Below are 111,537 nucleotides of genomic sequence, written 5' to 3'. Positions count from 1 at the left end.
TTCGATAATGGCGCGGGTTTCTTCCAGGCTTTGCAGGCGATTGACCGCGCGCTGGACTGTCGGGTCGAGATCCTGAACGCCGAGGCTGATCCGATTGAAACCCAGTTCGCGCAACAGCCCCATGGTCGACCAGTCGGCTTCGCGCGGGTCGATCTCGATTCCGTAGTCACCGGAGTCATCGTCCAGCAGATTGAAACTGGCGCGCAGCCGCGCCATCAACTGGCGCAGCTCATCATGACTGAGAAAGGTCGGCGTCCCGCCACCGAAATGCAGCTGCTCGACCACCTGTGCCGGGTCCAGATGACAGGCCAGCATCTGGATTTCGTGCTCCAGCCGTTGCAGATAACCCTGCGCCCGGCCGCGGTCCTTGGTGATGACCTTGTTGCAGGCGCAGTAGTAGCAAATGTTGGCACAGAAGGGGATGTGCACGTAGAGCGACAGCGGACGGAGCGCCCTGCGGCTTTCACGCAAGGCATGGAGCAGGTCGAATGCGCCTACCTGAGTATGAAACTGAACCGCCGTGGGGTAGGACGTATAACGCGGCCCTGCCAAATCATAGCGACGAATCAGGTCGGAATCCCAATGAATGGCGTCGAGCATGCGGGCGTTCCCCGAAAAGGCTGGCAATGCTCGAAGTCTATGTGGCTCGCGGCGCCCGCATGTTGATGCGTGTCAAATGAGCGCACCGGAATCTCTGTCTGCTCGACGGGCGCCCGCCCGGCGTCCCGCGGAAAACCTCAGTGCCCCATCAACCCGTGCTGATGCGGACCGGGCAAGGTCCAGATGCCGAACAGGATCACCAGGATGCCGCCCGCCGTCCTGAGCCCGCGCCGACGCAGCAGCGCAATGGTGCGCTCGGCTGCGAGGCCGGTTGCCAGCAGCACCGGCCAGGTGCCCAGCCCGAAACCGAGCATCAGCAACGCGCTGTGCCACGCATTGCCCTGGCTGGCTGCCCAGAGCAGGGTGCTGTAGACCAGTCCGCAGGGCAGCCACCCCCAGAGACCACCCAGCAGCAGGGCGCGCGGCAGGGTCGAGACGGGCAGCAAGCGACCGGCCAGTGGCTGGATATGGCGCCACACGCCGCGACCCAGGCGTTCGATGCGGGTCAGGCCGCTCCACCAGCCGGCCAGGTACAAACCCATGACGATCAGCAACAGCGCGGCGGCGATGCGCATTCCCGTCGCGCCGGGGCTGCTGGCGACCGCCCAGCCCAGCAGCCCGACCAGCAAGCCGATGGTGGCATAGCCAAGCACGCGCCCCAGGTTGTAGGCCAGTAGCAGACGCAGACGGTGACCGCGCCGGTGTTCGGGGATCGCCAAGGTCAGCGCGCCCATCAGGCCGCCACACATGCCCAGGCAATGACCCCCGCCCAGCAGGCCGAGGACGAAAGCCGACAGCAGTTGCGGCGCCAGTTCAAGCATCGGGCTTCGTCCCGTCCTGCCCGGATGCCGCGGCCGATTTATCCGCCGCTTCATCGACCGCGGCCCGGTGGCCGGGGTCCTGATCGTCGTACAGAATGCTGTGCGCCGGGCCTTCCAAATCGTCGTACTGGCCGCTGTCCACGGCCCAGAAAAACACGTAGATCGCGACGGCGACCAGCAGCAGCGCAGCCGGGATCATGATGTAGAGCGCGGGCATGAGACCTCCCCGGACAAGGGCGTTTCGACGATCGGGCCCGGGGCCCGGGTCAGGCGCAGGGCATTGAGGATCACGACCAGCGAGCTGACCGACATGCCAATGGCGGCCCAGACCGGCGTGATCCAGCCCACGGCCGCGAGCGGTAGCATCAGGCCGTTGTAGAGCCCGGCCCAACCCAGGTTTTCGAGGATGATCCGGCGCGTGCGACGCGCCAGATCGAAGCTTCGCACCAGGGCGTCAAGGCGATTGCCGAGCAGTACGGCATCGGCGCTGGTCTTGGCCAGGTCGGTGGCCGAGCCCATCGCCACGCTGATGTCCGCCGCCGCCAGCACCGGCACATCGTTGACGCCGTCGCCGAGCATCAAGACTTTGCGGCCCTGTTGGCGAAGCTGGTGCAGAACGGCCAGCTTGTCGTCCGGGCGCAGGCCGCCGCGCGCCTCGTTGATACCCAGTTGCGTCGCGACGCGGCTGACCATCGGTGAGCTGTCGCCGGACAGCAGCAGGGTACGCCAGCCGCGCGCCTGACAGGCCTGCACCAGTGCCAGGGCGTCAGCGCGCAGACGATCGTCGAGCACCAGCCATGCCAGCGGCCCCTGCCGGTCCCCGAGCAACAGCCATTGGCCGGAAGGTTCTGGGGGCAGCGCGGGGCGGACGCTGCCGCTCAAGGCGCATACGAAGTCGGGCTCGCCGATGCGCAGCAGACGCCCGTCGACGTCACCCTCCAGCCCGGCGCCCGGTGTGCTGTGCACGTTTTGCGCGGCGACCGGCGCGCGGCCGAACGCCCGCGCGATCGGGTGTTCGGAACGGTCCTCCAGCGCCGCCGCCATTGCCAGGCACTGATCGGCATCCAGAGCGGCGAGCGGCAGCACGCTCCGCAAAGTCAGACGGCCCTCAGTGAGAGTGCCGGTCTTGTCGAAAATCACCGTATCGATCTGGTTCAGGCCTTCGAGCACATGGCCGCGAGTCAGCAGCAGGCCCAGGCGGTGCAGGGTGCCGGTGGCCACAGTCAGGGCCGTGGGCGTCGCCAGCGACAAGGCGCAGGGGCAGGTGGCGACCAGCATGGCCAGGACGATCCAGAATGCACGGTCGGCGTCAAGGCTCCACCACACGCAGCCGATCACCGCAGCAGCCAGCAGGGACAGCGCCAGAAACCATTGCGCGGCCCGATCCGCGATTTCCGCCATCCGTGGTTTCTCGGTCTGTGCCCGCTCCAGCAAACGAACGATGGCCGACAGGCGGGTGTCATGCTCCAGCGCCAGAACCTCGATGCTCAGCGCGCTTTCCACATTCAGCGTTCCGGCGGTGACCGGGTCGCCTACGGCGCGCGCGTGTGGCAGATATTCCCCGGTAAGCAGGGATTCATCGACGCTGGACTGACCTTTCACGATACGGCCATCGGCCGGAATGACCGCGCCGGGCGGGACCAGGATCCGATCGCCCAATCGCAGCTCGCGCAGCAGAATGCGTTCACTGTGACCCTGTTCATCCAGGCGCAGGCATGAGGGCGGCAGCAGACTGACCAGATGCGCAGTGGCGGCAGCCGTGCGGGCGCGGGCGCGGCGCTCCAGGTAGCGTCCGGCGAGTAGGAACAGCGCGAACATGCCCACGGCATCGAAATACAGCTCACCGTGACCGGTGATCGCAGTCCAGATCCCGGCCAGGTAGGCCAGGCCTATCGCCAGCGAAACCGAGACATCCATGGTCAGGTGGCGGCTGCGCAGGTCACGCAGCGCGCCGCGAAAGAAAGGCGCGCAGCTGTAGAACACGATGGGAGTGGTCAGAAACAGCGCAACCCAGCGCAGGATGGTGTGCATCTGCGGACTGAGGTCGATGTTGAATTCCGGCCAGGTTGCCATGGTCGCCATCATGGCCTGAAACCACAGCAACCCGGCCACGCCCAGGCGGCGCAAGGCCAGTCGGTTTTCCTTCGCCATCTGCTCGGCGGCACGGTCCGCCTGCCAGGGGTGCGCTGCATAGCCGATGTTGCGCAGCTCCGTGAGCAGGTGGCTCAGCGGCAAACGGTCTGGGTCCCAGGACACCCGCAGGCGATGATTTGACAGGTTCAGCTGCGCGTCGCGCACCGCCGGCAAACCACGCAGATGGCGTTCGATCAGCCAGCCGCACGCGGCGCAGCTGATGCCTTCGATCAGCAACGTGGTTTCGCAGTGGTCTTGCTGGCGATGCACGAAGCCGGCCTGTACGTCCGGGCGATCGTACAGCGCCTGTTCGTCGAACAGTTGCGCCGGCAGTTGCCGGGGGTTGGTCGAGTGCTCGCTGCGATGCTGGTAGTAACTCTCCAGCCCGCCGGCAACGATGGCTTCGGCCACCGCCTGGCAACCGGGGCAGCACAGGTCGCGCGTCTCCCCAAGCACGGCGGCTTGAAAACGGCTGCCGGGCGGCACGGGCAGCGCACAGTGATAACAAAGGACGGGGGCGGTCATGGGCTGGTGCTTTGTTGCGCACCTTGCAGCGGTTCATCGCCCAGGCGCAGGTCGCGGTCGGGGCCGACCAGCTCTTCTTCGAACAGCCGCCAGGTCCGGCCGCCTTCGGTTCCCAGCAGCTCCACGAAGCGCCGTCCCCGAACCTCGTCCTGCAGCTGGCCGATATACCGCTCGCCATCACTGGTGCTGCGAATCAGAAACACGCGGCGGTCCTTGCCCGGTTGGGTAGGGGAGATGAGGTTCAACTCCAGCCTCTCAGGCCGGCTATGGCCGCTCAGGCGCAACTCGGCTTCACCGGTCAGTTCGTCCAGGCGAAGCGTGGCCCGCAGTTGCAGCGTCTGGGCGAACTGTTCCCGGTCCAGCGAACGGTTGATCCCCTTTCCCGCCTCGTAGTAGTTATCGGTGACCAGGTTGTCCGGGTTGTTCACCGCGATACTCACCATGGTCAGGCTCAGGGTGACCGAGCAGGTCAGGATGGCAATGATGATCCAGGGCCAGAGGTGCCTGTACCAGGGAGTCGAAGCGGTCGCGGCGTTCATGATCATTCTCTCAGCGCACTTGCGGGCCGATGAACCGGCTGTGCGCTTCTACCTGCGAATCAGGGTCGTCCGCATCCCTGAGGATGAACGTGACTTCGTTGGTGGACGATGGCAGCTTCTCGGGTGCGCTGGACAGCTCCACCGGCAGGCTGACGATGTCGCCGGCGGCGACGCGGATTTCCCGGCGGCCTTGCAGCCTGAGATCGGGCAGCCCTCCGGCTTCCAGGATATAGGTGTGATCGACCTGGTCCTTGTTCATGACCTTGAGGCTGTAGACGTTTTCGATTCGCCCTGCGGCATTTTCCCGGTACAGCACCCGGTCCTTGGTCACATCGAACCCCACCAGCGACCGGGTCATGAATGCGCTTGCCAGCAATCCGATCATGAGCAGCAGCACCACGGCATAGCCGATCAGGCGAGGTCTGAGTGTGCGGGTCACCTGGCCGGAGAGATTGTGTTCGGTGGTGTAGCTGATCAGGCCGCGCGGGTAGTTCATCTTGTCCATGATGCTGTCGCAGGCGTCGACACAGGCTGCACAGCCGATGCACTCCACTTGCAGACCGTCGCGGATATCGATGCCGGTCGGGCAGACCTGCACGCACATCGTGCAATCGATGCAGTCGCCCAGACCCTGGGCCTTATAGTCGGCTTCCTTCTTGCGCGGGCCGCGGCGTTCCCCGCGGCGTGGGTCGTAGGAAACGATCATGGTGTCCTTGTCGAACATGACGCTCTGGAACCGCGCGTACGGGCACATGTAGACGCAGACCTGTTCTCTCAGCCAGCCCGCATTGCCGTAGGTGGCAAGGGTGAAAAAGCCGACCCAGAAGTAGGCCCAGCCGTCGGCCTGCCCGGTGAACAGGTCGATGCACAACTGACGGATCGGCGAAAAGTAGCCGACGAAGGTCAATCCGGTCACGAAACCGATTAACAGCCACAAGCTGTGCTTGCAGGTCTTGCGCGCGATCTTCTCCGCGCCGAGCGGAGCCTTGTCGAGCTTGATGCGCTGGTTGCGATCGCCTTCGGTGATTTTTTCGCACCACATGAAGATCCACGTCCAGACGCTTTGCGGACAGGTATAGCCGCACCAGACGCGTCCGGCATAGACCGTGATGAAGAACAGACCGAAGGCCGCGACGATCAGAATGCCTGACAGCAGAATGAAGTCCTGCGGCCAGAAGGTGGCACCGAATATGTAGAACTTGCGCTCCGGCAGATTCCACCATACCGCCTGATGACCGCCCCAATTGAGCCACACGGTGCCGAAATAGATCAAAAACAACAGGGCGCCGCCGACCCTGCGCAGATTGCGGAAACGGCCTGTGAATGCGCGGGTGTAGATCTTCTCCCGCGAGGCGTAGAGATCGACGATCTGGCCGTCCTTCCGGGTGGGCGGGGTAACGTCGTTGACCGGAATGTGATTGCTCATCGGTGCGTCCCACGGCAGTGGAAATATGCCCCGACCAGTACCTGCCAACCGGGGTCAGAGTATGTTTCTTATGGCTTGCATCATACGCCTGGCGTCACCTCTCGAAGGTGCGACCTTTGGTCGCGTTGGGTCGTGATCGCTGATCGTGTATGTGATCTGGATCAATTGACACGCTAATTATGGTCCTTTTCAGGATGCGGGGCTGGCTGAATAGCGACCGGATTCCTCATTCAGCTGACTGACCCAGGGGTTGAGCAGCGGCACACCGCAGTGCCTGAAGTCCTCGACATTACGGGTCACCACAGTCATGCGGTGTACCAGAGCGGTCGCCGCTATCAGCGCGTCGGATTCGCTGCGTGGGTCGGGCACATGCAACTGGGCGTAGCGCCTGGCGACCACCGCATCGACCGCCAGTATTCGCCCGGCAAACGCAGGCAGGACATGGTGCTCAAGCCAGCGCCTGAGCCGCGCGCCCTGGGCCGGATCACGACGCTCCAGGCGCAGTACGCCGGTTTCCAGCTCCAGGACCGTGATGGCTGAAATGTACTGCCGCGAGGAGGCGTGGGATCTGGCCCATCTGACGACATTGGGGTCGGCGGCGGGCTTTCTCAGTTCGGAAACGACGTTGGTGTCCAGCAGAAACATCAGCTCAGATCTACGGGACGCGGGGTGATGTCGGCGCGCTGCGGCTCGAAGTTGATGTCGGCGGTATCGTTCATTACCAGCGTATCCACCAGGCTGACAGCGCTCCCGGTCAGTTGCAGATACTCCTCGATATTGAGCAGCACGTACGCCGGGCGCCCTCGATCGGTAATGAATACGGGGCCGTGATCGGCGGCCTTCTTGGCGCCGCTGGTGTCCTGATTGAACTCGCGGCTGGATAAGGTCAATGGCATGGGCGACTCCTGCATTTGTTCGGCAGACACGCATCGGAAATCGTCGCCGTCAGCACCCATACAGTAGTCGTGTAGAAACGTTGCTACAAGGCGGAAAGTGTAACATCGAGCATCGCAGCAGGATATCGTGCGAGGCAGCGTTACTGTTCGACCGCAGGCTCCTCCTTGCGAGAAAGGCTATAAACGTAGGCCGCCAGCAGATGCACCTTGTCATTGCCCTGCATCGCTTCCTGCGCGGGCATCTGGCCCTGGCGCCCATAACGTATGGTCTGCTGCAGCTGTGCGAAACCCGATCCATAGATGTAAGCGGCAGGCAGGGTAAGATCAGGCGCGCCCATGGCAACCGTGCCCTTGGCGTCGACGCCATGGCAGGCGACACAATTGGCGGCGAAGATCTTCTGGCCGGCCACCGGATCGGCCTTGGCATCCTGCGGCAGCTCGCGACCGGCGATGCGGCTGAGCACGAACGCCGACACATCGCGCACGCTTTGCTCCCCCAGTACCTGACCCCAGGCCGGCATGACGGCATGGCGACCGCCCATGATGGTGGTCTTGATGGCTTGCGCCTCGCCGCCCCAGCGCCAGTAATCGTCGGTCAGGTTCGGGAAACCGTAGGCGCCTTTGGCATCGGAGCCGTGGCACACCGAGCAGTTGGAAGCGAACAACCGGCCACCCATTTTCAAGGCCTGTGGGTCTTGCGCCACCTCTTCGATGGGCATGGCGGCGTATTTCGCGAAGATCGGCCCGAAGCGTGCTTCGGCCCGGGCCATTTCCTTTTCCCACTCGTGCACGCCGGTCCAGCCGGCCTGGCCGTCGGCAAAGGATATCTGCTTGTCTTTATCAAGCCAGCCATAGCCAGGCAGCAGCCCGCGCCAGTCGCCTAGCCCCGGATACAGCGCCAGATAACCCAGGGAAAACACGATGGTGCCGACGAACAGCATGAACCACCAGCGGGGCAACGGGTTGTCGTATTCCTCGATGCCGTCGAATGAATGGCCGACGGTTTCCTCGGTCGACTCAGGACGCTGACCTTTGCGGGTCGCCAGCAGCAACCAGGTGAGGGCGATGAGCGTTCCCAGGGTCAAAGCCGTGACGTACAGGCTCCAGAAAGTGCTCATGGCCGGTCGCTCCGGGAAACCTGCGTTTCTGGGTCGGGCTCGGCACCGGGCCGCGGTTCATCCGCGAATGGCAGCATGGTCGCGTCGTCGAACTCGGCTTTGCGCCGGGGGCTGAACACCCAGAGGATCAGGCCGATGAAGGCGATCATCACCACCAGGGTGCCGAGCCCGCGAATCGTTCCAATGTCCATTGCGCTCACCGTTTGCTCTTGATCAGGGTGCCCAGACCTTGCAGATACGCGACCAGCGCATCCATTTCGGTCTTGCCCGCGACTGCCGCCGCCGCGCCTGCGATGTCTTCGTCTGTATAAGGCGTGCCGAGCGAGCGCAATACTTCGAGCTTGCGGGCAGTCCGGGTCTCGTCGATGCGTTTCTCGACCAGGAACGGGTAGGCCGGCATCTTGGATTCCGGCACCACATTGCGCGGGTTGTAGAGGTGCGCCCGATGCCAGTCATCCGAGTAGCGACCGCCGACCCGCGCCAGATCCGGTCCGGTGCGTTTCGAGCCCCAGAGGAACGGGTGGTCCCAGACACTTTCGCCGGCCACTGAATAGTGACCATAGCGCTCGGTTTCCGCGCGGAACGGGCGAATCATCTGTGAATGGCAGCTCACGCAACCGTTGGCGATGTAGACGTCCCGGCCCTCCACTTCAAGCGCGGTTCGCGGCTTCATGCCTTCCACGGGGCGGGTGGTCACGTCCTGAAAGAACAAGGGGACGATCTGCGTGAGGCCGCCGACGCTTACCGCGATGACCATGAAGAACGCCAACAGGCCGATGTTGCGTTCGAGGGCTTCGTGTTTCATCAATGCGCCCCTACGCTGGCGATCCGGGCGGCATCTTCGGCCTGCTCAGGATCGGCGGCCCGGACGGTCCGCATGACGTTGTAAGCCATCAGCAGCATGCCGCTGGTGAAAAAGGCGCCGCCGATGGCGCGTACGATGAAGCCCGGATGGCTGGCCTGCAGGGCTTCGACGAACGAGTAGGTCAGCGTGCCGTCGTCGTTGATCGCCCGCCACATCAGGCCCTGGGTGATGCCGTTGACCCACATCGAGGCGATGTACAGCACCGTGCCGATGGTCGCGAGCCAGAAATGCGCGTTAATCAGCCCGATGCTGTGCATCTGCGCACGGCCGAAGACTTTCGGGATCATGTGATACACCGCGCCGATGGAGATCATCGCCACCCAGCCCAGCGCACCGGCGTGCACATGGCCGATGGTCCAGTCGGTGTAGTGGGACAGCGAGTTGACGGTCTTGATCGCCATCATCGGACCTTCGAAGGTCGACATGCCATAGAACGCCAGCGAGACCACCAGAAAGCGCAGGATCGGGTCGGTGCGCAATTTATGCCAGGCACCGGAAAGCGTCATCATGCCGTTGATCATCCCACCCCAGCTGGGCGCCAGCAGAATGATCGACATCACCATGCCCAGCGACTGCGCCCAATCCGGCAAGGCGGTGTAGTGCAGATGGTGTGGACCGGCCCAGATGTATAGCGTGATCAGCGCCCAGAAATGCACGATGGACAGCCGATAGGAATAGATCGGCCGCTCGGCCTGCTTGGGCACGAAGTAATACATCATGCCGAGAAAACCCGTGGTCAGGAAAAAGCCCACGGCGTTGTGCCCGTACCACCACTGGATCATGGCGTCGGTGGCTCCGGCGTACGCCGAATAGGATTTGAACAGGCTGACCGGGAGCGAAATGTGATTGACGATGTGCAGCATGGCCGTGACCACGATGAACGCGCCATAGAACCAGTTGCCCACGTAGATGTGTTTCGTGCGGCGCTTGACGATGGTGCCGAAGAACACCGCGCCGTAGGTGATCCAGACGATGGCCAGCAGGATCGCGATCGGCCATTCGAGTTCGGCATATTCCTTGGTGGTGGTGTAGCCCATTGGCAGGGTGATGATGGCGCTGAGAATCACAGCCTGCCAGCCCCAGAACGTGAACGCTGCCATACCATCGGAAATCAGCCGGGCCTGGCAGGTTCGCTGCACGACGTAATAGGACGTGCCAAACAGCGCGCAGCCGCCGAAGGCAAAGATCACCAGACTGGTGTGCAGCGGCCGCAGCCGGCCGAAGGTGGTCCATTCGAGGTCGAAGTTCAGCTCGGGCCGTACCAGCTGGCAGGCGATGAACACGCCCATCGCCATGCCGACGATTCCCCAGACGACAGTCATGATGGCGAACTGGCGAACGACCTTGTAGTTGTAGGCGGTGGGACTGGATGCGGTACTCATTTCAGGTCTCACGGGTCACGTCATTGTTATAGTCAACCCGGACGCAGACAGATGAGACGGCAGCACCATTGCGCCGCCAGGCGACGCATAGACGGTGCCGCGCTGAAGGCTGCGGCCTGCCGGACACGATCGATGCCGGCATCTTCGCCGGGCCGTGTCGAAGCGGACCGAAGGAGCGGGGGCAGGTCGATGCAGACGAAGCACCGGGTGTCGGCTTGCAGTCGGCCTGTGACCAGCGAGAGCCAGTCCACTGACGGCAAGCTTAGTCCCGAAAGAATAGGGAGGGAAGACCAGGGTAGCCGGGGTGCGACACTTGGTCGCAACTTGCCGCTCACAGAAAGGATGTCGCGCCCCGTTGCAGGACGCGGCATCCCGGATACCACTCGATGACGGCGTTACTGTGACGGCTTTTCTGTTTCGGGGAGTTGATCAGGACTCCTGGAAAGACTGTACACATAGGCGGCCAGCACTTGCACCTTGTCATTGCCCAGCAGATTGGCCTGAGCAGGCATATGACCCTGGCGACCCAGACGGATGGTCTGTTGCAGTTGTGCGAGGCTGGTGCCGTAGAGGTAACCACCGGGTTGTGTGAGGTCTGGAGCACCCATCGCCTCGACACCGGTACCCTTGGAGCCATGACAGGCTACGCAAGTGGAACTGAACACTTGCTGTCCGGCGTCGACGTCTGCCGTATTGCCGTCGGGCAGCGGCAGACCGGCCAGACCGTGCCGAACGTAGGCCGCGACGTTTTTCACCCCTTGCTCGCCGATGACAGGACCCCAGGCCGGCATGGCCGCCATGCGACCCTTCATGATCGTGGTTTTGATAGCATCGGCATTGCCACCCCAGCGCCAATTGGCGTCCGTCAGATTGGGGAAGCCGTAACCGCCCTTTGCGTCGGAGCCGTGGCACACGGAGCAGTTGGAGGCGAACAGACGTGCTCCCATCTTCAACGCCTGCGGATCCTGCGCGACCTGTTCCACCGGCATTGCGGCGAATCTGGCGAAGATCGGCCCGAACCGGGCATCGGCCCTGGCCATTTCCTTCTCCCACTCATGGGCGCCGGTCCAGCCGTCTTCATAGCCGGGTAGCAGACCTTTCCAGTTGCCAAGACCGGGGTAGAGCGCCAGGTAGCCCACCGCGAACAGCAGCGTGCCGACGAACAGCAGAAACCACCAGCGTGGCAACGGGTTGTCGTACTCTTCGATGCCGTCGAAGCTGTGGCCCATGGTCTGATCGGTGCTGCCGCGGCTCTCGCCCTTGCGTGTGCCGATCAACAGCCAGGCCAGACCGATCAGGCTGCCCAAGGTCAGGGCGCTGATATAGAGGCTCCAGAAGGTGGTCATGACTGAATGCTCCGCCTGTCGCTGGGTTGGGCTTGAGTGAGGGGTTCGCTCACAGCCTCGCAAGACTCGTCGGCGAACGGCGCCAGGCGGGCTTCGGCGAAATCCCGGTTGCGTTTGCTGCTTGATACCCATAGCGACAACCCGATAAAGGCTATGGCTATGATCAGGGTGCCCAGGCCGCGCAGATCTCCAGTGTCCATGGCGTTACCTCTTGTTCTTGATGGCAGTGCCGAGCACTTGCAGGTAGGCGACCAGCGCGTCCATTTCGGTCTTGCCCTTGAGGCTGGCGATCGCGCCCTGGATATCGGCATCGGTGTAGGGCACGCCGAGCGTGCGCATGGCGCGCAGCTTGGCCTCGGTGTGCGTGCTGTCCACCTGTGCGGTCACTAGCCAGGGATAAGCGGGCATTTTCGATTCCGGCACCACGTTGCGCGGGTTATAGAGGTGAGCCCGGTGCCAGTCGTCCGAGTAGCGGGCGCCGACCCGGGCCAGATCCGGCCCTGTGCGCTTGGAGCCCCAGAGGAACGGGTGATCCCAGACGCTTTCGCCGGCCACCGAGTAATGCCCGTAGCGCTCGGTTTCCGCGCGGAACGGCCGCACCATCTGCGAGTGACAGCCGACGCAGCCTTCGCGGATATAGATGTCGCGCCCTTCGAGCTGTAGTGCGGTGTAGGGTTTCATGCCCTCGACCGGCGTGTTGGTGACGTCCTGAAAGAACAGCGGCACGATCTGGGTCAGGCCGCCGACACTGACGGCCAGGACCATCAGGATCATCAGCAGGGTGACGTTTTTCTCGATGACTTCATGGTTCATGATCGATTCCTCAGGCCGGTTGCGCGGCAGCGGCGGTATCGACCGGGCGCGTGACCCGCACGGTGCGCCAGGTATTCCAGGCCATCAGCAGCATGCCCAGCAGAAACACCGCGCCGCCGGCCAGGCGCACGATGAAACCGGGATGGCTGGCCTGCAGCGCTTCGACGAAGGAGTAGGTGAGGGTGCCGTCGTCGTTGATCGCCCGCCACATCAGGCCTTGGGTAATGCCGTTGACCCACATCGAGGCGATGTAGAGCACCGTGCCGATGGTCGCCAGCCAGAAGTGCGCGTTGATCAGGCCGATGCTGTGCATTTGCGCGCGGCCGAAAACCTTCGGAATCATGTGGTAGAGCGCGCCGATGGAGATCATCGCCACCCAGCCCAGCGCACCGGCGTGCACGTGACCGATGGTCCAGTCGGTGTAATGGGAAAGTGCGTTCACGGTCTTGATCGCCATCATCGGACCTTCGAACGTGGACATGCCGTAGAACGCCAGTGACACCACCAGAAACCGCAGGATCGGATCGCTGCGCAACTTATGCCAGGCACCGGAGAGGGTCATCATGCCGTTGATCATGCCGCCCCAGCTCGGTGCCAGCAGCACCAGCGACATGACCATTCCCAGCGACTGCGCCCAGTCGGGCAGCGCGGTATAGTGCAGGTGGTGCGGACCCGCCCAGATGTACAGGGTGATCAAGGCCCAGAAGTGCACGATAGACAGGCGATAGGAGTACACCGGACGCTCGGCCTGTTTCGGCACGAAGTAATACATCATCCCCAGAAATCCCGCCGTGAGGAAAAATCCCACCGCGTTGTGTCCGTACCACCACTGCACCATCGCGTCGGTGGCGCCCGAGTACAACGAGTAGGACTTGGTCAGGCTGACCGGCAGTTCGAGGTTGTTGACGATGTGCAGCAGCGCCACGGTCAGGATGAAGGCGCCGAAGAACCAGTTGCCGACATAGATATGCCGGGTCGTACGTCGCGCCATGGTGCCGAAGAACACCACGGCGTAGGCGACCCAGACCACCGCGAGCAGGATGTCTATCGGCCATTCCAGTTCGGCGTATTCCTTGGACGAGGTGTAGCCCAGCGGCAGGGTGATGGCTGCGAGCACGATCACCAGTTGCCAGCCCCAGAACGTGAAGGCCGCCAGCCGGGGCAAGAACAGCCGGGTCTGGCAGGTGCGCTGGACCGAGTAGTAGGAGCTGGCGAACAGAGCGCAGCCGCCGAACGCGAAGATCACCGCATTGGTATGCAAGGGGCGCAGACGGCCGAAGCTCGTCCAGGGCAAGTCGAAGTTGAGTTCTGGCCAGACCAGCTGCGCGGCCAGAAAAACGCCCAGTCCCATCCCGACAATCCCCCAGACCACCGTCATAATGACGAACTGGCGGACCACCTGATAGTTATAGGCGGGGCTATGAGTTGTGTTCATTGAAGTGTGTTCCCATCCAGCTTGGTCGGGGAGCCACTGCACGGTTATAGCTCCGGGTTGGTGGCAGATTCATCAGAGGGTGTTTACAAAATGGCTGCACTCGGCAATACAGCGTTGAAATCGGTCTCAGAATGCTCATTTACTCCATGTAAACTCCGCTTTTTCGACCGATTTCGCCTTGTCTTGCCTTCGCTCGCCTATTTTGTAAACACCCTCTCAAGGTGAGGCATCAAAGCGAGGCAAGCATGAGCAATGGTCTGAAGACCGGTATTGACGAGGGTCAATGCGTCCGGCTGGCCCGGGACAGCGGCTGGTTGTGGACGCAGGCGCGGGAAATCGAAGGGCGCGCGGCGGCGACGTTGCTGCTGGCCCACGGTGCGGGTGCGCCGATGGACAGCGATTTCATGAACGAGATGGCCCAATGCCTTGCGGCGGAAGGGGTCAGCGTGATGCGTTTCGAATTTCCGTACATGGCGCAACGCCGCGACGGAGGCAGCAAACGGCCGCCCAATGTGCAGGCGCAACTGCTCGACTGCTGGCGTGAGGTCTACACGCGCCTGCGACCCTGTGTCGCCGGGCGTCTTGTCATCGGCGGCAAGTCGATGGGGGGAAGAATGGCGAGTCTGCTCGCCGACGAGCTGGAGGCTGACGCGCTGGTGTGCCTGGGCTACCCGTTTCACCCTGCGGGCAAACCGGAGAAAACGCGCACCGAGCATCTGGCGCAGCTGCGGACCCCCACGCTGATCGTGCAGGGTGAACGTGATCCGCTTGGCACACGGGAGGACGTCGCTGGCTATTCACTGTCGAGCATGATCGATATCCAGTGGGTGCCGACCGCCAATCACGACCTCAAGCCCTTGAAAGCGGCAGGCGTCAGCCATGCCGAATGTCTGCGAACCGCGGCGCGCGGCATCGCGCAGCTGCTGGCTCGCGCTCACTGACACTGCACGTCGAACGACCCGTCGGTGACAGCGAAGTCCATGGCCGAGATGCTGAAACTGAACTGACCTCGAATGCGCCGCGTCTCGCGATTGGCCTCGACAAGCGTGAACACGCCGCTCTGAAAATGCGCCGAGTGATAAATCACGCTCTGCCAGTGCGGCGTTTCGTTGTAGACGATCTTGATGCGATCCTGGCCGACCAGCTCGTAGCTGCCGGGTTTGAGGTCGCGGTCCAGGAACAGCCCGATGCTGGTGCGTTTTTGACCCACCTTGCCTTCGGCAATCACCTTCCATATCCAGTGGTCGGCGGCGCCCGCCAGTTCCGGACGCAGTGTCAGGCGGCCCAGCAGCGACGAGACGACCAGGGGACGGTGGTTGACCATGGCCGCGAACGTGCCTTGGCACGGCGCGGGGCGGACGAAGCGTCGGGTGGGAATGACAGGATGGCGCATGGTCTGGCTCTGATCGCGTCCGGCCTGACGCCTTGCGGTCAGCGCGGGGCATTGGGCGGCGTCGTTGCATGGAGAAACCGGGAGCGCCCTCGTTGGGAAGCGCTCCCGGTCGGTCGTCAGTTCGCTGTCACGTCAGCGAAGCGCGACGCAGAGACTCGCACTGTGTTCCATCAGTTTGAAGTCCAGGCCTGTCACCAGGTTTTTCACGTAGTACCACTTCATGCCGACCAGATTCTGCGCGGCAACCGTCGACGACCAGTAATTGCCGTTGCCCATGGGCCAGCGGCTGCCATAGGCCGCGTACAGCGCCTTGAGTTCGTTGATGTCAGGAAGGCGTCCGCCGATGCCCGCTGCGGCTGCGGACATGGCCGAATACTTGCCTTGGCCGACCCCGATGCAGTGAACGACGCCGGTCACCGTCACCTCGAAACTCAGGGCAGCTCCCGACGCATCGGTAGCGGTAATCAGCGCTTTGCCATTACCGCGTACAGTGGTCAGGCCGTCACTGTCCACATTTGCCACCCGTTGATCGCTCGACGTGTAGGAGTAAGGCGCCTGGCCGCCGGTTGCCGTGCGCCGGACACTGGTGCCAGGGGGAAGCTGCGGCAGCAGGTCCGGGGTGGCCGGCAGCAGATAGACCTTGCCAGCGAGGGTAACGGGTGAAGTGTCGAATCTGAAGCTGTCGACGATTCTGATTCTGATCTCTTCAGAACGCTGCATAGGACCGTTGAGCCGGTATACGGCGTACACCACCTTCACGACCTGACCAACGTTGTTGCTGACCAGCGAAGGGGCAAAAACAACTTCCAGAGCCTTGCCGGCCTGGGGCTCGGTCACGATCTGATCCTTATAGCCATTTTCCTTGGGACCGTTCCAGATCGTATAGACCCGGTCGCCGGCGCGTAGATTGGCGTTGGCTTCAATGATGACGGTGGCGCCGCTGGGGGTGTTGATCGGGTCGAGGGTATCACCGTTGGCTTCTTTGATGCGGGGGCGGGGTAGGGGAGACAAATTGTCCGGACCCACTCGCAACCTGAGTACCGGGGATTTGAAGAACGCTTTAGTCGAGGTTAGCACGGTGTAATAAACCTCGACGCTACCTCCCGCCAACACCCTGAGTTTTTCGTCGGGAATCACATAGTCGACGACCTTGCCGATATCCGCACTGGACAGGCGTTTAGTTTCCTCGTGCATGACCGTCGAACCCATCGAGGTGCGCCCCATCCATACCAGAGTGACGTCGTCGCCCGCCATCATGAAGTGGTAAGGCGGCACCTGTGTCACCACGGCATGCAAGGTTGGATCGAGCACACCATCCACCGCTGCCGGGATCACGGGCGGCGCGAGCCGTTGCGGTTGTCCGAGGATGCTCAACGGCAAGCTCTTGGAGCGCAATCTCTGGCCGGATGCCTTGGTCACGCTGTACTTGAAGCGCGCGCGGCCTTGTGTGATCGGGACAAACTGCGCATTGGGAATCACGAACTCGACAAAGCTGCCGGGCCTTTCGACGATCTTCGATGCGCTGTACGGCGGTAGTTCGATGCCTTCTGCGGTGCTGCGTTCGCTGACGAAAGTGAGAGTATCGCCGATGGCAATGTCAGGATGCGTCAATACCAGTGCTTGGATATCGGCACCCGCCAGCTTGTCGAGGTCCAGCACCATCTCCGGCGCCTGGGGCGCGACGGGCGCTGGCAGAGTGGACGCCCCAGCCTCGACCTCTACGTAGGTAGGGAGCGAAAACTTTGACCAGTTATTAACAACGTCGCGAATCTCATACCGCACTACGATGTTTTCCGAGTCACCCGCTTCGATGATGACCTCCTTGTCGATCGGTACAACCAGAGGCCGGCCGATCTGGGGCAAGGTCAACGGAGGCAGTTGGATCCTGATGCCGTGCCAGAAGACGGACGGCACGTCGCCTTCAACCATGTTTTCCCATGGCTTCAAGGTGACCGACACACCTTCTGGAGAAGTAATGACGCCTGGCGGACTGACCACAGGCAGATCCAGCTTCTCGTTCTCGTAAGGCGTCGCGGGATCGGGATCCCTGCCCCCGGGAATTTCGAGTTTGACGATGACTTGCTTGACCGGCGAGGGCTCGGGGTTGCCGGCCGGAAAGCGAGTATAGATATAGCGCACGTCTGTCAGCCCGGATTCGATCCAGCGCGTATTCACGTACAGCGAAACGATGCCGTTGGTGTCCGGGGCGTCGGGGGAATGGACATAGGTATCGATCACCGCATCGTTGGCGCCCCAATACAGATCGATTCTGTCTCGTTGACTGAGATCGACGGGGCCTACCAGCACCTCGAGAGGTTTGCTCGGATCCGCGACGTCAACATCGCCGACGCCTTCCTGGTTGTAGCTGTGGATGACCGGTTCAGGAAGCAGTCTTGATTGTTTTTGTAATTGCATGTCATGTCCTTTCGGAGGAAAGGGCAGGCGAGCCTGCCCTTGTATTTGAAGGGGTTATCGTTTGCCGCCGCGCATATCGATCCAGACGCTGGCACGTTTGGAGTTGCCCTGGCCTGTATCGCTGCGAACCTGGAAGGTGGCCTCGACATGGCCGTAGAAGTGTCTGTCGAGAATGCTGCGAGGTACGAGGAAGTTGTAGCCGTTGGTAACTTCTTCCTCGGTAAGATCCGCAGAGGTATGGGTCCACTCAAACAGTTTGGTGCCGCCCACCAGTTGGTCGAAAGCCTCGTAAGTAAATACGATGACCTGACCTGCGGCGATATTGATATACGGCTTGATATAGACGGGAGCGCCTGCTGCGCCATTGATCGGGTTGATCGCGCCGTACTCGTTCAGATCCGTGAACTCTGGAGCATCAGGCCCATCCGGGCCGCCAGGAAGTTCATCTTTGGAGCGGACGATGATGCCCTGTTCCAGAGAAGTCGAGGTATTGGGGTTGCCCGGTGTATTGACCGTGTAATACACGCGGATATCGCTGCCGGTACCCACCGGTTTGAACTTGCTGTTCAAGGCGGTGAGCAAAAGCGGCCGGCCGGCCACTACATCGGAATTGGTAATGATGTACGGCTGATCCAGAACTTCCTGTCCGCCCCAGAAGATTCTCAGTACTTGCGAGGCCTTGAAGCCGGAGTTCCAGTTGATGATCACGGTCGCATTCAGCTCGAAGTCGTTCTCATCGATAAAGTTGTCTTCATTGCTGGGTGTACCGCTGCCGCCCCTGACCGTGGGCTTTTCAGGTGTCCCGGGCACCGGCAGCTCAATATTGACCTCGAGCTCCAGATCGTTGGAAACACCGACCACCTGCCCGCCCCGGATCACCTCGTATTTCAACTGGCGCAGGCCGTTGCCCGCCGCCTCGATGGTGTCGAACATCACCGTAAAGAACAGCACGAAGGGTTCGCTGAGATCATCCGGGTCCACAGGAACCGGGCCCATTTTCTCGGTGGCCCAGTACAGCGTGATCTGATCGCCTGCTTCCAGAAAACTGGAGCTTGGAATCTTGACTTCGACCCCGACACGCGCCTCCTGATAGTTGATCAGGCCGTCGCTGTCGTCGACCACTGGCTTGGGCAAACCCGGTGTCACCTCGGTCAGAAACAGGGGAATGGTCACTTTCCTTGAATCCTCCGAGACGTTGCCTGCCCGGTCCGTGACCTTGTACCAGGTTGCACCCGCTGGGCTTGGAAGGCTGGTCAGGAAGGCTTTCGAGAACCGCACTTCGATCGGCGCGGTGCCGTCTTCCATGCCGTCAAGAGTCACGCTCGGGCCTGTCACGCTTCCCCAGTAAGTCTGGATAACGTCACCACGTTTCAGGTCCGAATAGCCGAAAATGCTGCCGACCAGCACGTCACCCATGTCGCTCAGTTCGTCCAGCGTGAGCCCGTCTTTTGCGACGTCGGGGAAGTCCATGTAGCCGAGCTGGTGGGCGCCGGGCGGGGTTCGGTCGATCAGAATGGTTTTTGGATAGGAACGCGAATCCGCGCCGCTTGGGAACGGCTTGACGCCATATTCGACTACATAGGGGCCATCCTGATCCAGCAGGGTGAGCGGCAATTTCAGCGTCAAATTCGTGCCAACAGGAGGGAACTCAATCAGTGAATTTTCAGGCCCTTCCTCTCCGTTGAGGATAAAGAAATAATGATCGTTCAACTGGGCTCTCGGCCAGAGAGGGAACTCCAGAAGCACGTCTTCATTAAGGTCCTCAGTCCTGATCAGCCCATCTTCCGGATCTGCTACGGGAATGGTGGGAGCCGGCAGCGAAGGGTCTGCTTGTTCTTTGGCGCCGCGTACTTGGTAGCTGGTGTTGAGATTTGTCATGTTATTACTCATATTAGGTTTTCTTCAGGCAGCAGTTCGCTGCTGACACGCGTATGGTTTCAGGTAGTTAAATGTGTGTGGCAACAGTGTTACTCTCGACGCTGGGGACGTAATAGAATTTTTCCACTGGTGTCAATAGGAAGGGCGGTGAGAAAATTGATAGGAGCCAATTTTCAGGAGGATTGGAAGAGTTTGTAGGAAGATTCTTTGTTTGATTAAGAAATGTATTACAAGGCCGCTCACGGATCGAGCATGAGCTTTGTTTTAATGCCTTCAAGATGTGGTCTCATATTTCTTGGAGGAACAATTATTGTGCTAAGTGCTGAATTGGGAAATGGAAAGTTGTATGCGGGTGTCTTAGTGGCTTTTATAGGTATGGCATCAAGAGCTGAAGCCGCAGAGCCGGTCTCGAGGCCTCCCCAGATAGTAATCAGGGACGGTGAAGTACTCCGGTTGGATGAGTCGTCAGCTTTCGCAGATTACAGTATTTACAGCGGTTCGGTCGTGTATGGAAATCGTGCTCGGGTAGGGCGGATGTCAGTGCATGATTCTCGGATAGTTTTAAATCACTCGACGTCTAGTGGCGCTATTGGACTCGAAGGTAATAGTCGTGCGGAAATCAATAATTCAATCCTACAGGGACGCGCTGGGTCGACCGGTGGAATAGCCCTGGTGGTGGGAATAAACTCCAGAGCCGTTGTCAACAACAGCGAAATAATCGGAACTGCTGGTGCAAACGTCACTGCTGGGTCGCTTGACCTTGTCAACGTGCAGATTGACGGAGGGATACAAACGCCTCAACCGAAATATGGGTGGGGGCTTGGAGTTTTTGGCGGTGAGGCAAATGTAATGTCGGGAAGCCGGATTCGCGCTCAGCGTATAGGGGTCTGGATAAGCCCTGCCGCTCCAGCTCTAGATGTTTCAAAGTCTCAGTTGAATGTAAGTGCCTCCGGGATCGAGTCACTGGATGGGCCTGCCATCAAGGTAGAGTCGGCTGGCATTGACGGTGATCGCACTGCCGATATCAACATAGCCAACCGCTCGGTGCTGCTGGCGGGCAACGGCAATCTTCTGGAGACTTCAGGCACCTACACCACGAGTTTCACCGTCGACGACAGCGACCTCACCGGCAATCTCGTCGCCGACGACATCAGTGTCCTGAACGTGAAGCTGCAAAACGGCGCCCGACTGACCGGCGATATCATCAACAGCACGACGCTGGCGGTGGACTCTGGCGCCCGTTGGCAGATGACTGGCGACGGCACCCTGAAATCACTGTCCATGAATGGCGGCTCGATAGGCTTTGCCGAGGAGGGTTTTCACAAGCTGTCGCTGGACCAGCTTTCTGGCACTGGCACCTTCGGCATGCGCGTCGATCTGGACACCGGCGTGGGTGACTTCCTGAACGTCAACGGGCAGGCCGATGGCAACTTCGGGCTTCGGGTTCGCAACACCGGAGTCGAACCGGTGTCTCCAGACATGCAGCCGCTCCAGATCGTGCACACCGAAGGCGGCGATGCGCAGTTCAACCTGATTGGCGGACGGGTGGATCTGGGCGCCTATTCGTACCTGCTGGAGCAGCAGGGCAATGACTGGTTCATCGTCGGCGAGGGCAAGGAAACCAGTCCCTCGACCAACACCGCCCTGGCGTTGTTTCATGCCACTCCGTCGATCTGGAACAGCGAACTGTCTACCTTGCGAACCAGGATGGGCGAACTGCGCCATGGCGGTGCGAGCGGAGGCTGGATACGTGCCTACGGTAACCGCCTGGACGCCTCGACAAGGGACGGCGTCGACTATCGCCAGCAGCAAAGCGGCCTGTCATTGGGAGCCGATGCCCCCGTGGACATCTATAACGGCCGTGTGCTGTTCGGTGTCATGGGCGGCTACAGCAAAGCCGATCTGGACCTGAGTCACGGCACCAAGGGCAAGGTCGATAGCTACTATGTCGGCGCCTATGGCACCTGGTTGTCGGACGATGGCTATTACCTGGACGGCGTGCTGAAACTCAACCGCTTCCGCAACAAGGCAGACGTGGCCATGAGCGACGCCAGCAAAGCCAAGGGTGACTACGCCAATATGGCCTTGGGCGGATCGGTGGAGTTCGGTCGGCATATCAAGTTGACCGAAGACTACTTTCTCGAACCTTTCGCGCAACTGTCCACCGTCGTCATCGAGGGCAGCGACTACAAGCTCGACAACGGCCTGGAAGCGAAGCATGAGCGCAGCCAGTCGGTGCTGGGCAAGGTGGGAACGTCCGTGGGCCGCAGTATCGCGCTCAAGGACGGCGGGATCTTTCAGCCCTATGTCAAAGTGGCCTTTGCTCAGGAGTTTTCCCGTAGCAACGATGTGAAGGTCAACGACAAGCGGTTCGACAATAGTCTGTTCGGTTCCCGGGCCGAGTTCGGTGCCGGTGCCGCGGTGTCCCTGTCTGAACGCGTGCAGGTCCATGCCGATTTCGATTACATGAAAGGCAAGCGCATCGAACAGCCTTGGGGTGCGAACGTGGGAGTGCGTTTCGCCTTCTGATTCGGTAGAGAAACCTTCACGGTGAATAAAAAGCCCCCGGTGAGCGATCACCGGGGGCTTTCCTTGTCAGCTGTCTGGATAACGACGGCTTACCGAACGTTTGCGTTGCCGCTGTCTGGGTGTAACCGGCGCTGCATAGTTGACCGTGACGGGCAGGGTCGGAGACCGGCCAATGATCACCCCGCAGCGTTGCACTTCGTAACGCAAGTCCACAAGACCGTATTGAACATGCGGCAGGAAGTTATAGGTTATACACAAGACGCGAACTATGCTGTTTGCAGTGGCGTCCTGATAGAGTGCTGACTCCGACTTGTGCATCCCCCAATAGAATAGAATGACGTCTTCGTTACGCATTTGCGGTGCGCCGGGTATATGTACGGTGACTCCTGCATGGGCTTCGTCGTAGCTGATGGCGTCCGGATTGGTGTTCGGCAAGATGGGTGGTTTCAAATGCTCCGATATATCCAGCGGTAAACCGCCAGGGGCAACTGTTTTTCCGGCTTCGTTGCCGCGTCGCCGGTTCAGGGGCGGCGGTGCGGTTACGGGTTTTTCCAGAAGGTCCTCTAGGTTGAAGCTGCGAGCGGATTTTGTTTTTGGAGGTTGTTGTTCCATTGTTGGCTCTTGCGTTATTAGTAGGTTGCGACCGCAAGCGGGTGAGTTACCGGCGACGCCCGTGAATTAAAAATAATAAAGGACAGTGGGTCAAGTTGACGATTTGTAGTCCGTCTTTGGATGTGAGTGAGGTCGTAGGGATCTGGTCTGTAGTCCGTAAATGATCTCATTCAGCGACGAATTGCCCGTAAATAGGGTGCGGCGTCGTGCTGGTTAAAATTTGCGCTATTAGGATGTTTCCGGTCCTGATGTAAGAATAAAACTACAAGTGCTGAATATTTGTAGGGCTTTTCCTATTTTTTGACTCTGTATCTGCTTGTTGTAAGAAACTTCACTCAAAAAACCACAAAACCTCCTGCACTCAAAATGAGTACAGGAGGTTCATGGTTGAATTCAAATGAATGTTACAGGCCTGAAGGCGACCCCTCGGCATCAGGCAGATGGATGCCCGAAGGTGTCCATTCAACGCTTCAGGTCTCAGACCGCTCACCTCGGCAGGCTCGGAATCGATCGAACGATTGCCCGCGCGATCCCTCACGCAGTAGGTCAGCCGCACTGACCCGGAACCCAAACCCATTAGAAATGGTTTGCTGAAAACGATCTCGATGATGCGTGTGGTGAGATCCGCGCGGGTTACCTGGTAGACAGGCCGGGCATTCCATTGAGAAAAGTCTTGATGACGTCTCCTTCTGCCATATGCGCGTAGCCGGGAACCAGCGCACGGACCACATTACATGGGGGACTATCTCGAAACATCACCGGCGCCAGCAAGGCTGCACCGGGGGCGGTACGATCGACCCTGATCGTGGCTGCATCCGATAGCTCCACCACGCCGTTCTCAACGTTTTTGGCAGCGTATCTGATGTGGTAAATACCTTCGTCTTCAAAGAGAGTGCCAGCGATGTGCATCGTCAGATCACCCACAGGCAAAGGATCAGGCAGGGCGGGTGAAGGAAGAACATGCATATCGTTGATTTGCAGACCGTAGTAGTCCCCAGGCCGTGCGTGTTCCCACAGGGGGATAATGATTTCGATATCGCCGGTCAGGTATTCGATGTTTAGCAGGCCGTCATGCTGAGCGGCTGGCACGATTGGCGCGGGCAGGCGCTCAAACTTATTTAAGGCTATTTGGTTCATTGGTTTTCTCACTGTAATTATTGGTATCAGTGGTGTGTGGTCCGAGCCTGGCCGAGAACCTACGGTGTTCCGTCTCTGGTTCTCGGTCAGGGCAGTCGGGTAAACCGGCATCGCTGTCAGCGAGAACCCGGAAGTTCGCTGCTTTGAGATTCGATTGAACGGTTACCCGCGCGATCGGTAACGTAGTAAGTTACCCGGACCGAAGCCGTGCCCGGTTCTTCCGGCTTGTATTTGTCGAAGATGATCTTGACGGGATCTCCGTTGAAGTTCGCCTCTGAAATCTTGTAGGCAGGACCTGGCGCGCCGTTACAGAGTGTCTGGATCGAGTCGCCCGTTTCCATACCCGCATAGGGGTAAATGAAACCCTCACACTTGTCGTCTGGGCTGTGGGCGGAGAAAACGATTGGGCCCAGCGAGGTTCCACCAGGTGGAGTTCGGTCCAGCCTGATTGAGATGGGGTGAGATTGAACAGGTACACCGGATGGTTAATAAGTGAGTTGATAAGAGATGCTGAAGGTTCCATCCTCTGGAAAGAGAGAAGCCGGCATCGATAACGTTAAGTGCTCGGTCGGAAGCGGGTTCGTAATTACTTGATGAATCGACGCTTGTATGTGGCCAATAAACAAAGAGTAGACATTGTGGAGTGCGGTATGCCCCCACGATGGGGATGCGGACTTCAATCGGATTGACGAGATCTTTAATATTGATAAGGCCATCATGCTCGGCGACCGGAATGGTTAGAGCGGGTAAATCGTAGTAGTTATAATCGTTCATCATATTTTCCATCTTCATTAACGGCGTTGCAGCGGGTTGTTGTGTTGGTCAACGTCCGCTCTTTTAGCGACCACATCTGGCAATAGTTGCTCAGAAGTTGCTCGAGACTTCAAGCAATAGAAATCAGCGCGTCACGTCAACAGCATTGAATGCTTCACGAAACGTTCAGGAATATTTCCTCAACCGCTTGGGACGATCTTGTAGGAACCGACACAAAGTCGACCAAATCAACTAGGCAATAAAAAACCCCGACAAACCAAAGCTCGCCGGGGTTCTTTCGAAACCAGTCAACCCTTACCGATTAAACCGCTCCACTAACGAATACTGCGAATTCGCCGTACCCGTCAGTTCCGCACTCAATACTGCCGAGCGACTGGCCTGTTCCGAGGTGTTGTCCGCCAGTTGAGCGATGTTTGCAATGTTGCGGTTGATTTCTTCGGCCACTGCGCTCTGTTCTTCGGTAGCAGTGGCGATCTGGGTAGTCATGTCGGTGATGTTGGACACCGCTTCGCTGATGCCGACCAGCGCCTGATCGGCCTCCAGTACGCGGGCGACGCCTTCTTCAGCCTGACGATGGCCGTTGTTCATGGTCTGCACGGCGTCGTTGGCGGTCTGTTGCAGCTTGGCGATCAGGCCGTGGATCTGGCCGGTGGATTCGGTGGTGCGTTGCGCCAGCTGGCGCACTTCGTCGGCGACGACGGCGAAGCCACGGCCCATTTCGCCGGCGCGGGCGGCTTCGATGGCGGCGTTGAGGGCCAGCAGGTTGGTCTGGTCGGCGATGCCCTTGATCACATCCACCACGCCGCCGATCTCGTCACTGTCCTTCGCCAGGCGGATGACGGTCACACCGGTTTCGCCGACTGCCCTGGACAGCAGCTCGATGGCCGCGCGGGTTTCGCCGGCGATATCGCGGCCGCGACGGGTCAGTTCGTTGGCCTGTTGCGTGGCGTCGGCGGCGCGTTGCACATGGCTGGCGACTTCCTGGGTGGTGGCGGCCATTTCATTGATCGCGGCGGCAACCTGTTCGGTTTCGACGCGCTGGCGCTCCAGGCCGCTGGAACTGGCGACAGCCAGAGCGTTGGACTGCCGCGCCTGATCGCTCAGGTGTTCAGCGGTGTCCTGCAAACGAGTCAGGCAGGTTTTCAGCCGCGCTTCCTGGCTCAGGATGGACAGCTCCAGACGAGCCTGGGGCCCGCGACTGTCGGTGTACATCTGCGCGATCAGCGGGTCGGAAGTGGTCTGTTCGGCCAGACGCAGCAGGCGTTTGGTCCCGCGCTGCTGCCAGCTCAAGCCGAGCAGGCCCAGCGGAACCGACAGTGCCGCCGCCAGCGCAAAGCCCCATTCGGTGTTCAGCCACACCCCGATCATGAAGCTCAGCTGGCTGATCAGAATGAACGGCAGCCAGTCCTGCAGCACCGGCAGCCACTTGTCGCGACCGGGAACGGCCGCCTTGCCACTGTTCAGGCGGCCATAGAGCGCTTCGGCGCGGCGCACCTGCTCGGCGGTGGGTTTGACCCGCACGGACTCGAACCCCACGACCTTGCCGTTTTCCCGCATGGGCGTGACATACGCGTTGACCCAGTAATGGTCGCCGTTCTTGCAACGGTTCTTGACGATGCCCATCCACGGCTCGCCGCCTTTGAGCGTCGTCCACATGTGTTCGAACACAGCCGACGGCACATCCGGGTGGCGAACCAGATTGTGCGCCGCGCCGGTCAGCTCCTCATGGCTATAACCACTGATTTCCTGAAAAGCGTCGTTGCAATAACTGATCACCCCGCGCGTGTCGGTGGTGGAAATCAGGCGTTGTTCGGCGGGAAACGTCCGTTCACGTTGAGTGACGGGCTGGTTATTGCGCATGGGTGTTCAGTCCTTCGAGGCAGGAGGCTTTGGTCGTTTATCGGCCATGAAATCCATTTGTTAAACCCTGCAAGGCAAAATGGCCGGATTTCGATTGACGAGCAGCAATGCCGTTTATTCGAGCATGGGGTAGGTGAAGAGCCCGAAGTGCAGCAGATTCAAGCCGAAGTGACAGAGCACCGATGCACCCAGGCCGCCGAGTCGGAAGGCGATGCCGTAGCCGATGCCCGCGATACCTGCCAACAGCACCATATGCCAGCCGCCGCCGACATGGGCCAGGCCGAACAGAGACGCGCTGGCAGCCACTGCCAGCACCGGCCCCCAGGCGAGGGGTTTGCACCAGCGTTCGAAGAGACCTTGCAGATAGGCACGAAACAACAACTCTTCGGTCAGGCTGACCAGCAGCAGGTTATTGGCGGCCCAGAGGAGCCCCTGTTCCGGCCATTTCGGCGCCCAGCGAACGATGTCCAAGAGAACCGCCAGGCCCATGCACAGGGTCGCCGTAGCCACCAGCGCAACAGCCGTGACCGCGAGGCAACGTTGCCAGGAAACGCCTGGCAATAGCCATGGGCACGCGAGCAGAATCCACAACCCCAGCAAAGGCTTGTCCAGATTCAATCTCATGGAGAAAGGCGCGGCGTCGGCAGTAAACCGTGCGCCGTCGATCACTTTTGCGTTGTGGAACCCGGGCAGTAGATGGGCTGCCAAGCCCAGTCCGGTGATCAGGAACAGGCAGTGCCCGGCTATGCGCAGCCATGCATGATCGGCTCTGACGCATAGTCCGGCCAGGACCAGCGTCAGTATGGCTACCCCTGCGGCGGCGTCCAGCGCGCTGGCGGTCAGCGCCATACCGTAGCCCAGTATCAGGAGTCCAAGATAAAATTTCTGCTGTGCTTCCATTCGAATTTCCCTGCGCGTTCATCAGCGCAGGCATTCTAGCGGAGCCTGTCCGGATTCTTTACGCACGCCACAGGATGCAACACAAAGCCCGGTCATGTGACCGGGCTTTGTCGGATCGGGGTTCAGCAATCAGGCCGCAATCAACTGACGCAGCACATAGTGCAGGATGCCCCCTGATTTGAAGTACTCGACCTCATTGAGGGTGTCGATCCGGCACAAAAGGGCGGCGCTTTCCTGAGTGCCGTCCTCTCGGGTGATGACCAGACTGAGAGGCATGCCCGGACGCACGTCATGGCCGCTCAGACCGGTGATCGCCAGGGTTTCCTTGCCGGTCAGTCCGAGAGTCTTGCGGGTCTGTCCGCCGGTGAACTGCAAGGGCAGCACACCCATGCCCACCAGGTTGGAACGGTGAATCCGTTCGAAGCTCTCCGCGATCACAGCCTTGACGCCAAGCAGGTTGGTGCCCTTGGCCGCCCAGTCACGGCTCGACCCCGTGCCGTACTCCTGGCCTGCGATGATGACCAGCGGCGTTCCTTCATCCTGATAACGCATGGCCGCGTCATAGATCGAGAGCTTTTCACCGCTGGGCACATGCAGGGTATTGCCGCCTTCCTCGCCGCCCAGCATTTCATTGCGGATCCGGATATTGGCGAAAGTGCCGCGCATCATCACTTCGTGGTTGCCGCGTCGGGATCCGTACGAGTTGAAATTCCTGGGTTCCACGCCCTTGGCGCGCAGGTAACGACCGGCGGGGCTGTCGGCCTTGATATTGCCGGCAGGGGAGATGTGGTCAGTGGTCACCGAGTCGCCCAGCAGGGCGAGCACGCGGGCTCCTCGAATGTCTTCGACCACCGGCAGGGGACCGCCGATACCCTCGAAAAAGGGCGGATGCTGGATGTAGGTCGAGTCCGTCTGCCAGACATAGGTCGCGGCCTGAGGGACTGCGATGGACTGCCACTTTTCATCACCGGCGAACACTTCGGCATATTCCTTGTGGAACATGCTGGTGTTCACCTGCTCGACCGCCTCGGCGATTTCCCGCTGACTCGGCCAGATGTCGCGCAGGTAAACCGGCTGACCGTCGGCGCCCTCACCGAGAGGGTCGCGACTGATGTCGATGCGGACCGTGCCTGCCAGCGCGTAGGCCACCACCAGTGGCGGCGATGCCAGCCAATTGGTTTTCACCAGCGGGTGCACGCGACCCTCGAAATTGCGGTTGCCGGACAGCACCGACGCGACGGTCAGATCCGATTGCTGAATGGCTTTTTCGATGGGCTCCAGCAAAGGGCCGGAGTTGCCGATGCAGGTCGTGCAGCCATAACCCACCAGATCGAAACCCAGCGCATTGAGGTACTGAGTCAGACCGGCGGCATGGTAATAATCGGTGACGACCTTGGAGCCGGGAGCGAGGGAACTCTTGACCCAGGGTTTGCGGGTCAGGCCTTTTTCCACGGCTTTCTTCGCCACCAGCCCGGCCGCCATCATCACACTCGGGTTGGAGGTGTTGGTGCAGGACGTGATGGCGGCGATGACCACCGCGCCGTCGCGCAAGCGATAGGTCTGGCCCTGGTATTCATAACTGGCTTCGCCTGCAACCTGCGCATCGTTGCCTACCGCGACGCCGCCGCCACCTTCGCTTTCCAGGCGGCCTTCCTCGACCTTGGCGGGCTTGACCTGCAAACCCAGGAAATCTTCGAAAGCGCTGGCAACGGCGGGCAAGGGCACCCGGTCCTGCGGACGTTTCGGACCGGCCAGACTGGACTCCACCGCACCCATGTCCAGTTCCAGGCTGTCGGTGAAAGAAGGTTCCAGACCGGGCAGACGCCACAACCCTTGCGCCTTGCAATAGGCTTCCACCAGCTCGACCGTCTGCGCGGGCCGGCCGGACAGGCGCAGGTAGTCCAGTGTCACGTTATCGACCGGGAAGAACCCGCAGGTCGCGCCGTACTCAGGGGCCATGTTCGCAATGGTGGCGCGGTCGGCCAGCGGCAGGTCTGCGAGCCCGTCGCCGTAGAATTCGACGAATTTGCCCACTACGCCTTTCTTGCGCAGCATTTGCGTCACGGTCAGCACCAGATCGGTAGCGGTGATGCCTTCCCGCAGCTTGCCGGTGAGCTTGAAACCTATCACTTCGGGGACCAGCATCGAGACCGGCTGACCGAGCATGGCGGCTTCCGCTTCGATTCCGCCCACGCCCCAGCCCAATACGCCAAGACCGTTGATCATCGTCGTGTGGGAATCGGTGCCTACCAAGGTGTCGGGAAAGGCATAGACGCGGCCGTCTTCCTCCCTGGTCCAGACCGTGCGCCCGAGGTACTCGAGGTTCACCTGATGGCAGATGCCGGTGCCCGGCGGCACCACGCTGAAATTGTCGAAGGCGCTTTGGCCCCATCGCAGGAATGCGTACCGCTCGCCGTTGCGCTGCATCTCGATATCGACGTTTTCTTCGAAAGCGTCCTGATCGCCGTACCGGTCGACCATCACCGAGTGGTCGATCACCAGGTCGACCGGTGAGAGCGGGTTGATGCGCTGTGGATCGGCACCTGCCTTCGCGACCGCCGCGCGCATCGCAGCCAGGTCCACGACCGCGGGCACCCCGGTGAAATCCTGCATCAGGACCCGCGCCGGACGGTACTGGATTTCGCGATCAGACCGGCGCTCGGCCAGCCAGCCGGCCAGCGCTGTAAGGTCGTCTTTGGCGACGGTCTTGCCATCTTCCCAGCGCAGCAGGTTTTCCAGCAGCACTTTGAGCGACATCGGCAGGCGGCCCAGATCACCCAGGCTTTTGGCGGCGTCGGGCAGGCTGAAGTAATGGTAGGTGGTGTTCTCGACCTGCAGCGTTCGCAGGCAGTTCAGGCTATCGAGGGAGGACATGAACGGCTCCTTATGGAATGTGTGCATGGCTTCATGCAGCCGGCGCCGTGTGCATCAGGTCGGGGGCGCCGCTTGACGTCTCAATGCTTGTGGACTGCCCCGCCGCGCCAGTGGTTCCTGATTTCGGTATGATGCGCGGCTTTCGAGTTCGCGGGTCGTAGACCGCTCACCCAGGCCGGGGTCCGCGTCGTTCAGGAGTCACCCATGAATACCCTCTTTATGCACTGTCGGCCCGGTTTCGAAAGCGAGGTCTGCTCGGAGATCTCCGAGGTCGCCGCGCGTCTCGATGTGGCCGGCTATGCCAAGGCCCGCCCGGATACCGCGTGCGCGGAATTCGTGTGCAGTGACGCGCAAGCCGCTGAGCGCCTGATGAGCGGCCAGCCGTTCTCCGGCCTGATCTTCCCTCGGCAGTGGGCCCGCGGGGCTTTCGTGGACCTGCCGGAAAGCGACCGGATCAGCGTGATCCTCGAACGCCTGGCGGGCTTTCCCGTCTGCGGCAGCCTGTGGCTGGAGGTCGTCGATACCAACGAAGGCAAGGAGCTTTCCACCTTCTGCAAGAAATTCGAAGCGCCGCTGCGCAAGGCGCTGACCAAGGCCGGGCTGCTCGTCGAGGACCCGCGCAAGCCGCGGCTGCTGCTGACCTTCAAGAGCGGGCGCGAGGTGTTTCTCGGTCTGGCCGAACCGGATAACAGCGCCATGTGGCCGATGGGCATTCCGCGTCTGAAGTTCCCTCGCGAGGCGCCCAGCCGATCGACCCTCAAGCTCGAAGAAGCCTGGCACCATTTCATTCCACGACACGAATGGGACTCGCGTCTTTCGGGCGACATGACTGGCGTGGACCTTGGCGCAGCGCCGGGCGGCTGGACCTATCAGCTGGTGCGCCGCGGGATGCTGGTCACGGCCATCGACAACGGTCCTATGGCCGAGAGCCTGCTGGACACCGGTCTGGTCCAGCATCTGATGGCGGACGGCTTTACCTACAAACCGCGTCAGACGGTGGACTGGATGGTCTGCGACATCGTCGAGAAGCCCGCGCGCAGCGCCGCCTTGCTGGAAACCTGGCTGGGGGAGGGGTTGTGCCGAGAAGCCGTGGTCAATCTCAAACTGCCGATGAAGCAGCGTTACGCCGAAGTCCGTCGTCTGCTCGACCGTATCGAAGCCGGTTTCAAGACCCGGGGCGTGCGGGTTTCGATTGGCTGCAAACAGCTGTATCACGATCGTGAGGAAGTGACTTGCCACCTGCGAAGGCTGGGGTGAAGTGCTGGCGATACGCTGCCGCTTTGCGGCAGATCGCGGCTGAAGCCGCTCCTACAGCATGCGTTAGCTTGCGACGGTGCAAATAGGGATTGTCCCCGCCCCGTAGGAGCGGATTTATCCGCGAAGCTTTAGGTCAGGCGACATATTTTTGCAAAGGCAGCCGGCCTCTCGCGGCTGAAGCCGCTCCTACGGGGGGTGTGAGCCGCAGTGGCGATGAACGATGACGCGGTGCTTCTGTCTGTTTGGCCTGACGCAGCGATATGGGTGACAATGCCCATCTGCTTTCCGGAGTGTCACATGTCTGAATCCATCGAAAACCTGTCCGTCGATGCCGTGCTGGATGCCAGCGGGCTCAATTGTCCCGAGCCTGTGATGATGCTGCATCAGAAGGTCCGTGATCTGCACGGCGGCGGCCTGCTCAAAGTCATTGCCACCGACCCGTCGACCCAGCGCGATATCCCCAAATTCTGCGTGTTCCTGGGGCATGAACTGGTCGAACAGCAGGCACAGGGCGAGACGTTCCTGTACTGGATCCGCAAGAAAGCCGACTGATCCGGTCTCGCGATCGCGGGACTGACCCTACCTCCATGCAGCACTGCCGAGTACCTGCCATGCGAATCGTCGCCGACGAAAATATCCCGCTGCTCGATGCCTTTTTCTCGGGTTTCAGTGAAATCCGCCGTCTGCCGGGCCGCGCCATCGACCGCGTTGCCGTGGCGGATGCCGATATCCTGCTGGTGCGTTCGGTGACGCCGGTGACCGCACAGATGCTTGAAGGCAGCCCGGTGCGGTTCATCGGCACCTGCACCATCGGTACCGACCATCTGGATCTGGACTACATCCAGCGCAATGACATTCGCTGGTCCAGCGCGCCGGGTTGCAATGCCCGCGGGGTGGTGGATTACGTGTTGGGCAGCTTGCTCACGCTTGCCGAAATCGAAGGCGCGAACCTGCGTGACCGGACTTATGGTATCGTCGGCGCCGGCCAGGTCGGCGGCCGGCTGGTCACTGTGCTCAAGGCGCTGGGCTGGAATGTGCTGGTTTGCGATCCCCCAAGACAGGCGGCCGAAGGCGGTGATTTCGTCGATCTGGAAGAGATCGTTCGTCGCTGCGATGTGATCAGTCTGCACACGCCGCTTACCCGCTCGGGAGAGCATCGCACCCATCATCTGCTGGACGCGGCGCGCCTGGGGCAGCTCAAGCAGGGCGCCTGGCTCATCAATGCCAGTCGTGGCCCGGTGGTGGACAACACCGCGCTGCGTGACGTATTGCGGCAGCGGGACGACCTCCAGGCGGTACTGGACGTCTGGGAAAACGAGCCGCAAGTCGACCTCGATCTGGCCGATCTGTGCGTGATCGCCACGCCGCACATCGCCGGTTATAGCCTGGATGGGCGCCAGCGCGGCACCGAGCAGATCTATCAGGCGCTGTGCCGGTTCCTCGGCCAGCCGGCCGCCATTCGTCTTGAGGACCTGTTGCCCGCACCTTGGCTCTCTCAGGTCCGGCTCGATGCAGGTACCGATCCTGACTGGGCGCTTAGCATGTTGTGTCGGGGCGTCTATGATCCACGACGCGACGACGCCGACTTTCGCCGCAGCCTGGTTGAAGACACCGACAGGCAGCGCGCGGCGTTCGATGCGCTGCGCAAGCATTACCCACCGCGCCGCGAAATCGATGGCCTGAAAGTCAGTATCGAGGGTGAAGCGTCGCAGTTGCGTCAATTGGTGCAGGCACTCGGTGCTCAAGTGGCCTGAGGCCAAACTGCGGACAGAAAAAACCCGACGCGAGGGTCGGGTTTCAAGAATGGGTGCCGCTCAGTTTTGTTTTGCAGGGGTGACCCATTGCTTGTCGCATTCCTGGCAAGCGGCCTGGACCATTTCCTCAGTGATCAGAATTTCACGTCCATCCTGATCCAGCACCGCACCGCCAACCGGCAGGTTAGGGGTAGCCCGAACGATTTCGACGGCATTGCTATGCTCTTGCAGACTCATGGTCTATCTCCTTTCATCAGGTGCACTTTGAAATTACCCGCGCTCGATGAATGTGCCGTGACATCTTTCAACCGTTCGTACGCAAGTCGGCCAGACGGACTCAGGTCATTCACGGGCGGCTGTCGCCGGTCCGCGCCTGCTGTCATACGGCCATAGCTCATGACCCGACTGCGCTTTGAAAAGTTCACGACTGAGTTGAACATCCGCGCAGATTCTCTATGACTACAGGTGTAGGCTCTGCGATTCAAGCACTTCCAGACAAGCAGGTACCTTTTGACCATTTCGCTGTTTTCCCGACGCCAGCGGCAAGCTGTTCGCCTGGCTTGGAGCTTCATTTCTCCGTATCGCTGGCAGGCTGCGGGCGCACTGCTGGCGCTGGTTCTCACTGCCGGCATTACCTTGTCCATCGGGCAGGGCATCAGGATGATGGTGGACCAGGGCTTCATGACTCAGTCCGCAGTGCTGCTCGAACGCTCCATCGGACTCTTCATGCTGCTGGTGATGGGCCTGGCGGTCGGCACCTTCACCCGGTTCTATCTGGTGTCGTGGATCGGCGAGCGGGTGGTCGCCGACCTGCGCAAAAAAGTGTTCGATCACCTGGTGGATCTGCACCCCGGTTTCTATGAAAGCAATCGCAGCTCCGAGATTCAGTCCAGACTGACCGCCGATACCACACTGCTGCAATCGGTGGTCGGGTCTTCGCTGTCGATGTTCTTGCGCAATGCCCTCATGGTGCTGGGCGGCATCGTGCTGCTGTTCATTACCAATCCCAAGCTCACCAGCATCGTGGTGATCGCGCTGCCGCTGATCATCGCGCCGATCCTGCTGTTCGGTCGCCGGGTACGCGCGCTTTCCCGACAGAGCCAGGACCGCGTCGCCGACGTGGGCAGCTACGTGGCGCAGACGCTGGGCCAGATCAAGACGGTTCAGGCTTATAACCACCAGCAGCGCGACAAGGCGCACTTCGCCCAGACCGCCGAGCAGGCGTTCGAAACCGCGCGCAAGCGTATTCTGCAGCGCTCGTGGCTGATCACGCTGGTCATCGTGCTGGTGCTTGGCGCAGTGGCGGTCATGCTCTGGGTTGGCGGCATGGACGTGATCGAAGGTTCGATCAGCAGCGGCGAGCTGGCCGCTTTCGTGTTCTATGCGTTGATCGTCGGCATGGCCTTCGGCACCTTGAGCGAAGTGATCGGCGAGCTGCAACGCGCGGCCGGCGCGGCCGAACGGATCAGTGAGCTGCTCGCGGCGCGCAGTGAAATCACCGCGCCGGAGCAGGGCCTGGTCAGCCTGCCGTCGAAGGTGGCCGGCCACCTGACGCTCGAAGGCGTGAGTTTCGCTTACCCATCACGGCCCCAGCGCAATGCGCTGGATGATTTCACCCTGAGCATCAGGGCGGGGGAAACCCTGGCGCTGGTGGGGCCTTCGGGTGCTGGAAAATCGACTCTGTTCGACCTGCTGCTGCGCTTCTACGACCCTCAGCAGGGACGCATCCTGGTGGACGGCACCCCGATCGGCCGGCTCGATCCGCGCGACCTGCGCCGCTGTTTCGCCCAGGTTGCGCAGAATCCGGCGCTGTTCGTCGGCAGCGTCGAAGACAACATTCGCTACGGCAACCCGCACGCCTCGTTCGAGCAGGTCCAGGCCGCGGCGCGTGTCGCCCATGCTCACGAATTCATCCTCGACATGGCCGACGGTTACCAGACCCGGCTGGGTGAGGGTGGCGCGGGATTGTCGGGGGGGCAGCGCCAACGGCTGGCAATCGCCCGAGCGTTGCTGGTAGACGCGCCGATTCTGCTGCTCGACGAAGCGACCAGCGCCCTCGATGCCCACAGCGAACATTTGATCCAGCAGGCACTGCCTGCGCTGATGAAGGGGCGCACCACACTGGTCATCGCGCACCGGCTGGCGACGGTGCAGAACGCCGATCGCATTGCCGTGATCGATCAGGGGCGCCTGGTCGCGGTCGGTACTCACGCGCAGCTGATCGACAGCAACCCGCTGTATGCGCGGCTGGCGGCGCTGCAGTTCAATACCGGGAGTGAAGGCGAAGGTTAAACATTGACGACCCGCGTCCGGCAGGCGGGAGCGGGTCGCAAGCAAATGCCTGCTTAGCGGTATTCGCACAGATAGGCGGTGTCGACGCTGACCTTGAGCTGGAACTTGCTGTTGGCCGGCACGTGGAACTGGCTGCCGGTGCTGTAGGTTTCCCAGTTTTCGCTGCCCGGCAGGCGCACGACCAGCTCTCCGGAAATCACGTGCATGATTTCGCGCTGGGCGGTGCCGAACTCATATTCGCCGGCGGCCATCACGCCGATGGTGGCTTGGCCTTCAGCCTGGCTGAACGCGATGGATTTGACGGTACCGTCGAAATACTCGTTGACCTTGAACATGGGCGATTCCTTGTAAGGGGCTGAAAAAAGGCTGCTCAGTATGCCCAAGGCGCCCGGCCTCGTCACCCGCCGCGCGGATCAGTTAGGGAGAATCAGCGGCAGCAGACGCGCGGTGTTGCGGGCGTCGACCAGCGCCCGGTGCTGCTGACCGCTGAACTGCATGCCAGCCAGCTGCAATGCGCTGTTCAGGCCCATTGGCCGCTGCAGCTGACGGGCCTGGGCAAAACGCTGTTTGAGGTTGACGTAGGGCAGGCTGGTCAGCGCGCTTTCCAGCCGGTGCTGGCGCCATTCCTCCTCGAGCTGGCGGCGGTCGTAATCGCCCCAGCTCGCCCAGCCGACGACCCGCGCCCGGTGATGGCTCAGCCAGCGTTCGAACTGGGGCCAGACCGTGGTCATGGGCGCCGCGGCGTCGATACTGCTCTGGCTGATGTGGGTCAGCTCGCGGCAGAACTGAGTCAACAAGGGCCGGCGCACGGGCCGTACGAAGCGCTCGAAATGATCGATTTCCCGTCCGTCCTGGTTGACCAGGGTGACGCCGATTTCAATGACTTCCATTTCCGCGACCGGCCACCCGCCTTCTTCGGTGGTGGCTTCCAGGTCAATCACCAGCCAGTGCGGCATTCTCAGGCATCCTTTGAGCGTCGATGGGACCAGCGTAGCCAGTTTCGGTCGGGTATGCGCGGCCGTCTCGTCCGTCTGGCCCCAGCTATCGACCCCCGATTCGGATTTTGGTGCCGCAGCCAGTATCACGACTGTCTTTATGAGAGATGGCGATTTAATGGCATTTGGCGGTATCGCCGTTTGTCTATCCCATGTAAATTGCATAGCGTGTAGCTTTCTGATCGATGCCGGTGTTATGAAGAAGTCCCGACTGACAATCTTTGGCTCGCTGCGTATCGTCGTTTTCGGGGTCGTGATGGCCCTTGTGAGCGGTGAGGTGATCGCGGCGCGCGTCGTGAAAATCGCGGCAGTCCATTTTCCTCCTTACGTCGTACGCCCCGAGCAGGGTGTCGACAGCGGGCTGCTGATCAAGCTGGTCGCGGCGCTCAACGCTCTGCAGCAGGATTATCAGTTCGTTACGGTCCCCGCTTCGGTGCCACGTCGTTATCGGGACCTGATCCAGGGTCGAATCGACATGGCCATCTTCGAGAACCCCGATTGGGGATGGGCAGGCATCGCTTACGACAAGGTGGACATGGGGCTCGAAGATGCCGAGGTGTTCGTAGCCCGGCGGGCCGAGGGGCGGGGGCAGGAGTATTTCGATGATCTGTCGGACAAGCGTCTGGCGCTATTCAGCGGATACCACTACGGATTCGCCGACTTCAACGCCGATCCGCATTATCTCAATGACAAGTTCAAGGTCACGCTTACCTACTCGCACGACAGCAACGTCCTGATGGTCGCGCGAGGGCGTGCTGATGTTGCTCCGGTCACACGCTCATACCTCACGGATTTCATGGCGCGTTATCGTGGCGACGCCCGGCAGTTGATGGTCTCGGAACGGGTCGATCAGGTCTACCGGCAGTACGCCCTGCTCAGACCGGGTGCGAATATCGACGCGGCGCATTTCAGCCGGCTGCTCGAAAGGCTGCGTGAGAACGGAGTGCTGGCAAGCATTTTCGAGCCATGGCACATCAAGGTGCTGTACGGCCCGAACGCGCCCGGCGGTTGAGAGCGACACCGGACGGTGTCGCTCGTCGGATCAGCGATCCTTGGCTTCCTTGGCATCCATTTCCGCATTTCGTTCATGGACGCGCTTGAGCTGTTCCTCGGTCAGGGGAAGTTTTTTGGCCGTATCGCGCAGCATCAGCAAACCGCCGACGATCGAGCCGATCGCTACCAGCAGAATCAACCAGGCATACCAGGGCATAAGGCTCTCCTCGCTATCGTAACGATTTGAGCAACGGCGCTGCTCATTGGTTCAAGCGGCAAGTTACAAGCTGCAAGCTGCAAGCTACAAGCTACAAGCTTGAAGCTTGAGGCTTGCCGCTTGCCGCTTGCCGCTCAAACCTGCGACCCGCTCAGCATTGCGTCAGCGGGGGCTTCGGCCCGGGACCGGGCGGTCAGCAGGAAGTACACGAAACCGACCACCATGAACACCAGGAAGATCAGTGCGATCAGCGGGTTGAACCAGACCATCGCCACCAGGCAGACCACCGCCAGCGCCAGCGCGATGCCGGGCACCACCGGGTAACCTGGCGCGCGGAAGCTGCGCTCAAGACCCGGCTCGACCCGGCGCAGCCTGAACAGGCTGAGCATGCTCATGATGTACATGACGATGGCGCCGAATACCGCCATGGTGATCATCGCCGCGGTCAGGCTCATGCCGCCCAGATTGACCAGTCCGTCGCTGTAGATCGCGGCGACACCGACCACGCCGCCGGCCAGCACCGCGCGATGCGGCGTCTGGAAACGCGACAGCCGGGCGAGGGAAGCGGGCAGGTAACCGGCTCGCGCCAGCGCAAAGAACTGCCGCGAGTAGCCCAGGATGATGCCGTGGAAACTGGCGATCAGGCCGAACAATCCGATCCACACCAGCATGTGCAGCCAGCCGGAGCTTTCGCCGACCACGGCCTTCATGGCCTGGGGCAAAGGGTCGTTGATGTTGGAAAGGGTGCGCCAGTCCCCGACTCCGCCGGCGAACAGCATGACTCCGAGCGCCAGCACCACCAGGGTCAGAATGCCGCTGATATAAGCCTTGGGAATGGTCCGCTTGGGGTCGCGGGCTTCTTCGGCCGCCATCGCCGCGCCTTCGATGGCCAAGAAGAACCAGATGGCGAAGGGGATGGCGGCGAACATGCCGGCAACTGCCTCCGGCCCGAAGGTCTGCGAGCCGGCCCAGCCGTTGAGCGCAAAGTTGCTGAAGCTGAACGCAGGCGCCACCACGCCCATGAACACCAACAGTTCGGCCACCGCGAGCACGCAGACGATCAGTTCGAAGGTCGCCGCCAGCTTCACGCCGAGAATGTTCAGCGTCATGAACACCAGATAAGCACCGACCGCCGCGTGCTTGGGATCAAGACCCGGAAACTGCACATTGAGATAAGCGCCGATCGCCAGGGCGATGGCCGGCGGGGCGAAGACGAATTCGATGAGCGTCGCCAGCCCCGCGACCAGTCCGCCTTTTTCCCCGAAAGCGCGTCGGCTGTAGGCAAACGGACCGCCGGCGTGGGGGATGGCAGTGGTCAATTCGGTGAAGCTGAAGATGAAGCAGGTGTACATGGTGGCGACCAGCAGCGCGGTTACCAGAAATCCGAGGGTCCCGGCCACGCCCCAACCGTAGCTCCAGCCGAAATACTCGCCGGAAATGACTAGCCCGACCGCGATTCCCCACAAATGAAAGGTGCCCAATGTCGGCTTGAGTTGCGTGCTCATGGTGTTCTCCTGGAGTCCGTGCATCGAAGAAACAATTGATGGTGGCGGCTTGCAGGCTGCATGCCAGCGCGGTCGCCGGGGTCGTATTGGCCGCGTTGGCGTCGCGGACGGAACATTTGGCTAGTCAGGGCACGCTGTCATCCGCCCTGTACGCATCAGGCTGGTGCGCCGCCCGGCGGTCCGCGAGAAAGCGGCCGGTTAATGACGGCTGACGGGTCCCGCGGCAGGCAAGGTTCGGCTACAATGCGCGCCGATTTCGACTTACCTGAGAACACGCTCATGTCCGCCTGCCAGACTCCTGTCATTGTCGCCCTGGATTTCCCGACCCGTGACGCCGCCCTGAGGCTGGCCGACCAGCTTGACCCGAAACTGTGCCGGGTCAAGGTGGGCAAGGAGCTGTTCACCAGTTGCGCCTCGGACATCGTCGAAACCCTGCGCGACAAGGGCTTCGAAGTCTTCCTGGATCTCAAATTCCACGACATCCCCAACACCACGGCCATGGCCGTCAAGGCTGCCGCCGAGATGGGCGTGTGGATGGTCAACGTACATTGCTCCGGTGGCTTGCGCATGATGGCGGCCTGTCGTGAGGTGCTCGATAAGCGTAGCGGACCTCAGCCGCTGCTGATCGGCGTCACGGTGCTGACCAGCATGGAGCGCGAAGATCTGGCCGGCATCGGACTGGACGTCGATCCGCAGGAGCAGGTGCTGCGTCTGGCGGCGCTGGCGCAGAAGGCCGGCATGGACGGGCTGGTCTGCTCGGCACTGGAAGCGCCTGCGCTGAAGGCCGCTCATCCGGCCCTGCAACTGGTCACTCCAGGCATCCGTCCGGCGGGTAGCGCCCAGGATGACCAGCGCCGGATTCTGACGCCGCGCCAGGCGCTGGACGCCGGTTCCGACTATCTGGTCATCGGCCGCCCGATCAGCCAGGCCGCCGACCCGGCTCAAGCGCTGGCGTCGGTCGTCGCACAGCTGGGATAAGCCGCACCCCGCCGGCGGTCAGCCCGGAATGTCTTCGACCTTGAGGATCAACTTGCCGAAGTTCTCTCCGCTGAACAGCCGGTTCAAGGTTTCGGGGAAGGTTTCCAGACCTTCCACGATGTCTTCCTGGCTCTTGAGCCTGCCTTCGGCGATCCAGCCGGCCAGCTCCTGACCCGCCGCCGCGAAACGCGCGGCGTGGTCAAGCACCACGAAGCCTTCCATGCGCGCGCGGTTGACCAGCAACGACAGGTAATTGGCCGGGCCCTTGACGGGCGTGGTGTTGTTGTACTGACTGATCGCGCCGCAGATCACGACCCGCGCGTGCAGCGCCAGACGACTGAGCACGGCGTCCAGAATCTCGCCGCCGACGTTGTCGAAATAAACGTTCACGCCATTCGGGCAGGTGCGCTTCAGTCCCTCGAGCACGTCTTCGCTCTTGTAGTCGATAACCGCATCGAAACCCAGCTCTTCGGTGAGCAGGCGGCATTTACGCTCGCCGCCGGCGATACCGACCACTCTGCAGCCCTTGATTTTGGCGATCTGCCCGGCAACGCTGCCGACCGCGCCCGCCGCGCCGGAGATCACTACGGTATCGCCACTCTTCGGCGCGCCCACATCCAGCAGCGCGAAGTAGGCGGTCATGCCGGTCATGCCGAGCGCCGACAGGTACAGCGGCAGCGGGGCGAGGCGCGTGTCTATCTTGTAGAAACCCTTGGGCTCACCGAGGAAATAGTCCTGAACGCCTGACGCGCCCTGCACGAAGTCCCCGACGGCAAAGCCCGGATGGCTGGACTCGATCACTTCGCCGACGGCAAGCGCGCGCATCACCTCGCCGATCCCGACCGGGGCGATATAGGATTTGCCTTCGTTCATCCAGCCGCGCATGGCCGGGTCCAGTGACAGAAAGCGGTTCCTGATCAGAATCTGACCTTCGGCGAGGTCGGCTACCGGCACCTGCTCGAAGGTGAAGTCCTCTCGGGTCACATGGCCGACAGGGCGCTTGGCGAGCAGGAAACGACGGTTCGATGGGCGAGTCATGGCGGCTCCTAGGGTCAATGAAAGGATTGATTGAAGACGCCGGGCGCTGCCTCGGCAAGTCGCAAGCGTGCGCGGAATGCCCGCTCATAGCGCTGGATGATCGGGCCGAGCGGGTCGCAACAGTTCCGATACGGTCATCGTGCGAAGGATTGCGGCTTGAGTCACCTGCGTACGTGCACTACATTGGCCCATCGCCGAAGACCGGGTTTCGCAATGTCCAGCATCCATCTCCCCACGCTCTATCCCAAGGTTCTGCGCGCCGGTGACCCGGTGGCGCTGGTTTCACCGGCCGGGCCGGTCGACGCCGGCAAAGTGGAGGCCGCCGTAAGGATTCTGCAAAGCTGGGGACTAGAGCCCAGGGTCTATCCACATGCCCTGGGAAGACATTCGTTTTATGCCGCCAGTGACGAAGATCGTCTCGCGGACCTCAACGATGCGCTGGCCGATCCGCAGATTCGCGCCGTGCTCTGCAACCGTGGCGGCTATGGTTTGCAGCGCATTGTTCAGGGAGTGGATATTGATGCGGTACGACGCGACCCCAAACTGATCACCGGCTTCTCGGATGTCACCGCGCTACATGGTGCGCTCTGGCGGCACGCTGGACTGGCGACGGTGCATGGTCCGGTCGCTACCCAGCTGGGGCAGGGCACCTTGTTTGCCGAGGGTATGCGGCAGGCGCTGATGACCACTGAACCTTCGGTTCTGACAGCGAACGCGGATGTCGCGACGGTGGAAGTCAGGACCCGCGGTCGCGTTGAGGGCGTACTGTTAGGCGGCAATCTGAGTATTTTGAGCAGCAGCGTGGGCACACCTTTCATGCCGGATCTGGACGGCGCGATCCTGTTGCTGGAAGAGGTCGGGGAAGCGGCTTATCGCGTCGATCGCATGATCACGCACTTGCTCAATTGCGGAATCTTGCAGAGGGTAGCGGGGATCGCGGTGGGCGATTTCAGCGTGCCGGCCGGTTCGGCAGGCGCGATCACACCGGCTCATGTACTCGATGAACGTCTGGCAGGGCTCGGCATTCCGGTGCTGGGCGGGTTGCCGGTCGGCCACGGGACGCTCAATCAGGCCGTCGCCTTCGGGACCCGTGCCACGCTGGATGCCGATGAGGGCGTTCTGCGGGTAGCCGCCGCCGGGCAAGATTGAGCCTGGTTACGCAAGACGCTCGGGCATCGAACCGCCCATCCGTTCGCTGATCAGTCTGGCGGTCTCCTTCAGCCGGCGGGCCGCTGCTGTCAGGGTCTGACCGGTCAGCACCGATCCGGAACCCACTACGGTCACCACGCCTGCCAGCCGGTCGCCCGTCGCGAACAGCGGCGCCGAGGCCGCGTTGATGCCGGGCATGAGCATGCCCTGTATTTCGTGTATTCCGTGCTCGCGGATCTGCCGGACATGCCGTACCGCGCTTTCCGATTGCTCCCGATTCAGCAGCGGCAGTTCAACCTCGCGCAGCAGGGCGGTCTGCGCCTGACCGAGGAAACTGTCGAAGACCAGCCCCGTGGACGAGCTGAGCAGCGGCAATACCGATCCGACCTGGGTCACCAGCGTCACTGCGCCCAGTGACGGTTCGACATGAACCACGGTAGGACCCCGGTTGCCCCATACCGCGAGGAAACAGGTCTGATCGAGCTCATCGCGCAACGTGGCGAGTCGAGGCGCGGCAATCTTGTGAACGTCCAGCGTGCCGAGCGCTGCCAGGCCGGTCTCAAGCGCGGCTCGACCCAGGCCGTAGTGGTTGGTCGCCGGATCCTGCTCGGCAAAGCCGCTGGCAATCAGGGCCTGCAGGTAACGGTGGACCTTGCTGGCCGGCATGCCCAGGCGCTCGGCAAGCAGCGTCAAGGATGTGCTGGGCGCCAGTTCGGCCAGCGCCTTGAGCACGCCAAAGCCGACCTCGGCCGCTTGCACCTTCTGCTGCCGAGCGCCGGCAGGGCTGTGAATGTCTTCGCTCATCGACCCGTACGCCGTTACTGAAAAGGCCAGCTTTATAGCTTGACCAGACCTTGAACTCAAATTACGTTTTACGTAACCCGTTTACGATATGAATAATAACAAGAGGTCAAGATGTCAGCGCCTATCGCGGCCGACCCCCTGAACTACCTTTCGGGGTTCGGCAATCAGTTCAGTACTCAAGCCTTGCCGGATGCATTGCCTCAAGGCAGAAACTCTCCACAGCGCCATCCCTTGGGGCTGTATGCCGAGCAGCTCTCGGGTACGGCCTTCACGGTGCCTCGCAGTGAAGCGAGACGCACCTGGCTGTACCGTATCCAGCCGTCGGCGGCTCACCCGCGCTACGAGAAAGCCCCCCGGCAGATCCTTGGGCGCGAGCAGGGTCCCGTCACGCCCAACCGCTTGCGCTGGAACGCCTTTGCGATTCCGGACCAGCCCACGGATTTCCTCGACGGCCTGATCTCGCTCGCCAGCACCTCACCGGCCGATCAGGCGGAGGGCATCAGCGTGTACGTCTATGCCGCCAACGCTTCCATGCAGCGCGCATTTTTCAACGCCGACGGCGAATGGCTGGTGGTGCCTCAGCAGGGACGCCTGCGGATTGTCACCGAACTGGGGTTGCTGGAAGTGGCGCCGCAGGAGATCGTGGTTGTGCCGCGCGGCTTGAAGTTTCGCGTCGATCTCCTGGACGACAGCGCTCGCGGATATGTCTGCGAGAACCATGGCGCATCGCTGCGCCTGCCGGATCTGGGACCTATCGGCAGCAACGGCCTGGCCAATCCGCGGGATTTCCTGACGCCGGTGGCCTGGTTCGAGGACAGTACCCGGCCGGTAGAACTGGTCCAGAAGTTCCTCGGCGAGCTGTGGGTGACCCGGCTCGGCCATTCGCCGTTTGACGTGGTCGCCTGGCATGGCAACAACGTACCGTATAAGTACGACCTGCGCCGGTTCAATACCCTGGGCACCGTCAGTTTCGATCATCCGGACCCGTCCATTTTCACTGTCCTGACCTCACCGAGCGCAGTGCACGGGCAGGCCAACGTCGATTTTGTGATTTTCCCGCCGCGCTGGATGGTCGCCGAGAATACCTTCCGGCCTCCATGGTTCCATCGCAATGTGATGAACGAATTCATGGGACTGATTGAAGGCGAATACGATGCCAAGGCTGAAGGTTTCGTGCCCGGTGGAGCCTCGCTGCACAGCTGCATGAGCGCTCACGGCCCGGACAACGCCAGCGCGGTCAAGGCAATGGCTGCCGAACTCAAGCCGCAGAAGATCGAAAACACCCTGGCTTTCATGTTCGAGACCGGCAAGGTACTGCGCCCCGGCCGCTACGCGCTGGAGTGCGCCGAACTGCAGGCCGATTACGATGCCTGCTGGGCGAACATGGGCCGGACCTTTACCAGGAAAACGCAATGACACTACCGATTTCAGACCGCCGCAGCTGGGTGCCGGGCGCGGATGAGCACACCGACTTTCCGTTGCAGAATCTGCCGTTCGGAGTCTTCGCCTGGAAGGACAACGGACCGCGGGGCGGCGTCGCGATAGGTGATTTCATTCTCGATCTGCAGGCGCTGGTCGACGCCGGATGGATCGACGAACAAGCCAGGGAAATCGCGAGTATCGCGAGCCGGGACCAGCTCAATGATTTTTTCGCGCTGGGGGCCGAGTCGCGGCGCCTGCTGCGCACCGCTCTGCTCGACCTGCTTGATGCCGCCGCGCCGGAACGGGGGCGGCTGGAGGCCGCTGCCCCGACCATTCTGCGTCCGGTCAGCGAGTGCGTCATGCACATGCCGGCCCGTGTTGGCGACTACACCGACTTCTACGTCGGCATTCACCACGCGACCAATGTCGGCAAGCTGTTTCGTCCGGAAAATCCGCTGCTGCCCAATTACAAATACGTGCCCATCGGTTACCACGGTCGGGCCTCGACGCTTTGCGTGTCCGGCGCCCCGGTGTGTCGTCCCGCCGGGCAAACCTTGCCCCCGGGCCGGCAGGAGCCGGTTTTCGGTCCATGCAGGCGGCTGGATTACGAACTGGAGCTGGGGGTGTGGATAGGTCCGGAAAACCGGCAGGGCGAAGCGATTGCCATCGATCAGGCGCCGCGCCATATCGCAGGTTACTGCCTGCTCAACGACTGGTCCGCGCGCGACGTCCAGGCCTGGGAGTACCAGCCCCTGGGCCCGTTCCTGTCCAAGAGCTTTGCCACCACAATCTCCCCCTGGGTGGTGACGCCCGAAGCCCTGGAGCCGTTTCGCCGCGCCCAGCCCCGGCGACCCGAGGGCGATCCGCAGCCCTTGGCCTATCTTTTCGACGAAGCGGATCAACGCAACGGGGCGCTGGATATCGAGCTTGAAGTGCTGATACTTACCGAACGGATGCGCCGTGACCATCTGGCGCCGCACCGTCTGGCGCTCAGCAGTACGCTGAACATGTACTGGACCGCGGCCCAGCTCGTCGCGCATCACAGCGTCAACGGCTGCGCCCTGCGACCGGGCGATCTGTTCGGTACCGGGACCCTGTCAGGCCCGCAGGCTGGGCAGCATGGCAGCCTGCTGGAGATGAGCGAAGGTGGCAGGCAGCCGGTCGTTCTGCCCAATGGCGAAGAGCGTTTCTTTCTCGAAGATGGGGACGAAATCCTCCTGCGCGCCCGTTGCCGGAGGGAAGGGCAGGCGAGTATCGGTTTCGGCGAATGTCGAGGGCGTGTGCTGCCCGCTCCGTCAGGGGCCTGAATCCTCAGGTTTGCCGCGCGTCGTCGGCAATTTCATACCAGCCGAGGAACATGTCGAGCGTTGATTCGATGACCCGCTCCTGCTCCTCGGTGTTCAGCAGCCCGGCGTTGAACGTGACCTGCGGCCAGAATGCGAAGGCCTTGAGCAACGCATGCATCTGGGTCGCGGCAAAGCCGGGTTCGACCGCTTTGAGCCTGCCGTCCTTCTGGGCGGCGCGAACCCAGATCGAGAAGGTTTCCTCGCGCTCGTTCAACCGAGCCACCCAGGCCTGTGCGCGCTCGGGAGAATGGACCGTCGCGCCGAACACCACTTTTGCCAGGTCCAGAAAACTGCTGTCGTTCAGGGTATCCATCTTTTGCCGAAGCAGCTTGCGAAGCTGTTCGCGAAGCGTGCAATCGGCCCGATAGGGCGCGTCTGCCAGTGGCGGCGCGCAGCTCCACAGCCGCTGGAGAATCTCGGCGAACAACTCTTCCTTGCTGGGAAAATGATTGTAGACGGTGCGCTTGGAAACCTCGGCACGTGCCGCGATGCGGTCCATGCTGGTGACCTCGAATCCACGATCACGAAACTCCGCGATAGCGGCCATCACGATGGCTTCACGTTTCTGATCGGTAAGGCGAATGGCAGAGGTCATGGCAGGCTTCAAACACACGTTTAGAGAAAATTACACTCGGTAGTTTACTTATCACCAAGGATCATGCAAGCTTAAAACTACACCGTGTAGTGTAATAGCGAAGCGTCCCCACCTTTGCATGAAGGCCGGCTTCGCTTTTCCACGGTGTACCACGGCTCTGCGAGCCTGACCGTCATTCTTTACCCGCTACCGGGAGGCAGCGCCTCATGGCCACGACAAAAAATCAATCGGACCTGTCCTCATTGCCCACCTTGTCCCGCCACGAGGGTCGTTATCGCAATCGTGCACCCATGACACCATCGAGCACACTGCGTACCCTCGCCATCTTCTGGGATCAGCTGTTCAACAAACCCAGGCACACGCGGCCGGCGGGAGAAATCCCGGTGCAGCCGCTGTCTCGCCAGCAGTTGCTGGCAGCGCCGGACAACACCGTTTACCGGCTGGGCCATTCCACCGTGCTGCTCAAACTGCACAATCGTTTCTGGCTGACCGACCCGGTGTTCGCCGAGCGCGCGTCGCCGGTGCAGTGGGCCGGCCCGCAGCGCTTCCATCAGCCGCCGATCAGCCTTGACGAGCTGCCGCCGCTAAGCGCCGTCATCCTGTCCCATAATCACTACGATCATCTGGACCGCGCCGCCATTGGCCGTCTGGTGCACAAGACCGGCTGTTTCCTGACGCCGCTTGGTGTAGGCGATACCCTGATCCAGTGGGGCGTGCCGGCCGAAAAAGTTCGGCAACTGGACTGGTGGCAGTTGACGGAAGTGGAAGGGCTGGAATTCGTCGCCACTCCCTCGCAGCATTTTTCTGGGCGTACCTTGCGCGACAGCAATCTCACGCAATGGGCGTCCTGGGTCATGATCGCCGGCCAGCGGCGGATTTTCTTCAGCGGTGACAGTGGATACTTCGACGGCTTCAAGGCCATCGGCGATCAATACGGCCCATTCGACCTGACGCTGATGGAAACCGGCGCCTATAACGTGCAGTGGCCCATGGTCCATATGCAGCCGGAGCAGACTCTGCAAGCTCACCTTGACGTGCGCGGACGCTGGTTGCTGCCGATCCACAACGGGACCTTCGATCTGGCGATGCACGCCTGGCATGAGCCGTTCGACCGGATTCTCGCGCTGGCGTGGGAACGCAGCGTCAATATCACCACGCCGATGATGGGGCAGCCGTTCTATCTGGATTATCCGAGTCGTGGGCTCACCTGGTGGCTCGACGTTGAGGAAGCCGCTCAACCCGCGAAAGAGCGGGTCGGGCGCTCATTGGGGTGCGCTGAAAAAGGGCAGAACGCCTGAGTCCGCGCCGATCAGGTCGGCTGATCGGACTCCGGCGCGGTGCGAGGGCGTGGTTGCTCGCCTTTCTCGTTGAGCTCCTTCTGCTTCTCGCCCACCTTGCCGGCGTTTTCCGGTTTGTGATCGAGGTCTTCGCGTTTGGATTCATCGGCCATGGCCCATCTCCCTTATCCGGCGTTCGTAGTATTGGTCAACGCGGCGCGGACAAGATTCGATAATTCGCGTCCGCAAGACGCCATTTGCGCTGTCTAGACTCAAGACATCTTGGTCGAGTTCAGGCTGTCGTCATGCATCACCTGCGCGCCCAGGCGCTGAATAATCTGTGGGCCAACCATCGGCTACTTGCAAGCTGTGCTGCGCTGACCGACGAGGAGTATCGGGCGGCGCGCACGGGATTCTTTCCGTCGATCCAGGCGACCCTCTGCCACATTCTGGAAGTGGACGTCTATTACTTCGCCGCGCTCAACGAAGATTTGCTGGGCCAGGATGTGCCGCCGCCAGTCAGGCTGGAGTTTGCGGAACTGAACGCCAGACAGCGGTTACAGGATCGTGATCTGGTGGAGTTCTGTACACGGCTTGCGGATTCCGACGCCCAGCGCGAAGTGCGGTTGATCCGTGCCGAAGGCGAAGTGCGGGAACGGATCGACCGGATTCTGCTGCATCTGTTCGAGCACCAGATCCATCATCGCGGGCAGGTGCACTGCATGCTGTCGGGAACCTCCGTCGCGCCGCCGCAGCTCGATGAGTTCTTTCTGGTCGCCGACGAGCCTTTCAGACGCAAGGACATGCAGGCGCTTGGCCTGGCGGAAGAGGACATCTGGCCCAGATGATGGCAAGGTCCTATCGCCAGCAAGCTGGCTCCCACGCGCGATGGTCCTATCGCCAGCAAGCTGGCTCCTACGCGCGATGATGTAGGAGCCAGCTTGCTGGCGATCTCGCACGGGTACCCGACATCCAAATGAATACCATCTGTGCAATCAGTGTGAACCCATTGCTTGAATCGATAGTCACCATCAAGGAATGCGAGTTCTGTTTTTCTCGCGAAAGAGGAGGATAGCGACATGCCTCCGATGCAGCTGATGAAGGACACACCATCATGAAACTCTCGAACCTGTTGGCCCTGGCCGCCGTCCTAATCGGTGGCATCATGATCTCCGCTCCCGGTTATGCGGCGCAGGGCGGCGATTGCCGGCTCCTGCCGGTCGCCGACAGTGGTGCGCAGTTGCGCTCATCCCAGAAGGTCGCTGTGCTGTACAGCGAAAACACGGTCAACACGCTTCAGTACCTGGAGCAGTATCAGGCCGTTGCGTCTCGCGGCGCCGCCGATAGCCGGCTCGACAGTCGGATTCGCCAGGCATTCATCGGCAGTGCCGACCCGAAGCTGGCGATCGATCGTCTTCAAGGCGCACTGAAAGAGCGCTTCGCTCAGGTGACCGTCTACGACGACCTCGACAGCGCGCTGAATGCCCAGCCTGATGTGGTGGTGATGCTGGATGTCTACAACCGCCTGCTGACCCAGAGCAATTCCAGAGTAGAGGCGCAATTTGCCGCGACTTTCTACGACTCGCAGTTGCAATTCATCGGCAAGGCCGAAGGTGCTCGCGTCGAGGATATGACCGCTGCATGGCTCAAAGGCAAGGCCGCCGAGCAGATCGCCGCGCAGATCGACAGCCAGCGTTCGCTGCAACTGGACGCGCTGAACCGCTTCGATACCTCCCTCGACAGCCTGTTCAACGCGCGTCAGGCCGGGCGGATCGCTGCCAACTGATAGCCGGTCGGGGTATCATCCGGCGCCCGATCTCATGGACGTAGTCGCATGCAACTGCCGGATCTCAATCTTCTGATCGCCCTCGACGCGCTGCTCGACGAGGGCAGCGTTGTCGGCGCCGCCCGGCGCATGCACCTGAGCCCGGCAGCGATGAGCCGCACCCTGACCCGGATTCGTGAAGCCATGGACGACCCGATCCTGGTGCGCGCCGGTAGAGGGCTGGTACCGACCCCTCGCGCGCTGGCGATGCAGGCTCAGGTCCGGGAACTCCTGGAACAGGCCGCGCAGGTATTCCAGGCGCGGGACGAAGTCGACATGAGCACGCTGGAGCGCTGTTTCAACGTGCGCTCCAATGACGTGTTCTTCGGCTCGTTCGGCGCTCGCTTGCTGGAGGCCATGCGCACCAGCGCGCCCGGTTGTACGTTGCGCTTCGTGCCGGAAGGGCCGGGCGACGATGATGCGCTGCATGAAGGGAACATCGACCTGTACGTGGCCTCGCGGCGCAATTTCGGGCCTGAGATCAAGGTCCAGACGCTGTTCACCACGCGCTTCTGCGGGCTGGCGCGAGAGGATCACCCGATCTTCGACGCACCCATCACGGCGCAGCGATTCGCGGCTTACGATCAGGTCAGCGTTTCGCGGCGCGGGCTTGCCCGTGGTCCCATCGATCCAGCCTTGGCGGAACTCGGTCTGGAGCGGCGCATCGCGCTCATCACGCCACATTTCCACTCGGCGATTTTCGGCGTGGCAGGGTCGGATTTGATCTTGACGCTGCCTGAACCTGTACTGTGGAACATGAAGGGTCTGGGTCTGCGCATGCGTGCGTTCGAGATTCCCCTGACTCTTGAAGAGGTGTCGGTAAGTCAGGCCTGGCACCCGCGCTTCGACAAGGACCCGGCGCATCGCTGGTTACGCCAGACCCTCAAGGAAATCTGTTCGGTGCAAGGCAAGCTGACGTTCTAGCAATCCGCGTCGACGGCTGCTCGCCAGGGTTTGAGCCAGATGGCCAGACCGATCAGCAGAAGCCCGCCGCCGAAGGTAGCAAGACCCAATTGCAGCCAGGTGTTCTGAACCGGATGCAGCCACAAGGCTGCCGAGATCATGGTCAGGCAGGCCAGCATCCAGTGGCTGCGCCAGGCCACCACAGCTGTCAGACCCTGGCGGCGCATGAGCAGCAAGCCTGTGAGCAGGGCGCCGGCCAGGGCCGCGACCGCGATACCCTCCAGCCCCAGCCAGAACGGCAGTACGCCCAGCAGCAGCGCGTTGCACAGGCTGCCCAGCAGCTCGCAGTTGAGCGGCAAGCGGGTGTCCGCGGCTGCATAGGCGTAGCGAGCCAGCAAGGCATTCCAGGCGCTGAACATCAGCGGTGCGGCGAACCAGGCGAGCAGTTCTGGCAAGGGGCCGTTCTGGCTTTGTCCGGGAAGCAGCAGGGTCACCAGCGCACCGGCCGCGCCGATCAGGCCGACGACAGCAGGCAAAGTGAGCAAGGTGGTACTGGCCAGACCGCGGCGCAGCAGCGACAGGCGCTGGTCACCTGCCGCGCTGCCGCTCATCAGTCCCAAGAGCACCTGATTGAGGCTCATCAAAGCGATCAACGGCAGATTAATCAGTTTGCGGGCCAGGTTGACCCAGGTGACCGCGCCGTCTCCCAGCAGCGACGCGACCATGCGCTCCAGCAGGGCCAGTCCCTGGCTTGCGAGATTGCTGGTCAACAAGGGTCCAAGACGTGCAAGCAGTTCGCGCAGCGCGCCGGGCTCGGCATGCCGCCGCCACGGCCGCCAGCCTTGCCGACAAAGGGCGGGCAGCAGCACCGCGGGCATCAGCAGGCTGCCCAGCAGGCAGGCACCGGCGACGCCGGTGAGAGTGGCGGACTGGCTGAAGACTGCCAGATACAGCACCGGCGGTGCGTTGAACACCAGTGAACCCAGGCCTGCCAGCAAGAAACGTGATTGCGCCTGCAACGGCACGCAGAGCAGGCCATGCAGTACAAAACCCGGCGCACACCACGCCAGCCATTGCAGACCGCCGGCGGCTTGCCGAAGGCCCTCGTCGTCCAGGCCCGGTCCGACCACTTGCGTCCAGAGGCCTGAGCCTAGACTGAGCACCGCGCTCAGCACTATCGCGAAAGCCAGCAGGGCAGGTGTCATCGCGCCGAGCCAGCGCTGGCGCGCGTCCTCGCTGCGCTGTTGATAGAGCGGCAGCGCCGCGGCGCTCAGCAGACCGGCAGCCAGCGACATGCGCAGCGCCTCGGGCAGAAACATCGCCACCAGGAAGGCATCGCTGCGCTCGCCCGCGCCCCAGGCCGCGACCAGCAGCCACTCTCGGGCAAAGCCCGCCGCCAGTCCGGTCAGGGTCGCCAGTGTCAGCCAGAGGGTGGAGCCCAGCATGATCGTCGCGCCTGCTTAGTGAAACAGCGTGAACAGGCCTTTGCCGCCCACTTTGTAGTTGAGATTGCGTGTCCGCTCGCCCTTGATCTCGGCATTGGGACCGCCGACGATGGCGTAGGGCGGGACCGGCTTGGAGACCACGGCGGCACCGCCGACCACCGCGCCCTCGCCAATCTCGGCGCCGAACGAGATCAAGGCCCGGCTGCAGATCCAGGCATAGTCGCCGATTGACACTGGGCCGCCCACAGCCCAGAACTCCGGCGCCTGCAAGTCGTGGCCGCCGGCGATGATCAGCACATGCGATGCAATGGTCACGTGATCGCCAATCACCAGACCGCCGCGTGCGTCGAGCTGGCAGTGCCAGCCGACCGTGCTGTCATTGCCGATACGCAGGCTGTCGACGCCCAGGACTTCGGTGTTGCGCCAGACGGTCGAGCCTTTGCCGATCTTTGCTCCGCCCATCCGCAGCCACAGCAGGCGCAGCGTGTGGCTGGGGATTTTGCAGATCAGCATGTTGTACAGCTGCTCCCAGACGCGCAGCATGCGATCGCGCAGCGTCGGCCAGTTGATGCCGTACAGCGGAATCAGCGCGCCCAGGGTTTCCTGGGACAGCAGGCGATAAAAGCGTCGCGCCAAGGGGTGTTCGATGCGCGGCTCGATGTTCAGGTACGAGATGAATGACAGCGTCCGGCCCTTGATGCGCGTCTCGAAGCACACGTCGTTGGCGAGCATCCACTCGTACGCGGCCTGCAGCTCTTCCAGAGGTACCCCCATCTTGAGGGCATAATCGGGCAGCGCTTCGCGCAGATCATGCGAATGCATCATGCGATGTTTCATGAAGAGGTTCCTGGAACAGAAAGAGATTTTGAGGAGGGCACAGCGGCGGCCCGTACCCTGCGGGTTTCGTGCAGGCTGATGCCGACGAACAGCCAGAACAGCGCGACCAGCACATTGGTGAAGCTGAAGTAATGGTCGAACAGGCCGCTGAACAGCGCCGCCATGACACCGATCATGCAGCCCAGGCCAATGGCGTTGTCCTGGGTCAGAACGATCGATTGCCCTGTGGGCCGTACATGTTTCCACCAGCTCCAGGTCGCAGCGATGAACAGTACCATGCCGGGCAGCCCCATCTTGTAGATGAAGTTGAGCCACAGATTCGAGATCCCGTAGTCGGTGTAGCCCTGAACCGGCGGGTCGACCTTGAAACCGATGCCGAACGGGAAGGTGGCGACCGCATCGGGGAAGTGACTGTATTCGAGAAAGCGGACCGCGGTGCTGGTGTCATCGTTGGAGAACAGGCCCAACAGGCGTTCCTGCAAGGGTGGATAGAACATCAGCAGCGCCACGCCAGCCATCGCGCCGCCTACCAATAGCCGGCCCAGATGCGGAATGCGATGACGCGCCATCCACAGCATCACCGCCACCAGGCTCACCAGAGCGCCTCGCGAACCGGTCAACAGCAGGCCGACCGCGCCGATGGCAGCGACGCTCAGTCCCAGCGCGCGGCCCAGGCCTTTACAGGTCATGCCGTAACAGAAGGCCAACGGCAGAATCATGGCAAACGCGCCCCCGGCCACGTTGGGGTGCATCCAGGGTGTGCCCATCCGGTTGACAAACGACAGCAGACTGTCGCTGAGCACGTCGATACTCGCGTAACCCATGGTCGCCAGAATCGGGGTAATGGCGGTCGCCGAACGGTTGATCACGTACACCGGGATCGAGAGCAACAGCATCAGCAGCGTTCCGCCCAGGATCGCGACCACTACCCGGTCCAGATCCCTGCGGTCGGTCAGTAATCGGGGTACCAGAAACAGCACGGAGAGGTTGAACAGCCAGCGTACCCAGTTGATCGGCCCGTTGCCCTCCAGGGGTATCGACACTTGCCCGACCAGAAACGGGAAGGCGCTGAACAGCATCAACGCCACCAGCCAGCGTTCCGGGCGCAGCATCTTCGGGACCCGCGTCTGGTCCTGGAATATCGACTGCAACAACCAGGCACCCCAGGTCAGCATGATCAGTGCTTCGGAGACCGTGGTGCGGATGCCGATCTGGACCGTCGAGTAGGGCACGAACGCGCCGATGAAGCAGAACAGCAGCAGTCCCCGCACCGGATGGTGTAGCACGCTGACGACGGCCGCTACCCCCGCCAGCGCCACAAGGACCTTGGCGACCGGCAGCACCCAGATCAGTACCCCGAACATCAGGCTCAGCAGCAACCCGACGGGCAACGCAATCGGCATCAGCGCAACTCCTCCAGCGCGGCATACACACCCTGGCGATAAGTCTGGGTGTCGTAACGCGCGACCCAGACGCGGGCAGCCTCCGCGTCTTCGTGCGGGGCGTGCGCAAGGCTTTCCATCAGGCTGATCAGGGCTCCGCTGTCGACCGGCGAAAAGCGCGGGCTGTCAGGCGGAGCAATTTCGTCCAGCGACGAGCCGGTCGCGACCGCCACCGGGGTGCCGACACTCAGCGCCTCGATCACCGGCAGGCCGAAACCCTCGTTGCGCGAAGGTTGCCACAGGCGGCCGGCATTGCGGTACACGGCGTGAAGCTGCGCATCGCTCAGGCCACTGACCGCATGCAGACCCGGCAACTGCCGCTGGGCCGGCGCCAGGCAATCGTCGCCGCCGACCAATACCAGCTCGGGAATGGCTGCGGATCTTTGGCGAGCGGCATGCCAGGCGTCGACGAACCAGGGAATGTTCTTGCGTGGCTCGCGGGTGCCCACGCACAGCCAGTAACCGGTCGGCAGCCGCAGGTCAGTGATGTCCGCCGCTTCGCCCTTGAACCCTTCGACCAGCGGCGGCACCACCCGTAGCTTGTCCCGGACCCAGGGAAACAGCCGCTGGGCTTCGTTGGCGGTGAACTGCGAGACCGTCCAGATCCGGTCGGCGACCCGCAGCGAATGCAGGATCGATAGCCGGTCGGTGACGCGATAGACCCGCGCCTTGAGTCGCGAGCCGTGGTGGTTGTCCTGGGTCAGCTGGAACAGGTCATGCAGTTGCAGCACATAGCGCAGGCCCGCCGGTTTGCGACCCAATGGCAGCCCCATGTTGATATTGGCCATGTAGATGTCGACTTCAGCGTCGCGCAACGCGCGCGGCAGGAACAGTCCCTCGAAGCGCAGCCGCTCCGGCAGCCGGTGCACCGCGTCGATGGGTGCTGCCCAGCGCGGCACGTGCACGTGGCGCCGGATCGGATGGTCGTGGGGCGCGACGCCGAACAGTTGCAGTTGCACGTCGGGATGCGAGCGGAACGCCTGTTCCAGCGCGATGTTCTGGCGGCCGATGCCGCTGAAGGGATAACCGGCGGCCGCGCGGTAGTCGAGTCCTATACGCATGTGCGCGATCCTTCCTGTGCCTTGCCCTGGGCGGACAACAGCCGGTGATAGATATGTTCCAGCTGGGTGGCCGTTACCGACCAGTCATGGGTGTCGCGCACATAAGCGCGACCCGCCTCGCCGATCTTCGCCAGGATCACCGGACACTGGATGTTGTTGGCGATCAGACGCGCCAGTTCATCGGCATCCTCGCTGCCCAGGTAATGCTCGCCGTTGCTGACCGCCAGACCCGAGACGCCCTGCGCGGTGGTCACGATCGGCAGGCCGGCGGCCAGCGCTTCGAGGATCTTGAGCTTGGAGCCGCCGCCCTGGCGCAGCGGCGCGAAGAACATCGACGCACTGGCTTGCAAGGCACGCAGGTCCGGCACGAAGCCGACCCATTCGATCCGTGGGTCAGGCCAGCGCTCCCGCCAGGATTCAGGCAGGCCGAAGCCGCCGACCGCGAAACGCACAGTGGGCGAGAGTGCCCAGACCTTGGGCATGATCTCGTCCAGCGCCCATTCGACGGCATCCACGTTCGGGCCGTACTCATAGTTGCCGATGAACAACAGACGATGGTTATAGCGATCCGGCAGCACGCTGGCGTAGTAATGGGTATCCACACTGTTGACGGCGACCGAGGTCGGCTTGCCGCTCAGGCGCGACAAGACCTTGGCGTCATCCTCGGTCACCGAGACCAGCTCACCGACCTGGCGGAACACCCGCAGCTCCCAGCGCCGATAGCGCCAGCGATCGTACGCCGCAAAGGCGCCTGCCCAGCGAGGCAGCAGGTTATAGCTGGCCGCGCCCAGGGCTGACTCGACATTGTGTTCGGTCAGGACGAAAGGCTTGCCCGAGCGTTGCAGTGCCCGTTCAAACGGCTGGAAGGCGTAGCTGTGCTGCAACTGGATGATGTCCCAGTCTTCCTTGAGCAGCTCTTTGAACACCCGCTCCAGCTCCGGCGCGTAACCGTTGATGCTCGCCAGCATCGGCACGGGCGCGAAGGTCACGGCGAGCAAGGTCTTCAGGCTGTGACGCGGGCGCCGGGGCACGACAATCAGCCGGTCCAGCCAGGGCTCCAGCGCCGAGCGGGTGCTGTCATCCAGCTCGGTCTTGGATTGCACCAGCAGCGTGATGCGGTGCCCGCGCGCGGCGAGATTGCGCAACAAGTGATATTCCCGCGTCTTGCCGCCGCTAGTGGTCGGCCACGGCAAGTAGGGAAGCGTCCAGAGAATGCGCATGGCTCAGGGTTTCCATTCCAGAATTTGCAAAGTCGGCTTCAGGCCCAGGGTGATGCCCTTGTCGGCGCTCAGGGGCAGACGGCTGCCGGTCAGCGGGTCGTGCAGAACCGCGTCGGTGATCGTCGGGAAGTTCAAGGTGCTGCCGGTCGCGCTCCAGAACATCAGCAGGCGCTTGCCGTCATCTCGATCCCAGGTGATGGCATACAGATCGGCGGGTACGCTGCTGACGCCGGGCGGGTCGGCGGGAGTCAGGCGCGGGCCGGTGATTTGCAGGAAGCGTTGCAGCGCGTTATAGACCGGCTTGGGATTGGCTTGCAGATCCAGCAGGCCGTATCCCTGATCGCGAGCGCTGGCGCGTTCGTCCAGATCGCTGAGGTTGAACAGGAAAATGCGCTGGAAATCCAGAGCGCTCATCAGCGCCAGCCGCCGCAGCGTGTAGTCGGCCTGGCCATCGACGCCGATCAGCGCCTGCAATTCCACCGGTCCGTCGTAACTGGACCAGCCCCATTCGGTGGCCCAGACATCTTTCACGCCGCTGCCGTGCAGCATCTGGTTCACGGCATTGGCCCGCACCAGAAAGTCCCGGTCGCGCACCGAATCGCCCTCGGGGTATTCGGAGTAGGGGTGATAGGCCGCGACGATGTTACGCGCGCCCAGTCCGTCATTGACCAGGGTCTGCAACATATAGCCCGGCGTGCTGTGCATCTGGCTGTAATACGCCATGCCGGCGGTGACGATAGTCTTGTCCGGCAGGACGCTGCGAATGGCGTCGGCCGTGGTGGTCAGCAGACGGCTGTAGGCGACAGGGTCCTCTTTGGGCTGCCAGATGATGTTCGGCTCGTTCCACACCTGCCAGGCCCCGACCTGCGGGTAACGCTGGGCGAGGGCGGTCATTCGCGAGGCGAACAGCTTGAAATCGCTGGGTGGATACTGGTCCCGGCTCTGAGCGGAGGCAGGCGCGGTGCTGGCAAAGGGGGCCGAACCGACCATGTAGGCCAGCGTGTTGTAGCCGTGTGCCTTGATCTGATCCATGGCGCCGTCCAGTTCGGCCAGGCGGTACTGATCCCTGACAGGTTCGATGATCGGCCAGTGAATGGTCAGGCGCACCCACTTCAGACCCAGCGCGTCGAGCCGATCCATCTGCTGGCGGTAAATGTCCGGCGTAAAGTACTGGAACTGGACGTTGACCCCCAGAAAGTCCTGCCACACCACGCTCTGACGACCCTTGAGCACGGTCTCGGCCCAGGCATCCGACGCCAGCAGTGCGCTTGCCAGCGCGGCTGCGCAACCCATTCGTTTCGCCATTCGATTCAGCATCGCTTCACCTCGCAGGCTTGCTGGAACACGTCGAGAAAACGCCTTGCGGTCTCGCTCCAGACCCGTGCGCGGCCCATCTCACCGGCCTTTTCGGCCCAGTCTTCGGTCTGCCCGGGATGTGTGCAGATATGCGCGAGTGCGTCGGTCAAGGCCTGCACATCGCCCTGTGGGAAGATCATGCCGTTGCCGTGTGAAACCTCTTCGGCGAATGACCGGGCATCGGAGGTGATCACGCCCCGCCCGCAGGCCACTGCCCAGGAGAGCGCGCCGCTGGTGCCGCGCAATTGGCCCAGCAGTTTGAGCTTGCTGGACTCGCGGTAAGGCAACACCATCACGTGGTGCGCCTGGATGACCTCGGGAATGCGCTGCGCGGGCAAGTCCAGCTGCCAGTCGATCAGGTCCACCAGCCCCAGTTCGCGGATTCGCCGGCGCAACTGCTCCAGATAGCTGCCGGACGGACCGAACGCCATTTCCGGTTCGCTGCCGCCCGCCAGGGTCAGGCGGAGGCGGGAGCGCAGGTTGGGGCGCATGATGAACAGCGCGGCCAGGGCTTCGAGCAAATCCTCGATACCTTTGCCGCGATAGATGAACCCGAAGTACAGCAGGCGTAGTGGCCGCAAGGGCGGGAGCGGCGCCGGTTCGATGGGCAGGTTGCCGTGACTGATTACCGCCATCCGCGACTGTTCCACGCCCATGCGCCTGCGCAACGCCTGACCCCCGGCCTGAGTCAGGGTGATCAGGCGAGTCATGTGGCGCGCCAGTTGACGTTCTTCGCGCAGGCACAGCGGGTCGGCCAGCACCGTGGCGATTTCCGGCGCCGGGGAGCGCATGCCGGTCGCGAGCGACAGTGGCCATGGCAGGCGCTCCCGGCGCCAGACCAGGCGTTCAGGATCGTGCACCGTGGCGGTCAGCGGCAGCGCGGGCAACTGCCGGCGCAGGGTGCGCAGCGCCTGAAATTCGGCCAGTCGCCCGCCGCCCAGCTCGGCGTGCGCCATGTCCACGCCCGTCCAGTCCCAGCTCGCGACCCGTTCGACCGCCTTGCGAGGGTCGTTGCCGATCCCCTGCAGCGGCGTGACGATTTCCACGCCCAGCGCCTGCAGCGCGTTTCGCAGGTGGCCGGCATAGTCGGCGATGCCGTTCTGTTCTGGCGGCAGCGGGGCGAGCAGGGCAATGCGCATCAGCCACGACTCCCGATACGCTTCATGAAGGTCAGCACCTTCTCCGGGACCGCGAAGCGGCGCCGATTGAGAATGATGCCGTCGACCCGCTTGAACGCGGTATTGAGGTTGGTCAGTGCATCTTCCAGCATGGGTACGGTGGTCTGTTCGGCCTGGATCACCAGCACGATCAGATCAGCATCACGCAGCAGCACGAACGCGCCCTGGTTGTCCGCCAGGCTCGACGCGTTGAGCAACAGGATTTCACCGGGCTGCGCGGGGCCACGTCCTTCGGTGCGGACGCGGTGCCCTTGCTCGATCAGCAGTTCGCTCAGATGGGCGATCACGAATTTCACACCCGCCCCCGGGTGTCCGGCGGTAAAGCCTACGACCAGACCCTTCTCGGCCACCTGGCCCAGCGGCAGGATTCCGTAGATCCGATGCAGGTTGGCGGTAAAGGCGCCGCGACGTTCCTGAGCGCGCTCCAGGTCCGGGAGGCTGGTCCACACAGGCACGCCGAAACGCCCTTCGATCTTGTCACCGTCGTGGATGCGCTGGTCCAGCAGGTAGAAGAAGTACAGCGCCAGCAGTCCCACCAGAACGCTTACCGGCAAGGCCAGCAGGAGCATGGCCAGGCTTTTCGGGAAGACCCGGCTGGGGTTGAAGGTCGCTTCTTCGACGGTCGCGATGTTGCTGATCTGACTGTTGTCCAGCTCGCGGTCGATCCGCGCTTTTTCCAGGCTGTCGGTGTACAGCGCGTAGCTTTTCTCGGCGGCGTCCAGTTCGTTCTGCAGACGCGACAGCTCGGGCTCCAGGTTCAGCGCCAGCTGGCGGTCACGTTCCAGCTGGGCCAGTTGCGCATCCTGCTGGGCCAGCTGGGTTTGCAGGCGAGCGTAGCTGGTCTGCTGGTCGGCATACACGTTCTGCATGCGGTTGTAGATGGGATTGGGGGTGATGCTCTCGGAGCGCTGGACCGTGGCGTCCTGTTCCTGGAGCAGCTTCTTGAGATTGTTGATCTCTTCATTGACGGCACGTACCGGAGGCGCCTGCTCCTTGAACGAGCGCAGGAGTTCCTGGCGCTCGACTTCCTTGCCGTTGATACGGTTCTGCAAATCCTGGCGATTGGGGTTGAGCGCCAGCTCGCGACCCGCGGAAACAGTCTTGGGCTGAGCCGCCAGCTGCTTCTTCAGCAGATCCAGGCCCGCCTTGGTGGAGGCGATCGCGCGGATGGTGTTGTTGCGCTCGGTGCGCAGATCGTTCAGGCCTTGGGACGTGTCCGCCAAACGCTGGGCAATGCTCACGGCACCCAGCTGGTTCAGGTAGGTCTGGATCTGTTTCTTGAAGGAAATGATATTGGCGGCGGTGGATTTCACTTCCGATTCGTAGAACCCGTAGAGGCTCACGCGTCCCAGAGTGCGGGTACGCTGCAACTGGTACTCCTCGATCCAGGTTTTGAGCACGCTCTGGGCAGTGGCCGGATCGTTCCAGGTGAAGGTCAACTCCATGACCGACGAGCCCTGTTCATGGCGCACCTTGAAGTTGCGCTGCAGATTCTCGGCGAGCGTCTCTGCCTGAGTGCGTTTTTCCACCAGCCCGACGAACTGCAGCGCACCCCGCAGGATGTCCACCAGGGCGCTGACCGCGCTCTTGAGGGCAGTCTTGACCGAGGCGATCACGCCGGTCGGCTGTGGCGCGCGCGACAGCTCGGCGAGGTATTTTTCCGCGACGGTACGCATGATCGGCCGGCCGGTGAGCATGCGCTCCTCGTCGAGCAGCGGGTCGCGCAAGCCACCGGGGACGACGATCGCCTGGCGGTCGGAAAGCTCGATGGGCACGGTGCTGCTGTCGCGGCCGGGCTTGACCAGCAGCAGGGCAGTGGACTCGTAGCGGTTGGGCAGCAGGAAGGCGCCCAGCAGAATGATGACGAAGGTCACCAGCACGGTGGTCTGGACTTCGCGCCGGAAGATGAAGAACAGGCGCAGCAGGTCGCGAAAAGAACGGATGTTGATCATGTGGATTCCCTGGCAATCAGTTGCTACGCAGCTCGTAGTTCACGCCCAGCCCGATCGACTTGGCGAAGGGCAGCAGCTGGTTGAAGTACAGGTTGACGCCGTCCACCTTGTTGCCGACGGTGGACTTGGGAACGAACACGACATCGCCGCGCTTGAGCAGCACCGGCGCGGCAGGGCCGCCGGCGCCGGCCCAGAGCAGCTTGCTGTAATCGAAGAAGTAGGTCTTGTAGAGACCGTCCTCTTCCTCACGCAGCAGGGCGACCCGAGTGGCGTCGGCATCCAGGGCGACGCCGCCGGCGCCAACCAGCGCCTGGGCCAGGCTGGTCGCCACGGTCACCGGCAGGGTGGCCGGATTGCGCACCGCGCCGCCGACGAACACGGTGTTGCCGGGGGACTGGGAAATGTTGATGGTCAAGGCCGTTTCGCGATACACGTCCTTGAGCTTGTCTTCGAGCACGTCGTTGAGTTGCTGCACCGTCAGGCCCGCAGCCTTGACCGTGCCGATGTACGGGTAGGAGAAAGTCCCGTCGCTCAAGACCTGGAACAGGGTCAGCTCGTAGATGGAGTTGGCGGTGAACGCCGAGATCGAAGGCGCCTCGCCCGTGTTGCGCACGATGCGCAGGGTGTCGCCCGGGCGAATCCGCTCCGCGGGCAGCGGTTTGCCGGCCAGCGCGCGCCCCGCGGCCTGACCCGCCTCGATCTGTGCCCGGTCGTCGGGCAAGCCGACCCGCGAGGGCGTATTGCAAGCGCTCAGCAGCATAACGCTGGCGATGAGCATCAAGCTCCAGCTTTTCATTGGTCCAAAACTCCTGTCATGCACGAATACGGCGCCCTTGCGGGTAAATCAATCATGTTGGCGGGTACTGCCTGGTCCAATGTGCTCGGTTCAGCGTCTGCCATCGGTGGTCGCAGGGTCGCGCGGGCGGCCCTGCACCGGTGTTGCTGTCAGCTCTTGACCGCTTGTGCGGGCACTCTTCCGTAGATGTCGGTGAAACGGACGATGTCGTCTTCGCCCAGATACTCGCCGCTCTGGACTTCGATCATCACCAGGTCGATGACGCCGGGGTTGACCAGTCGGTGAGTATGGCCGGGCTTGATGAAGGTGGACTCGTTGGTGTCGAGCTTGAACTCGCGTTCGCCGTTGGTGACTTCGGCCATGCCGCTGACCACGATCCAGTGTTCGCTGCGATGATGATGCATCTGCAGCGACAGCGAAGCCTTGGGGCGCACCACGATGCGCTTGATCTTGAAGCGCTTGCCTTCCTCCAGAACGGTATAAGTGCCCCACGGCCGGGTGACCGTGCGATGCAGACGATAGGCGTCGTGGCCCTGGCGCTTGAGTTCCTGCGCGATCAGCTTGACGTCCTGGCTGCGGTTGCTGTCGGCGATCAGCAATGCATCGGGGGTGTCGATGATGATCAGATTGTCCAGCCCCACACCGCCCACCAGACGCTTGGGCGAGTCGATGTAGCAGTTGGTGACATCATGCAGTACGGTCTCGCCATTGCACTGGTTGCCATTGACGTCGGCGTTGGCCAGCTCGCGCAGCGCCTGCCACGAGCCGATATCGCTCCAGCCCAGTTCACAGGGCACCACGGCCACCTTGTCCGAACGCTCCATGATCGCGTAATCGATGGAGATGTCCGGCACCGTTTCGAAGACTTCAGCGTTCAGTTCGACTTGCAGCTCATGGCTGCCGTGTTTGCTTTCACTGGCTAGCAGGCAGGCCTTGACCGCCTCCAGCACTTGCGGCGCATGGGTCTCGAACTCGCGCAGCACCACATCGGCGCGCAGGCAGAACATGCCGGCGTTCCATAGGTGTGCGCCGCCATTCACGTAGGCCTGGGCAGTCGGTGCATCGGGTTTTTCCACGAAGCGTGCCACTTGATAGCCGTAGTCGTTGAGCGCCTTGCCTTTTTCGATATAGCCGAAGCCGGTTTCCGCCTTGGTCGGCAGGATGCCGAAGGTCACCAGCCAGCCCTCGGCGGCCAGCTCGCGTGCCTGGGACACGGCGCCCGAGAAAGCCTGCACGTCTTCGATCAGGTGGTCGGCCGGCAGGATCAGCAACTGGGTCTCTTCGCCATACAGGCGGGTCACGTGCAGGGCAGCGGCGGCCACGGCAGCCGAAGTGTTGCGACCGAAGGGTTCGAGCAGGAAGTCCAGATTGACGCGCGCCTTGTTGAGCTGGCGATAGTCGTCCACGGTCCGGAAGTAGACTTCCCGGTTGGTAACGGTCAGGACCCGGTCCACCGCAGGCAGGCCGGCGGCACGTTTGAAGGTCTTTTGCAGCAGGCTTTCGCCATCGGGAAGGCGCATGAAAGGCTTGGGCATGGCTTCACGAGATACCGGCCAGAGTCGAGTGCCGGAACCGCCGGCGATGATGCAGGGGATGAGATTGCTCATCAATAAGCCTCACGAGTGAAGAGCACTGCCGGAACAGTGCGCATAAGGATGTAGAGGTCGAACCAGACGGACCAGTTTTCTATGTACTCAAGATCGAATTCGACGCGCTTTTCGATTTTTTCCACGGTGTCTGTCTCACCACGGTAGCCATTGATCTGCGCCAGCCCGGTGATGCCGGGTTTGACGCGATGGCGTGACGTGTACTCCTTCACCGCCTGCTCGAAGAGAATGCCGGCTGCTTTGGTAGCCGTCGCATGGGGGCGCGGGCCCACCATGGACATCGTTCCCGCCGCCACATTGAACAACTGTGGCAGTTCATCCAGGCTGGTCTTGCGGATGAAGCGCCCGACCCGGGTAACCCTGGCGTCGCCCCGGGTGGTCTGTTTTTCCGCCGTGGCATCAGCCTGATGCTGATGCATGGAGCGAAACTTGAAGACTTCGATGAGCCGGTTGTTGTAGCCATAGCGTTTCTGGCGAAACAGCACCGGACCCGGCGAATCGAGTTTGATGGCCAGTGCGATCAGCAGCATCAACGGTGACAGCGCGACAATGGCCAGAGCCGACAGTGCAATGTCCTCGGCGCGCTTGAAAAACGGCGACCAGCCGCGCAAGGGCACGTCCGACGCGTTGAACATCGGCAGGCTGGCGACTTCGGTAATGCGGTTGTGCGCATGACGGAAGGCGATCATGTCCGGCACCAGCAGCACGTTCACCGGCAGGCGGCGCAGCTCGCGAATGATGTAATCCATGCGGTTCTCGGCGGTCCAGGGCAGGGCGACCATCACCTGAGTCACCTTGCCGTCGCGGATGAGCCGTTCCAGATCCTGAGTGTTGCCCAACAGCGGCAGATTCCCTACTGATTTGGGCATGCGACCGATGCGGTCATCGATGAAACCGAGCACGCCGGAGCGAATGTCCTGGTTTTCCAGCAGGTACTCGGCCAGCCGCAGACCGTTCTCGGTCGCGCCCAGGATCACGGAGTTCTGCAGGTACGTGCCTTTGCGCATCTGGCGCCGAAACACCATGAGTATGGTCAGACGGACCATACAGAACAGCGTCAGACTGGCGCAGTACCAGATCACCAGCTGTTCATTGGTGATGTAGTCGAACAGGCCCAGCGTCTGGTGCATGAACAGCAGCAGTCCGAAGGCGGTCGACCAGGCCACGAGGATCAGGCGCAGCCGCAGCGCATTGCTGAACAGCGCTTCGGAATAAACGCCTAGCGCCTGGAAGATCAGCACGCAGACCACGCCGAAGAACACCTGCACGGCGAGGTAGCTCCTGGAGCCGCCGAGCGCCGAGTCTTGCATGAAAGCCAGGATCAGAATGCCCGGCAGCACGCCGGCGATGCCATGAGCGATGCGAATGCCGAACAGAAAATACTCAATGAGACTGGTGCGCGTCAGCGAAAGACTGTCCACCGGATGCAACCGCATAAAGCTCCCTCACTGCTCGCCGGTGGCGCTTGGCACCGACGCAAACACATTCATGACCGGCGCTGTCAAAAAATCAGCTTTGCGCCGGTTTTGTCCAAGCGTAGTCAGGAACTTGGCGTTCCGGAATTTATCCGTAGGACGTCTCTTCCCATTTATGTCGTCCTGGTCGCAATTTTATTGAAGACATTTCATCGCTTTAGCGCGAAATCCACTCGTATGGATATACGACTGACAGTAAAGCTCATGAAACGAGGCTTGCATGAGAAAGAACGTAATATTTTCAGGCCGACGGACGGTCGGTGTAACGATTTGAGGCTATCGCCCAGCAGCCGCAGGGGGCCGGCCTTGAGCGGCCGTTCAGAAAATATTTATGGAAGCGAAGGTCTTTTGCATTCGTCAGAGGTCAGATTCATGCGCTGTACGAAAAGTGTCCGTGATTGGTAGGGATTCACTGATCGGCGCGGGCGGCGACGGGCGGAGGCCTGTCGGGCTTTTCTTGCAGATATCGATGGGAGGGGGTCATGACACAACGCAGGGCAATGCTGATATTGCACGGCAAACAATCGCTGAACGAAGACGTGCGGGCGGCCGTTACCGAAAAGCGCAAGCAGGGCTGGGACCTGGACGTGCGTCTCACCTGGGAAGGCGGAGACGCGCAGCGTCTTGTGAAAGAGGCGCTGGCGGCCGGTCATCGGCAGATCGTGGCCGGCGGCGGCGACGGAACCTTGCGCGATATCGCCGAGGCCATCGCCCTTGCCGATGAACAGGCCAGCCTGACCATTCTGCCGCTGGGCACCGCCAATGATTTCGCCCGGGCCGCGGGGATCCCGCTTGAAGTGGCCGCGGCGCTGGAGCTGCTGGAGCAGCCGCCTGTTGCGGTCGATCTGGGCGAAGTGGACGGCAAGCTGTTCCTGAACATGGCGACCGGTGGCTTCGGCAGCCAGGTCACCGCCAACACGTCCGAAGAACTCAAGAAAGTGCTGGGCGGCGCCGCCTACCTGTTCACCGGCCTGACCCGTTTCAGCGAGTTGCATGCCGCCCATGGCGAACTGACCGGACCCGATTTTCACTGGCGGGGTGACTTGCTGGCCCTGGGTATCGGCAACGGGCGACAAGCCGGGGGCGGTCACGTTCTGTGTCCCGGAGCGGTCGCCGACGACGGGTTGCTGGATGTCAGTATCCTGCCGGCACCTCAAGAGGTGGTAGGGACCTTACGCAGCCTGCTGGAAGGCGGGCTGGGTATCGACAATATGTTCATCCGCGCACGTTTGCCTTGGGTGGAGCTCAAGTCGGCCCAGGGCCTGGACATCAATCTCGACGGCGAGCCGCTGTCGGGCGAGGATCTGCGCTTCGTCGCCCGTCCGGCGGCGATCCACTTGCATCTGCCGTCAAATTCACCGGTTCTGGGGGCGCCCGCGCGGCTCAGTCGTCCAGACTGATGATGCGCTCGCGCACGCAGAACAGCACCAGGCCCGCCACGTCGAAGATCTGCAACCGCTTCATGATCTGCGCGCGGTGGGTCTCCACGGTCTTGATGCTCAGGTTCAGGCCGCTGGCGATCTCCCGCGTGGACTTTCCGCGCACGATCAGGCGCAGGATTTCCAGCTGGCGCGCGGTAAGGTTGTAATGTTCGACCGGGCGCGGCGTGGCAGGCTGATTGCCGCGCAGCGCCCGATTGATGACCGTGTGCGCGATCGCCGGACTCAGGTAGCGCTCATGATTGCGCAGGGCATCGAGCGCTTGTTGCAGCTCGGTGGTGGTCGCGTCCTTAAGCAGATAGCCATGAGCGCCCATCTCCAGCGCGCGCATGATGATTTCAGGGTCAGTGTGCATCGACAGGATCAGCACCTTGCTCGACGGGCGGGTATTGAGCAGGCCCTGCAGAGCATCCAGCCCGTTGGTTTCCCTCATGCTGACGTCCAGCAGAATGATGTCCGGGTCGAGTGTGCTGGCGAGCTCCGGCAGATCCTTCGCATCGGCGGCTTCGCCGACCACCGTGTAACCGGGAATATCGGCGACCATGGCGCGCACGCCCGCCCTGATCAGCGAGTGATCGTCGATCAGCAGTAACGTACAGTTCATGGGTGCTTCTTGGAAGAGTCGGCCCGCTCGTGAGCTCGGGCAGGCCATGGAAACAGGACCTCGATGCGGGTGCCCTGGCCGGGGCTGCTGTGCAGTGTCCAGCAGCCGCCCAGCAGCGCCACGCGCTCGGACATGCCAGCGATGCCGCGCTGGCCTTCACGGGCCGGATCGCGAGCCGGCTCGAAGCCGACGCCGTCGTCGCTGATCGCCAGGGACAGACCGGCGGGCAGCCGTTGCACGCGCACCAGCAGGTTACGCGCATGAGCATGACGCAGCATGTTGGTGACCGCTTCCTGAGTGATGCGGAAGGCGGCCATGCTCATGTCGTCCGGAACGCCGGTCAGCCGCTGCTGACACTCGAAGCTCCAGCGTACCGGGCTGTCGGCCAGGGTGGTGAGCAGATGACTGCGCAGGCTGGCTTCCAGTCCCAGGCTGGACAGTTGGCGCGGATTGAGGATCGCCGAAAGATCACGAACCTTGTTGAGGGTGTCCTCGAGAATGGTCCCGAGCTGCTCGCCATGACCGCGCAGCTCTTCGGGCAGGCGGCGCTGTAACCAGTCGCTCTGCATGCGGGCGGCGGTCAGCATTTGCCCGATGTCGTCATGCAGCTCGCGGCTCAGCCGCTGACGTTCTGTTTCCTGAACTTCCAGCAAGCGCTCGGCCAGCTCCCGGGGTTGCAACTGGATCATCCGGCGCGAATGCAGCTGCATGGCGAAGACGACGGCGAAGGCGACCATGTTCAACGACAGCAGGGGAATGGATACCGCAGCTCCGACCAGCAGGAGCGCAAGATTGCCCGCGAATGCTACGACACACAGCGCAGCCGTGAGCCACTGGGCGCACCGGCTGTCGAAGCGCGCTGGCCGTGTAGAGGGTGGGCTGGCGTACATAATGGATGAAGTCACCGAAAGTCTTTGTCAACGACCGGACGATATGGACGTCGGCCCTGTAACGGACATCTAGTTAGATACCCGCCTTGTTGCACCAAAACAGCAGACAATTAAGGACTGCATCTAAGGAAGTCAAGCAAAACCCGGACTACGCGGGTGAGAATTGCAATTCTACCTTATTGAAGTCGGTTGACCGCGCAGAACTTTCGATATTATTGAACGGCAGTTTGAATGTGTTGCCGTGAAGCGGCCGGAGTGGCCGCCGCAGACAGGTCGCCGGCAGCAATGCGTGACTATGCCGGTCGAGGTGCGTCTGTCTGGTCGTGGGTAAGGTCGGCGGGCTCGGGCAACCCGCAGGCATGGGCGAGTCTGTCGAGCAGGTCCTGTTGCTCGTCGCTGTCCAGCGGGAGTTCGCCGGTTCTGGGGTCGATGAGTTCGAGCTGCCAGGCAATGAGCGTCAGGCAGTTCTTGAGCACGCTGCGCGCTTCATCCTGCAGCGGGCGGTCGCTGCCGTGGGCCGACAGCACGGCGCTCAGCCGGCCGGAGAAGGTTTCGAGAGAGGCGACGCCGGCTTGCCTGGCCTGGCAGCCCAGGCTGTCGAGTGTTGCGATCAGGCAGGAGACGGCATCTTCGTCATCCCCGATCAGTTCCAGGTGCGAGATGCATTCTTCGAGCTTGTACAGCAGTGCCTGGGAGTCCACGAGAAACTGGCCGGAAGTGCCCTGCCAATCATTACTGTTCAGCATCCTGTCTCTCCACACATCAAGGGCAGCGAGTTAGTTTCGCGCGCGGCGAACGGCTGACAGTTAACGTTGATTTCAATCGAAAGTCTGTAGGCACTTTCTGAAACTGGAAAAGTGATGGCACATTGATACTTAGTTGCAATATTTCGATGTGCTGAGGCCATCGCAACCGGCCAGGCGAGAAATATTCCGCGAGTTCTGTCAGGTCGCCCGTCGCCCGATCCAGACCTGGACCGACATGCTGGCGAAGTGGATGAAAAAGCGGACACAAGCCTGACTCCCTTCTTGCAAATGAGAAAGGCGTCACAATAGTGGCAAATAGCTGGGGAGAATATCAGGTCTGCCCTGATGGGTGCTCAGGGTCACCCTTAGGGGTGACAAGGTCTCGATGCGTCGAGTGTGTCGCTGGCGAAGGAGCCCGGCCGCGACAGCAGTAGAGCATGATGTTAATGTGACATCAATTACCGCGTGGCGCTTTTTTCGTCTTTTCGATGTCCGCCGCGCCTTTTGCAAACACTCTCTAAGGTCCGGTCCTTTTCAGCCGATACAGCGAAGGTCTGGACTCATCGAATTACGTACCTGGAGCTAAAATGGCTGGCATTCTCGACACCGTGGACCAACGCACGCAGCTGGTGGGCGAGAACCGCCTGGAAATCCTCATGTTTCGCCTGGCGGGTCGTCAGCTGTTCGCGATCAACGTCTTCAAGGTCCAGGAAGTGCTCCAGCTTCCCAAACTCACGCTGATGCCGCAGCGCCACTCCTTCGTCTGTGGCGTGGTCAACCTGCGCGGCCAGACGCTGCCGGTCATTGACCTCTCCCAGGCCATCGGCATGCGTCCGCTGGTACCGGGCCCTGGCAGCACCATCATCGTGACCGAATACAACCGCTCGGTGCAGGCATTCCTGGTCGGTGGCGTGGACCGCATCGTCAACATGAACTGGGATGCGATCATGCCTCCGCCGACCAGCGCCGGTCGCCAGCATTACCTGACGGCGATCAGCAAGGTGGACGATCAGCTGGTGGAAATCATCGACGTGGAGAAAGTCCTGGCCGAGATCGTGCCCTACAACGCCCGGGTGTCGCGCGAGAAGCTCGAAGACCCGGTGCTCGAAGGCGCGCGAGGTCGCGAAATCCTGCTGGTGGACGACTCCAAGGTAGCGCTCGCACAGCTGCGCGATACCTTGTCTCAGCTGGGTCTCAAACTGCACGTCGCCAGCGACGGCCTCAAGGCGCTGAACATGCTCAAGGCCTGGGCGGATGCCGGCGAGGATGTTCACCAGAAGCTGCTGATGGTGTTTACCGACGCCGAAATGCCGGAGATGGACGGCTATCGCCTGACCACCGAGATTCGCAACGATCCCCGCTTGCGCGCCCTTTACATTGTTCTGCACACCTCGCTGTCGGGCAGCTTCAACGAATCGATGGTCAAGAAAGTCGGCTGCGACAACTTCCTGTCCAAATTCCAGCCCGACAAGCTGGTCGAAGTGGTGCGCGAGCGTCTGCTCATGATCGCCGGCTAAGCCTGATGACATTTCCCATCGGCAGGTGAACCCCGAGAGCGGCTCGTATAAGCTTTGACCCTCATGTCACAGCTCCCGCGCCGCTCAAGGAATAGCCATGCTGCATCTCAGCGCCCTGTATCGTTTCCCTCTCAAATCCTGCAAGCCCGAAATTCTGCAACGCGCGACCATTGATGAGCTGGGGCTGGCCGGCGATCGCCGCTGGATGCTGGTGGACGCCGACACTGGCCGCTTTCTGACCCAGCGCACCGTGCCGCATATGGCGCAGTTGTCAGTGCTGTGGAACCAGGCGGGCGGCGTAACTTTCAGCGCGCCGGACGTGACCCCGCTGGACGTGGCGTTGCCTGCGGACAGCGACGCCAATCTGCGTGGCGTGACCTTGTGGCGCGATACCTTCCAGGTGCCCGATGCTGGCGAAGCCGCGGCGCAATGGGCCTCCGCTTTCGTCGGCAAGCCCGTGCGGGTCGTTCATGCGCCCCTTGGGCGGGCTCGAATGCTGGATGAGGAATACCGCGCCGTTCACGACAAGGTGGCGTTTCCCGACGGCTTTCCTTTATTGCTGATCGGCCAGGGTTCGCTCGACGAACTCTCGGCGCGGGTGGGCAGGCCCATGGAAATGCTGCGCTTCCGGCCGAACCTGGTGGTCTCCGGCGCCGAAGCCTTCGCCGAAGACGGCTGGAAACGCATCCGCATCGGCGGCATCCAGTTCCGCCTGGTCCAGCCTTGCGCGCGTTGCATCGTGACCACCATTGATCCGGCCACCGGAGTGCGCAGCGAAGATCGCGAGCCGTTCACCACGCTCAAGACCTTCCGGGCAATCGAGGGCAAGGTGATGTTCGGGCAGAACGTGGTCAGTGATGGCGTGGGAGAGCTGGAAGTCGGGATGCCAGTCGAGGTGCTGGAGTAAGCGCCCGCCGGGTCTGCTGCCGCTGCGCGGCAGATCGCCAGCAAGCTGGCTCCTACGGCACCATCGAGCTTCGTAGGAGCCACCGGGGCGGCGTTCCGCCTTGCTGGCGATAGGTCAGAGATCGTCGAAATACCGCTCGTGCCAGTCCACCAGCGGTTGCGGTGAATTGAGCTTCTGGCCGTAGATAACCGAATACGACAACACGTTCTGCACGTACTGACGTGTTTCGTCGAACGGGATGCTCTCCACCCACACGTCGAACGCCAGATGGTTTGCGCCCTTGAGCCACTGCCGCACGCGGCCGGGGCCTGCGTTGTAAGCCGCCGACGCCAGCACCCGGTTGCCGTTGAACTGTCCGTGCACCGTACTCAGGTACGCGGCACCCAGCTGGATGTTGGTGTCCGGATTCAGAACCTGCTGCGGCGACGCCAGAGGGATACTGAACTTGCGCGCGGTTTCCTTGGCCGTCGCTGGCATCAATTGCATCAGGCCGCTGGCACCGACCCCGGAGCGCGCGTCATCCATGAAGGCGCTTTCCTGGCGGGTGATTGCGAATACCCAACTCGAATGCAGACCGCGTACCTTGGCTTCGCGCACCAGCGTGTCGCGGTGGGCCATCGGGAAGCGGATATCCAGGTCGTCCCAGTACTGCGCCTGACTGATGGTGCGGATCGCCGGGAAGTACCACTTCAGATCGTAGGCAAGCTTTGCCTGCGCGACCATTTCCTCGCGGCTGAACTGCCGGCTGACGTAGTACCACTCCCGACGCCCATCGACGATGTCGCCGCGGGCATGGAATTCCAGGGCACGACGAACGCCTGGCGTATTGCGTACCTTGTTCATCACCGCGTTGCTGATGGGCAATGGCTTATTGTTGAGCTGATAAGCGTTCTGCGTCCTGTCCGCCGCGAGAAAGCCATAGAAGTCCCGCTCCCGTGCAACATCTTTATAAAGCGCGGGGATCAGCGGATTCCCCGGCTGGGCCAGCTCCAGCGCCCGCGCTTCCCAATAGCGCCAGCGGTTGGTGGAAGCCAGGTCCTTGGGCAGGCGGCGCGCCAGTTCGTAAGCGTCCTGCCAGCGGCCAAGGCGCAACAGCAGGCGCAGGCGCCATTCGGTCACGGTGTTGTCGCGCAGCTCGGGGTCGTATTTGGTCATGACTTCCAGGGCGCGACCGTCGTAGCGGCGTGCCAGGGTCAGGCCGATTTCCTTGGCGATCTCCACCTGTTCCTCGCGGGAGAAACGCATGGTCGCGGCGTAGCCGTCGAGCATGGACAGCGCTTTTTGCGGGTCCTGGCGTGCCAGACGGCGCAATCCCAGGCCGACCACGTCCGACATGGCCTCATCGACCGGCGTGAAGAGGGCCGGGTTGTTCACCATCTCCGGCTTCTGCGCAACGGCCAGCAACAATTTGCCTTGGGGTGCGAGAGAGTTGAGGCTGTTGACGAGCGTGTTGGCCAGGCCAAAGTTGCGCGCCTGGGCGGCAAGCTTGGCACGCTGCCAGCGCTTTTCTTCGGTCAACTGGCCCGCCGCGGCCCACTGGGCGAAGAAGGTGTCGCACGATCCGGGTAGCGTCTTGCCGGTCATCCAGAGCTTCTCGGCGCTGGCGTAGCCCTCGGCGCGCTTGCCCGTGCTCAGCAGATACTGACCGTTCAGGCAGTCCAGCTCGACGAAGTTCATCTTCACGTCGTAATAGCGGGCGAAGGTGGACCAGTCGCCGCGCTCGGCCAGCCAGCGCAGCCAGCGCAATTTCATCCAGTTGGCCTGGGGCAGATCGCCATGAGCGGCGAGGAATCTTTCGATTTCGGCATTGCTGGCGGATTTCAGACGCGCGGTCAGCTCGTCATATTGCAGATAGGGCTCCAGCGGGTAATCGGCGAGCGCCGCGCTGTACATCCGATACGGGCCAGTATCGCCCTTGGCGAGCGCGCGCTTGGCTTCGTCGTAGTACTTGCGCTGTTGGCTGATGTCGACCGCGTGGGCGTACTGGACAGCGGCAGCGGAAAGGAGCAGGCAGGACACGATACTGAACAAACGACTGCGCATGAGACTTCCGGGCGGATGGGTCGTGAAATGTGCCCTAGCTTAGCCTTTTGCCAGCGTGGGGTGAAAGCACTGGCGACACTCGGAGCGCTGCTGCCAATGACTGACGGTTATAAAGGTAACGGCATGTGTGGCAAGTGCCATCGAAGGCCGACACGCCAGGCCTATCTCAGGTAGAATGCGCGCCCGGTTTTTGGAGAAGCTCATGACCCTGCTCAAATTCAGCGATGTGTCCCTTGCGTTCGGCGCCATGCCGTTGCTGGACAAGGTGTCCTGGCAGATCGCCCGTGGTGAGCGGGTGTGCATCATCGGTCGCAACGGGACCGGCAAATCCAGCATGTTGAAGCTGGTCAAGGGCGTGCAACTGCCCGACGAAGGTGCCGTATGGCGCGCGCCGGGCCTCAAGATCGGCGAGTTGCCGCAGGAACTGCCGGTAGCCGACGGACGGAGCGTCTTCGATGTGGTCGCCGAGGGTCTGGACGGTGTAGGCGCCTTGCTGGCCGAGTATCACCATCTGGCACAGAACTGCGTGACCGAGGAAGACCTCAACAAGCTGATGCACGTACAGCAGGAGCTGGAAGCGCGCGACGGCTGGCGGTTGCAGCAACTGGTCGACAGCACCCTGAGCCGCCTGCAGTTGCCGGCCGACAAGACCCTGGCCGAGCTCTCCGGTGGCTGGCGCCGCCGCGTGCTGCTGGCTCAGGCGCTGGTGTCCGAGCCTGATCTGCTGCTGCTCGACGAGCCGACGAACCACCTGGATATCGGTGCGATTGCCTGGCTCGAAGAAGCGCTGAAGGATTTCCAGGGCGCGGTACTGTTCATCACCCACGACCGGGCTTTCCTGCAGAACCTGGCAACCCGGATCCTGGAGTTGGATCGCGGCGGTCTGATCGACTGGAACGGCGACTACGCCAGCTTCCTGGTTCACAAGGAGGCGATGCTCGCCGCCGAAGAAACCGCCAATGCCCTGTTCGACAAGCGTCTGGCCCAGGAAGAAGTCTGGATTCGGCAGGGCATCAAGGCCCGCCGTACCCGTAACGAAGGGCGGGTACGCGCGCTCAAGGCGCTGCGTGTCGAGCGCAGCGAGCGTCGCGAGCGCACCGGCAAGGCCAACATTCAGCTCGATACCGCCGAGAAGTCCGGCAAGCAGGTCATGGCGCTGGAAAACGTCAGTTTCGCCCATCCCGGCGGGCCGACGCTGATCAAGAATTTCTCGATGGTGCTGCAACGCGAGGACCGTATCGGCCTGCTCGGCGCCAACGGTACCGGCAAGACCACGTTGCTCAAGCTGATGCTCGACAATCTGCAGCCTACCGAAGGCAAGGTGGAAGTCGGTACGCGCCTGGAAGTGGCCTATTTCGACCAGCTGCGGCATCAGCTGGACCTGGAAAAGACCGTTATCGACAACGTCGCCGAAGGCCGTGATTTCATCGAGATCGACGGGCAGAACCGCCATGTCCTGAGCTATCTGGGCGATTTCCTGTTCAGTCCGCAACGCGCGCGTACGCCGGTCAAGGCGCTGTCGGGCGGGGAGCGGGCGCGCCTGCTGCTCGCCAAACTGTTCAGCAAGCCGGCCAACCTGCTGGTCCTCGACGAGCCGACCAACGACCTCGACGTCGAAACGCTGGAGTTGCTGGAAGAAGTCTTGCTGACCTTCAAAGGCACGGTCCTGATGGTCAGCCACGACCGGGCATTCCTCGACAACGTGGTGACCAGCACCCTGGTGTTCGAAGGTGAGGGCAGGGTCCGCGAATATGTAGGCGGATACCAGGACTGGCTGCGCCAGGGCGGCTCGCCGCGTCTGCTTGGTGTCGCCGACAGCAAGTCAGGCAAGGCGGAGCTGAACAGCGCGGTGGTCAAGCCCGCGGCGGTCGTGGTCGAGGATATCCCGGTCGCGAAAAAGAAGCTCAGCTACAAGCAGCAACGTGAACTGGAGGCCCTTCCGGCGCAGATCGATGAAGTTGAGCAGCGGATGGCGGAACTGACTGCCGAAATGGCGGAACCTTCGTTCTACCAGCGTCCCGCGGCTGAAACCACAGCGGTACTGGCCCAGGTCGAAAGCCTGCAGGCCGAACTCGATGGCTTGCTCGAGCGCTGGGCAGAGCTGGAAGAGTAAGGAGGCGACAGGCGCTCCCCAGGGCGCCTGTTTTTTAACGGGCTGCAACGCAGCCCTGCCTGCAATTATTCCGGCTTTTTCAGGCGCACTGCCAGAACGTCGCAGGGCGCGCCATGCAGCACGTCGTTGGCGGTCGAGCCAAGCAGCAGCGCCAGGCCATGACGGCCGTGGCTGCCCACCACGATCAGGTCGCACTGCTGGTTCTTGGCCAGTTGGTGGATTTCCTGGCGGGGCTGGCCGTATACCAAATGAGCTTCGCCGGCTTTCATATCCGGATACTTGATTTTGAGTCGCTCCAGTTTTTCCTTGGCCTGATCGAACTGCTGTTGCTGCAGTTGCGACAGATCCATCGGAACGTCGCCGCCGAACGCCATGGCCATGGGCTCAACGATATGCACCATCGACAAGGTCGCGTCGCTGGCTTGCGCCAACTCACGGGCGCGACGGATGACCGGATCGCACTCGTCGGTGAGGTCAATGGCTACCAGTATGTGTTGATACGACATGATGATGTCCTCCGGGAGGATTGCGATGGTATTGAGTATGGCCCTTTCGCGTGCATCTGGGCAGCACCCTATGCAAGCCTTTGTTTTTTGTGTCGTTGTGGTTCGAAAGAGCGAGCGGGGGCAAGAAATATGACGGTCTGGATAGTTCTGTCAATCATTTGTGTGATGCTGAGCCCGCTGGTCTGGCTCAAACCCTCCCGTGGTTCGAGTGGCAAAATGGCCCTGCGCATGCAGGCCAGGCGCATGGGGCTGGCGATGCAGCTCGCTCCGCAGGAATGGCCGCACTGGCTGGACCGGCAGCCGCCTGACCTCTGCGCGCAGTACTGCAGGCCGCGCCGTGCGCGGGAAGCGGCGTGCTGGGCGTACTGGCAAAGCGCGCCGGGGGTATGGGTCAACCGTTGGCGCGAGCCCTGTGCGGACGAAGTAGTGACGGGGCATCTGGCTACGCTGCCGGCGGACGTCTACAAGGTTGAGGCGGACTCGCGGATGGTCGCGCTGTACTGGGCGGAGAAGGGTGAGCCGGAAGTGTTGCAGCGTATTGACGCGGCATTGAAGGCGCTGGCCTGAATATTCCGTAAATGACAGGCATTAAAAAGCCCGATAACAACATCGGGCCGGGGGTTGGCCAGGCAGGCCGATAACAGGTGGCGCTGTCGAAATGCCGCCAAAGACAGGGGCGTCGTTACGACGGGTCGCGCGCAATGCGCTGACTCTAGCCGCTCTGCTCCGTTTTGTCGCGTTTTCCTTCACATATTTTCATGCGTGACCCCCGACGGTGCATGCAGACTTTGTCGCAGGCTTTGCACCATCACTGCGCTGAATGCGAATGAATCATCCTGTAACCCATTAAGTCGAATTAACTGGTCGGCGCACCGATGGGCCGTGTTTATTGCCATTTAGCCGAATTGACAATCATCGGGTTTTGCCGGATGGTGTGCGTACCAAATCAAACGGCCGTATGAATCAAGTGTTTGGGTGTCAGACGGCTCTGACAGAATCCTGGCTACCACGTCGGCGGGTGTGTTGGTGATTTAGCGTGCGTCGTAGTCTTACCCGACGTCAGGCCGGGTGAGTATTGTTCAGCTTCCATACTGTGGAGATCAGTTGATGATTTACGAAGGTAAAGCCATCACGGTTAAGACTCTTGAAAGTGGCATCGTCGAAATTCTTTTCGACCTCAAGGGTGAGTCCGTCAACAAGTTCAACCGCCTCACCCTCAATGAACTGCGCCAGGTCGTGGACACCCTCAAGGCCGATGCCTCGATCAAGGGTGTGATCGTCTCCAGCGGCAAGGAGGCGTTCATCGTCGGGGCCGACATCACCGAATTCGTCGACAATTTCAAGCTGCCCGAAGCCGAAATCATGGCCGGTGGCCTGGAAGCGAACCGGATCTTCAGCGATTTCGAAGACCTTGGCGTGCCGACAGTGGTTGCGATCAACGGCATCGCCTTGGGTGGGGGGCTGGAAATGTGCCTGGCCGCCGACTATCGGGTCATGTCCGCCGCCGCGAAGATCGGACTGCCGGAAGTCAAGCTGGGCCTGTTCCCGGGCTTTGGCGGCACCGTGCGCCTGCCGCGGCTGATCGGCGCGGACAACGCCATCGAGTGGATCGCCGCCGGTAAGGAAAACAGCGCCGAGGACGCCCTCAAGGTAGGCGCCGTGGATGCCGTGGTCGCGCCTGAAAAACTGGCCGCCGCCGCGCTCGACCTGCTGAAGCGCGCGATTGCCGGCGAGTTCGACTTCAAGGCCAAGCGCCAGCCCAAGCTGGACAAGCTCAAGCTCAACCCTATCGAGCAGATGATGGCGTTCGAAACCGCCAAGGGCTTCGTGGCAGGTCAGGCCGGTCCGAACTATCCGGCGCCGGTCGAAGCCATCAAAGCCATTCAGAAGGCTGCCAACTTCGGGCGCGACAAGGCGCTGGAGATCGAGGCAGCCGGTTTCGTGAAAATGGCCAAGACTTCTGCCGCAGAAAGCTTGATCGGTCTGTTCCTCAATGATCAGGAGCTCAAGCGCAAGGCAAAGATCTACGACGAAATCGCTACCGATGTGAAGCAGGCGGCCGTGCTGGGCGCCGGCATCATGGGCGGCGGCATCGCCTACCAGTCGGCGGTCAAGGGCACCCCGATCCTGATGAAGGACATCCGTGAGGAAGCCATCCAGCTGGGTTTGAACGAAGCCTCCAAACTGCTGGGTAATCGCGTCGAAAAAGGCCGCCTGACGCCCGCCAAGATGGCTGAAGCGCTCAATGCCATTCGTCCGACCCTGTCCTACGGCGATTTCGGCCACGTGGACCTGGTTGTCGAAGCTGTCGTCGAGAACCCCAAGGTCAAGCAGGCCGTTCTGGCCGAAGTCGAGGACCAGGTCGCCGAAGGCACCATCCTGGCGTCCAACACATCGACCATCTCCATCAGTCTGCTGGCTCAAGCGCTCAAGCGTCCGGAAAACTTCGTCGGCATGCACTTCTTCAATCCGGTGCACATGATGCCGCTGGTGGAAGTGATTCGCGGCGAGAAGTCCAGCGAAGAGGCGGTTGCCACTACCGTGGCGTACGCCAAGAAAATGGGCAAGAACCCGATCGTGGTCAACGACTGCCCGGGCTTTCTGGTCAACCGTGTCCTGTTCCCGTACTTCGGCGGGTTCGCCCGGCTGGTCAGCGCGGGCGTGGATTTCGTGCGCATCGACAAGGTCATGGAAAAATTCGGCTGGCCGATGGGCCCCGCGTACCTGATGGACGTGGTGGGCATCGACACCGGTCATCACGGTCGCGACGTCATGGCCGAGGGCTTCCCGGATCGCATGAAGGACGACCGTCGCTCGGCCATCGACGTGCTGTACGAAGCCAAGCGTCTGGGCCAGAAGAACGGCAAGGGTTTCTATGCCTATGAAACCGACAAGAAGGGCAAGCCGAAGAAGGTCAACGACCCGGCGGTTCTCGATGTGCTCAAGCCTGTGGTGTACGAGCAGCGCGAGCTGACCGACGAGGACATCATCAACTGGATGATGGTCCCGCTGTGCCTGGAAACCGTGCGCTGCCTGGAAGACGGTATCGTCGAAACCGCCGCCGAAGCCGACATGGGCCTGATCTACGGCATCGGTTTCCCTCCGTTCCGTGGCGGCGCGCTGCGCTACATCGACTCCATCGGCGTCGCCGAATTCGTTGCCCTTGCCGATCGCTATGCCGAGCTGGGTGCCTTGTATCAACCGACCGCGAAGCTGCGTGAAATGGCCCGCACCGGCCAGCGCTTCTTCGGTTAAGCGCCTTCTGAGGAATGAACCTATGAGCCTGAATCCAAGAGACGTCGTGATCGTCGACTTCGGTCGGACCCCGATGGGCCGCTCCAAGGGCGGCATGCACCGCAACACCCGCGCCGAGGACATGTCGGCGCATCTGATCAGCAAGCTGCTGGAACGCAATGCGGCCATTAACCCGGCCGAAGTCGAAGACGTGATCTGGGGCTGCGTCAACCAGACCCTTGAACAGGGCTGGAACATCGCCCGCATGGCGTCGTTGCTGACCCAGATCCCGCACACCGCCGCAGCGCAGACGGTCAGCCGTCTGTGCGGCTCGTCCATGAGCGCACTGCACACCGCGGCGCAGGCGATCATGACCGGCAACGGCGACGTTTTCGTGGTCGGCGGCGTCGAGCACATGGGCCATGTCGGCATGATGCATGGCGTGGATCCCAACCCGCACCTGTCGCTGCACGCCGCCAAGGCGTCGGGCATGATGGGCCTGACGGCGGAAATGCTGGGCAAGATGCATGGCATCACCCGCGAGCAGCAGGACGCATTCGGCGTACGCTCCCACCAGTTGGCCCACAAAGCCACCCTGGAGGGCAAGTTCAAGAATGAGATCATCCCGATGCAGGGCTTCGACGAAGACGGTTTCTTGAAAGTCTTCGACTACGACGAAACCATTCGTCCGGACACCACGCTGGAAAGCCTGGCGGCGCTCAAGCCTGCGTTCAATCCCAAGGGCGGAACCGTGACCGCCGGCACTTCATCGCAAATCACCGACGGCGCGTCGTGCATGATCGTGATGTCGGCCCAGCGCGCGCGGGACCTGGGCATCCAGCCGATGGCCGTCATCCGTTCGATGGCAGTTGCCGGCGTGGACCCGGCGATCATGGGCTACGGACCGGTTCCGGCGACCCAGAAAGCGCTCAAGCGCGCAGGTCTCGGCATTGGCGACATCGACTGCTTCGAGCTCAACGAAGCCTTCGCGGCGCAGGCGCTTCCGGTGCTCAAGGATCTGAAAGTGCTCGACAAGATGGATGAGAAGGTTAACCTGCATGGCGGCGCGATCGCCCTGGGTCACCCGTTCGGGTGTTCCGGCGCGCGCATCTCCGGTACTTTGCTCAATGTCATGAAGGAGAAAGGCAGCACGCTTGGCGTCGCGACCATGTGCGTCGGTCTGGGGCAGGGCATCACGACCGTGTTCGAACGGGTCTGATTCGTCCAGGTGATGCAGGCCGGGGCTCGATGCCCCGGCTTTTGCGTTTTTTGAGCAGGTAAAAGTTTCAATATTTGTCCAGAGGTTGTTCCATGCAGCTGCAACCAGGCGTTTACCGCCATTACAAGGGCCCTGAATACCGCGTGTTCAGTGTCGCCAGACATTCGGAAACCGAAGAGCTGGTGGTGTTCTACCAGGCGTTGTACGGCGACTACGGCATGTGGATTCGGCCGCTGGAAATGTTTCTGGAGTCCGTCGAGGTTGACGGCGAACAGGTCCCGCGCTTTGCTTTGGTCCAGGCCGAAACCAGCCTGTTTTCGACGCCGCGGACGTCTGACGCACCATAGCCTGTGCTTGACCTCACCCGGTAGCCACTATATATAGCGTGGCCTCTACACGCTCCAATCTGTCTTTCATCTGCTATTCAGGAATTTTCTGATCCATGGGCAAATCGCTGGTCATCGTGGAATCCCCGGCTAAGGCCAAGACCATCAACAAGTATCTGGGCAACCAATACGTGGTGAAGTCGAGTATCGGCCATATCCGTGACCTGCCCACCAGCGGTTCGGCAAGCGCGGCAAAGGAGCCGGCGGCCAAGCGCGGCAAGGCGGCGGGCGAGGGCCCGGTGCTGTCGCCCAAGGAAAAGGCCCAGCGCCAGCTCGTCGCCCGCATGGGCGTCGATCCGGAGCACGGCTGGAAGGCCAAGTACGAGATCCTTCCCGGCAAGGAGAAGGTGATCGACGAGCTGCGCAAGCTTGCCAAGGATGCCGACACCATCTATCTCGCGACGGACTTGGACCGCGAAGGGGAGGCTATCGCCTGGCACTTGCGCGAAGCCATCGGCGGCGATGACAGCCGCTTCAAGCGCGTGGTGTTCAACGAGATCACCAAGAAAGCGATTCAGGACGCATTCTCGAAACCCGGCGATCTCGATATCGCCCGGGTCAACGCCCAGCAGGCGCGGCGTTTCCTGGACCGCGTCGTCGGTTACATGGTGTCGCCGTTGCTGTGGCAGAAGGTCGCGCGTGGTCTGTCCGCGGGCCGTGTCCAGTCCGTGGCGGTCAAGCTGGTGGTCGAGCGTGAACGGGAGATCCGTGCGTTCAACCCTGAAGAATATTGGGAAATCCACGCCGATCTGAGTACCGCCAAAGGCGCGAACGTGCGCTTCGAAGTCGCTCGCCAGAACGGCGAGGCGTTCAAGCCGCTCAACGAGGCCCAGGCCGCCGCCGCGCTGGAGAAACTCAAGGCCTCCAGCTACAGCATCGTCAAGCGCGAAGACAAGCCGACCAGCAGCAAGCCCTCGGCGCCGTTCATCACCTCCACTCTGCAGCAGGCCGCGAGCAACCGCCTGGGCTTCGGGGTGAAAAAGACCATGATGATGGCCCAGCGTCTCTACGAAGCCGGCTACATCACTTACATGCGTACCGATTCGACCAACCTCTCCGCTGATGCGGTCGCGATGGCCCGCGCCTACATCGAGAGCGAATTCGGCAAGAAATACCTGCCCGACGCCCCGATCGTCTACAGCAGCAAGGAAGGCGCCCAGGAAGCGCACGAAGCGATTCGTCCTTCGGACGTCAATACCGACCCCGCGAAGCTGTCAGGCATGGAGCGCGACGCCGAGCGTCTGTACGAGCTGATCTGGCGTCAGTTCGTGGCCTGCCAGATGCCACCCGCGCAATACCTGTCGACTACCGTCAGTGTCGCCGCCGACGAGTTCGAGCTGCGCGCCAAGGGTCGTATCCTCAAGTTCGACGGTTACACCCGCGTGCTGCCGCAAATGAGCAAGCCGGGTGACGATGGCGTGCTGCCCGACATGGCGCAGGGCGAGGCGCTGAACCTGGTCAGCCTCGACCCGAGCCAGCATTTCACCAAGCCGCCAGCCCGTTATTCGGAAGCGAGTCTGGTCAAGGAAATGGAAAAGCGCGGCATTGGCCGGCCCTCGACCTACGCCGCGATCATCTCGACGATCCAGGACCGCGGCTATGTCGCGCTGCATAATCGCCGGTTCTATTCGGAAAAAATGGGCGATATCGTCACCGAGCGTCTGTCCGAGAGCTTCTCCAACCTCATGGACTACGGCTTCACCGCCGGCATGGAAGAGAATCTCGACGACGTGGCCCAGGGCGAGCGTGACTGGAAAAACGTGCTGGACGAGTTCTACGGCGACTTCCGCAAGAAACTGGAAGTGGCCGAAGCTCCGGACGGCGGCATGCGCGCCAACCAGCCGGTCATGACCGACATCCCGTGCAAGGTTTGCGGGCGTCCGATGCAGATTCGCACTGCGTCCACCGGCGTATTCCTCGGCTGCTCCGGCTACAGCCTGCCGCCCAAGGAGCGCTGCAAGTCCACGATCAACCTCACGCCCGGCGACGAGATCGCCGAGGATGATGAGGGTGAGTCCGAATCCCGCGTATTGCGCGGCAAGCACCGCTGCCCGATCTGCAGCACGGCGATGGATGCTTACCTGCTCGACGAAAAGCACAAGCTGCATATCTGCGGCAACAACCCCGATTGCAACGGCTACGAAATCGAGGAAGGCACCTACCGCATCAAGGGTTACGAAGGGCCGAGCCTGGAATGCGACAAGTGCGGCAGCGAGATGCAGCTCAAGACAGGTCGTTTCGGCAAGTTCTTCGGCTGCACCAATCCTGAGTGCAAGAACACCCGCAAGCTGCTCAAGAGCGGGGATGCGGCGCCGCCCAAGATGGACCCGGTGAAGATGCCCGAGCTCAAATGCGACAAGGTGGACGACACCTATGTGCTGCGCGACGGGGCTTCAGGTCTGTTCCTGGCGGCCAGTCAGTTTCCCAAGAACCGCGAGACGCGCGCGCCGCTGGTCATCGAGATTCTGCCGCACAAGGCTGAAATCGATCCCAAGTATCACTTCCTGTGCGAAGCGCCGCAGAAAGATCCGGATGGCCGCCCGGCGGTGATCCGTTACAGCCGCAAGACCAAAGAGCAATACGTGCAGACCGAGGTCGAAGGCAAGCCTACCGGCTGGCGCGCGTTCTACGACGGCGGCACCTGGAAGGTCGAAGACAAGCGCTGATCGCAAGCGTCCGGCCTCGCGCCGGCCGCTTTGTTTGCAGGGCCGGTTGCGGCTTCTATGCTCGTTGTATCCACTCGCTTTCGAGGGTCTCGTCATGGCTCATGAGTTCTACACCCGCACCAACCAGAAGATCTACTTCGCAGGGCTGGCGCTCGAAGCGCTCGGTCGGGCGGAAAAAGGCCAGACGATGAATGCTCAGGCGCTGATGCAGGCCGAGCGCGAGTCCGTGCTTTTCCACCTGTACGGCGCGCTGCTGGGTCTGTGTCATGAGATTGCCGGTTACTACCGTCTGCCGCAGGCGGGTGCGCCTCGCGTCGAACTCTTGCTGAATCAGGAGGTTCTGCAGGCATCCGCGATTCCGGAGCTTGCCGAACTGATCGAGCTTGCCCAGCATCGGGAAACCTGGCTGGGCCAACTGCTGGCAGGTTACAACGCGCTTTTCCAGCCGCCTCGCGCGCCGGTCAAGCCCAAGGGTGACGTGACCCAGCCGATGATCGTTGCGGTCAATCTTGACGATGAGCCGGAGGCCGAGCTGAGCCGCGACCAGCTGGAAGAGTGGCGACAGCAGCTCAAGCAACTGGCCGTTCGTTTTCGGGAAGGTCTCAGCGAGTGCTAGAGAGCGGGCTAAACCCGCCAAAGGGTTGCACCAGTCGGCTAAAAGCCATACTGAATGCGTGTACAGGCTGGTACAATCGCCGCACTATGTGGAGTACTTGTTCTGATGCCTAGCTCTTTTCTTGAAATTGTCGAATTGCCCGATGGACGCATCGAACTTCGTCGCGCGGATGACGAAGGGTCGTTGGTGACTCTGGATTTTTCCGAAGACGCCAAAGCATTCATGCAGGGGCAACATGTGGAAGTGGCCAAGGCCATGTTGAGCGTGGGCGTTCAGATGGCGGGTCGTCTTGCGGAAGGGGATCTCGAAAAAGAAGAAGACGGCCCGCGCGTTCTTCATTAAGGTCGGGCTCGGAGGTCTGGCTCAGGCTGGGCTGGGTTTACCCCAGCCTGATATTGAGGCTTTGAGCATCTCCGATCCTGGCAGCCGCGACCAGATGCTGCCGTGCCGCCGCATTGAGCGGATTGATCCAGCTTACGACCGTATGACTGCGGCCCAGCCTCAGGGCTTCGCGTGTCAGCTCCAGCGCGCTTTGCGAACCCCGCGGCTGTAGCAACAGGATTCGCTCGCGATTGAGGCCGGCGTCCCGCAGCCAGGTCTGGGTCAGGCTGGCAGGCGGAGCGATAAGCGTCAGCCAGCGAGCATCCGCTTCCTCGCTCAGATTCTTCAGGACCGGCGCCAACAGGTTCAGGCAGTTGCCGGCGGCACCGCGCAGCGACAGCTCGCTGAATACGTCAGGTTGAGTGTTCCAGGTCGTATCGGCGACCTCAGGCATGCGCGGGACGACAGGCTGGGCCAGAAACGCCTCGAACAGCGGTAATTGAGCTTGCGATGCTTGCTGGAACTGCATGGACGTCTCCTCAGCGGCGAATCACGCCGACGCTCAAACCTTCGATCACGAATTCCTGATCCTTGAGGTTCACTTCGATGGGAGCGAACTCCGGGTTTTCCGCCAGTAGCCAGACCTTGCTGCCTTCGCGCTTGAAGCGTTTGACCGTTACCTCGTCGCCGATGCGGGCAACCACGATCTGGCCATTGCGTGCCTCGCGGGTGGTGTGCACCGCCAGCAGGTCGCCGTCGAGAATGCCGACGTCCTTCATGCTCATGCCGTGTACACGCAGCAGGTAATCGGCACTGGGATGAAAGAAGGCGGGATTGATGTTGCAGGATTCTTCGATATGCTGCTGGGCCAGGATAGGAGCACCTGCCGCCACGCGACCGATGACGGGCAGGCTGCTGTCGTCGGGTTTGGCTTCGAAGCCTGGAATGCGAATGCCGCGCGAAGCGCCGGGCGTCATCTCGATGGCGCCCTTGCGAGCCAGCGCCTTGAGATGTTCCTCGGCCGCGTTGGGCGACTTGAAGCCCAGCTTCTGCGCGATTTCCGCACGGGTGGGCGGGTAGCCGTTGTCTTCGAGACAACGCTTGATGAAGCCCAGGATTTCAGCCTGGCGGGGCGTGAGTTTGATCATGTCGAGCGCTCTGTCTTTTTATACAGTGCCTGGGATTATATACAGTGAAGGCGTAATGGCAATCGCCGATTTGTATTTCGCCGCCAGGCGGTAGTGCCCGCCCGTTCGACCGACACTCCATCGTTCAGCGGCTGAAACAGTGACTGCACGGCCATAAAATGAACGGGCCCGCTTGACAAGCGGGCGGGCTGATACGTATGTTTCAAACGTTCGTTTGTTAGGCAGAGAGCCATGGCACAGTCGGAAACCGTTGAACGCATTCTGGATGCCGCCGAGCAGTTGTTCGCGGAAAAGGGTTTCGCCGAGACTTCCCTGCGGCTGATCACCAGCAAGGCCTCGGTCAACCTGGCGGCTGTCAATTATCACTTCGGGTCCAAGAAGGCGCTGATCCAGGCAGTCTTCTCACGGTTTCTCGGACCGTTCTGCGTCAGCCTCGACCGCGAACTCGAGCGGCGCCAGGCCAGGCCCGAACACAAGCCTACGCTTGAAGAACTGCTCGAAATCCTCGTGGAGCAGGCTTTGGTGGTCCAGCCCCGCAGCGGCAATGACCTGTCCATCTTCATGCGTTTGCTGGGGCTTGCCTTCAGCCAGAGCCAGGGACACCTGCGCCGTTATCTGGAAGACATGTACGGCAAGGTATTCCGCCGCTACATGACACTGGTCAACGAAGCGGCACCGCGCATTCCTCCCATCGAGCTGTTCTGGCGCGTGCATTTCATGCTCGGCGCGGCCGCGTTCAGCATGTCCGGCATCAAGGCCCTGCGCGCCATCGCCGAAAACGATTTCGGCGTGCATACCTCCATCGAGCAGGTGATGCGCCTGATGGTGCCATTCCTGGCGGCGGGCATGCGTGCCGAGACCGGCGTCACCGACGAAGCGATGATCGCCGCGCAGCTCAAGCCACGCAGCAAGTCGCAACCGGCCAAGGCCTGAGCCTTTCGCCGGCTTTATTGCACCCTGTGGCCGGATCAAGCACCATGCGCGCATTTGATCCGGCACTGTAAGGGTTCGCTATGAGTTCAGGCCTCCAAGGCTCGTTGATGGTCGATGTCGCGGGTACGTGGCTCACCGCCGAAGACCGTCATTTTCTTCGCCAGCCCGAGGTGGGTGGCCTGATCATCTTCGCCCGCAACATCGAGCATCCGCGTCAGGTGCGTGAGCTGAGCGCCGCGATTCGCGCCATCCGTCCCGATCTGTTGCTGGCGGTCGACCAGGAAGGCGGGCGAGTGCAGCGCCTGCGTCAGGGCTTCGTCCGGCTGCCCGCGATGCGTGCCATCGCCGCATGCCCGGACGCTGAGCTTCTGGCCGAGCATTGCGGCTGGCTGATGGCGACCGAGGTGCTGGCGGTGGGTCTGGATCTCAGCTTCGCGCCGGTCCTGGATCTGGACCATGCGCGTAGCGCCGTGGTCGGCACCCGCGCGTTCGAGGGCGACCCCGAGCGTGCCGCGTTGCTGGCCGGCGCCTTCATCCGTGGCATGCGCGCCGCGGGCATGGCCGCAACCGGCAAGCATTTCCCGGGGCACGGCTGGGCGGAAGCGGATTCCCATGTGGCGATTCCCACCGACGAGCGCAGCCTCGACCAGATCCGCGCCCACGATCTGGTGCCATTCGCGCGCTTGAGCGGGCAGCTCGCGGCAGTCATGCCGGCACACGTCATCTACCCGCAAATCGACTCGCAACCGGCGGGCTTTTCCCGTCGCTGGCTGCAAGACATTCTGCGCGGCGAACTGGGGTTCGACGGGGTGATCTTCAGCGATGACCTGTCCATGGCCGGCGCTCACGTGGTCGGCGACGCTGCCAGCCGGATCGAAGCCGCGCTGACCGCGGGTTGCGACATGGGGCTGGTGTGCAACGATCGTGCTGCCGCCGAACTGGCGCTCGGCGCCGCTCAACGCCTCAAGGTCAAGCCGTCGGGGCGTATTGCCCGCATGCGCGGCCAGGCTCGGGCCAGCACCGATTACCGTCAGCATCCGCGCTGGCTGGCAGCGCTTCAGGCCCTTCGCGGCGCGGGCCTTGTCGACTGATCAGAGCATGCGCTTGAGGGTATTGTCCTTGCGCACGACGTGGTGCCAGAGCGCCGCGATCACATGCAGACCGATCACGTAGTAGAAGATCGAAGCCAGCAGCTTGTGCAGGTCCTCGTAATACTCGGCGGTCTGTCCCGAGGTCGGAAACGGCCAGGGAATCTGTACCGCCGTCAGGGGAATGGGCAGCGCGCCTTTTTCCACCATGACGGTCAGAATGCCGAGCACAGGCTGGATGAAGAGAAAGGCGTACAGCGCGTAATGAGACAAAGTCGCGGCGAGCCGGAGTGCACCTTCCAGCGGCGGCATTATGTCGGGAGGGGGATGACGGCGACGCTCGGCGACCCGAAAGAATGCCATCACCAGGATCAGGATCCCGACCCAGAAGTGGGTCTGTACCACCAGTATCCGCGCATCCGTGCCGCGACCGAATTGGGTGCGGCTGAGAATCAGCGTGTAGGCGAGGACGATCAGGATCGCCATCGCCCAATGAAAGCATCGGGCTTTGGCGGTGTAGCGGGATCTGACGGGTGCATCCACCGTTCGCTTCCTTTGTCTGTTGAGTCGTTGCTGCCAATCGCTAGCTGTGACCCGCCTCGGTCGCGCCGGTTCATGTATGGCACGGCCCTCCTGCGCTCGCCATGTCTTTCATGGCGCAGCAGGGCGGAGATGAAGTCAGGGATGAGCGGCCTGCAGCTTCTTCGCTTCTTCGAGATGAGTCTGGAGCCTGGGCAGGTATTTCTTTGCGAACGCCTGCAATGGCGGTATATCGGCTTCATCGGCCTGCTCCTGAAACAGCTCGATGCTCTGTTCATGGGCTAGCACCTGGTTGTTGGCATAGGCTGCGTCGAACGAGCCTTCCCGATATTCCAGGATCAGCTTCTTGACCCGGTCCATCATAGCCGTTCCGTCAGAGGCCGGCAGCCCGAGCTGGGTGGACAGCTCGGTCAGTTCGGCGTTGGCGGCCTGATGGTCGTCGATCATCATCTGCGCAAACCTGCGCACATCGGCGGCCTGGCTTTTCTCCAGGGCCAGCCTGCCGTTGGCGATTTCCGCCAGGCCTTTTTCCGACGCCGTCTCAACGAAAGCCCGGGGCGATGCTGCAAAGGCGGGCGCCAGCGCGACGGTTGCGGCGAAGATCAGTACGGCTGAACGCAGCAGGCGGATAAGCGATTTCATGGTCATGCGATCTCCATCGGGTCATCAGGCTCGACCAGCAAGGTCGGGCGTTCATTGCAGCGGATAGCTGAACCGACCTCCGGCCTGTTCGCAATCGATGCGCGCCTGCGCCTGTTCCTGCAATTCGTAATACCAGGTCACAAGGCCCGCATTGTCGGGGACCTGAACCGTGTTCTGTCCGGGTTCCTTGCTCGACGAGCGCTCGTTGGCAAGGGTTTCCTGGGTCAGCGTGGCGGTGCAGGATGCAACGGCGCCGCTCGGGCAGCTCTCTACTTTGCGCTTTTCGGTGGGAGCGCTGCCCTTGTCCTCATTGCTGCAGGACCAGTCGATAGAACCGGGCGGCATGTTGCGGTATTCGAAGCAGGTATGAGGTTCGACGACAGGAATCTGCTGGCTGCCGGGGCGGGTCGTCACGTCGCAGGCCTCGGCCCGTGCCAGGGACCAGCCGATGGAGCAGACAAGACTGCCCGACAGAACGATGGAAGACTTCAAGCTCATTGTTATCACCTCGCAGCGTTCGCCGGCGTGGGTTCTTGCTTGATCCGAATGAGTACGCGGCGGTGAAGTTCCGGCACAGATGACGAACGGACAACCCTGCCCGAGCCGGTCAGCTGCCGCCAGCCCAGGGAACCTGCGCGCGCGGCAGGCTTCATATGACGTGAACCACGACGAAGGAGCGAGTCTTGACCAGTGCCAATACGCCCGCAGGCAGTATCACGCCGGTATCGGCCGGTATTTCGATGAATGTTCTGACAATGAACATGCACATGGGCTTCGGCATTTTCAATCGGCGATTCATCCTGCCCGAATTGCGTGAAGCCGTGCGCAGCGTGTCTGCCGATATCGTGTTCTTGCAGGAAGTACACGGCGAACATCAGAGTCATGCCGCGCGGGTCAAGGGCTGGCCGACGATCTCCCAGTACGAATTTCTGGCCGACAGCATGTGGAGCGATTTCGCCTATGGTCGCAATGCGGTCTACCCGGAAGGCGATCACGGTAACGCGCTGCTGTCCAAGTACCCCATCGTTCGTCATGAAAATCTCGATATTTCCATTCACGGGACCGAGGAGCGCGGGCTGCTGCATTGTGTGCTCGATGTGCCCGGCGCCGGCGAGGTTCATGCGATCTGCGTGCACCTGGGGCTGATGGAAAGCCATAGACGCCAGCAACTCAAGCTGCTGGCTGAATTGATCGCGCGCCTGCCTGAAAGCGCGCCGGTCATCGTCGCCGGGGATTTCAACGACTGGCGCCAGCGCGCCGATGCGTTGCTGGCCGGCACGGGCCTTGCGGAGGTATTCGTTCAGCGGTTCGGCGCGCCGGCCAAGAGCTTTCCCGCCCGCTGGCCGCTGCTGCGCCTGGATCGCATTTACGTACGCAATGCGGCAACCCACCGACCGAAAGTGCTGTCCAATCGTCCGTGGTCCCATCTTTCTGATCACGCACCGCTGGCGGTAGAGGTAAGCCTATGACAAATGAAGCCGACAAGCAGGGGCGCTGGGTAGACGGTAACTCGGTCGAGTTGCTGATCAATGGCGAGGATTTCTACACGCGGGTTTTCGAGTGCATTCGCGCGGCTCGCAAGGAAGTGCTGGTCGAAACCTTCATTATTTTCGAAGACCGGATCGGGGAGGGGCTGCAGCAGGCACTGATCCAGGCGGCCAACAACGGTGCGCGGGTGGTGGTCACGGTCGATGACTACGGAACCTCGGACCTGAGTTCCTCATTCGTCAGAGCGATGATCGACGCCGGCGTCCAGATCCAGCTGTTCGATCCTCGTCCTCGATTGATGGGAATGCGGACCAACCTGTTCCGCCGGCTGCACCGCAAAGTGGTGGTGATCGATGGCGAACTGGGGTTCATCGGCGGCATCAACTACAGCGTCGACCACATGACCGATACCGGACTGACCGCCAAGCAGGATTACGCTGTACTGGTGCGCGGCCCGATCATCGCCGATATCCACCGCAGCGCGCTGCGTATGCTCAGCGAAGGGGTGCGAGCGAAGCTCAAGCCGATCCCGCTCAAGCTTGACCATGCTGGCAGCGCACGGATGCTGTTGGCCGAACGGGACAACGCCGAGCACACCACGGATATCGAAGAGCAGTATCTGCAGGCCATCCGCAAGGCCAACCACCGCATCACGCTTGCCAATGCCTATTTCTTCCCCAGCTACCGGTTTCTCCGTGAACTGCGCAACGCGTCCCGGCGCGGTGTCAAGGTCACGTTGATCCTGCAAGGGCAGCCCGACATGCCGTTCGTGCGAGTCTGCTCGCGGCTGACCTACACCTATCTGCTGCGAGATGGCGTCATTATTCATGAGTACACGCAACGAGCTTTGCATGGCAAGGTCGCGCTGATCGATAACGAGTGGTCGACAGTGGGCTCCAGCAACCTGGACCCACTGAGCCTGGCACTGAATCTGGAGGCCAACCTGTTCATCCGTGACCGAGCATTGAACAATCATCTGCACGATCACTTGCGTGACCTGGCGGCCGCGCACAGCACCCAGATCAGCCTCAAGGGCGCGGCTCGTGGGCAATGGTGGCGGGCGCCGATGATCTTTTTGTGCTTTCACTTCCTGCGCCATTTCCCGGCGATCGCAGGGCTGTTCCCCGTGCATGGAATGCGCTTGAAGCCGATCCGGGCCGGCGATGTGGTGCCCGAAGCGAGCGTCATCGAACAGCAGCAGCAATCCCGCCGCGAGCTGCAAGACCAGGAGAAGACGTCATGACCCAATCCGCGAACGCATCCGCCGGGCCCGCACAGGGCGCCAAGTGGAAATGGGCGAAGCGTCTGTTCAACGTGTTTTTCTTCATCGCCGTGCCCGTGTTGCTGTTCCTGCTGGTCAAGAATCTGGACTGGCAGGAAGTCAGCCAGGCGCTGCGGTCTTACAAGGCCCGCACGCTGCTGATCGCCGCTGTGGTCGTCTGCGCCAGCTACCTGACCTACTGCGGCTTCGACGTGCTCGCCCGCTACTACACCGGGCATAAGCTATCGATCAAACAGATCGTGCCGGTGACCTTCGTCTGCTACGCCTTCAACCTGAACCTCACCTCGTGGGTCGGTGGAGTTGCCTTGCGCTATCGGCTGTACTCGCGGCTGGGGCTGGACGTGCCCACCATCACGCGCATTCTCAGCTTGAGCTTGATCACCAACTGGCTGGGCTGGATGGCGCTGGCCGGAGCGGTGTTCTCCATGAGGTTTCTGGAGCTGCCTGAAGAATGGGCAATCGGCACGACCACCCTGCAATTGATCGGCTTTGCGATGCTGGCCTTGTGCGTGGCCTATCTGCTGGCCTGTCGCTTTTCCAAGCGTCGGTCGTGGACCGTGCGCGGGCAGGAAATCGCCTTGCCGTCGATTCAGCAGGCGCTGATCCAGGCCGGACTCGGGGCGCTGAACTGGTCATTGATGGCACTGGTAATTTTCACCCTGCTGCCCAAGGATGCGTTTTACCCAGCGGTGCTGGGCGTCCTGCTGATCAGCAGCATCGCCGGTGTGGTCACGCACATCCCCGCGGGACTGGGTGTTCTGGAGACGGTATTCATCACCTTGCTGGCGCATCAGTTTTCCAAGGGCAGCATGCTCGCGGCGCTGATCGGGTACCGGGCGATCTACTTCCTGCTGCCGCTGCTGATTGCCGTAGTGGTGTATCTGGTGCTGGAAAAGCGGGCGAAGAAAATGGGCCTCGACAACCAGAAACGCGCCGAGAACACGCCGCATAACCACAGCCCCCACAGCGCCCCCTGATCACCGCCGGGTCGATCGCTTCGCGGATGAATCCGCTCCTACGAAAATCGCGTGTCTGTAGGAGCGGATTTATCCGCGAGACAATTGCCTGGTCGCAACTTGTTTTATTGCCGGGTCGATTGCCTCGCGGCTGAAGCCGCTCCTACACGGGGTGGACGGATTGTGCGAGTTATTCGCGCTGTTCCTTGCGGGCAAAGGTCTTGACCGCCTCGACGGCATCGCGGGTGCCTTCACTGATACGCACGATTACCGAGCCGGCCTGATCCGCAAGCTCCACGCCCCGCGTCGCGGTATTGCGCGTGGTGTCCATGCTGGCGATGGCCTGGCGGGTTTCATTCTGGATCGCGTCGATCATTTGGGAAATTTCCTCGGTCGAGCGACTGGTGCGCCCCGCCAGCTGGCGTACCTCATCGGCAACCACCGCAAATCCCCGGCCTTGGTCGCCGGCGCGGGCAGCCTCGATGGCCGCGTTCAGCGCCAGCAGATTGGTTTGCTCGGCGATGCTGCGAATGGTGTTGACGATTGCCGTGATCTGCTCCGAGCGCTCGCCCAGTTGCGTGATCATTTTCGACGACTCTTCGATGTTCAGCGAAATCTGGCGCATTTCCTGCGCGGCCTGCTGAATGACCTCGCTGCCCTGGGCCGTGACGTTCTGGGTCTGCACCGATATATGGTAGGCCTGGGCCGCGCTGTTCGCGTCTTGCTGGTGTTGAAGCACCCGGGCGGTGATGTCCGAAGCGAACTTGACGATCTTCCACAGCTTGCCGTTGGCGTCGTAGACCGGGTTATAGGTCGCTTCCAGCCATAGTGTCTGGCCCTGGCGGTTGACTCGACGGAACTGACCGCTGAAAAACTGACCCCCGTTGAGCTTGCGCCAGAAATCGGCGTATTCCTGGCTGCGCGCCACGTCGTCCGGGCACAACATACGGTGATGGTTACCGACCAGCTCCGCCTCCGCGTAGCCCACCAGGCGGGTGAGGTTTTCATTGGCGCGCAGGATGTTGCCCTTGAGGTCGAACTCGATGACACCCATGGCGCGGTCGATCGCCTGAAGCTTGTTCTGCGCCTCGGTGTCAGCCTCGACCCTTTCCGTCACATCCATTGCGTACTTGATGACCTTGAGCGGTCGACCGGCGCTGTCCGTGACCGGGTTGTAACTGGCTTCCAGCCAGACAGTGCTTCCGTCTCCGGCGACCCGGCAGAAGGTATCGGCCACGAATTCCCCGGCACGCAGCTTCGACCAGAGCTGTGCGTAATCGGAACCGCGCACATAGTCAGGCTGGCAGAACATCTTGTGCTTCTGGCCGATGATCGCGTCGCGGCTGTAGCGCATCGTTTTCAGAAAATTGTCGTTGGCGTCAAGGACGGTCCCGTCCAGGTCGAACTCGACGATGGCCATCGATCGATCGATGGCTTTCAGCAGCCATGTCTGGGTATCGACGACATGACGCAGCGTGGAAATTTCTTTCTTGCCGGAATTGAAAAGCACGATGGGCCTGACTGGGGGTAACTGAAAGGATGAGTCCTGCTCCGTGGTCCGGATCTCAACCGAGATCATGCTCATCCTGAGCAGTGATGGCACTATATGTACAAATCGATGTAGTTTGTACAACTTTCGTGTAGAAAATCCACAGTTTCGGATAGACAGCATTCCAGACTCACCCAAATGGATGGGTTTGGTGCTATCAGCGTCGGATTGAATGCCTCCTCGGCGATTTCCCCCACGAGTTCCCAGGATCAATGGTCTCGCGCGCAGGCCCGGGGACCGCCAGTCACAAGCCGACGTATTGCCGACCGCGCGTCCTGCCGGGGCGGGCGTGGGCATCTATCCTGCTTGTAGAAGGTTGAGGCGCATGGCGCTCCCGCCCGGCATTGGTCCGGGCCAGGCGGTGCCTGAGCAGGATTGTCCGGCCTGCGAATCGCGCGCACCTGACGAGGACTGTTCCATGAATCTGTTGACCCGGGCCAACCCCGGCGCAAGAAATATTGTCGCTTTGCAACCAGGCCTTCTCGATTACGTAGGCTTCGATGCCTATCGGCTTGAGGCCGGTGAAAAACTTTCCGTCAATGCCCAGGACAGGGAGTTGTGCATCGTGCTGCTCGCCGGGCATGCCACGGTAATGGGCGAAGCGCCGGGGCAGGGCGGGTTCATCTGGGAGAATGTCGGTGAGCGTCGCTCGGTCTTCGAAGACATCGCGCCCTATGCGGTTTACCTGCCGCCAGGCAGCAAGGCAGCCTTCACAGCGCTCGGACCGGCCCATCTGGCGGTATGTTCGGCGCCGGGAGCGGATGGCGTTCGCGCGCCGGCACGGCTGATCACTCCCGACAGCATCAAGCGCAGCGCGCGTGGCAAGGCGGGCAACCTGCGCTATGTCTGCGATGTCCTGCCGGATACCGAACCTGCGCATTCGTTATTGGTAGCGGAGGTCCGGACCCCTTCGGGTCATTCGTCCGGCTATCCTGCTCACAAGCATGACGCCGATGACGGCTCGGGAGAGACCTTTCTCGAAGAAACCTTGTATCACATGGTCGACCCCGCGCAGGGCTTCGTCTTCCAGCGCGTCTATACCCGTGATCGCAGCGTCGATCAGGCCATGGCCGTGGAAAATCACGACCTGGTGATCGTTCCGCAAGGCTATCATCCGGTCTGTGTGCCCTATGGCTGCGAATCATGGTACCTGAGCGTGATGGCAGGTCCCGTTCGGGCCTTGCATGCCAGCAGCGATCCGCGTCACAACGGCTCGCTGGATCTTTGAAACCCCTTGAGGAGGCTCGATGAGAATCGGATTACTCGGTTATGGCAAAGGCGGCCGTTACTTTCACGCAACGCTGCTGCCGGGGCTGCCCGGTGTAACCTTCGTGGGTGTCGTCACCCGCTCCCCCGAGCGCAGACGGGACATCGCGCAGGATCATCCCGGCCTGCCGACGTTCGATACGCTGGCCGATCTCGCGGCGGCAGGGGCGGACGTTGTGGCTATATCCACGCCCTTGGCGTCTCGGGCCGCGCTGATTCTCGAAGCCATCGAGCTGGGCCTGGCGGTGGTCAGTGACAAGCCGTTCGCCAGCAGTGCCGCCCAGGCCCGGGAGCTGGTCAACGCCGCCGAACGCAACGGCGTTATGCTGAGCGTGTTCCAGAACCGACGCTGGGATTCGGATTTCCTGACCGTGCGCCGGCTGATCGAGGACCGGGCGTTGGGTCCGATCAGTCGGTTCGAGTCCAGCATCGAGCGCTTCTCGCCGGCATCGGTCGGCAAGGCCAGCGGCGGCGGCCTGCTGCGTGACCTTGGCAGCCATCTGGTGGATCAGGCGTTGCTGCTGTTCGGCCCGGTCGAGCGGGTTTACGCCGAGCTGCGCTACCCACCCTCCAGCGAGCTGGATCACACCTTCTTCATGGCCCTGACCCACGCCAATGGTGTGGTCTCGCATTTATCCGGCAGCTGCCTGCAACCGGCGGCCAGACCCAGGTTCCGGGTGACGGGCGAACTGGGCTGTTACAGCGTCGACGGACTCGACGGTCAGGAAGCCGCCGCCATGGCCGGCAGGACGCCGAACAGCGAGGGCGAGCGCTGGGGCATGGAAGATGAGGCCCGCTGGGGCTGGCTGGAGCGTGGCGGCCGGCGTGAACGTGTCGCTTCGGTGCCGGGTGACTGGCAGCAGTTCTATAAGCTGTTGCAAAAGGCAGTCGACGGGCAGGGCCGCAATCCGGTCGACCCGTACGAAGCGGTGGCTGCGGCGACGGTGCTGGACGCCGCGCGACTCAGTGCCGACCAGGGGCGAGTGATCGTCTTGTAACCGGCTCGATGCTCTGGCCGTTGGCTGCCGGAACTGATGCAGTCTGGCCCGGTCAGAGCCTTTTCAAAGCTCGCTGTAAACGGGTTGCCGGCCTGACCCGCAGAGAAAAGCCGCACTCGTTGCCGAAAAACCCCTCAATTAGGTTGCCGAGTGACCAAGCCGGCCTTAGACTGCCGCCCCTCGTAAATTGAGTGCCGGGTGGCGCTTGGAAATGATGGCGCTTTTACGGCAACGTTAAGCCGCTCCTCAATGCACGTTTTTTTGTAGAGAAATAAATGACAAAGGAAAAGTTGCTGGCCATGCCGGCCGATGACTACATGAATGCTGAACAGCATGCTTTCTTCGTCGAGCTGTTGCAGGCCATGAAGGTTGAAATCCACGAGCGTATCGAGCAGAGCCGTATTGCCATCGAGAGCCTGGATACGCCTGCGGACCCTGCCGACGCGGCTTCGGTGGAAGAGGAGCGTCACTGGTTGGTCAACGTGATCGATCGTGATCAGCGCATGCTGCCACAGCTGGAAATGGCTTTGTCGCGGATCGCCGACGATACCTTTGGCTGGTGTGATGACAGCGGAGAGCCCATTGGCCTCAAACGTCTGCTGATCAGCCCGACGACCAAATATTGCATCGAAGCGCAAGAGCGCCACGAGCAAATCGACAAGCACCAGCGTCAAGCCTGATAACGGCTGATACCTGAGTGACCAGACCGGGAGGCCCAGAAAGGCCTCCCGGTTTCGTTATTGCCGGCTTTCAGGAATACCTGGAAAGTTGTTCGCAGATTTCCGCTTCGCGCATTCATAAATTATCGTAGGAATAATCTGAATATCTTTTTCCGCCCTTGACTAATGTTCTGTCGCAAGCAAGCTGTGTGTTAATAGTTACATACTTTTTGAAGCGATTGGTATTGAGTTTTTCTAAGGACGGAAATGCTATGCAATACACAGGGTTCAATACACCGGTTGCAAGCGATGAAGCCAGGCTGCGGGTCACCGTGCGGATCGGATTGTTTTTCGATGGTACCGCCAATAACCGCATAAATAGCCGGATCGGTGCGCAGTGTCAGGCCATGATGGAAAGTAATGACCAGATGCATACGCAGGAATGCGGCGGTCGTCATCTGGAGCCTGGCAGTAGCTACAGTAATCATCTGAGTAATATCGCCAGGCTGGCGGAACTTTATGTCAGTGAAAGTTCCGCTCGTAATAGAGGGCGAGGGCTCAAGGTTTATTATCCGGTCTACGTCAGCGGCGCGGGCACGACGTCAGGCGGGCGAGATTCATTATTGGCCGGGCAAAGTTTCGGGCGCGGACTTACCGGTGTGGTCGCCAAGGTCGAACGCGCCTTTGCCAAGACAGAGGCGCGCCTCAAGCGATTTCAACAGGACAACCCCGGCTGCCTGATCGAAGCGCTGGAGTTCGACATATTCGGTTTCAGCCGCGGCGCAGCCTCGGCCAGGCACTTCGTCAACGAAATCCTCAAGCGGGAGCAGGGTGCGTTGGAGCCGATCCTGCGCAGCCGCAAGGTGCCGCTCTGCGGCTGCTTCACCTGGGATCGCAGTGTACGGATCAGGTTCGTCGGGCTTTTCGATACGGTCGCGGCAGTCGGCAGCTTGAAGGATCTGGGCAACGTCCGCGATGCCTCCAACAACCGGGTCAATCTTTACCTGCCCGAAGGCTGCGCCGACCACGTGGTGCATCTGGTGGCGCGAGACGAGTTCCGACGCAATTTCGCGCTCAACAGCATCACTCCTGCGTGGCCAAAAGAGATCGTGGTGCCCGGAGCCCATGCGGACATCGGCGGCGGTAATCCGGCAGAGATGGTGGAAAGCGTGCTCTTGACGCGTCCGCGGGTCAGTCTGGTGTATCGGGACAGCCCCTGCGAGGCCAGTCAGGCCTGGCTTGATTCGCTGGCCGATCTGCAACTGTTGAGCGCCGAGCGTGGGCTGCTTGATCCCCAGGACAGCGACGCATCACTGAAAGTGGAGTGTTGCGAGTCCATAAACCGTACCGGCGTCAGGTTCGGCGCCAAGACCGTCTGCGCGGCGGTGTGCCTGCGGCGCAGGGTCTACGGCGATCTGTCACGGGTGTATCTGGGCATCATGCACCGGCTGGCGTGTGATGCCGGCGTCCCGCTCATGGCGGTTCCCGGCGGCGGCGACTTCGACATCCGCTCCGAGCTTCGCGGCATCGCCGACAAGCTGATGCTGTATGCCAGAGGCGGCAGGTACGACTTGGATGAAGAGCAAGAGCGCGTCCTGCGCTGGCGGTACATCCACAGGTCCGCTCATTGGGGCGGGGCATTGGGCAGTATCGGCGCGTTGAGCGACGCAGTGTTCGTCCATGCCCCGGCCCCTGCGGGAAGAGTCCGGCACCCTAATGTCGGACGGCCCGGTTACCCGCACTGAGCAGCTGTCACTTATGAAGCAGTACGTTCAGCTCATCGAAGATCGGAGCCCAGTCAGCGTCGTCATGCACCGCTTCCTTGAGAAAGCGCTTCTGCGTATCCGTCCAGAAGTCCGCGTCGCTCAGTTTGACGTCTTCGGGCAGCGAGTGCGCGGCAACGAATTCGTTGATACTGGCTTCGTCGGAGTCCAGTCCCAGCTGTGCAAAAAGATCGGCCAGGCTACGAGCTTGCAGTTCCATTTCATCTCCTTGACGTTTGCCGTCGTGTCATCAGGTGTACAGCATCGGAGTGGTACGACGGGGCAAGAGTTCGATGGTTTTGAGCGCACCCCTGGCACAAACTTTTGCGCAGCGGTGGTAAGTGTTAATGTGCATCGACCGGGGCCTGCGCACTACAATCGCGTATCAGAGCCCGATGCTCCACGGTTGATGCCGCCCGGCGTGCGACTCATGACCGGGGTCCCGCACAGCGCTTCGACCTGTCTGCAACCGTAACTGACAACCGGAACACGCCCGCCTCGGCACATCGCCGCAGCGCGCGAAAGGCGGCGCGCGACCGCGACCCGTCAAGATCCGTACCGACTCGGGTCGCAACGAAATTTTCTGACCGCCTGACCGTTTCAGGCGGATGTTCATCATGTTTGGGGGTTTGTACCTTGGCAGTAAGTAACCTGGATACCCATGCGTTGTTCGTGCTCGGAGACTTGCGAGCACAGTTGGTCAAAGTGTTCCAGTCCCGTTTCGTATACATCTACGAACAGTCTCCCGACGGCGTCTACATCGCCGAAATCGATACCGAGACCGCCTTGGTGGTCGATGACAAACCGCGTCTGGAACTCAAGGTCGGCGATCACTTCCGCGCTGCCGTGCTGCCCAGCCGTGAAGGCGGCAAGCTGGAAATCAGATTCCGCGACATCAAGTACACGGTCTACGGCCTGGGCGAGTACGCACATGTCGCCACGACCGATGGGCAGGGAATTGTCTTCAAGGAAGGCCATGCCATCCTGATGGTGTTCGCGGGCAACGGGCAACTGATCGACGGCATGACCAAGAGCCTCAAGACCGCTGCCAGCAAAGCGGCCAAGTGGCGCAAGGGCGAGCTGACGTTCAAGGCCAGCGAATGATTCCGGCCGGCCCTGCCGGTCAGCTTTCCCTTGGCTCTGTCGGGCTGCTGACTTCTGGCGGCACGTCCTCGCCGGCGCCGCGCTTGCGGAACAGCGCGGTGCGTGCTAGCAGCAGGGTCGTCACCGGGACCGTGATCGACAGCAGGATCGGGATCAGCCATGCATGAATCACCGGTCCGGATTTGAGCGCCGAGAAATAGATGATCGATGCCAGTGCCACGCACCAGGCGCCCAGGGTCGAGGCCAGCGCGGGCGGGTGCATGCGCTGGAAGAAATCCTTGAGACGCAGCAGGCCCATGGCGCCGGTCAGGGTAAACAGACTGCTGGCGATCAACAGCAGGCCGGTGAGCGCTTCGACCCAGAGGGGCATTTCAGACATGGCGGTCATTCGATCACCTCGCCGCGCAACAGGAATTTGGCGAGCGCGAACGAACCGACGAAGCCGAACAGGGCGATCAGCAGCGCGGCTTCGAAATAGGTGTCGCTGGCATAACGAATCCCCAGCACCAGCATCATCAGCATGGCGGTGATGTACAGGTAGTCCAGAGCCAGGACACGGTCCTGCGCGGAGGGGCCCCTGAACAGCCGGATCAGCGTGACAATCATCGCCAGCGCGAAGATGGACAGGCTGATCAGGATCGCATTGTCGAGCAAGGCACTCATTGGAAAATCTCCAGCAACGGGCGCTCATAGGTCGCTTTGAAGTGTTCGATGAACTGCGCCTCGTCGGGCAGATCGAATACGTGCATTAGCAGGACGCTGCGGTCCAGCGCCAACTCTGACCAGACGGTGCCGGGCACCACAGCGGTGATCATCGCCAAGGCCGCCAGACCATTGGGGTCGCGCAGCTCCAGCGGAACGCGGACGAATCCGGAGCGCGGCGGATTGCGCCGCGCCGTCCAGACTTTCCAGCCCACTTCCAGGTTGGACATGACCACGTCGCGCCCGACCAGCAGGAACAACTTGAGAATGGCGCGTGGATTCTTGTAGCGCGCGCGTTGCGGTCGCAGCCGCTGCATGAGCAGCGGAGCCAGGAAGCCCAGCAGCGCACCCAGAATCAGGTTGCCGGGGCTGACCGACAGGTTGAGCACCAGCCACAGTGCCCACAGGGCGAGGGAGAATCGTGGCGCGGGAAACAGATATCTCATGGCAGTTCCTCCAGCGCCGCCTGACGGGCAGGGCCGGGTATCGGTCTGGTGGCCATCACCGACTGCACGTACTGCACCGGCTCATGCAGTGCCGCTGCGGTATCGCGGGTGTAGCGCAACAACGGCTCGGCCATTATCGTCAGCCCGATGCTCAGGCCCAGGAGAATGACGATCGGGATGTATTCCAGACGGCGCAGTACCGGCGAAGGCCGTTCGTGGGGCGTCCAGAAACGCTGGGTGCCCAGGCGCGCGAAGGCGATCAATGCCGCCAGCCCCGAGAAGATCAGCAGCCCGATCAGCAAGCCGGCAGGCAAGGAAAGGGCTTCGTCCTGTGCCACGTCCAGGCCTAGCGGGTTCATGAGCGCGCTGAGCAGCGTCAGCTTGCCGATGAAGCCTGACAACGGCGGCATGCCGATCACCAGCAGGGCACAGGCAATCAGACTCAGCCCCAGGAACGCCATGGTGATTGGAATGACCTGACCGACCACGATCTTCTGCTGTTCGTCGAGGTTGGCCCCGGGCGGCGGGTGCAGGGACTCCATGGTTCGCGGCAGTTGATCGGCGTCATCCTCCAGCGGAATCTCGTTGGCCGAACGCGAGCGCTCGATCAGTTCGCCGAGCAGGAACAGGGCGCCCAGCGCCAGGGTCGAGCTCACCAGATAGAACAGCGCGCCCGCCGTCACGCTTGGCTGGGCGAAACCGACCGCCGACAGCAGCGTGCCGGCCGAGACCAGAATGCTCAGGCTTGCCAGCCGCTCCAGGCGTTGCGCTGCGATGATCGCCACCGCCGCGGTGAAGATGGTCGCCATGCCGCCATAGACCAGCCAGTCGCCGCCGAAGTACGCCGAGGCCCCGGCACTCCCGGAAAACAACAGTGTCCACAGACGCAGCAAGGTGTAGACCCCGACCTTGGTCATGATGGCGAACAGCGCGGCCACCGGCGCGCTGGCCGCGGAATAGGCGGGCACCAGCCAGAAGTTCAGCGGCCACATACCGGCTTTGGTGAGGAATGCGGTGGCCAGAATGCCAGCGCCGGCGTGCAGCAGGCCCAGGTCGGACTCGGGCACTTGCGGAATCTTGACCGCCAGGTCGGCAAGGTTCAGCGTGCCGGTCACCCCATAGATCAGCGCCGCGCCGATCAGAAACAATGACGAGGCGAGCAGATTGATCGAAATGTAATGCAGGCCCGCGGACACTCGCGCGCGCCCGGAGCCGTGCAGCATCAGGCCGTAGGACGCCGCCAGCAGTACCTCGAAGAACACGAACAGATTGAACAGGTCGGCAGTCAGGAACGCGCCGTAAAGACCCATCAGCTGGATCTGGAACAGGGCATGAAAGCTGGCTCCGGCCCGGTCCCAGCGCGCCAGAGCGAACATCAGAGCGCAGACGGCGATAATGCCGGTCAGCACCAGCATCATCGCCGACAAGTGATCCACCACCAGCACGATGCCGAACGGTACTTCCCAGTTGCCCGGCAGGTACACGCCGATGGAACCGCTGGTGCCGGATTGCTGCACCCACATCAGCAGGGTCACGGCAATACCCAGCCCTACCAGGCTCGACAGCAGGTTGAGGCGACCCTTGAGGGTCCGGTGCTTCTCGCCCAGCAACAGCATGATGCCGGCCGTCAGCAACGGCAGCAGGATGGGCGCGACGATCAACGGGTTCATCCAGATCATGCCTTCGGCTCCCGGCCGTCGACATGGTCAGTACCGGTCAGGCCACGCGAGGCCAGCAGCACCACCAGGAACAGCGCGGTCATCGCGAAACTGATGACGATGGCCGTGAGCACGAGCGCCTGGGGCAGCGGGTCGGTGTAATGGAGCAGATCCTGGGGAACGCCGTCCTTGATGATCGGTTCCTTGCCGATGAACAGGCTGCCCATGCTGAAGATGAACAGATTGACGCCGTAGGACAGCAGGCACAGTCCCATCACCACCTGAAAGGTGCGCGGGCGCAGGATCAGCCATACGCCCGATGCGGCGAGGACGCCGATGGCCACGGCAATGACTTCTTCCATCAGCTGGCTCCTTGTGAAGTGACGGGTGGGATGACGGTTTGCGCGACCGGGTTGGCCACCGGCTTGGGCAACTGAGTCGGACGATGGCTGCGCACCGACTGGTGGGCCAGCGCGGTCAGGATCAGCAGGGTCGAGCCGACCACCACCGTGTAGACGCCCACGTCGAAGAACAGCGCGCTGGCGAAATGCAGGTCACCCAGCAAGGGCACATGCACATGCGCGGTATGGGTCGTCATGAACGGGTAGCCCAGCGCCATGGAACCGATGCCGGTCAGCACGGCGGTCAGCAGACCTGTGCCCATCCAGCGCAACGGGCGCAGGCTCATCTTCGCCTCGACCCACTGGGTGCCGGCCACCATGTATTGCAGAATGAACGCCACCGACATCACCAGCCCGGCGACGAAGCCGCCGCCCGGCTGATTGTGTCCGCGCATGAACAAGTACATCGAAACGATGAACGCGATCGGCAGCAGCAGACGAACCAGCACCGCCGGCACCATCATGTAGCCCAGCGCGGTATCGCTGGCGCTGCGCGGGTTGATCAGGTCGGTGACCATGTCGCGTCCCAGCCTGCGCTGTTGGGCGGGCAGGGCAATGCTTTCCTTGGGCGGGCGGAAGCGGCGCAGCAGGGCGAACACGGTCAGGGCCACCGCCGCCAGGACTGTGATTTCGCCGAAGGTGTCGAAGCCACGGAAGTCCACCAGCATGACGTTGACCACATTGGTGCCGCCGCCTTCCGGCAGCGCGCGGCTCAGATAGAACGACGAAATGGTGTTCGGCGTCTGGCGGGTCAACATCGCGTAAGACAGCAACGCCATGCCGAAGCCCACCGCTACCGCCAGCACGAAATCGCGGACCCGGCGGGTGCGCGCCCGCAGTCGCGTGCTGACTGGCGGCGTGACGTTTTCATTGCGTCGAGGCAGCCAGCGCAGGCCAAGCAGAATAAGGACAGTCGTCACCACTTCCACCACCAGCTGGGTCAGGGCCAGGTCGGGCGCCGAGAACCAGACGAAGGTGATGCAGGTCATCAGGCCGCAGACGCTGACCATGATCAAGGCCGCCAACCGGTGATATTTGCCTTGCCATGCAGCACCCAGAGCGCAGGCGATTGCGATCAGCCATAGCGCGACGAACACACCGGAACCCGGAATCTTGGGACGGTCTCCCCAGGTCAGCCCGCTGAAGAACATCGGCAGGAACCCGGCCAGGGTGGCCGCCGAGACCAGCAGAAACAGCTGCGGCTGCAAGCGGTAGGTGCTCACGAAGCGCTCGAACCGACGCGCCCACTGCATGAGCACGACCAGACTGCGCTCGAAAAAACGCTTGCCGTTCAACTGGCCGATCAGCGGCGGAACGGCAAAGCGCTCGCGCTTGAAGGATTTGCGCAGCAACAGATACAGGATCACACCGCCGGCCATGGCCACCAGACTCATGATCATCGGTGCGTTCCAGCCGTGCCAGATGGCCAGACTGTATTCGGGCAGCTCGCCGCCCACCACCGGCCGGGCGGCGGCCGCCAGCAAGGTGGCGACCGATTGCGCGGGGAAGATACCGACCACCAGACAGGTCAGGACCAGCAGCTCTACCGGCGCGCGCATCCAGCGTGGCGGCTCGTGGGGCACATGAGGCAGGTCCTGGGCTTTCGGTCCGAAAAACACGTCGACCGTGAAACGCAGCGAGTAAGCCACGCTGAACGTCCCGGCGATGGTCGCGACCACCGGCAGCGCTATCTCGACCCAGGCCGTGGCCGAGATGAACACGGTTTCGGCGAAGAACATTTCCTTGGACAGGAACCCGTTGAGCAATGGCACGCCGGCCATCGAGGCACTGGCGACCATCGCCAGCGTCGCGGTGTAGGGAATCAGTTTGACAAGGCCGCTCAGCCGCCGGATGTCGCGCGTGCCGCTTTCGTGATCAATGATCCCAGCCGCCATGAACAGCGACGCCTTGAAGGTGGCGTGGTTGAGAATATGGAACACCGCCGCCACCGCCGCGAGCGGACTGTTCAGGCCCAGCAGCAAGGTGATCAGCCCCAGATGGCTAATGGTCGAATAGGCCAGCAGGCCCTTGAGGTCGTGCTGAAAGATCGCCGCATAGGCGCCAAGGATCAGCGTACAGGCGCCGGCGCCGCTGACGATCCAGAACCACTGTTCGGTGCCCGACAGAGCCGGCCAGAGCCGCGCCATCAGGAATACACCGGCCTTGACCATGGTCGCCGAGTGCAGATAGGCCGACACAGGCGTCGGCGCCGCCATGGCGTGGGGCAGCCAGAAATGGAAGGGAAACTGGGCGCTTTTGCTCAGCGCGCCGATCAGGATCAGGGTCAGCAGCACCGGGTACAGCGCGTGCTGGCGAATCGCATCGCCGGACGCCAGCACGCGATCAAGGTCGTAGCTGCCCACCACGTGGCCCAGCAACATCATGCCCGCCAGCAACGCCAGGCCCCCCGCGCCGGTGACCATCAAGGCCATGTAAGCGCCGCGTCGGGCGTCCGCGCGGTGGTGCCAGTAACCGATGAGCAGGAAGGAAAACAGGCTGGTCAGTTCCCAGAAGAATACGATCTGGATCAGGTTGCCCGACATCACCAGGCCAAGCATGGCGCCCATGAAGGCGAGAAAGAACGAGAAGAAACGCGGCACCGGGTCGTCCGGGGACATGTAGTAGCGGGCGTACAGGGACACCAGCGCACCGATGCCCAGTACCAGCATCGAGAACAGCCAGGCGAAGCCGTCCATGCGCAAGACGAAGTTGATTCCCAGACTCGGGAGCCAGATGTACTCCTCGCGCAGCATGTTGCCGTCAGCGATCTGCGGGAACCACAGCGCGCATTGCAGCGCGCCTGACACGGCGATCAGGCCGGCCAGAATGGATTCGGCGTTACGGGCGTTATGCGGCAGAAAGGCTGCCAGGCAGCTGCCAATGAACGGCAGAAGCAACAGGACGAGCAATGACATAGGCTTCTGGTCTGCAGGAAAAAATAAGCATCATACGTGCCAAGGGGTGCATCGCCAAAACCTGCCGCCGACGAATTTCCTACAAGAAATGTCGAGGATGAATAATTTCGTACGATACGCTTCCTTTTGTCCTGCAGACTGGGCCTTCCGTTCCTACTTGTTGCAGCCCGCGTCATCGGGTCGCACGGAAAAGGCGGGTGATGCGGGATTCATGGGCTGGTCCGCCGTTACTCCGCAGGGTCAGGCACATTGTTTTCCGTGCGCTCGTTATCAGTGATTGCCGGACGTTTTTTCAACTCGCTGACGATGACGCCGGCAATGATCAACGCAGCACCCAACAGCGCGACCGCCGGCAGCCGTTCACCGGCCAGCCGCCCGGCGATGCCTGCCCACACGGGTTCGCCGGCGTAGATTACAGTGGCGCGCGTAGGCGATACACTGCGCTGAGCCCAGTTCATCGCAACCTGGATGATCGCGCTCATCAGCCCCAGGCCTACTGCAGTGCCCGCCAGCAGCCAGGAAAATTCCGGTATCGCCTCCTGGGTCGGGACTGTCATCAGAAAGGCCAGCAGCGAAGCGGTCGCCAGTTGCACCACGGTTACCCGACGCACATCGACCTTGCCGGCGCAGGCGCTGATCAGAATGATTTCCGCCGCGATCGCCACCGCGCTCACCAGCGTCGCCAGCTCGCCGGGACTGAACTGCAGGGTGGCGCCTTGCGCTCCGGACACCAGCAACAGGCCGGCGAAGGCCAGGCCGATGCCCAGGCTCGGCATCAGCCCGGGGCGGCGTCCAAGCACCAGCCATTGCAGCAAGGGCACGAAAGGTACATACAAGGCGGTGATGAAGGCCGATTGACTGCTGGGGATGGTCTGCAAGCCGATGGTCTGCAAACCGTAACCCAGCATGATAGCCGCGCCGATCGCCAGACCTGCGCGCAATTCGAACGCGGTCAGGCCCCGCAGCGTCCTGAGCGAAAACAGCGCGACAATGATTGCCGCCGCCGCGAACCGCAGGCCTACAAAAAACATCGGGCCGCTTGCGTTCAGGGCATACTGCACCACCAGGAAGGTGGCGCCCCACAGCATGGTGATCAGGATCAACACGAGTTCTGCTTTACTGACGCGCGGCGTCCAGCGAGGGATCTTCATGGTCGACAAGGGACTCTGCGAGGATGAGACGGACGGCACGAAACGTGGCGTGAAAACTGGGCAGTATAGTGCGCATCAGGTTCGGATGAAATCAGATGGATAAGGAAACCGCGCGGCGTGCTCCCGTGCTGCAACACGTCAGTCAGAACGTGCGGCGCTTGCGTCAGGCCGCGGACATGAGCCAGTCGCTTCTGGCGGAACGCTCCGGGGTCAGCCGACGCATGCTGGTGGCGATCGAGGCCGGCGAGAAGAACGTCAGTCTCGCCACCCTCGACCGGGTGGCCGAAGCACTGGACGTGGCCTTCAGCGACCTGATCCAGGCGCCCGAGCTGCGCGATCACAGTCGCATCAACGAATTGGCCTGGGCCGGCGCGGGAGAGGGGAGCAAGGCCACATTGCTGGCCAAGGCCAACGCCCGTCGTGAAGTCGAACTCTGGGAGTTCTGTCTGGCACCCGGCGATGCCTATGCCTCCGAAGCAGACCCCGAAGGCTGGAGCGAGCAGGTGTATGTCGTCGAAGGACGGCTGACCGTCGCTTTGCCCGATGTGTCCCGACAGGTCGCGGCGGGCGAGTTCTTCATGTTCGCCAGCTGTCAGCCCCACAGTTACCGCAATGAAGAGTCGATACCGCTGCGTTTCGTGCGCACGGTCGTGCTCTGAGACGCAACCGTACAACCGATCAACCGCCTGAAACGGATTTCCAATGACTCGACACACACAGCAGGCCGATATTCTGATCGTCGGCGGCGGCCTCAGCGGCACGCTGCTGGCCGCGCAGTTGCTCCGCCAGCCCGGCACGCGACGCATTCTGATCATCGAGAGCCGCGGCGAGCTCGGCCGCGGCGAGGCCTACAGCGCCACGCTGCCGGGCCACACGCTCAACGGCAACGCAGCGCGCATGAGCGGCGATCCGGACAATGCCGATGACCTGACGCAATGGTTGAGCGGGTTCCTGGAGCAGGGTGGCTGGCCCGAGGCCCGCGAGCAGGCACTGCCGGTCGCCGAACTCTTTCCCCCACGCGGCATTTTCGGCCTGTACGTCCAGCAGCGGCTTGCCGAAGCCCGGGCCCTGGGCGCGCAGTCGGGGTCGGAAGTCGAGCATGTGCAGGGCGAGGCCGTGGACTTGCAGGTCGAGCCTGAGGGTGTGCACGTGGCGCTGGCCGACGGGTCGCGGCTGTCCGGTCGCTTCGCGGTGCTGGCCACTGGCATGTATGCCGCTTCCCGTACGCCGCAACGCCAGTCCAGTGGCCTGAACGCCGCCGCGGTGGATCCCTGGGATGTGGCAGCCATGCGCGATCTGGACCCCGACGCCCGGGTGCTGATCATCGGCTCCGGTCTGACCATGGTGGATGCCGTGGTGTCCTTGCGAACGGCCGGGCATCGCGGGTCGATCGATGTGTACTCACGACACGGCCTGTTGCCGCACGTTCGTCGTCAGCCGCCCGAATGGCCGGACTTCCTGAGTCAGGACGTGACCCTGCGCAGCCCTCGGCAACTGCTGCGCAAGGTCCGGGAACAGTGCGAACTGGCCATCGAAAGCGGTATCGACTGGCAGGCGCCGCTGGATACGGTGCGCGCCAACATCGGTCGTCTCTGGCATCAGGCGAGCGATCGGCAGCGGCGTCAGTTCGTGCGTCACGTCCGCCCCTGGTGGGAAAGCCACCATCATCGCTCGCCGCCGCCCAGCGCGGCGTTGCTTGCGCAGTGTGTAAAGGAAGGCCGGCTGAAGATTCACGCGGCGGAGTTGCGCAGCGTCGAGACCGACGATGCGGGACGGATACGCGTCGGCCTGCGGCGCCGGGGTCAGCGTGCACTGTCCTACGAGACCGCTGATGCCTTGATTAACTCCACGGGGATTGAATACGACTGGCGCCGGGTCGACCGTGCGCTGCCACGTCAGCTCCTGGCGCGCGACCTGATCCAGCCAGGCCCGCTGGCGCTGGGCATCGCCGCCGATACGGGCGGCGCGGTGCGCGATGCCGCCGGGCAGTGCTCCACCAGACTGTTCAGCCTGGGGCCGCCGTTACGTGGCCTGTGGTGGGAAAGCACGGCAGTGACCGACGTCGCCAGCCAGGCGAAGGCGCTGGCGGTGCGGCTGGCGAGGCTACAGGCCGATCAGGACTGATCGAGCAGGCGCGGTCCGGTCCCCTCGCGGCTCAGCTCATCGGCGCAATTGCGCAGCGGGCAGGCCTGCATTGACAGGCAACCGCAACCGATGCACCCAGTGAGTTGGTCGCGCAGGGCCGACAAGCGCTGGATACGGTCATCCAGTTCCGCGCGCCACTGCAGGGAGAGCGCGTTCCAGTCCTCGGGGGTGGGCGTGCGCCCCTCGGGCAACGCCTGGAACGCCTGATGGATGCTCGCCAGCGGAACGCCGAGCCGTTGCGCGACCTTGATCAAGGCCACGCGGCGCAATACATCCCTTGGGTAACGCCGCTGATTTCCCGCGTTGCGCTGGCTGGCGATCAACCCTTTGCTTTCGTAGAAATGCAGCGCGCTCACCGCCACCCCGCTGCGGGACGCCAACTGACCCACCGTCAACAGCGGCGCGACTTTCGCTTGCGGGGACCGATCCATCGTAAAAACCTGCTTGACCTTAAGTTAACTCGAGGTTTTACCCTGCGCGCTCCGGTTTGGCAATTCAAGGGGAAGGACGATGGTGACGACAGTCGAAGAAGGGCCGTTCAGCCAGTTGATCGAATACGCGATAGATCCACGCCTGCAAGCGGGGCTGATCGATGCGCTGATCGAGCGCGACCAGCGCTATACCGCGGGTTATCCGGGGTTCATCACGGCCAGCGTGCAAGCCAGTGAAGACGGAGCGCGAGTACTGCATCAGGTGCTGTGGCGCAGCCGGCCGTATGGCGAGGAGGCTTGTCGAACCGCAGAATCCCGCGGGCCTGATCTAGGTCAGTTGCTGCGCCGTTTCAGGGTCCGGTCGGCGAGCTTTGCAAGCTTCACGGTCGTGGGCCAGGTCACCCCGCGCAGCGCGTGACCTGGCCCGTGAGGCAGACTACTTCGCTTGGGGCGGGAGGTCGTTGGCGATCATTTCGCCAAACGGGCCAGTGAGGTTGGTGATGCCGCGACCGGCGAGGCTCGCGTAAGGCTCGGGAAGCAACGGAAAGACCAGTTCGGCGAAACGATAAGCCTCTTCGAGGTGTGGATAGCCGGAAAAGATGAAGCTCTCGATACCCAGATCGGCGTATTCCTTGATGCGCGCCGCCACCTCTTCAGGATTACCGACCAGCGCGGTTCCGGCACCGCCGCGCACCAGACCGACGCCCGCCCACAGATTGGGGGCGATCTCCAGGTTATCGCGACGTCCGTCATGCAGGGCGGCCATGCGGCGCTGTCCTTCGGAGTCGAAGCGGGCGAAGGACTTTTGCGCGGCAGCGATGGTTTCGTCGCTGATGTGCTCGATCAGGCTGTCGGCTGCCTTCCAGGCTTCCTCGCTGGTCTTGCGGACGATCACATGCAGGCGAATGCCGAATTTCACCGTGCGCCCGATGCGCGCGGCGCGTTCGCGGATATCGGCCAGTTTCTCCGCGACCGCCGCTGGCGGCTCGCCCCAGGTCAGGTAGACATCGACCTGTTCCGCCGCCAGGTCATGAGCCGCATTGGACGAGCCTCCGAAATACAGCGGCGGGTAAGGCTTCTGCACCGGTGGATACAAGGCTTTGGCGTTCTGCACCCGCAGATGCTTGCCTTCGAAGTCCACGGCTTCGCCCTGCAGCACGCGTCGCCAGATCTTGAGGAATTCGTCGGTAACTTCGTAACGCTCGCTATGGTCGAGGAAACTGCCGTCGCCGCGGTTCTCGTCCGGATCTCCGCCGGTGACCACGTTGATGAGCAGGCGACCGCCTGACAAGCGGTCCAGGGTCGCGGCCATCCGGGCCGATACGGTGGGAGAAATGATGCCCGGACGAATAGCCACCAGATACTTCAGCTTCTCGGTAAGGGGGACCAGCGCCGAGGCAATAACCCAGGAATCTTCGCAGGAACGTCCGGTGGGAATCAGTACGCCATGGTAGCCAAGATCGTCGGCGGCCTGGGCAACTTGCTTGAGGTAGTTGAGCGTGACCGGGCGCGCGCCCTTGGTGGTGCCCAGATAGTGTCCATCACCGTGGGTGGGGAGAAACCAGAAAACGTTCATGACAGGTCCTTGGAAGTGAACAGCCGCTCGCCGGCAGCCTTGGATTGCCCTCTTTATAAAGACTTGTGGTTATGCCGTAAAAGAACGTGCAGCGATATTTTTATACCGTTTAACTGTGCTGTAGGAGCCAGCTTGCTGGCGATGCGCGCCGATGCGGTATTCCTGAAACTTCGCGGACCTTTTGGCCGAATCGCAGCAAGCCAACTCTCATCAGACAAAAAATATTTCATTGATTTTGCATGGCGGAAAACACGCACGCGCTGTGGGAGGGAGCTTGCTCGCGACGGCTTTTACCGCGGTGGCACTGTCGGCTTTGAGCATGTCCATTACCGCGTGCGCTGGACCTCCTGGTTCCGGCCCTTACGGCCGGGCCACTTTCCTTTCGGGGAAAGTAACCAAAGCCTGAACTGACCCCCAAAAGTTGGACATCCAGTTCGACCCAAGGGGACAACCATGACGAAGTACAATCCGGCGTTCAAGCTCAAGCTGGTCAAGCAGT

The 111,537-nt window shown here is 61.9% G+C and carries 106 protein-coding genes and 1 pseudogene (1 of these 107 only partly in view); 40 read left to right on the top strand and 67 right to left on the bottom strand.

Annotation, left to right across the window (positions count from 1 at the left end; all coding sequences use genetic code 11):
- The 16 genes from hemN to ccoN (TRP66_RS19335) form a co-directional block, all read right to left on the bottom strand.
- Positions 1–600: the start of an oxygen-independent coproporphyrinogen III oxidase gene (gene hemN / locus TRP66_RS19410; RefSeq protein WP_333406035.1), read on the bottom strand. Its footprint begins 783 nt before the window's first position; only the first 600 of its 1,383 coding nucleotides appear in the window; it begins with the start codon at positions 598–600; its stop codon lies beyond the left edge, outside the window.
- Positions 601–737: 137 nt separating this feature from the next.
- On the bottom strand, positions 738–1,421 hold the full coding sequence (locus tag TRP66_RS19405) for a sulfite exporter TauE/SafE family protein (protein ID WP_333406033.1): 684 nt from the start codon (positions 1,419–1,421) through the stop codon (positions 738–740).
- Positions 1,414–1,638 carry a cbb3-type cytochrome oxidase assembly protein CcoS gene (gene ccoS, locus TRP66_RS19400; protein ID WP_333406031.1) on the bottom strand — a complete coding sequence of 75 codons (225 nt, stop codon included), beginning with the start codon at positions 1,636–1,638 and terminating at the stop codon, positions 1,414–1,416. The genes TRP66_RS19405 and ccoS overlap by 8 nt, the downstream gene beginning before the upstream one ends.
- Positions 1,617–4,079 (bottom strand): heavy metal translocating P-type ATPase, encoded by a 2,463-nt coding sequence (locus tag TRP66_RS19395; RefSeq protein ID WP_333406030.1) that lies wholly within the window; start codon positions 4,077–4,079, stop codon positions 1,617–1,619. Before TRP66_RS19395 ends, ccoS begins: the two co-directional genes overlap by 22 nt.
- Positions 4,076–4,618, bottom strand: a complete 543-nt coding sequence (locus tag TRP66_RS19390; protein ID WP_333406028.1) for a FixH family protein — start codon at positions 4,616–4,618, stop codon at positions 4,076–4,078. Before TRP66_RS19390 ends, TRP66_RS19395 begins: the two co-directional genes overlap by 4 nt.
- A 10-nt stretch (positions 4,619–4,628) precedes the next feature.
- Positions 4,629–6,044: a cytochrome c oxidase accessory protein CcoG gene (gene ccoG / locus TRP66_RS19385; protein WP_333406026.1), complete on the bottom strand. Its 1,416-nt coding sequence runs from the start codon at positions 6,042–6,044 to the stop codon at positions 4,629–4,631.
- A gap of 189 nt (positions 6,045–6,233) precedes the next feature.
- Entirely contained in the window at positions 6,234–6,689 is a 456-nt protein-coding gene (locus TRP66_RS19380; RefSeq protein WP_333406024.1) for a type II toxin-antitoxin system VapC family toxin, read from the bottom strand.
- The gene (locus tag TRP66_RS19375; RefSeq protein ID WP_333406022.1) at positions 6,689–6,940 is read right to left on the bottom strand and encodes a type II toxin-antitoxin system prevent-host-death family antitoxin; all 252 of its coding nucleotides are present in this window, start codon (positions 6,938–6,940) and stop codon (positions 6,689–6,691) included. The genes TRP66_RS19380 and TRP66_RS19375 overlap by 1 nt, the downstream gene beginning before the upstream one ends.
- Before the next feature lie 140 nt (positions 6,941–7,080).
- Positions 7,081–8,058: a cytochrome-c oxidase, cbb3-type subunit III gene (gene ccoP, locus TRP66_RS19370; protein WP_333406020.1), complete on the bottom strand. Its 978-nt coding sequence runs from the start codon at positions 8,056–8,058 to the stop codon at positions 7,081–7,083.
- On the bottom strand, positions 8,055–8,249 hold the full coding sequence (locus TRP66_RS19365; protein ID WP_333406018.1) for a cbb3-type cytochrome oxidase subunit 3: 195 nt from the start codon (positions 8,247–8,249) through the stop codon (positions 8,055–8,057). The genes ccoP (TRP66_RS19370) and TRP66_RS19365 overlap by 4 nt, the downstream gene beginning before the upstream one ends.
- Before the next feature lie 5 nt (positions 8,250–8,254).
- The gene (ccoO, locus tag TRP66_RS19360) at positions 8,255–8,863 is read right to left on the bottom strand and encodes a cytochrome-c oxidase, cbb3-type subunit II (protein WP_333406016.1); all 609 of its coding nucleotides are present in this window, start codon (positions 8,861–8,863) and stop codon (positions 8,255–8,257) included.
- Positions 8,863–10,305: a cytochrome-c oxidase, cbb3-type subunit I gene (gene ccoN, locus TRP66_RS19355; protein ID WP_333406014.1), complete on the bottom strand. Its 1,443-nt coding sequence runs from the start codon at positions 10,303–10,305 to the stop codon at positions 8,863–8,865. Before ccoN (TRP66_RS19355) ends, ccoO (TRP66_RS19360) begins: the two co-directional genes overlap by 1 nt.
- Before the next feature lie 395 nt (positions 10,306–10,700).
- Complete coding sequence (gene ccoP / locus TRP66_RS19350) at positions 10,701–11,651, bottom strand: cytochrome-c oxidase, cbb3-type subunit III (protein WP_333406012.1); 951 nt, start codon at positions 11,649–11,651, stop codon at positions 10,701–10,703.
- Complete coding sequence (locus TRP66_RS19345) at positions 11,648–11,851, bottom strand: cbb3-type cytochrome oxidase subunit 3 (protein ID WP_333406010.1); 204 nt, start codon at positions 11,849–11,851, stop codon at positions 11,648–11,650. Before TRP66_RS19345 ends, ccoP (TRP66_RS19350) begins: the two co-directional genes overlap by 4 nt.
- 4 nt (positions 11,852–11,855) lie before the next feature.
- Complete coding sequence (gene ccoO / locus TRP66_RS19340) at positions 11,856–12,464, bottom strand: cytochrome-c oxidase, cbb3-type subunit II (protein WP_333406009.1); 609 nt, start codon at positions 12,462–12,464, stop codon at positions 11,856–11,858.
- 10 nt (positions 12,465–12,474) lie between these two features.
- The gene (gene ccoN / locus TRP66_RS19335; RefSeq protein ID WP_333406007.1) at positions 12,475–13,899 is read right to left on the bottom strand and encodes a cytochrome-c oxidase, cbb3-type subunit I; all 1,425 of its coding nucleotides are present in this window, start codon (positions 13,897–13,899) and stop codon (positions 12,475–12,477) included.
- Between the two features lie 245 nt (positions 13,900–14,144).
- Here ccoN (TRP66_RS19335) and TRP66_RS19330 point away from each other — a divergent pair, with 245 nt between their 5' ends.
- On the top strand, positions 14,145–14,840 hold the full coding sequence (locus tag TRP66_RS19330) for an alpha/beta family hydrolase (RefSeq protein WP_333406005.1): 696 nt from the start codon (positions 14,145–14,147) through the stop codon (positions 14,838–14,840).
- Here TRP66_RS19330 and TRP66_RS19325 read toward each other — a convergent pair.
- The 3 genes from TRP66_RS19325 to TRP66_RS19315 form a co-directional block, all read right to left on the bottom strand.
- Complete coding sequence (locus TRP66_RS19325) at positions 14,834–15,292, bottom strand: hypothetical protein (RefSeq protein WP_333406003.1); 459 nt, start codon at positions 15,290–15,292, stop codon at positions 14,834–14,836. The two genes, TRP66_RS19330 and TRP66_RS19325, sit on opposite strands and share 7 nt — an antisense overlap.
- A gap of 132 nt (positions 15,293–15,424) precedes the next feature.
- On the bottom strand, positions 15,425–17,707 hold the full coding sequence (locus tag TRP66_RS19320; RefSeq protein WP_333406001.1) for an Ig-like domain-containing protein: 2,283 nt from the start codon (positions 17,705–17,707) through the stop codon (positions 15,425–15,427).
- A gap of 54 nt (positions 17,708–17,761) precedes the next feature.
- Complete coding sequence (locus TRP66_RS19315; RefSeq protein WP_333405998.1) at positions 17,762–19,585, bottom strand: hypothetical protein; 1,824 nt, start codon at positions 19,583–19,585, stop codon at positions 17,762–17,764.
- 534 nt (positions 19,586–20,119) lie between these two features.
- Here TRP66_RS19315 and TRP66_RS19310 point away from each other — a divergent pair.
- Complete coding sequence (locus tag TRP66_RS19310; protein WP_442965232.1) at positions 20,120–22,114, top strand: autotransporter outer membrane beta-barrel domain-containing protein; 1,995 nt, start codon at positions 20,120–20,122, stop codon at positions 22,112–22,114.
- Positions 22,115–22,180: 66 nt separating this feature from the next.
- Here the strand turns inward: TRP66_RS19310 and TRP66_RS19305 are convergent, their stop codons facing one another.
- The 6 genes from TRP66_RS19305 to acnA form a co-directional block, all read right to left on the bottom strand.
- Positions 22,181–22,726, bottom strand: a complete 546-nt coding sequence (locus TRP66_RS19305) for a hypothetical protein (RefSeq protein WP_333405995.1) — start codon at positions 22,724–22,726, stop codon at positions 22,181–22,183.
- A gap of 633 nt (positions 22,727–23,359) precedes the next feature.
- A complete protein-coding gene (locus TRP66_RS19300; RefSeq protein WP_333405993.1) occupies positions 23,360–23,863 on the bottom strand; it encodes a hypothetical protein in 504 nt (167 codons plus the stop codon).
- Between the two features lie 366 nt (positions 23,864–24,229).
- Positions 24,230–24,637: a hypothetical protein gene (locus TRP66_RS19295; RefSeq protein ID WP_333405991.1), complete on the bottom strand. Its 408-nt coding sequence runs from the start codon at positions 24,635–24,637 to the stop codon at positions 24,230–24,232.
- A gap of 294 nt (positions 24,638–24,931) precedes the next feature.
- Entirely contained in the window at positions 24,932–26,497 is a 1,566-nt protein-coding gene (locus tag TRP66_RS19290) for a methyl-accepting chemotaxis protein (RefSeq protein ID WP_333405989.1), read from the bottom strand.
- 114 nt (positions 26,498–26,611) lie between these two features.
- Positions 26,612–27,397 (bottom strand): CPBP family intramembrane glutamic endopeptidase, encoded by a 786-nt coding sequence (locus TRP66_RS19285; protein ID WP_333405987.1) that lies wholly within the window; start codon positions 27,395–27,397, stop codon positions 26,612–26,614.
- A gap of 129 nt (positions 27,398–27,526) precedes the next feature.
- Positions 27,527–30,271 (bottom strand): aconitate hydratase AcnA, encoded by a 2,745-nt coding sequence (gene acnA / locus TRP66_RS19280; RefSeq protein ID WP_333405985.1) that lies wholly within the window; start codon positions 30,269–30,271, stop codon positions 27,527–27,529.
- 204 nt (positions 30,272–30,475) lie between these two features.
- Between acnA and rlmM the strand changes: the two genes are divergently transcribed.
- The 3 genes from rlmM to pdxB all read left to right on the top strand — a co-directional run bounded on the left by rlmM (position 30,476) and on the right by pdxB (position 33,282).
- Entirely contained in the window at positions 30,476–31,528 is a 1,053-nt protein-coding gene (gene rlmM, locus TRP66_RS19275; protein WP_333405983.1) for a 23S rRNA (cytidine(2498)-2'-O)-methyltransferase RlmM, read from the top strand.
- Between the two features lie 297 nt (positions 31,529–31,825).
- Positions 31,826–32,080, top strand: a complete 255-nt coding sequence (gene tusA, locus TRP66_RS19270) for a sulfurtransferase TusA (RefSeq protein ID WP_333405981.1) — start codon at positions 31,826–31,828, stop codon at positions 32,078–32,080.
- Positions 32,081–32,139: 59 nt separating this feature from the next.
- A complete protein-coding gene (pdxB, locus tag TRP66_RS19265) occupies positions 32,140–33,282 on the top strand; it encodes a 4-phosphoerythronate dehydrogenase PdxB (RefSeq protein ID WP_333405979.1) in 1,143 nt (380 codons plus the stop codon).
- 60 nt (positions 33,283–33,342) lie between these two features.
- Here pdxB and TRP66_RS19260 read toward each other — a convergent pair whose 3' ends face one another.
- Positions 33,343–33,519: a PA1571 family protein gene (locus TRP66_RS19260; protein WP_333405977.1), complete on the bottom strand. Its 177-nt coding sequence runs from the start codon at positions 33,517–33,519 to the stop codon at positions 33,343–33,345.
- Positions 33,520–33,798: 279 nt separating this feature from the next.
- On the opposite strand from TRP66_RS19260, the gene TRP66_RS19255 reads away from it, so the two are divergent.
- The gene (locus TRP66_RS19255) at positions 33,799–35,574 is read left to right on the top strand and encodes an ABC transporter transmembrane domain-containing protein (protein ID WP_333406054.1); all 1,776 of its coding nucleotides are present in this window, start codon (positions 33,799–33,801) and stop codon (positions 35,572–35,574) included.
- Between the two features lie 53 nt (positions 35,575–35,627).
- On the opposite strand, the gene ppnP is transcribed toward TRP66_RS19255, so the two are convergent.
- Positions 35,628–35,909, bottom strand: a complete 282-nt coding sequence (ppnP, locus tag TRP66_RS19250; protein WP_333405975.1) for a pyrimidine/purine nucleoside phosphorylase — start codon at positions 35,907–35,909, stop codon at positions 35,628–35,630.
- Positions 35,910–35,987: 78 nt separating this feature from the next.
- Complete coding sequence (locus TRP66_RS19245) at positions 35,988–36,530, bottom strand: exonuclease domain-containing protein (protein ID WP_333405973.1); 543 nt, start codon at positions 36,528–36,530, stop codon at positions 35,988–35,990.
- Between the two features lie 295 nt (positions 36,531–36,825).
- Between TRP66_RS19245 and TRP66_RS19240 the strand changes: the two genes are divergently transcribed.
- Positions 36,826–37,581, top strand: coding sequence for a substrate-binding periplasmic protein (locus TRP66_RS19240; RefSeq protein ID WP_333406052.1), 756 nt, complete (start codon positions 36,826–36,828; stop codon positions 37,579–37,581).
- Between the two features lie 30 nt (positions 37,582–37,611).
- Here the strand turns inward: TRP66_RS19240 and TRP66_RS19235 are convergent, their stop codons facing one another.
- Both TRP66_RS19235 and eat read right to left on the bottom strand, forming a co-directional pair.
- Positions 37,612–37,779: a DUF2897 family protein gene (locus TRP66_RS19235; RefSeq protein WP_333405971.1), complete on the bottom strand. Its 168-nt coding sequence runs from the start codon at positions 37,777–37,779 to the stop codon at positions 37,612–37,614.
- 134 nt (positions 37,780–37,913) lie between these two features.
- Positions 37,914–39,284, bottom strand: coding sequence for an ethanolamine permease (gene eat, locus TRP66_RS19230; RefSeq protein WP_333405969.1), 1,371 nt, complete (start codon positions 39,282–39,284; stop codon positions 37,914–37,916).
- 279 nt (positions 39,285–39,563) lie between these two features.
- Here eat and pyrF point away from each other — a divergent pair, with 279 nt between their 5' ends.
- Positions 39,564–40,262 (top strand): orotidine-5'-phosphate decarboxylase, encoded by a 699-nt coding sequence (gene pyrF, locus TRP66_RS19225; protein WP_333405967.1) that lies wholly within the window; start codon positions 39,564–39,566, stop codon positions 40,260–40,262.
- A gap of 18 nt (positions 40,263–40,280) precedes the next feature.
- On the opposite strand, the gene TRP66_RS19220 is transcribed toward pyrF, so the two are convergent.
- A complete protein-coding gene (locus tag TRP66_RS19220; RefSeq protein WP_333405965.1) occupies positions 40,281–41,300 on the bottom strand; it encodes an NADP-dependent oxidoreductase in 1,020 nt (339 codons plus the stop codon).
- Positions 41,301–41,513: 213 nt separating this feature from the next.
- Here TRP66_RS19220 and TRP66_RS19215 point away from each other — a divergent pair, with 213 nt between their 5' ends.
- The gene (locus TRP66_RS19215) at positions 41,514–42,449 is read left to right on the top strand and encodes a S66 peptidase family protein (RefSeq protein WP_333405963.1); all 936 of its coding nucleotides are present in this window, start codon (positions 41,514–41,516) and stop codon (positions 42,447–42,449) included.
- 6 nt (positions 42,450–42,455) lie between these two features.
- Here the strand turns inward: TRP66_RS19215 and TRP66_RS19210 are convergent, their stop codons facing one another.
- Positions 42,456–43,253: an IclR family transcriptional regulator gene (locus tag TRP66_RS19210; RefSeq protein WP_333405961.1), complete on the bottom strand. Its 798-nt coding sequence runs from the start codon at positions 43,251–43,253 to the stop codon at positions 42,456–42,458.
- Positions 43,254–43,364: 111 nt separating this feature from the next.
- Here TRP66_RS19210 and hmgA point away from each other — a divergent pair, with 111 nt between their 5' ends.
- Together hmgA and fahA are read left to right on the top strand one after the other, a co-directional pair.
- A complete protein-coding gene (gene hmgA / locus TRP66_RS19205) occupies positions 43,365–44,669 on the top strand; it encodes a homogentisate 1,2-dioxygenase (RefSeq protein ID WP_333405959.1) in 1,305 nt (434 codons plus the stop codon).
- Positions 44,666–45,982: a fumarylacetoacetase gene (gene fahA, locus TRP66_RS19200; RefSeq protein ID WP_333405957.1), complete on the top strand. Its 1,317-nt coding sequence runs from the start codon at positions 44,666–44,668 to the stop codon at positions 45,980–45,982. The genes hmgA and fahA overlap by 4 nt, the downstream gene beginning before the upstream one ends.
- Before the next feature lie 4 nt (positions 45,983–45,986).
- On the opposite strand, the gene TRP66_RS19195 is transcribed toward fahA, so the two are convergent.
- On the bottom strand, positions 45,987–46,616 hold the full coding sequence (locus tag TRP66_RS19195) for a TetR/AcrR family transcriptional regulator (protein WP_333405955.1): 630 nt from the start codon (positions 46,614–46,616) through the stop codon (positions 45,987–45,989).
- Positions 46,617–46,822: 206 nt separating this feature from the next.
- Here TRP66_RS19195 and TRP66_RS19190 point away from each other — a divergent pair, with 206 nt between their 5' ends.
- Positions 46,823–47,914: an MBL fold metallo-hydrolase gene (locus tag TRP66_RS19190; RefSeq protein ID WP_333405953.1), complete on the top strand. Its 1,092-nt coding sequence runs from the start codon at positions 46,823–46,825 to the stop codon at positions 47,912–47,914.
- An 11-nt stretch (positions 47,915–47,925) separates the two neighbouring features.
- Here the strand turns inward: TRP66_RS19190 and TRP66_RS19185 are convergent, their stop codons facing one another.
- Complete coding sequence (locus TRP66_RS19185; RefSeq protein WP_333405951.1) at positions 47,926–48,066, bottom strand: hypothetical protein; 141 nt, start codon at positions 48,064–48,066, stop codon at positions 47,926–47,928.
- 132 nt (positions 48,067–48,198) lie between these two features.
- Here TRP66_RS19185 and TRP66_RS19180 point away from each other — a divergent pair, with 132 nt between their 5' ends.
- From TRP66_RS19180 to TRP66_RS19170, 3 genes are all read left to right on the top strand, one after another.
- Positions 48,199–48,741 (top strand): DinB family protein, encoded by a 543-nt coding sequence (locus tag TRP66_RS19180; protein WP_333405949.1) that lies wholly within the window; start codon positions 48,199–48,201, stop codon positions 48,739–48,741.
- A gap of 266 nt (positions 48,742–49,007) precedes the next feature.
- The gene (locus tag TRP66_RS19175) at positions 49,008–49,679 is read left to right on the top strand and encodes an ATPase (RefSeq protein WP_333405946.1); all 672 of its coding nucleotides are present in this window, start codon (positions 49,008–49,010) and stop codon (positions 49,677–49,679) included.
- A gap of 48 nt (positions 49,680–49,727) precedes the next feature.
- Positions 49,728–50,642: a LysR family transcriptional regulator gene (locus TRP66_RS19170; RefSeq protein WP_333405944.1), complete on the top strand. Its 915-nt coding sequence runs from the start codon at positions 49,728–49,730 to the stop codon at positions 50,640–50,642.
- On the opposite strand, the gene TRP66_RS19165 is transcribed toward TRP66_RS19170, so the two are convergent.
- From TRP66_RS19165 to TRP66_RS19115, 11 genes are all read right to left on the bottom strand, one after another.
- Positions 50,639–52,066 carry a lipid II flippase MurJ gene (locus tag TRP66_RS19165; protein ID WP_333405942.1) on the bottom strand — a complete coding sequence of 476 codons (1,428 nt, stop codon included), beginning with the start codon at positions 52,064–52,066 and terminating at the stop codon, positions 50,639–50,641. The genes TRP66_RS19170 and TRP66_RS19165 overlap by 4 nt on opposite strands.
- 15 nt (positions 52,067–52,081) lie before the next feature.
- On the bottom strand, positions 52,082–52,903 hold the full coding sequence (locus TRP66_RS19160; RefSeq protein ID WP_333405940.1) for an acyltransferase: 822 nt from the start codon (positions 52,901–52,903) through the stop codon (positions 52,082–52,084).
- On the bottom strand, positions 52,900–54,306 hold the full coding sequence (locus TRP66_RS19155) for an O-antigen ligase family protein (protein WP_333405938.1): 1,407 nt from the start codon (positions 54,304–54,306) through the stop codon (positions 52,900–52,902). Before TRP66_RS19155 ends, TRP66_RS19160 begins: the two co-directional genes overlap by 4 nt.
- Positions 54,306–55,406 (bottom strand): glycosyltransferase family 4 protein, encoded by a 1,101-nt coding sequence (locus tag TRP66_RS19150; protein ID WP_333405936.1) that lies wholly within the window; start codon positions 55,404–55,406, stop codon positions 54,306–54,308. Before TRP66_RS19150 ends, TRP66_RS19155 begins: the two co-directional genes overlap by 1 nt.
- On the bottom strand, positions 55,397–56,626 hold the full coding sequence (locus TRP66_RS19145) for a glycosyltransferase family 4 protein (RefSeq protein ID WP_333405934.1): 1,230 nt from the start codon (positions 56,624–56,626) through the stop codon (positions 55,397–55,399). Before TRP66_RS19145 ends, TRP66_RS19150 begins: the two co-directional genes overlap by 10 nt.
- 3 nt (positions 56,627–56,629) lie before the next feature.
- On the bottom strand, positions 56,630–57,943 hold the full coding sequence (locus TRP66_RS19140) for a cellulase family glycosylhydrolase (RefSeq protein ID WP_333405932.1): 1,314 nt from the start codon (positions 57,941–57,943) through the stop codon (positions 56,630–56,632).
- Entirely contained in the window at positions 57,937–59,121 is a 1,185-nt protein-coding gene (locus TRP66_RS19135) for a glycosyltransferase (protein ID WP_333405930.1), read from the bottom strand. Before TRP66_RS19135 ends, TRP66_RS19140 begins: the two co-directional genes overlap by 7 nt.
- The gene (locus TRP66_RS19130; RefSeq protein ID WP_333405928.1) at positions 59,121–61,112 is read right to left on the bottom strand and encodes a GumC family protein; all 1,992 of its coding nucleotides are present in this window, start codon (positions 61,110–61,112) and stop codon (positions 59,121–59,123) included. Before TRP66_RS19130 ends, TRP66_RS19135 begins: the two co-directional genes overlap by 1 nt.
- A gap of 16 nt (positions 61,113–61,128) precedes the next feature.
- The gene (locus TRP66_RS19125; RefSeq protein WP_333405926.1) at positions 61,129–61,908 is read right to left on the bottom strand and encodes a polysaccharide biosynthesis/export family protein; all 780 of its coding nucleotides are present in this window, start codon (positions 61,906–61,908) and stop codon (positions 61,129–61,131) included.
- Positions 61,909–62,057: 149 nt separating this feature from the next.
- Positions 62,058–63,515, bottom strand: coding sequence for a mannose-1-phosphate guanylyltransferase/mannose-6-phosphate isomerase (locus tag TRP66_RS19120; RefSeq protein ID WP_333405923.1), 1,458 nt, complete (start codon positions 63,513–63,515; stop codon positions 62,058–62,060).
- Positions 63,515–64,951, bottom strand: coding sequence for an undecaprenyl-phosphate glucose phosphotransferase (locus tag TRP66_RS19115; protein WP_333405921.1), 1,437 nt, complete (start codon positions 64,949–64,951; stop codon positions 63,515–63,517). The genes TRP66_RS19120 and TRP66_RS19115 overlap by 1 nt, the downstream gene beginning before the upstream one ends.
- 521 nt (positions 64,952–65,472) lie before the next feature.
- Here TRP66_RS19115 and yegS point away from each other — a divergent pair.
- Positions 65,473–66,390: a lipid kinase YegS gene (yegS, locus tag TRP66_RS19110; RefSeq protein WP_333405919.1), complete on the top strand. Its 918-nt coding sequence runs from the start codon at positions 65,473–65,475 to the stop codon at positions 66,388–66,390.
- Here the strand turns inward: yegS and TRP66_RS19105 are convergent.
- The 3 genes from TRP66_RS19105 to TRP66_RS19095 form a co-directional block, all read right to left on the bottom strand.
- Positions 66,374–67,033 (bottom strand): response regulator transcription factor, encoded by a 660-nt coding sequence (locus TRP66_RS19105; protein ID WP_333405917.1) that lies wholly within the window; start codon positions 67,031–67,033, stop codon positions 66,374–66,376. The genes yegS and TRP66_RS19105 overlap by 17 nt on opposite strands.
- Positions 67,030–67,923 carry a sensor histidine kinase gene (locus tag TRP66_RS19100; RefSeq protein WP_442965234.1) on the bottom strand — a complete coding sequence of 298 codons (894 nt, stop codon included), beginning with the start codon at positions 67,921–67,923 and terminating at the stop codon, positions 67,030–67,032. The genes TRP66_RS19105 and TRP66_RS19100 overlap by 4 nt, the downstream gene beginning before the upstream one ends.
- Before the next feature lie 293 nt (positions 67,924–68,216).
- A complete protein-coding gene (locus tag TRP66_RS19095) occupies positions 68,217–68,669 on the bottom strand; it encodes a hypothetical protein (protein WP_333405913.1) in 453 nt (150 codons plus the stop codon).
- Between the two features lie 587 nt (positions 68,670–69,256).
- Between TRP66_RS19095 and TRP66_RS19090 the strand changes: the two genes are divergently transcribed.
- Both TRP66_RS19090 and TRP66_RS19085 read left to right on the top strand, forming a co-directional pair.
- On the top strand, positions 69,257–70,186 hold the full coding sequence (locus TRP66_RS19090; protein WP_333405911.1) for a chemotaxis protein CheV: 930 nt from the start codon (positions 69,257–69,259) through the stop codon (positions 70,184–70,186).
- A gap of 97 nt (positions 70,187–70,283) precedes the next feature.
- Positions 70,284–71,093 (top strand): MOSC domain-containing protein, encoded by an 810-nt coding sequence (locus TRP66_RS19085; RefSeq protein ID WP_333405910.1) that lies wholly within the window; start codon positions 70,284–70,286, stop codon positions 71,091–71,093.
- Between the two features lie 114 nt (positions 71,094–71,207).
- Here the strand turns inward: TRP66_RS19085 and TRP66_RS19080 are convergent, their stop codons facing one another.
- Complete coding sequence (locus tag TRP66_RS19080; RefSeq protein WP_333405908.1) at positions 71,208–73,136, bottom strand: transglycosylase SLT domain-containing protein; 1,929 nt, start codon at positions 73,134–73,136, stop codon at positions 71,208–71,210.
- 202 nt (positions 73,137–73,338) lie between these two features.
- Here TRP66_RS19080 and TRP66_RS19075 point away from each other — a divergent pair, with 202 nt between their 5' ends.
- Positions 73,339–75,249, top strand: coding sequence for an ATP-binding cassette domain-containing protein (locus TRP66_RS19075; protein WP_333405906.1), 1,911 nt, complete (start codon positions 73,339–73,341; stop codon positions 75,247–75,249).
- Positions 75,250–75,314: 65 nt separating this feature from the next.
- Here TRP66_RS19075 and TRP66_RS19070 read toward each other — a convergent pair whose 3' ends face one another.
- A complete protein-coding gene (locus TRP66_RS19070; protein WP_333405904.1) occupies positions 75,315–75,755 on the bottom strand; it encodes a universal stress protein in 441 nt (146 codons plus the stop codon).
- Positions 75,756–75,884: 129 nt separating this feature from the next.
- Between TRP66_RS19070 and TRP66_RS19065 the strand changes: the two genes are divergently transcribed.
- The 7 genes from TRP66_RS19065 to TRP66_RS19035 all read left to right on the top strand — a co-directional run bounded on the left by TRP66_RS19065 (position 75,885) and on the right by TRP66_RS19035 (position 84,218).
- Positions 75,885–76,322 (top strand): hypothetical protein, encoded by a 438-nt coding sequence (locus tag TRP66_RS19065; RefSeq protein WP_333405901.1) that lies wholly within the window; start codon positions 75,885–75,887, stop codon positions 76,320–76,322.
- A 540-nt stretch (positions 76,323–76,862) separates the two neighbouring features.
- Positions 76,863–79,010: a fatty acid oxidation complex subunit alpha FadB gene (gene fadB / locus TRP66_RS19060; protein ID WP_333405899.1), complete on the top strand. Its 2,148-nt coding sequence runs from the start codon at positions 76,863–76,865 to the stop codon at positions 79,008–79,010.
- Between the two features lie 22 nt (positions 79,011–79,032).
- Positions 79,033–80,208: an acetyl-CoA C-acyltransferase FadA gene (fadA, locus tag TRP66_RS19055; RefSeq protein WP_333405897.1), complete on the top strand. Its 1,176-nt coding sequence runs from the start codon at positions 79,033–79,035 to the stop codon at positions 80,206–80,208.
- 92 nt (positions 80,209–80,300) lie between these two features.
- Positions 80,301–80,555 carry a DUF1653 domain-containing protein gene (locus TRP66_RS19050; RefSeq protein ID WP_333405895.1) on the top strand — a complete coding sequence of 85 codons (255 nt, stop codon included), beginning with the start codon at positions 80,301–80,303 and terminating at the stop codon, positions 80,553–80,555.
- A gap of 95 nt (positions 80,556–80,650) precedes the next feature.
- Positions 80,651–83,260: a type I DNA topoisomerase gene (gene topA / locus TRP66_RS19045; RefSeq protein ID WP_333405893.1), complete on the top strand. Its 2,610-nt coding sequence runs from the start codon at positions 80,651–80,653 to the stop codon at positions 83,258–83,260.
- Between the two features lie 94 nt (positions 83,261–83,354).
- Positions 83,355–83,876, top strand: coding sequence for a DUF6586 family protein (locus TRP66_RS19040; protein WP_333405891.1), 522 nt, complete (start codon positions 83,355–83,357; stop codon positions 83,874–83,876).
- Between the two features lie 105 nt (positions 83,877–83,981).
- Positions 83,982–84,218, top strand: coding sequence for a hypothetical protein (locus TRP66_RS19035; RefSeq protein WP_333405890.1), 237 nt, complete (start codon positions 83,982–83,984; stop codon positions 84,216–84,218).
- Positions 84,219–84,255: 37 nt separating this feature from the next.
- Here TRP66_RS19035 and sulA read toward each other — a convergent pair whose 3' ends face one another.
- Positions 84,256–84,726 (bottom strand): SOS-induced cell division inhibitor SulA, encoded by a 471-nt coding sequence (sulA, locus tag TRP66_RS19030; protein WP_333405887.1) that lies wholly within the window; start codon positions 84,724–84,726, stop codon positions 84,256–84,258.
- Positions 84,727–84,736: 10 nt separating this feature from the next.
- The gene (gene lexA / locus TRP66_RS19025; protein WP_333405885.1) at positions 84,737–85,345 is read right to left on the bottom strand and encodes a transcriptional repressor LexA; all 609 of its coding nucleotides are present in this window, start codon (positions 85,343–85,345) and stop codon (positions 84,737–84,739) included.
- 231 nt (positions 85,346–85,576) lie between these two features.
- Here lexA and psrA point away from each other — a divergent pair, with 231 nt between their 5' ends.
- The gene (gene psrA / locus TRP66_RS19020; protein WP_333405883.1) at positions 85,577–86,278 is read left to right on the top strand and encodes a transcriptional regulator PsrA; all 702 of its coding nucleotides are present in this window, start codon (positions 85,577–85,579) and stop codon (positions 86,276–86,278) included.
- Between the two features lie 80 nt (positions 86,279–86,358).
- Positions 86,359–87,369 (top strand): beta-N-acetylhexosaminidase, encoded by a 1,011-nt coding sequence (gene nagZ, locus TRP66_RS19015; RefSeq protein WP_333405881.1) that lies wholly within the window; start codon positions 86,359–86,361, stop codon positions 87,367–87,369.
- Here nagZ and TRP66_RS19010 read toward each other — a convergent pair whose 3' ends face one another.
- The 3 genes from TRP66_RS19010 to TRP66_RS19000 all read right to left on the bottom strand — a co-directional run bounded on the left by TRP66_RS19010 (position 87,370) and on the right by TRP66_RS19000 (position 89,046).
- Positions 87,370–87,909, bottom strand: coding sequence for a cytochrome b (locus tag TRP66_RS19010; protein WP_333405878.1), 540 nt, complete (start codon positions 87,907–87,909; stop codon positions 87,370–87,372). It abuts the gene before it with no gap.
- A gap of 135 nt (positions 87,910–88,044) precedes the next feature.
- Positions 88,045–88,554: a DUF4142 domain-containing protein gene (locus TRP66_RS19005; protein WP_333405876.1), complete on the bottom strand. Its 510-nt coding sequence runs from the start codon at positions 88,552–88,554 to the stop codon at positions 88,045–88,047.
- Positions 88,555–88,599: 45 nt separating this feature from the next.
- Positions 88,600–89,046 carry a hypothetical protein gene (locus TRP66_RS19000; RefSeq protein ID WP_333405874.1) on the bottom strand — a complete coding sequence of 149 codons (447 nt, stop codon included), beginning with the start codon at positions 89,044–89,046 and terminating at the stop codon, positions 88,600–88,602.
- Positions 89,047–89,231: 185 nt separating this feature from the next.
- Here TRP66_RS19000 and TRP66_RS18995 point away from each other — a divergent pair, with 185 nt between their 5' ends.
- The 3 genes from TRP66_RS18995 to TRP66_RS18985 are packed head-to-tail and all read left to right on the top strand — an operon-like array spanning position 89,232 to position 92,295.
- Positions 89,232–90,017, top strand: coding sequence for an endonuclease/exonuclease/phosphatase family protein (locus TRP66_RS18995; protein WP_333405872.1), 786 nt, complete (start codon positions 89,232–89,234; stop codon positions 90,015–90,017).
- Positions 90,014–91,279: a cardiolipin synthase ClsB gene (gene clsB / locus TRP66_RS18990; protein ID WP_333405870.1), complete on the top strand. Its 1,266-nt coding sequence runs from the start codon at positions 90,014–90,016 to the stop codon at positions 91,277–91,279. The genes TRP66_RS18995 and clsB overlap by 4 nt, the downstream gene beginning before the upstream one ends.
- The gene (locus TRP66_RS18985; RefSeq protein WP_333405868.1) at positions 91,276–92,295 is read left to right on the top strand and encodes a lysylphosphatidylglycerol synthase domain-containing protein; all 1,020 of its coding nucleotides are present in this window, start codon (positions 91,276–91,278) and stop codon (positions 92,293–92,295) included. The genes clsB and TRP66_RS18985 overlap by 4 nt, the downstream gene beginning before the upstream one ends.
- Before the next feature lie 169 nt (positions 92,296–92,464).
- Here the strand turns inward: TRP66_RS18985 and TRP66_RS23700 are convergent, their stop codons facing one another.
- Positions 92,465–92,899, bottom strand: coding sequence for a methyl-accepting chemotaxis protein (locus TRP66_RS23700; RefSeq protein WP_442965233.1), 435 nt, complete (start codon positions 92,897–92,899; stop codon positions 92,465–92,467).
- 117 nt (positions 92,900–93,016) lie between these two features.
- Positions 93,017–93,853: pseudogene (locus TRP66_RS23695) on the bottom strand (PAS domain-containing protein); the annotation flags it as partial.
- Positions 93,854–94,241: 388 nt separating this feature from the next.
- Between TRP66_RS23695 and iolB the strand changes: the two are divergent.
- The 4 genes from iolB (at position 94,242) to TRP66_RS18960 (ending at position 98,491) form a co-directional block, all read left to right on the top strand.
- Positions 94,242–95,051: a 5-deoxy-glucuronate isomerase gene (gene iolB / locus TRP66_RS18975; RefSeq protein WP_333405864.1), complete on the top strand. Its 810-nt coding sequence runs from the start codon at positions 94,242–94,244 to the stop codon at positions 95,049–95,051.
- A 19-nt stretch (positions 95,052–95,070) separates the two neighbouring features.
- Complete coding sequence (locus tag TRP66_RS18970; protein ID WP_333405862.1) at positions 95,071–96,087, top strand: Gfo/Idh/MocA family protein; 1,017 nt, start codon at positions 95,071–95,073, stop codon at positions 96,085–96,087.
- A 275-nt stretch (positions 96,088–96,362) separates the two neighbouring features.
- Positions 96,363–96,767 carry a TraR/DksA family transcriptional regulator gene (locus TRP66_RS18965; RefSeq protein ID WP_025259414.1) on the top strand — a complete coding sequence of 135 codons (405 nt, stop codon included), beginning with the start codon at positions 96,363–96,365 and terminating at the stop codon, positions 96,765–96,767.
- A 251-nt stretch (positions 96,768–97,018) separates the two neighbouring features.
- The gene (locus TRP66_RS18960) at positions 97,019–98,491 is read left to right on the top strand and encodes a T6SS phospholipase effector Tle1-like catalytic domain-containing protein (RefSeq protein WP_333405857.1); all 1,473 of its coding nucleotides are present in this window, start codon (positions 97,019–97,021) and stop codon (positions 98,489–98,491) included.
- Between the two features lie 7 nt (positions 98,492–98,498).
- Here TRP66_RS18960 and TRP66_RS18955 read toward each other — a convergent pair whose 3' ends face one another.
- A complete protein-coding gene (locus TRP66_RS18955) occupies positions 98,499–98,729 on the bottom strand; it encodes a DUF2789 domain-containing protein (protein ID WP_333405855.1) in 231 nt (76 codons plus the stop codon).
- Positions 98,730–99,145: 416 nt separating this feature from the next.
- Here TRP66_RS18955 and TRP66_RS18950 point away from each other — a divergent pair, with 416 nt between their 5' ends.
- Positions 99,146–99,613 carry a hypothetical protein gene (locus TRP66_RS18950; protein ID WP_333405852.1) on the top strand — a complete coding sequence of 156 codons (468 nt, stop codon included), beginning with the start codon at positions 99,146–99,148 and terminating at the stop codon, positions 99,611–99,613.
- A 19-nt stretch (positions 99,614–99,632) separates the two neighbouring features.
- Here the strand turns inward: TRP66_RS18950 and TRP66_RS18945 are convergent, their stop codons facing one another.
- From TRP66_RS18945 to TRP66_RS18915, 7 genes are all read right to left on the bottom strand, one after another.
- Positions 99,633–100,001, bottom strand: coding sequence for a Na+/H+ antiporter subunit G (locus TRP66_RS18945; protein ID WP_333405850.1), 369 nt, complete (start codon positions 99,999–100,001; stop codon positions 99,633–99,635).
- On the bottom strand, positions 99,998–100,276 hold the full coding sequence (locus tag TRP66_RS18940; protein WP_333405848.1) for a K+/H+ antiporter subunit F: 279 nt from the start codon (positions 100,274–100,276) through the stop codon (positions 99,998–100,000). Before TRP66_RS18940 ends, TRP66_RS18945 begins: the two co-directional genes overlap by 4 nt.
- Positions 100,273–100,761: a Na+/H+ antiporter subunit E gene (locus tag TRP66_RS18935; RefSeq protein WP_333405846.1), complete on the bottom strand. Its 489-nt coding sequence runs from the start codon at positions 100,759–100,761 to the stop codon at positions 100,273–100,275. The genes TRP66_RS18940 and TRP66_RS18935 overlap by 4 nt, the downstream gene beginning before the upstream one ends.
- Positions 100,758–102,440, bottom strand: coding sequence for a monovalent cation/H+ antiporter subunit D (locus TRP66_RS18930; protein WP_333405844.1), 1,683 nt, complete (start codon positions 102,438–102,440; stop codon positions 100,758–100,760). The genes TRP66_RS18935 and TRP66_RS18930 overlap by 4 nt, the downstream gene beginning before the upstream one ends.
- Positions 102,437–102,781 (bottom strand): Na+/H+ antiporter subunit C, encoded by a 345-nt coding sequence (locus TRP66_RS18925; RefSeq protein WP_125832125.1) that lies wholly within the window; start codon positions 102,779–102,781, stop codon positions 102,437–102,439. Before TRP66_RS18925 ends, TRP66_RS18930 begins: the two co-directional genes overlap by 4 nt.
- Positions 102,781–105,735, bottom strand: coding sequence for a monovalent cation/H+ antiporter subunit A (locus tag TRP66_RS18920; protein WP_333405841.1), 2,955 nt, complete (start codon positions 105,733–105,735; stop codon positions 102,781–102,783). Before TRP66_RS18920 ends, TRP66_RS18925 begins: the two co-directional genes overlap by 1 nt.
- A gap of 227 nt (positions 105,736–105,962) precedes the next feature.
- Positions 105,963–106,886: a DMT family transporter gene (locus TRP66_RS18915; RefSeq protein ID WP_333405839.1), complete on the bottom strand. Its 924-nt coding sequence runs from the start codon at positions 106,884–106,886 to the stop codon at positions 105,963–105,965.
- 95 nt (positions 106,887–106,981) lie between these two features.
- On the opposite strand from TRP66_RS18915, the gene TRP66_RS18910 reads away from it, so the two are divergent.
- Positions 106,982–107,545 carry a helix-turn-helix domain-containing protein gene (locus tag TRP66_RS18910; protein ID WP_333405837.1) on the top strand — a complete coding sequence of 188 codons (564 nt, stop codon included), beginning with the start codon at positions 106,982–106,984 and terminating at the stop codon, positions 107,543–107,545.
- A 43-nt stretch (positions 107,546–107,588) separates the two neighbouring features.
- Positions 107,589–109,010 (top strand): FAD/NAD(P)-binding protein, encoded by a 1,422-nt coding sequence (locus TRP66_RS18905; protein WP_333405835.1) that lies wholly within the window; start codon positions 107,589–107,591, stop codon positions 109,008–109,010.
- Here TRP66_RS18905 and soxR read toward each other — a convergent pair.
- On the bottom strand, positions 109,001–109,462 hold the full coding sequence (soxR, locus tag TRP66_RS18900; protein WP_333405833.1) for a redox-sensitive transcriptional activator SoxR: 462 nt from the start codon (positions 109,460–109,462) through the stop codon (positions 109,001–109,003). The two genes, TRP66_RS18905 and soxR, sit on opposite strands and share 10 nt — an antisense overlap.
- 79 nt (positions 109,463–109,541) lie before the next feature.
- Here soxR and TRP66_RS18895 point away from each other — a divergent pair, with 79 nt between their 5' ends.
- Complete coding sequence (locus tag TRP66_RS18895; RefSeq protein ID WP_333405831.1) at positions 109,542–109,880, top strand: antibiotic biosynthesis monooxygenase; 339 nt, start codon at positions 109,542–109,544, stop codon at positions 109,878–109,880.
- An 18-nt stretch (positions 109,881–109,898) separates the two neighbouring features.
- On the opposite strand, the gene ssuD is transcribed toward TRP66_RS18895, so the two are convergent.
- Positions 109,899–111,038 carry an FMNH2-dependent alkanesulfonate monooxygenase gene (gene ssuD, locus TRP66_RS18890; RefSeq protein ID WP_333405829.1) on the bottom strand — a complete coding sequence of 380 codons (1,140 nt, stop codon included), beginning with the start codon at positions 111,036–111,038 and terminating at the stop codon, positions 109,899–109,901.
- A gap of 9 nt (positions 111,039–111,047) precedes the next feature.
- On the opposite strand from ssuD, the gene TRP66_RS18885 reads away from it, so the two are divergent.
- On the top strand, positions 111,048–111,449 hold the full coding sequence (locus TRP66_RS18885) for a hypothetical protein (protein ID WP_333405827.1): 402 nt from the start codon (positions 111,048–111,050) through the stop codon (positions 111,447–111,449).
- Positions 111,450–111,537: the final 88 nt, after the last annotated feature.

Origin of the sequence: Pseudomonas sp. JDS28PS106 (assembly GCF_036706555.1) — a bacterium.
Taxonomy (GTDB): domain Bacteria; phylum Pseudomonadota; class Gammaproteobacteria; order Pseudomonadales; family Pseudomonadaceae; genus Aquipseudomonas.
The sequence above is the reverse complement of the archived record's forward strand: the minus strand, read 5'-3'. Positions and strand labels throughout refer to the sequence as shown.

Excerpts from the sequence above, each read along its gene's own strand:
- TRP66_RS19405 (WP_333406033.1), bottom strand. The coding sequence starts at position 1,421 with ATGCTTGAACTGGCGCCGCAACTGCTGTCGGCTTTCGTCCTCGGCCTG.
- ccoS (WP_333406031.1), bottom strand. The coding sequence starts at position 1,638 with ATGCCCGCGCTCTACATCATGATCCCGGCTGCGCTGCTGCTGGTCGCC.
- TRP66_RS19395 (WP_333406030.1), bottom strand. The coding sequence starts at position 4,079 with ATGACCGCCCCCGTCCTTTGTTATCACTGTGCGCTGCCCGTGCCGCCC.
- TRP66_RS19390 (WP_333406028.1), bottom strand. The coding sequence starts at position 4,618 with ATGAACGCCGCGACCGCTTCGACTCCCTGGTACAGGCACCTCTGGCCC.
- ccoG (WP_333406026.1), bottom strand. The coding sequence starts at position 6,044 with ATGAGCAATCACATTCCGGTCAACGACGTTACCCCGCCCACCCGGAAG.
- TRP66_RS19380 (WP_333406024.1), bottom strand. The coding sequence starts at position 6,689 with ATGTTTCTGCTGGACACCAACGTCGTTTCCGAACTGAGAAAGCCCGCC.
- TRP66_RS19375 (WP_333406022.1), bottom strand. The coding sequence starts at position 6,940 with ATGCCATTGACCTTATCCAGCCGCGAGTTCAATCAGGACACCAGCGGC.
- ccoP (WP_333406020.1), bottom strand. The coding sequence starts at position 8,058 with ATGAGCACTTTCTGGAGCCTGTACGTCACGGCTTTGACCCTGGGAACG.
- TRP66_RS19365 (WP_333406018.1), bottom strand. The coding sequence starts at position 8,249 with ATGGACATTGGAACGATTCGCGGGCTCGGCACCCTGGTGGTGATGATC.
- ccoO (WP_333406016.1), bottom strand. The coding sequence starts at position 8,863 with ATGAAACACGAAGCCCTCGAACGCAACATCGGCCTGTTGGCGTTCTTC.
- ccoN (WP_333406014.1), bottom strand. The coding sequence starts at position 10,305 with ATGAGTACCGCATCCAGTCCCACCGCCTACAACTACAAGGTCGTTCGC.
- ccoP (WP_333406012.1), bottom strand. The coding sequence starts at position 11,651 with ATGACCACCTTCTGGAGCCTCTATATCAGCGCCCTGACCTTGGGCAGC.
- TRP66_RS19345 (WP_333406010.1), bottom strand. The coding sequence starts at position 11,851 with ATGGACACTGGAGATCTGCGCGGCCTGGGCACCCTGATCATAGCCATA.
- ccoO (WP_333406009.1), bottom strand. The coding sequence starts at position 12,464 with ATGAACCATGAAGTCATCGAGAAAAACGTCACCCTGCTGATGATCCTG.
- ccoN (WP_333406007.1), bottom strand. The coding sequence starts at position 13,899 with ATGAACACAACTCATAGCCCCGCCTATAACTATCAGGTGGTCCGCCAG.
- TRP66_RS19330 (WP_333406005.1), top strand. The coding sequence starts at position 14,145 with ATGAGCAATGGTCTGAAGACCGGTATTGACGAGGGTCAATGCGTCCGG.
- TRP66_RS19325 (WP_333406003.1), bottom strand. The coding sequence starts at position 15,292 with ATGCGCCATCCTGTCATTCCCACCCGACGCTTCGTCCGCCCCGCGCCG.
- TRP66_RS19320 (WP_333406001.1), bottom strand. The coding sequence starts at position 17,707 with ATGCAATTACAAAAACAATCAAGACTGCTTCCTGAACCGGTCATCCAC.
- TRP66_RS19315 (WP_333405998.1), bottom strand. The coding sequence starts at position 19,585 with ATGACAAATCTCAACACCAGCTACCAAGTACGCGGCGCCAAAGAACAA.
- TRP66_RS19310 (WP_442965232.1), top strand. The coding sequence starts at position 20,120 with ATGTCAGTGCATGATTCTCGGATAGTTTTAAATCACTCGACGTCTAGT.
- TRP66_RS19305 (WP_333405995.1), bottom strand. The coding sequence starts at position 22,726 with ATGGAACAACAACCTCCAAAAACAAAATCCGCTCGCAGCTTCAACCTA.
- TRP66_RS19300 (WP_333405993.1), bottom strand. The coding sequence starts at position 23,863 with ATGAACCAAATAGCCTTAAATAAGTTTGAGCGCCTGCCCGCGCCAATC.
- TRP66_RS19295 (WP_333405991.1), bottom strand. The coding sequence starts at position 24,637 with ATGAACGATTATAACTACTACGATTTACCCGCTCTAACCATTCCGGTC.
- TRP66_RS19290 (WP_333405989.1), bottom strand. The coding sequence starts at position 26,497 with ATGCGCAATAACCAGCCCGTCACTCAACGTGAACGGACGTTTCCCGCC.
- TRP66_RS19285 (WP_333405987.1), bottom strand. The coding sequence starts at position 27,397 with ATGGAAGCACAGCAGAAATTTTATCTTGGACTCCTGATACTGGGCTAC.
- acnA (WP_333405985.1), bottom strand. The coding sequence starts at position 30,271 with ATGTCCTCCCTCGATAGCCTGAACTGCCTGCGAACGCTGCAGGTCGAG.
- rlmM (WP_333405983.1), top strand. The coding sequence starts at position 30,476 with ATGAATACCCTCTTTATGCACTGTCGGCCCGGTTTCGAAAGCGAGGTC.
- tusA (WP_333405981.1), top strand. The coding sequence starts at position 31,826 with ATGTCTGAATCCATCGAAAACCTGTCCGTCGATGCCGTGCTGGATGCC.
- pdxB (WP_333405979.1), top strand. The coding sequence starts at position 32,140 with ATGCGAATCGTCGCCGACGAAAATATCCCGCTGCTCGATGCCTTTTTC.
- TRP66_RS19260 (WP_333405977.1), bottom strand. The coding sequence starts at position 33,519 with ATGAGTCTGCAAGAGCATAGCAATGCCGTCGAAATCGTTCGGGCTACC.
- ppnP (WP_333405975.1), bottom strand. The coding sequence starts at position 35,909 with ATGTTCAAGGTCAACGAGTATTTCGACGGTACCGTCAAATCCATCGCG.
- TRP66_RS19245 (WP_333405973.1), bottom strand. The coding sequence starts at position 36,530 with ATGCCGCACTGGCTGGTGATTGACCTGGAAGCCACCACCGAAGAAGGC.
- TRP66_RS19240 (WP_333406052.1), top strand. The coding sequence starts at position 36,826 with ATGGCCCTTGTGAGCGGTGAGGTGATCGCGGCGCGCGTCGTGAAAATC.
- TRP66_RS19235 (WP_333405971.1), bottom strand. The coding sequence starts at position 37,779 with ATGCCCTGGTATGCCTGGTTGATTCTGCTGGTAGCGATCGGCTCGATC.
- eat (WP_333405969.1), bottom strand. The coding sequence starts at position 39,284 with ATGAGCACGCAACTCAAGCCGACATTGGGCACCTTTCATTTGTGGGGA.
- pyrF (WP_333405967.1), top strand. The coding sequence starts at position 39,564 with ATGTCCGCCTGCCAGACTCCTGTCATTGTCGCCCTGGATTTCCCGACC.
- TRP66_RS19220 (WP_333405965.1), bottom strand. The coding sequence starts at position 41,300 with ATGACTCGCCCATCGAACCGTCGTTTCCTGCTCGCCAAGCGCCCTGTC.
- TRP66_RS19215 (WP_333405963.1), top strand. The coding sequence starts at position 41,514 with ATGTCCAGCATCCATCTCCCCACGCTCTATCCCAAGGTTCTGCGCGCC.
- TRP66_RS19210 (WP_333405961.1), bottom strand. The coding sequence starts at position 43,253 with ATGAGCGAAGACATTCACAGCCCTGCCGGCGCTCGGCAGCAGAAGGTG.
- hmgA (WP_333405959.1), top strand. The coding sequence starts at position 43,365 with ATGTCAGCGCCTATCGCGGCCGACCCCCTGAACTACCTTTCGGGGTTC.
- fahA (WP_333405957.1), top strand. The coding sequence starts at position 44,666 with ATGACACTACCGATTTCAGACCGCCGCAGCTGGGTGCCGGGCGCGGAT.
- TRP66_RS19195 (WP_333405955.1), bottom strand. The coding sequence starts at position 46,616 with ATGACCTCTGCCATTCGCCTTACCGATCAGAAACGTGAAGCCATCGTG.
- TRP66_RS19190 (WP_333405953.1), top strand. The coding sequence starts at position 46,823 with ATGGCCACGACAAAAAATCAATCGGACCTGTCCTCATTGCCCACCTTG.
- TRP66_RS19185 (WP_333405951.1), bottom strand. The coding sequence starts at position 48,066 with ATGGCCGATGAATCCAAACGCGAAGACCTCGATCACAAACCGGAAAAC.
- TRP66_RS19180 (WP_333405949.1), top strand. The coding sequence starts at position 48,199 with ATGCATCACCTGCGCGCCCAGGCGCTGAATAATCTGTGGGCCAACCAT.
- TRP66_RS19175 (WP_333405946.1), top strand. The coding sequence starts at position 49,008 with ATGAAACTCTCGAACCTGTTGGCCCTGGCCGCCGTCCTAATCGGTGGC.
- TRP66_RS19170 (WP_333405944.1), top strand. The coding sequence starts at position 49,728 with ATGCAACTGCCGGATCTCAATCTTCTGATCGCCCTCGACGCGCTGCTC.
- TRP66_RS19165 (WP_333405942.1), bottom strand. The coding sequence starts at position 52,066 with ATGCTGGGCTCCACCCTCTGGCTGACACTGGCGACCCTGACCGGACTG.
- TRP66_RS19160 (WP_333405940.1), bottom strand. The coding sequence starts at position 52,903 with ATGAAACATCGCATGATGCATTCGCATGATCTGCGCGAAGCGCTGCCC.
- TRP66_RS19155 (WP_333405938.1), bottom strand. The coding sequence starts at position 54,306 with ATGCCGATTGCGTTGCCCGTCGGGTTGCTGCTGAGCCTGATGTTCGGG.
- TRP66_RS19150 (WP_333405936.1), bottom strand. The coding sequence starts at position 55,406 with ATGCGTATAGGACTCGACTACCGCGCGGCCGCCGGTTATCCCTTCAGC.
- TRP66_RS19145 (WP_333405934.1), bottom strand. The coding sequence starts at position 56,626 with ATGCGCATTCTCTGGACGCTTCCCTACTTGCCGTGGCCGACCACTAGC.
- TRP66_RS19140 (WP_333405932.1), bottom strand. The coding sequence starts at position 57,943 with ATGCTGAATCGAATGGCGAAACGAATGGGTTGCGCAGCCGCGCTGGCA.
- TRP66_RS19135 (WP_333405930.1), bottom strand. The coding sequence starts at position 59,121 with ATGCGCATTGCCCTGCTCGCCCCGCTGCCGCCAGAACAGAACGGCATC.
- TRP66_RS19130 (WP_333405928.1), bottom strand. The coding sequence starts at position 61,112 with ATGATCAACATCCGTTCTTTTCGCGACCTGCTGCGCCTGTTCTTCATC.
- TRP66_RS19125 (WP_333405926.1), bottom strand. The coding sequence starts at position 61,908 with ATGAAAAGCTGGAGCTTGATGCTCATCGCCAGCGTTATGCTGCTGAGC.
- TRP66_RS19120 (WP_333405923.1), bottom strand. The coding sequence starts at position 63,515 with ATGAGCAATCTCATCCCCTGCATCATCGCCGGCGGTTCCGGCACTCGA.
- TRP66_RS19115 (WP_333405921.1), bottom strand. The coding sequence starts at position 64,951 with ATGCGGTTGCATCCGGTGGACAGTCTTTCGCTGACGCGCACCAGTCTC.
- yegS (WP_333405919.1), top strand. The coding sequence starts at position 65,473 with ATGACACAACGCAGGGCAATGCTGATATTGCACGGCAAACAATCGCTG.
- TRP66_RS19105 (WP_333405917.1), bottom strand. The coding sequence starts at position 67,033 with ATGAACTGTACGTTACTGCTGATCGACGATCACTCGCTGATCAGGGCG.
- TRP66_RS19100 (WP_442965234.1), bottom strand. The coding sequence starts at position 67,923 with ATGTACGCCAGCCCACCCTCTACACGGCCAGCGCGCTTCGACAGCCGG.
- TRP66_RS19095 (WP_333405913.1), bottom strand. The coding sequence starts at position 68,669 with ATGCTGAACAGTAATGATTGGCAGGGCACTTCCGGCCAGTTTCTCGTG.
- TRP66_RS19090 (WP_333405911.1), top strand. The coding sequence starts at position 69,257 with ATGGCTGGCATTCTCGACACCGTGGACCAACGCACGCAGCTGGTGGGC.
- TRP66_RS19085 (WP_333405910.1), top strand. The coding sequence starts at position 70,284 with ATGCTGCATCTCAGCGCCCTGTATCGTTTCCCTCTCAAATCCTGCAAG.
- TRP66_RS19080 (WP_333405908.1), bottom strand. The coding sequence starts at position 73,136 with ATGCGCAGTCGTTTGTTCAGTATCGTGTCCTGCCTGCTCCTTTCCGCT.
- TRP66_RS19075 (WP_333405906.1), top strand. The coding sequence starts at position 73,339 with ATGACCCTGCTCAAATTCAGCGATGTGTCCCTTGCGTTCGGCGCCATG.
- TRP66_RS19070 (WP_333405904.1), bottom strand. The coding sequence starts at position 75,755 with ATGTCGTATCAACACATACTGGTAGCCATTGACCTCACCGACGAGTGC.
- TRP66_RS19065 (WP_333405901.1), top strand. The coding sequence starts at position 75,885 with ATGACGGTCTGGATAGTTCTGTCAATCATTTGTGTGATGCTGAGCCCG.
- fadB (WP_333405899.1), top strand. The coding sequence starts at position 76,863 with ATGATTTACGAAGGTAAAGCCATCACGGTTAAGACTCTTGAAAGTGGC.
- fadA (WP_333405897.1), top strand. The coding sequence starts at position 79,033 with ATGAGCCTGAATCCAAGAGACGTCGTGATCGTCGACTTCGGTCGGACC.
- TRP66_RS19050 (WP_333405895.1), top strand. The coding sequence starts at position 80,301 with ATGCAGCTGCAACCAGGCGTTTACCGCCATTACAAGGGCCCTGAATAC.
- topA (WP_333405893.1), top strand. The coding sequence starts at position 80,651 with ATGGGCAAATCGCTGGTCATCGTGGAATCCCCGGCTAAGGCCAAGACC.
- TRP66_RS19040 (WP_333405891.1), top strand. The coding sequence starts at position 83,355 with ATGGCTCATGAGTTCTACACCCGCACCAACCAGAAGATCTACTTCGCA.
- TRP66_RS19035 (WP_333405890.1), top strand. The coding sequence starts at position 83,982 with ATGCCTAGCTCTTTTCTTGAAATTGTCGAATTGCCCGATGGACGCATC.
- sulA (WP_333405887.1), bottom strand. The coding sequence starts at position 84,726 with ATGCAGTTCCAGCAAGCATCGCAAGCTCAATTACCGCTGTTCGAGGCG.
- lexA (WP_333405885.1), bottom strand. The coding sequence starts at position 85,345 with ATGATCAAACTCACGCCCCGCCAGGCTGAAATCCTGGGCTTCATCAAG.
- psrA (WP_333405883.1), top strand. The coding sequence starts at position 85,577 with ATGGCACAGTCGGAAACCGTTGAACGCATTCTGGATGCCGCCGAGCAG.
- nagZ (WP_333405881.1), top strand. The coding sequence starts at position 86,359 with ATGAGTTCAGGCCTCCAAGGCTCGTTGATGGTCGATGTCGCGGGTACG.
- TRP66_RS19005 (WP_333405876.1), bottom strand. The coding sequence starts at position 88,554 with ATGACCATGAAATCGCTTATCCGCCTGCTGCGTTCAGCCGTACTGATC.
- TRP66_RS19000 (WP_333405874.1), bottom strand. The coding sequence starts at position 89,046 with ATGAGCTTGAAGTCTTCCATCGTTCTGTCGGGCAGTCTTGTCTGCTCC.
- clsB (WP_333405870.1), top strand. The coding sequence starts at position 90,014 with ATGACAAATGAAGCCGACAAGCAGGGGCGCTGGGTAGACGGTAACTCG.
- TRP66_RS18985 (WP_333405868.1), top strand. The coding sequence starts at position 91,276 with ATGACCCAATCCGCGAACGCATCCGCCGGGCCCGCACAGGGCGCCAAG.
- TRP66_RS23700 (WP_442965233.1), bottom strand. The coding sequence starts at position 92,899 with ATGCGCCAGATTTCGCTGAACATCGAAGAGTCGTCGAAAATGATCACG.
- iolB (WP_333405864.1), top strand. The coding sequence starts at position 94,242 with ATGAATCTGTTGACCCGGGCCAACCCCGGCGCAAGAAATATTGTCGCT.
- TRP66_RS18970 (WP_333405862.1), top strand. The coding sequence starts at position 95,071 with ATGAGAATCGGATTACTCGGTTATGGCAAAGGCGGCCGTTACTTTCAC.
- TRP66_RS18965 (WP_025259414.1), top strand. The coding sequence starts at position 96,363 with ATGACAAAGGAAAAGTTGCTGGCCATGCCGGCCGATGACTACATGAAT.
- TRP66_RS18960 (WP_333405857.1), top strand. The coding sequence starts at position 97,019 with ATGCAATACACAGGGTTCAATACACCGGTTGCAAGCGATGAAGCCAGG.
- TRP66_RS18955 (WP_333405855.1), bottom strand. The coding sequence starts at position 98,729 with ATGGAACTGCAAGCTCGTAGCCTGGCCGATCTTTTTGCACAGCTGGGA.
- TRP66_RS18945 (WP_333405850.1), bottom strand. The coding sequence starts at position 100,001 with ATGACCGCCATGTCTGAAATGCCCCTCTGGGTCGAAGCGCTCACCGGC.
- TRP66_RS18940 (WP_333405848.1), bottom strand. The coding sequence starts at position 100,276 with ATGAGTGCCTTGCTCGACAATGCGATCCTGATCAGCCTGTCCATCTTC.
- TRP66_RS18935 (WP_333405846.1), bottom strand. The coding sequence starts at position 100,761 with ATGAGATATCTGTTTCCCGCGCCACGATTCTCCCTCGCCCTGTGGGCA.
- TRP66_RS18930 (WP_333405844.1), bottom strand. The coding sequence starts at position 102,440 with ATGATCTGGATGAACCCGTTGATCGTCGCGCCCATCCTGCTGCCGTTG.
- TRP66_RS18925 (WP_125832125.1), bottom strand. The coding sequence starts at position 102,781 with ATGGAAGAAGTCATTGCCGTGGCCATCGGCGTCCTCGCCGCATCGGGC.
- TRP66_RS18920 (WP_333405841.1), bottom strand. The coding sequence starts at position 105,735 with ATGTCATTGCTCGTCCTGTTGCTTCTGCCGTTCATTGGCAGCTGCCTG.
- TRP66_RS18915 (WP_333405839.1), bottom strand. The coding sequence starts at position 106,886 with ATGAAGATCCCTCGCTGGACGCCGCGCGTCAGTAAAGCAGAACTCGTG.
- TRP66_RS18910 (WP_333405837.1), top strand. The coding sequence starts at position 106,982 with ATGGATAAGGAAACCGCGCGGCGTGCTCCCGTGCTGCAACACGTCAGT.
- TRP66_RS18905 (WP_333405835.1), top strand. The coding sequence starts at position 107,589 with ATGACTCGACACACACAGCAGGCCGATATTCTGATCGTCGGCGGCGGC.
- soxR (WP_333405833.1), bottom strand. The coding sequence starts at position 109,462 with ATGGATCGGTCCCCGCAAGCGAAAGTCGCGCCGCTGTTGACGGTGGGT.
- TRP66_RS18895 (WP_333405831.1), top strand. The coding sequence starts at position 109,542 with ATGGTGACGACAGTCGAAGAAGGGCCGTTCAGCCAGTTGATCGAATAC.
- ssuD (WP_333405829.1), bottom strand. The coding sequence starts at position 111,038 with ATGAACGTTTTCTGGTTTCTCCCCACCCACGGTGATGGACACTATCTG.